At 69.5% G+C, this 111,644-nt stretch carries 107 protein-coding genes, 3 pseudogenes and 1 riboswitch (1 of these 111 running past the window's edge); of the genes and pseudogenes, 57 read left to right on the top strand and 53 right to left on the bottom strand.

What is annotated here, in order from left to right; translation table 11 throughout:
• The 5 genes in view from JNUCC0626_RS46135 to JNUCC0626_RS46155 are tightly spaced (at most 13 nt apart) and all read left to right on the top strand, a layout consistent with a single transcriptional unit that may run on beyond the window.
• A protein-coding gene (locus JNUCC0626_RS46135; RefSeq protein ID WP_394616919.1) for an acyl-CoA dehydrogenase family protein crosses the window boundary here: on the top strand, window positions 1-464 show its final stretch. It extends 649 nt beyond the left edge of the window; only the last 464 of its 1,113 coding nucleotides appear in the window; the start codon falls outside the window, past its left edge; its stop codon occupies window positions 462-464.
• Window positions 464-2,014 (top strand): acyl-CoA carboxylase subunit beta, encoded by a 1,551-nt coding sequence (locus JNUCC0626_RS46140; protein WP_394616920.1) that lies wholly within the window; start codon window positions 464-466, stop codon window positions 2,012-2,014. Before JNUCC0626_RS46135 ends, JNUCC0626_RS46140 begins: the two co-directional genes overlap by 1 nt.
• A gap of 7 nt (window positions 2,015-2,021) precedes the next feature.
• Window positions 2,022-3,863 carry a biotin carboxylase N-terminal domain-containing protein gene (locus tag JNUCC0626_RS46145; protein WP_394616921.1) on the top strand — a complete coding sequence of 614 codons (1,842 nt, stop codon included), beginning with the start codon at window positions 2,022-2,024 and terminating at the stop codon, window positions 3,861-3,863.
• Window positions 3,864-3,865: 2 nt separating this feature from the next.
• Window positions 3,866-5,005, top strand: a complete 1,140-nt coding sequence (locus tag JNUCC0626_RS46150; protein WP_394616922.1) for an acyl-CoA dehydrogenase family protein — start codon at window positions 3,866-3,868, stop codon at window positions 5,003-5,005.
• Window positions 5,006-5,018: 13 nt separating this feature from the next.
• A complete protein-coding gene (locus JNUCC0626_RS46155) occupies window positions 5,019-5,822 on the top strand; it encodes an alpha/beta fold hydrolase (RefSeq protein WP_394616923.1) in 804 nt (267 codons plus the stop codon).
• Here the strand turns inward: JNUCC0626_RS46155 and JNUCC0626_RS46160 are convergent.
• Window positions 5,762-6,658 (bottom strand): helix-turn-helix domain-containing protein, encoded by an 897-nt coding sequence (locus JNUCC0626_RS46160; RefSeq protein WP_394616924.1) that lies wholly within the window; start codon window positions 6,656-6,658, stop codon window positions 5,762-5,764. The two genes, JNUCC0626_RS46155 and JNUCC0626_RS46160, sit on opposite strands and share 61 nt — an antisense overlap.
• 181 nt (window positions 6,659-6,839) lie before the next feature.
• On the opposite strand from JNUCC0626_RS46160, the gene JNUCC0626_RS46165 reads away from it, so the two are divergent.
• The 5 genes from JNUCC0626_RS46165 (at window position 6,840) to JNUCC0626_RS46185 (ending at window position 11,900) form a co-directional block, all read left to right on the top strand.
• Window positions 6,840-8,000, top strand: coding sequence for a S8 family peptidase (locus tag JNUCC0626_RS46165; RefSeq protein ID WP_394616925.1), 1,161 nt, complete (start codon window positions 6,840-6,842; stop codon window positions 7,998-8,000).
• An 84-nt stretch (window positions 8,001-8,084) separates the two neighbouring features.
• A complete protein-coding gene (locus JNUCC0626_RS46170) occupies window positions 8,085-9,158 on the top strand; it encodes a S8 family peptidase (protein WP_394616926.1) in 1,074 nt (357 codons plus the stop codon).
• Between the two features lie 118 nt (window positions 9,159-9,276).
• Window positions 9,277-10,446, top strand: coding sequence for a S8 family peptidase (locus JNUCC0626_RS46175; protein ID WP_394616927.1), 1,170 nt, complete (start codon window positions 9,277-9,279; stop codon window positions 10,444-10,446).
• Between the two features lie 63 nt (window positions 10,447-10,509).
• Window positions 10,510-11,535 (top strand): hypothetical protein, encoded by a 1,026-nt coding sequence (locus JNUCC0626_RS46180; protein WP_394616928.1) that lies wholly within the window; start codon window positions 10,510-10,512, stop codon window positions 11,533-11,535.
• The gene (locus tag JNUCC0626_RS46185) at window positions 11,532-11,900 is read left to right on the top strand and encodes a hypothetical protein (RefSeq protein ID WP_394616929.1); all 369 of its coding nucleotides are present in this window, start codon (window positions 11,532-11,534) and stop codon (window positions 11,898-11,900) included. The genes JNUCC0626_RS46180 and JNUCC0626_RS46185 overlap by 4 nt, the downstream gene beginning before the upstream one ends.
• Here the strand turns inward: JNUCC0626_RS46185 and JNUCC0626_RS46190 are convergent.
• The gene (locus tag JNUCC0626_RS46190) at window positions 11,871-12,158 is read right to left on the bottom strand and encodes a hypothetical protein (protein ID WP_394616930.1); all 288 of its coding nucleotides are present in this window, start codon (window positions 12,156-12,158) and stop codon (window positions 11,871-11,873) included. The two genes, JNUCC0626_RS46185 and JNUCC0626_RS46190, sit on opposite strands and share 30 nt — an antisense overlap.
• Before the next feature lie 121 nt (window positions 12,159-12,279).
• Here JNUCC0626_RS46190 and aspS point away from each other — a divergent pair, with 121 nt between their 5' ends.
• The 3 genes from aspS (at window position 12,280) to JNUCC0626_RS46205 (ending at window position 16,530) form a co-directional block, all read left to right on the top strand.
• Window positions 12,280-14,091 (top strand): aspartate--tRNA ligase, encoded by a 1,812-nt coding sequence (aspS, locus tag JNUCC0626_RS46195; RefSeq protein WP_394616931.1) that lies wholly within the window; start codon window positions 12,280-12,282, stop codon window positions 14,089-14,091.
• Between the two features lie 595 nt (window positions 14,092-14,686).
• A complete protein-coding gene (locus JNUCC0626_RS46200) occupies window positions 14,687-15,697 on the top strand; it encodes a hypothetical protein (RefSeq protein WP_394616932.1) in 1,011 nt (336 codons plus the stop codon).
• Between the two features lie 53 nt (window positions 15,698-15,750).
• A complete protein-coding gene (locus tag JNUCC0626_RS46205; RefSeq protein WP_394616933.1) occupies window positions 15,751-16,530 on the top strand; it encodes an SGNH/GDSL hydrolase family protein in 780 nt (259 codons plus the stop codon).
• A 4-nt stretch (window positions 16,531-16,534) separates the two neighbouring features.
• On the opposite strand, the gene JNUCC0626_RS46210 is transcribed toward JNUCC0626_RS46205, so the two are convergent.
• Genes JNUCC0626_RS46210 through JNUCC0626_RS46225 form a run of 4 tightly spaced genes read right to left on the bottom strand, consistent with a single transcriptional unit; the run spans window position 16,535 to window position 22,174 of the window.
• On the bottom strand, window positions 16,535-18,340 hold the full coding sequence (locus JNUCC0626_RS46210; protein ID WP_394616934.1) for an ArnT family glycosyltransferase: 1,806 nt from the start codon (window positions 18,338-18,340) through the stop codon (window positions 16,535-16,537).
• Window positions 18,337-20,058, bottom strand: coding sequence for an ArnT family glycosyltransferase (locus JNUCC0626_RS46215; protein ID WP_394616935.1), 1,722 nt, complete (start codon window positions 20,056-20,058; stop codon window positions 18,337-18,339). The genes JNUCC0626_RS46210 and JNUCC0626_RS46215 overlap by 4 nt, the downstream gene beginning before the upstream one ends.
• A gap of 18 nt (window positions 20,059-20,076) precedes the next feature.
• Window positions 20,077-21,471 (bottom strand): sensor histidine kinase, encoded by a 1,395-nt coding sequence (locus JNUCC0626_RS46220; RefSeq protein WP_394616936.1) that lies wholly within the window; start codon window positions 21,469-21,471, stop codon window positions 20,077-20,079.
• Window positions 21,449-22,174, bottom strand: a complete 726-nt coding sequence (locus JNUCC0626_RS46225) for a response regulator transcription factor (protein ID WP_394616937.1) — start codon at window positions 22,172-22,174, stop codon at window positions 21,449-21,451. Before JNUCC0626_RS46225 ends, JNUCC0626_RS46220 begins: the two co-directional genes overlap by 23 nt.
• Before the next feature lie 109 nt (window positions 22,175-22,283).
• Between JNUCC0626_RS46225 and JNUCC0626_RS46230 the strand changes: the two genes are divergently transcribed.
• The 4 genes from JNUCC0626_RS46230 (at window position 22,284) to JNUCC0626_RS46245 (ending at window position 25,372) form a co-directional block, all read left to right on the top strand.
• Window positions 22,284-22,787: a hypothetical protein gene (locus tag JNUCC0626_RS46230; protein WP_394616938.1), complete on the top strand. Its 504-nt coding sequence runs from the start codon at window positions 22,284-22,286 to the stop codon at window positions 22,785-22,787.
• An 86-nt stretch (window positions 22,788-22,873) separates the two neighbouring features.
• Window positions 22,874-24,526: a bifunctional metallophosphatase/5'-nucleotidase gene (locus JNUCC0626_RS46235; protein WP_394616939.1), complete on the top strand. Its 1,653-nt coding sequence runs from the start codon at window positions 22,874-22,876 to the stop codon at window positions 24,524-24,526.
• A gap of 74 nt (window positions 24,527-24,600) precedes the next feature.
• Window positions 24,601-25,050, top strand: a complete 450-nt coding sequence (locus tag JNUCC0626_RS46240; RefSeq protein WP_394616940.1) for a hypothetical protein — start codon at window positions 24,601-24,603, stop codon at window positions 25,048-25,050.
• A gap of 10 nt (window positions 25,051-25,060) precedes the next feature.
• Window positions 25,061-25,372 (top strand): hypothetical protein, encoded by a 312-nt coding sequence (locus JNUCC0626_RS46245; RefSeq protein ID WP_394616941.1) that lies wholly within the window; start codon window positions 25,061-25,063, stop codon window positions 25,370-25,372.
• Between the two features lie 7 nt (window positions 25,373-25,379).
• Here the strand turns inward: JNUCC0626_RS46245 and JNUCC0626_RS46250 are convergent, their stop codons facing one another.
• Window positions 25,380-26,261: a hypothetical protein gene (locus tag JNUCC0626_RS46250; protein WP_394616942.1), complete on the bottom strand. Its 882-nt coding sequence runs from the start codon at window positions 26,259-26,261 to the stop codon at window positions 25,380-25,382.
• Window positions 26,262-26,299: 38 nt separating this feature from the next.
• Here JNUCC0626_RS46250 and mug point away from each other — a divergent pair, with 38 nt between their 5' ends.
• Together mug and JNUCC0626_RS46260 are read left to right on the top strand one after the other, a co-directional pair.
• Window positions 26,300-26,794, top strand: coding sequence for a G/U mismatch-specific DNA glycosylase (mug, locus tag JNUCC0626_RS46255; RefSeq protein ID WP_394616943.1), 495 nt, complete (start codon window positions 26,300-26,302; stop codon window positions 26,792-26,794).
• 228 nt (window positions 26,795-27,022) lie between these two features.
• On the top strand, window positions 27,023-29,821 hold the full coding sequence (locus JNUCC0626_RS46260; protein ID WP_394622252.1) for an AfsR/SARP family transcriptional regulator: 2,799 nt from the start codon (window positions 27,023-27,025) through the stop codon (window positions 29,819-29,821).
• Here JNUCC0626_RS46260 and JNUCC0626_RS46265 read toward each other — a convergent pair.
• Window positions 29,811-30,359, bottom strand: coding sequence for a hypothetical protein (locus JNUCC0626_RS46265; protein ID WP_394616944.1), 549 nt, complete (start codon window positions 30,357-30,359; stop codon window positions 29,811-29,813). The genes JNUCC0626_RS46260 and JNUCC0626_RS46265 overlap by 11 nt on opposite strands.
• A gap of 139 nt (window positions 30,360-30,498) precedes the next feature.
• Here JNUCC0626_RS46265 and JNUCC0626_RS46270 point away from each other — a divergent pair, with 139 nt between their 5' ends.
• The 7 genes and pseudogenes from JNUCC0626_RS46270 to JNUCC0626_RS46300 all read left to right on the top strand — a co-directional run bounded on the left by JNUCC0626_RS46270 (window position 30,499) and on the right by JNUCC0626_RS46300 (window position 35,761).
• Window positions 30,499-30,969: a hypothetical protein gene (locus JNUCC0626_RS46270; RefSeq protein ID WP_394616945.1), complete on the top strand. Its 471-nt coding sequence runs from the start codon at window positions 30,499-30,501 to the stop codon at window positions 30,967-30,969.
• A gap of 39 nt (window positions 30,970-31,008) precedes the next feature.
• On the top strand, window positions 31,009-31,767 hold the full coding sequence (locus JNUCC0626_RS46275; protein WP_394616946.1) for an LLM class flavin-dependent oxidoreductase: 759 nt from the start codon (window positions 31,009-31,011) through the stop codon (window positions 31,765-31,767).
• Between the two features lie 75 nt (window positions 31,768-31,842).
• On the top strand, window positions 31,843-32,472 hold the full coding sequence (locus JNUCC0626_RS46280) for a DUF4041 domain-containing protein (RefSeq protein ID WP_394616947.1): 630 nt from the start codon (window positions 31,843-31,845) through the stop codon (window positions 32,470-32,472).
• 291 nt (window positions 32,473-32,763) lie between these two features.
• Window positions 32,764-33,264: pseudogene (locus JNUCC0626_RS46285) on the top strand (ATP-binding cassette domain-containing protein); the annotation flags it as partial.
• A gap of 230 nt (window positions 33,265-33,494) precedes the next feature.
• Window positions 33,495-34,463 carry an ABC transporter permease gene (locus JNUCC0626_RS46290; RefSeq protein ID WP_394616949.1) on the top strand — a complete coding sequence of 323 codons (969 nt, stop codon included), beginning with the start codon at window positions 33,495-33,497 and terminating at the stop codon, window positions 34,461-34,463.
• Window positions 34,464-34,494: 31 nt separating this feature from the next.
• The gene (locus JNUCC0626_RS46295; protein ID WP_394616950.1) at window positions 34,495-34,872 is read left to right on the top strand and encodes a GntR family transcriptional regulator; all 378 of its coding nucleotides are present in this window, start codon (window positions 34,495-34,497) and stop codon (window positions 34,870-34,872) included.
• Window positions 34,873-34,897: 25 nt separating this feature from the next.
• On the top strand, window positions 34,898-35,761 hold the full coding sequence (locus JNUCC0626_RS46300) for an ABC transporter ATP-binding protein (protein WP_394616951.1): 864 nt from the start codon (window positions 34,898-34,900) through the stop codon (window positions 35,759-35,761).
• A gap of 1 nt (window position 35,762) precedes the next feature.
• Here JNUCC0626_RS46300 and JNUCC0626_RS46305 read toward each other — a convergent pair whose 3' ends face one another.
• Window positions 35,763-37,301 carry a phytoene desaturase family protein gene (locus tag JNUCC0626_RS46305; protein ID WP_394616952.1) on the bottom strand — a complete coding sequence of 513 codons (1,539 nt, stop codon included), beginning with the start codon at window positions 37,299-37,301 and terminating at the stop codon, window positions 35,763-35,765.
• Between the two features lie 266 nt (window positions 37,302-37,567).
• Here JNUCC0626_RS46305 and JNUCC0626_RS46310 point away from each other — a divergent pair, with 266 nt between their 5' ends.
• The gene (locus tag JNUCC0626_RS46310; protein WP_394616953.1) at window positions 37,568-38,806 is read left to right on the top strand and encodes an ABC transporter substrate-binding protein; all 1,239 of its coding nucleotides are present in this window, start codon (window positions 37,568-37,570) and stop codon (window positions 38,804-38,806) included.
• A gap of 146 nt (window positions 38,807-38,952) precedes the next feature.
• Here the strand turns inward: JNUCC0626_RS46310 and JNUCC0626_RS46315 are convergent, their stop codons facing one another.
• Window positions 38,953-41,289, bottom strand: coding sequence for a Tex family protein (locus JNUCC0626_RS46315; protein ID WP_394616954.1), 2,337 nt, complete (start codon window positions 41,287-41,289; stop codon window positions 38,953-38,955).
• 49 nt (window positions 41,290-41,338) lie between these two features.
• Between JNUCC0626_RS46315 and JNUCC0626_RS46320 the strand changes: the two genes are divergently transcribed.
• Together JNUCC0626_RS46320 and JNUCC0626_RS46325 are read left to right on the top strand one after the other, a co-directional pair.
• Window positions 41,339-42,436: an alkaline phosphatase family protein gene (locus JNUCC0626_RS46320; RefSeq protein WP_394616955.1), complete on the top strand. Its 1,098-nt coding sequence runs from the start codon at window positions 41,339-41,341 to the stop codon at window positions 42,434-42,436.
• A gap of 45 nt (window positions 42,437-42,481) precedes the next feature.
• A complete protein-coding gene (locus JNUCC0626_RS46325; RefSeq protein ID WP_394616956.1) occupies window positions 42,482-43,342 on the top strand; it encodes a patatin-like phospholipase family protein in 861 nt (286 codons plus the stop codon).
• Here JNUCC0626_RS46325 and JNUCC0626_RS46330 read toward each other — a convergent pair.
• The 7 genes from JNUCC0626_RS46330 to JNUCC0626_RS46360 are packed head-to-tail and all read right to left on the bottom strand — an operon-like array spanning window position 43,331 to window position 49,380.
• The gene (locus JNUCC0626_RS46330; protein ID WP_394616957.1) at window positions 43,331-44,647 is read right to left on the bottom strand and encodes an LLM class flavin-dependent oxidoreductase; all 1,317 of its coding nucleotides are present in this window, start codon (window positions 44,645-44,647) and stop codon (window positions 43,331-43,333) included. The two genes, JNUCC0626_RS46325 and JNUCC0626_RS46330, sit on opposite strands and share 12 nt — an antisense overlap.
• Window positions 44,644-45,306, bottom strand: coding sequence for an ABC transporter ATP-binding protein (locus JNUCC0626_RS46335; protein WP_394616958.1), 663 nt, complete (start codon window positions 45,304-45,306; stop codon window positions 44,644-44,646). The genes JNUCC0626_RS46330 and JNUCC0626_RS46335 overlap by 4 nt, the downstream gene beginning before the upstream one ends.
• Window positions 45,282-46,115, bottom strand: a complete 834-nt coding sequence (locus JNUCC0626_RS46340) for an ABC transporter permease (RefSeq protein ID WP_394616959.1) — start codon at window positions 46,113-46,115, stop codon at window positions 45,282-45,284. The genes JNUCC0626_RS46335 and JNUCC0626_RS46340 overlap by 25 nt, the downstream gene beginning before the upstream one ends.
• On the bottom strand, window positions 46,112-47,134 hold the full coding sequence (locus JNUCC0626_RS46345) for an ABC transporter substrate-binding protein (protein WP_394616960.1): 1,023 nt from the start codon (window positions 47,132-47,134) through the stop codon (window positions 46,112-46,114). Before JNUCC0626_RS46345 ends, JNUCC0626_RS46340 begins: the two co-directional genes overlap by 4 nt.
• Entirely contained in the window at window positions 47,134-48,090 is a 957-nt protein-coding gene (locus JNUCC0626_RS46350) for a TauD/TfdA dioxygenase family protein (protein WP_394616961.1), read from the bottom strand. The genes JNUCC0626_RS46345 and JNUCC0626_RS46350 overlap by 1 nt, the downstream gene beginning before the upstream one ends.
• A gap of 44 nt (window positions 48,091-48,134) precedes the next feature.
• A complete protein-coding gene (locus tag JNUCC0626_RS46355) occupies window positions 48,135-49,250 on the bottom strand; it encodes an ROK family transcriptional regulator (RefSeq protein ID WP_394616962.1) in 1,116 nt (371 codons plus the stop codon).
• Window positions 49,251-49,290: 40 nt separating this feature from the next.
• A complete protein-coding gene (locus tag JNUCC0626_RS46360; protein ID WP_322789012.1) occupies window positions 49,291-49,380 on the bottom strand; it encodes a putative leader peptide in 90 nt (29 codons plus the stop codon).
• A gap of 213 nt (window positions 49,381-49,593) precedes the next feature.
• On the opposite strand from JNUCC0626_RS46360, the gene JNUCC0626_RS46365 reads away from it, so the two are divergent.
• Complete coding sequence (locus JNUCC0626_RS46365; RefSeq protein WP_394616963.1) at window positions 49,594-51,321, top strand: discoidin domain-containing protein; 1,728 nt, start codon at window positions 49,594-49,596, stop codon at window positions 51,319-51,321.
• Here JNUCC0626_RS46365 and JNUCC0626_RS46370 read toward each other — a convergent pair.
• The gene (locus tag JNUCC0626_RS46370) at window positions 51,318-52,223 is read right to left on the bottom strand and encodes an aminoglycoside phosphotransferase (protein WP_394616964.1); all 906 of its coding nucleotides are present in this window, start codon (window positions 52,221-52,223) and stop codon (window positions 51,318-51,320) included. The two genes, JNUCC0626_RS46365 and JNUCC0626_RS46370, sit on opposite strands and share 4 nt — an antisense overlap.
• 234 nt (window positions 52,224-52,457) lie before the next feature.
• Between JNUCC0626_RS46370 and JNUCC0626_RS46375 the strand changes: the two genes are divergently transcribed.
• The 3 genes from JNUCC0626_RS46375 to JNUCC0626_RS46385 are packed head-to-tail and all read left to right on the top strand — an operon-like array spanning window position 52,458 to window position 54,836.
• Complete coding sequence (locus JNUCC0626_RS46375) at window positions 52,458-53,036, top strand: RNA polymerase sigma factor (RefSeq protein ID WP_394616965.1); 579 nt, start codon at window positions 52,458-52,460, stop codon at window positions 53,034-53,036.
• Window positions 53,033-53,878, top strand: a complete 846-nt coding sequence (locus tag JNUCC0626_RS46380; RefSeq protein ID WP_394616966.1) for a hypothetical protein — start codon at window positions 53,033-53,035, stop codon at window positions 53,876-53,878. Before JNUCC0626_RS46375 ends, JNUCC0626_RS46380 begins: the two co-directional genes overlap by 4 nt.
• 43 nt (window positions 53,879-53,921) lie before the next feature.
• Window positions 53,922-54,836, top strand: coding sequence for an alpha/beta fold hydrolase (locus tag JNUCC0626_RS46385; protein WP_394616967.1), 915 nt, complete (start codon window positions 53,922-53,924; stop codon window positions 54,834-54,836).
• Here JNUCC0626_RS46385 and JNUCC0626_RS46390 read toward each other — a convergent pair.
• On the bottom strand, window positions 54,746-55,252 hold the full coding sequence (locus tag JNUCC0626_RS46390) for a hypothetical protein (protein ID WP_394616968.1): 507 nt from the start codon (window positions 55,250-55,252) through the stop codon (window positions 54,746-54,748). The genes JNUCC0626_RS46385 and JNUCC0626_RS46390 overlap by 91 nt on opposite strands.
• A 47-nt stretch (window positions 55,253-55,299) precedes the next feature.
• Window positions 55,300-56,823: a WS/DGAT/MGAT family O-acyltransferase gene (locus JNUCC0626_RS46395; RefSeq protein WP_394616969.1), complete on the bottom strand. Its 1,524-nt coding sequence runs from the start codon at window positions 56,821-56,823 to the stop codon at window positions 55,300-55,302.
• A 222-nt stretch (window positions 56,824-57,045) separates the two neighbouring features.
• On the opposite strand from JNUCC0626_RS46395, the gene JNUCC0626_RS46400 reads away from it, so the two are divergent.
• Window positions 57,046-57,864, top strand: a complete 819-nt coding sequence (locus JNUCC0626_RS46400) for an esterase/lipase family protein (RefSeq protein WP_394616970.1) — start codon at window positions 57,046-57,048, stop codon at window positions 57,862-57,864.
• Here JNUCC0626_RS46400 and JNUCC0626_RS46405 read toward each other — a convergent pair.
• From JNUCC0626_RS46405 to JNUCC0626_RS46420, 4 genes are all read right to left on the bottom strand, one after another.
• On the bottom strand, window positions 57,861-58,007 hold the full coding sequence (locus JNUCC0626_RS46405) for a hypothetical protein (protein WP_394616971.1): 147 nt from the start codon (window positions 58,005-58,007) through the stop codon (window positions 57,861-57,863). The genes JNUCC0626_RS46400 and JNUCC0626_RS46405 overlap by 4 nt on opposite strands.
• Complete coding sequence (locus JNUCC0626_RS46410) at window positions 57,995-59,137, bottom strand: glycoside hydrolase family 28 protein (RefSeq protein WP_394616972.1); 1,143 nt, start codon at window positions 59,135-59,137, stop codon at window positions 57,995-57,997. Before JNUCC0626_RS46410 ends, JNUCC0626_RS46405 begins: the two co-directional genes overlap by 13 nt.
• Before the next feature lie 65 nt (window positions 59,138-59,202).
• Entirely contained in the window at window positions 59,203-60,114 is a 912-nt protein-coding gene (locus JNUCC0626_RS46415) for a hypothetical protein (RefSeq protein WP_394616973.1), read from the bottom strand.
• 11 nt (window positions 60,115-60,125) lie between these two features.
• Entirely contained in the window at window positions 60,126-61,097 is a 972-nt protein-coding gene (locus tag JNUCC0626_RS46420; RefSeq protein WP_394616974.1) for a DUF2332 family protein, read from the bottom strand.
• Window positions 61,098-61,200: 103 nt separating this feature from the next.
• Here JNUCC0626_RS46420 and JNUCC0626_RS46425 point away from each other — a divergent pair, with 103 nt between their 5' ends.
• Entirely contained in the window at window positions 61,201-61,959 is a 759-nt protein-coding gene (locus tag JNUCC0626_RS46425) for an enoyl-CoA hydratase/isomerase family protein (protein ID WP_394616975.1), read from the top strand.
• 21 nt (window positions 61,960-61,980) lie between these two features.
• Here the strand turns inward: JNUCC0626_RS46425 and JNUCC0626_RS46430 are convergent, their stop codons facing one another.
• The 8 genes from JNUCC0626_RS46430 to trxA all read right to left on the bottom strand — a co-directional run bounded on the left by JNUCC0626_RS46430 (window position 61,981) and on the right by trxA (window position 66,543).
• Window positions 61,981-62,580 carry an MBL fold metallo-hydrolase gene (locus tag JNUCC0626_RS46430; protein ID WP_394616976.1) on the bottom strand — a complete coding sequence of 200 codons (600 nt, stop codon included), beginning with the start codon at window positions 62,578-62,580 and terminating at the stop codon, window positions 61,981-61,983.
• Window positions 62,580-63,668, bottom strand: coding sequence for an S-(hydroxymethyl)mycothiol dehydrogenase (locus tag JNUCC0626_RS46435; protein WP_394616977.1), 1,089 nt, complete (start codon window positions 63,666-63,668; stop codon window positions 62,580-62,582). Before JNUCC0626_RS46435 ends, JNUCC0626_RS46430 begins: the two co-directional genes overlap by 1 nt.
• Window positions 63,669-63,681: 13 nt before the next feature.
• Window positions 63,682-64,200 (bottom strand): VOC family protein, encoded by a 519-nt coding sequence (locus JNUCC0626_RS46440; protein WP_394616978.1) that lies wholly within the window; start codon window positions 64,198-64,200, stop codon window positions 63,682-63,684.
• A gap of 39 nt (window positions 64,201-64,239) precedes the next feature.
• Window positions 64,240-65,079 carry a hypothetical protein gene (locus tag JNUCC0626_RS46445; protein ID WP_394616979.1) on the bottom strand — a complete coding sequence of 280 codons (840 nt, stop codon included), beginning with the start codon at window positions 65,077-65,079 and terminating at the stop codon, window positions 64,240-64,242.
• Window positions 65,080-65,156: 77 nt separating this feature from the next.
• Window positions 65,157-65,426 (bottom strand): DUF4235 domain-containing protein, encoded by a 270-nt coding sequence (locus tag JNUCC0626_RS46450; protein WP_090101560.1) that lies wholly within the window; start codon window positions 65,424-65,426, stop codon window positions 65,157-65,159.
• Window positions 65,423-65,743, bottom strand: a complete 321-nt coding sequence (locus JNUCC0626_RS46455) for a DUF3618 domain-containing protein (protein WP_394616980.1) — start codon at window positions 65,741-65,743, stop codon at window positions 65,423-65,425. The genes JNUCC0626_RS46450 and JNUCC0626_RS46455 overlap by 4 nt, the downstream gene beginning before the upstream one ends.
• Window positions 65,740-66,129 carry a phage holin family protein gene (locus JNUCC0626_RS46460; RefSeq protein WP_394616981.1) on the bottom strand — a complete coding sequence of 130 codons (390 nt, stop codon included), beginning with the start codon at window positions 66,127-66,129 and terminating at the stop codon, window positions 65,740-65,742. Before JNUCC0626_RS46460 ends, JNUCC0626_RS46455 begins: the two co-directional genes overlap by 4 nt.
• Window positions 66,130-66,162: 33 nt before the next feature.
• Complete coding sequence (gene trxA / locus JNUCC0626_RS46465; RefSeq protein WP_394616982.1) at window positions 66,163-66,543, bottom strand: thioredoxin; 381 nt, start codon at window positions 66,541-66,543, stop codon at window positions 66,163-66,165.
• Between the two features lie 65 nt (window positions 66,544-66,608).
• On the opposite strand from trxA, the gene JNUCC0626_RS46470 reads away from it, so the two are divergent.
• The 7 genes from JNUCC0626_RS46470 (at window position 66,609) to JNUCC0626_RS46500 (ending at window position 72,340) form a co-directional block, all read left to right on the top strand.
• Window positions 66,609-66,794, top strand: coding sequence for a hypothetical protein (locus JNUCC0626_RS46470; RefSeq protein WP_394616983.1), 186 nt, complete (start codon window positions 66,609-66,611; stop codon window positions 66,792-66,794).
• The gene (locus JNUCC0626_RS46475) at window positions 66,791-67,081 is read left to right on the top strand and encodes a hypothetical protein (protein WP_394616984.1); all 291 of its coding nucleotides are present in this window, start codon (window positions 66,791-66,793) and stop codon (window positions 67,079-67,081) included. Before JNUCC0626_RS46470 ends, JNUCC0626_RS46475 begins: the two co-directional genes overlap by 4 nt.
• A gap of 137 nt (window positions 67,082-67,218) precedes the next feature.
• Window positions 67,219-68,121: an ABC transporter substrate-binding protein gene (locus JNUCC0626_RS46480; protein ID WP_394616985.1), complete on the top strand. Its 903-nt coding sequence runs from the start codon at window positions 67,219-67,221 to the stop codon at window positions 68,119-68,121.
• The gene (locus JNUCC0626_RS46485) at window positions 68,111-68,917 is read left to right on the top strand and encodes an amino acid ABC transporter permease (RefSeq protein WP_394616986.1); all 807 of its coding nucleotides are present in this window, start codon (window positions 68,111-68,113) and stop codon (window positions 68,915-68,917) included. Before JNUCC0626_RS46480 ends, JNUCC0626_RS46485 begins: the two co-directional genes overlap by 11 nt.
• Window positions 68,904-69,662, top strand: coding sequence for an amino acid ABC transporter ATP-binding protein (locus JNUCC0626_RS46490; protein WP_394616987.1), 759 nt, complete (start codon window positions 68,904-68,906; stop codon window positions 69,660-69,662). Before JNUCC0626_RS46485 ends, JNUCC0626_RS46490 begins: the two co-directional genes overlap by 14 nt.
• Window position 69,663: 1 nt before the next feature.
• On the top strand, window positions 69,664-71,328 hold the full coding sequence (locus JNUCC0626_RS46495) for an aminotransferase class V-fold PLP-dependent enzyme (protein ID WP_394616988.1): 1,665 nt from the start codon (window positions 69,664-69,666) through the stop codon (window positions 71,326-71,328).
• A 22-nt stretch (window positions 71,329-71,350) separates the two neighbouring features.
• Complete coding sequence (locus JNUCC0626_RS46500) at window positions 71,351-72,340, top strand: hypothetical protein (protein ID WP_394616989.1); 990 nt, start codon at window positions 71,351-71,353, stop codon at window positions 72,338-72,340.
• Between the two features lie 180 nt (window positions 72,341-72,520).
• On the opposite strand, the pseudogene JNUCC0626_RS46505 reads toward JNUCC0626_RS46500, so the two are convergent.
• Together JNUCC0626_RS46505 and JNUCC0626_RS46510 are read right to left on the bottom strand one after the other, a co-directional pair.
• Window positions 72,521-72,703 (bottom strand): annotated as a pseudogene (locus tag JNUCC0626_RS46505) (Scr1 family TA system antitoxin-like transcriptional regulator); the annotation flags it as partial.
• Complete coding sequence (locus tag JNUCC0626_RS46510; protein WP_394616990.1) at window positions 72,687-73,085, bottom strand: helix-turn-helix domain-containing protein; 399 nt, start codon at window positions 73,083-73,085, stop codon at window positions 72,687-72,689. The gene JNUCC0626_RS46510 and the pseudogene JNUCC0626_RS46505, both read right to left, overlap by 17 nt.
• Window positions 73,086-73,235: 150 nt before the next feature.
• Here JNUCC0626_RS46510 and JNUCC0626_RS46515 point away from each other — a divergent pair, with 150 nt between their 5' ends.
• From JNUCC0626_RS46515 to JNUCC0626_RS46540, 6 genes are read left to right on the top strand one after another with little or no spacing between them, the layout of a single operon-like run.
• Window positions 73,236-75,785, top strand: a complete 2,550-nt coding sequence (locus JNUCC0626_RS46515) for a chitobiase/beta-hexosaminidase C-terminal domain-containing protein (protein WP_394616991.1) — start codon at window positions 73,236-73,238, stop codon at window positions 75,783-75,785.
• A gap of 40 nt (window positions 75,786-75,825) precedes the next feature.
• Window positions 75,826-78,018 carry a P-loop NTPase fold protein gene (locus tag JNUCC0626_RS46520; RefSeq protein WP_394616992.1) on the top strand — a complete coding sequence of 731 codons (2,193 nt, stop codon included), beginning with the start codon at window positions 75,826-75,828 and terminating at the stop codon, window positions 78,016-78,018.
• Window positions 78,018-78,407 (top strand): TIGR03618 family F420-dependent PPOX class oxidoreductase, encoded by a 390-nt coding sequence (locus JNUCC0626_RS46525; protein ID WP_394616993.1) that lies wholly within the window; start codon window positions 78,018-78,020, stop codon window positions 78,405-78,407. Before JNUCC0626_RS46520 ends, JNUCC0626_RS46525 begins: the two co-directional genes overlap by 1 nt.
• Window positions 78,388-79,533 (top strand): precorrin-6y C5,15-methyltransferase (decarboxylating) subunit CbiE, encoded by a 1,146-nt coding sequence (gene cbiE / locus JNUCC0626_RS46530; protein ID WP_394616994.1) that lies wholly within the window; start codon window positions 78,388-78,390, stop codon window positions 79,531-79,533. Before JNUCC0626_RS46525 ends, cbiE begins: the two co-directional genes overlap by 20 nt.
• Window positions 79,530-80,270, top strand: a complete 741-nt coding sequence (cobM, locus tag JNUCC0626_RS46535; protein WP_394616995.1) for a precorrin-4 C(11)-methyltransferase — start codon at window positions 79,530-79,532, stop codon at window positions 80,268-80,270. Before cbiE ends, cobM begins: the two co-directional genes overlap by 4 nt.
• Complete coding sequence (locus tag JNUCC0626_RS46540) at window positions 80,267-81,013, top strand: cobalt-precorrin-6A reductase (protein WP_394616996.1); 747 nt, start codon at window positions 80,267-80,269, stop codon at window positions 81,011-81,013. Before cobM ends, JNUCC0626_RS46540 begins: the two co-directional genes overlap by 4 nt.
• Here the strand turns inward: JNUCC0626_RS46540 and JNUCC0626_RS46545 are convergent.
• Window positions 80,985-82,451, bottom strand: a complete 1,467-nt coding sequence (locus tag JNUCC0626_RS46545; RefSeq protein ID WP_394616997.1) for a precorrin-2 C(20)-methyltransferase — start codon at window positions 82,449-82,451, stop codon at window positions 80,985-80,987. The genes JNUCC0626_RS46540 and JNUCC0626_RS46545 overlap by 29 nt on opposite strands.
• A 35-nt stretch (window positions 82,452-82,486) precedes the next feature.
• Between JNUCC0626_RS46545 and JNUCC0626_RS46550 the strand changes: the two genes are divergently transcribed.
• Window positions 82,487-83,674, top strand: coding sequence for an RNA-guided endonuclease InsQ/TnpB family protein (locus JNUCC0626_RS46550; RefSeq protein ID WP_394616998.1), 1,188 nt, complete (start codon window positions 82,487-82,489; stop codon window positions 83,672-83,674).
• 62 nt (window positions 83,675-83,736) lie between these two features.
• Here JNUCC0626_RS46550 and JNUCC0626_RS46555 read toward each other — a convergent pair whose 3' ends face one another.
• Together JNUCC0626_RS46555 and JNUCC0626_RS46560 are read right to left on the bottom strand one after the other, a co-directional pair.
• Window positions 83,737-84,357, bottom strand: coding sequence for a precorrin-8X methylmutase (locus tag JNUCC0626_RS46555; protein ID WP_394616999.1), 621 nt, complete (start codon window positions 84,355-84,357; stop codon window positions 83,737-83,739).
• Window positions 84,354-85,406, bottom strand: a complete 1,053-nt coding sequence (locus JNUCC0626_RS46560; RefSeq protein ID WP_394617000.1) for a hypothetical protein — start codon at window positions 85,404-85,406, stop codon at window positions 84,354-84,356. Before JNUCC0626_RS46560 ends, JNUCC0626_RS46555 begins: the two co-directional genes overlap by 4 nt.
• 7 nt (window positions 85,407-85,413) lie before the next feature.
• Window positions 85,414-85,549, top strand: a riboswitch (cobalamin riboswitch).
• Window positions 85,550-85,585: 36 nt separating this feature from the next.
• On the opposite strand from JNUCC0626_RS46560, the gene cobN reads away from it, so the two are divergent.
• Complete coding sequence (gene cobN, locus JNUCC0626_RS46565; protein WP_394617001.1) at window positions 85,586-89,152, top strand: cobaltochelatase subunit CobN; 3,567 nt, start codon at window positions 85,586-85,588, stop codon at window positions 89,150-89,152.
• A 22-nt stretch (window positions 89,153-89,174) separates the two neighbouring features.
• Here the strand turns inward: cobN and JNUCC0626_RS46570 are convergent, their stop codons facing one another.
• Window positions 89,175-89,822 (bottom strand): helix-turn-helix transcriptional regulator, encoded by a 648-nt coding sequence (locus JNUCC0626_RS46570; protein ID WP_394617002.1) that lies wholly within the window; start codon window positions 89,820-89,822, stop codon window positions 89,175-89,177.
• 54 nt (window positions 89,823-89,876) lie between these two features.
• Here JNUCC0626_RS46570 and folE point away from each other — a divergent pair, with 54 nt between their 5' ends.
• Window positions 89,877-90,425 (top strand): GTP cyclohydrolase I FolE, encoded by a 549-nt coding sequence (gene folE / locus JNUCC0626_RS46575; protein WP_394617003.1) that lies wholly within the window; start codon window positions 89,877-89,879, stop codon window positions 90,423-90,425.
• On the opposite strand, the gene JNUCC0626_RS46580 is transcribed toward folE, so the two are convergent.
• The gene (locus tag JNUCC0626_RS46580) at window positions 90,413-90,928 is read right to left on the bottom strand and encodes an EF-hand domain-containing protein (RefSeq protein ID WP_394617004.1); all 516 of its coding nucleotides are present in this window, start codon (window positions 90,926-90,928) and stop codon (window positions 90,413-90,415) included. The genes folE and JNUCC0626_RS46580 overlap by 13 nt on opposite strands.
• A gap of 57 nt (window positions 90,929-90,985) precedes the next feature.
• Window positions 90,986-93,538: an AAA family ATPase gene (locus JNUCC0626_RS46585; protein WP_394617005.1), complete on the bottom strand. Its 2,553-nt coding sequence runs from the start codon at window positions 93,536-93,538 to the stop codon at window positions 90,986-90,988.
• A 280-nt stretch (window positions 93,539-93,818) separates the two neighbouring features.
• Here JNUCC0626_RS46585 and JNUCC0626_RS46590 point away from each other — a divergent pair, with 280 nt between their 5' ends.
• Window positions 93,819-96,443 (top strand): LuxR C-terminal-related transcriptional regulator, encoded by a 2,625-nt coding sequence (locus tag JNUCC0626_RS46590; protein WP_394617006.1) that lies wholly within the window; start codon window positions 93,819-93,821, stop codon window positions 96,441-96,443.
• Here JNUCC0626_RS46590 and JNUCC0626_RS46595 read toward each other — a convergent pair.
• The 3 genes from JNUCC0626_RS46595 to JNUCC0626_RS46605 all read right to left on the bottom strand — a co-directional run bounded on the left by JNUCC0626_RS46595 (window position 96,397) and on the right by JNUCC0626_RS46605 (window position 98,337).
• Complete coding sequence (locus JNUCC0626_RS46595; protein ID WP_394622253.1) at window positions 96,397-96,747, bottom strand: LapA family protein; 351 nt, start codon at window positions 96,745-96,747, stop codon at window positions 96,397-96,399. The genes JNUCC0626_RS46590 and JNUCC0626_RS46595 overlap by 47 nt on opposite strands.
• Before the next feature lie 96 nt (window positions 96,748-96,843).
• Complete coding sequence (locus JNUCC0626_RS46600; RefSeq protein ID WP_394617007.1) at window positions 96,844-97,374, bottom strand: DUF742 domain-containing protein; 531 nt, start codon at window positions 97,372-97,374, stop codon at window positions 96,844-96,846.
• 39 nt (window positions 97,375-97,413) lie between these two features.
• A complete protein-coding gene (locus JNUCC0626_RS46605; protein WP_394617008.1) occupies window positions 97,414-98,337 on the bottom strand; it encodes an anti-sigma factor RsbA family regulatory protein in 924 nt (307 codons plus the stop codon).
• Window positions 98,338-98,438: 101 nt separating this feature from the next.
• On the opposite strand from JNUCC0626_RS46605, the gene JNUCC0626_RS46610 reads away from it, so the two are divergent.
• Window positions 98,439-99,260, top strand: coding sequence for a MerR family transcriptional regulator (locus JNUCC0626_RS46610; RefSeq protein WP_394617009.1), 822 nt, complete (start codon window positions 98,439-98,441; stop codon window positions 99,258-99,260).
• Here the strand turns inward: JNUCC0626_RS46610 and JNUCC0626_RS46615 are convergent.
• From JNUCC0626_RS46615 to JNUCC0626_RS46635, 5 genes are read right to left on the bottom strand one after another with little or no spacing between them, the layout of a single operon-like run.
• Window positions 99,257-99,883, bottom strand: a complete 627-nt coding sequence (locus JNUCC0626_RS46615) for a GTP pyrophosphokinase (protein WP_394617010.1) — start codon at window positions 99,881-99,883, stop codon at window positions 99,257-99,259. The genes JNUCC0626_RS46610 and JNUCC0626_RS46615 overlap by 4 nt on opposite strands.
• 26 nt (window positions 99,884-99,909) lie before the next feature.
• Window positions 99,910-100,881 carry a D-cysteine desulfhydrase family protein gene (locus JNUCC0626_RS46620; protein WP_394617011.1) on the bottom strand — a complete coding sequence of 324 codons (972 nt, stop codon included), beginning with the start codon at window positions 100,879-100,881 and terminating at the stop codon, window positions 99,910-99,912.
• Window positions 100,872-101,108 (bottom strand): hypothetical protein, encoded by a 237-nt coding sequence (locus JNUCC0626_RS46625; protein WP_394617012.1) that lies wholly within the window; start codon window positions 101,106-101,108, stop codon window positions 100,872-100,874. Before JNUCC0626_RS46625 ends, JNUCC0626_RS46620 begins: the two co-directional genes overlap by 10 nt.
• The gene (locus tag JNUCC0626_RS46630; protein ID WP_394617013.1) at window positions 101,075-101,728 is read right to left on the bottom strand and encodes a cobalamin-binding protein; all 654 of its coding nucleotides are present in this window, start codon (window positions 101,726-101,728) and stop codon (window positions 101,075-101,077) included. The genes JNUCC0626_RS46625 and JNUCC0626_RS46630 overlap by 34 nt, the downstream gene beginning before the upstream one ends.
• Window positions 101,728-102,258 (bottom strand): NUDIX domain-containing protein, encoded by a 531-nt coding sequence (locus JNUCC0626_RS46635; protein ID WP_394617014.1) that lies wholly within the window; start codon window positions 102,256-102,258, stop codon window positions 101,728-101,730. Before JNUCC0626_RS46635 ends, JNUCC0626_RS46630 begins: the two co-directional genes overlap by 1 nt.
• Window positions 102,259-102,436: 178 nt before the next feature.
• On the opposite strand from JNUCC0626_RS46635, the gene JNUCC0626_RS46640 reads away from it, so the two are divergent.
• Window positions 102,437-102,787, top strand: coding sequence for a hypothetical protein (locus JNUCC0626_RS46640; RefSeq protein ID WP_394617015.1), 351 nt, complete (start codon window positions 102,437-102,439; stop codon window positions 102,785-102,787).
• Window positions 102,788-102,828: 41 nt separating this feature from the next.
• Here the strand turns inward: JNUCC0626_RS46640 and JNUCC0626_RS46645 are convergent, their stop codons facing one another.
• Window positions 102,829-103,020: a hypothetical protein gene (locus tag JNUCC0626_RS46645; protein WP_394617016.1), complete on the bottom strand. Its 192-nt coding sequence runs from the start codon at window positions 103,018-103,020 to the stop codon at window positions 102,829-102,831.
• 25 nt (window positions 103,021-103,045) lie between these two features.
• Between JNUCC0626_RS46645 and JNUCC0626_RS46650 the strand changes: the two genes are divergently transcribed.
• Window positions 103,046-104,044 carry a hypothetical protein gene (locus JNUCC0626_RS46650; RefSeq protein ID WP_394617017.1) on the top strand — a complete coding sequence of 333 codons (999 nt, stop codon included), beginning with the start codon at window positions 103,046-103,048 and terminating at the stop codon, window positions 104,042-104,044.
• Here JNUCC0626_RS46650 and JNUCC0626_RS46655 read toward each other — a convergent pair.
• Window positions 104,034-105,377, bottom strand: coding sequence for an IucA/IucC family protein (locus JNUCC0626_RS46655; RefSeq protein WP_394617018.1), 1,344 nt, complete (start codon window positions 105,375-105,377; stop codon window positions 104,034-104,036). The genes JNUCC0626_RS46650 and JNUCC0626_RS46655 overlap by 11 nt on opposite strands.
• A gap of 22 nt (window positions 105,378-105,399) precedes the next feature.
• Between JNUCC0626_RS46655 and JNUCC0626_RS46660 the strand changes: the two genes are divergently transcribed.
• Both JNUCC0626_RS46660 and JNUCC0626_RS46665 read left to right on the top strand, forming a co-directional pair.
• Complete coding sequence (locus JNUCC0626_RS46660; RefSeq protein ID WP_394617019.1) at window positions 105,400-106,842, top strand: IucA/IucC family protein; 1,443 nt, start codon at window positions 105,400-105,402, stop codon at window positions 106,840-106,842.
• A 47-nt stretch (window positions 106,843-106,889) separates the two neighbouring features.
• Window positions 106,890-108,965, top strand: a complete 2,076-nt coding sequence (locus tag JNUCC0626_RS46665; protein ID WP_394617020.1) for a glycoside hydrolase family 2 protein — start codon at window positions 106,890-106,892, stop codon at window positions 108,963-108,965.
• Here JNUCC0626_RS46665 and JNUCC0626_RS46670 read toward each other — a convergent pair.
• The 3 genes and pseudogenes from JNUCC0626_RS46670 to JNUCC0626_RS46680 all read right to left on the bottom strand — a co-directional run bounded on the left by JNUCC0626_RS46670 (window position 108,962) and on the right by JNUCC0626_RS46680 (window position 111,542).
• The gene (locus JNUCC0626_RS46670; protein WP_394617021.1) at window positions 108,962-109,921 is read right to left on the bottom strand and encodes a chitinase; all 960 of its coding nucleotides are present in this window, start codon (window positions 109,919-109,921) and stop codon (window positions 108,962-108,964) included. The genes JNUCC0626_RS46665 and JNUCC0626_RS46670 overlap by 4 nt on opposite strands.
• A 141-nt stretch (window positions 109,922-110,062) precedes the next feature.
• Window positions 110,063-110,758: a metallophosphoesterase gene (locus JNUCC0626_RS46675; RefSeq protein WP_394617022.1), complete on the bottom strand. Its 696-nt coding sequence runs from the start codon at window positions 110,756-110,758 to the stop codon at window positions 110,063-110,065.
• Window positions 110,759-110,799: 41 nt separating this feature from the next.
• Window positions 110,800-111,542 (bottom strand): annotated as a pseudogene (locus JNUCC0626_RS46680) (SDR family NAD(P)-dependent oxidoreductase).
• Between the last annotated feature and the right edge of the window lie 102 nt (window positions 111,543-111,644).

The raw sequence follows: 111,644 nt of genomic DNA on the forward strand, positions 1-111,644 counted from the left end.
AGGAGAACCAGGGGTTCCCGCAGATCATGCGGCAGTTCCAGGTCGAACGCGTGACGATGGCGGTCGAGGCGTACGCGACGGCGCAACGGGCGTTGGACCTGACCGTCGAGTGGACGCGCAACCGCGAGACGTTCGGCAAGCCGCTCATCAAGAACCAGGTGATCAGGCACAAGCTCGCCGCGATGGCGCAGCAGATCGACCTGGCCCGGACGTACACGCGCGAGGTCGCGGCGCGAATCGACCGCGGCGAGGACTGCGTCACCGAGGTCTGCTTCGCGAAGAACGCCGCCGTCGACGCGTGCAGTGCCGTGGTCGACGAGGCGGTGCAGTTGCACGGAGGCATGGGATACATGCGGGAGTCCGAAGTGGAGCGTCACTACCGGGACGCCCGCATCCTCGGCATCGGGGGCGGGGCGAGTGAAGTGATGACCGAGCTCGCGGCACGACGATTGGGGTTCGCCTGATGGGCAACAGGGAGGCGCTGCTCGCGAAGATCGCGGGTCTCGACGCCGAACACGCCAAAGCGCTGGCCGGAGGTGGGCCGAAGTACGTCGAACGGCACCACAAGCGCGGCAAGCTCCTCGCCCGCGAACGGGTCGAGCTGCTGATCGACGAGGACAGCCTGTTCCTGGAGCTGTCGCCGCTCGCCGCGTGGGGCACCGACTTCCCGGTCGGCGCCTCGTGCGTCACTGGCATCGGGCGGATCGAGGGCGTCGAGTGCGTGATCGTCGCGAACGACCCCACGGTGCGCGGCGGCTCGTCGAACCCGTACACGCTACGCAAGTCGTTGCGGGCCAACGACATCGCGTTGCAGAACCGGCTGCCGCTGGTCAGCCTGGTCGAGTCCGGCGGTGCCGACCTGCCGACGCAGAGCGAGATCTTCATCCCGGGCGGACGGGCGTTCCGCGACCTGACCAGGCTTTCGGCGGCCGGCATTCCCACGGTCACGGCGGTGTTCGGCAACGCGACGGCCGGTGGCGCGTACGTGCCGGGCATGTCCGACTACGTGATCATGATCAAGGACCGCTCCAAGGTGTTCCTGGGCGGCCCGCCGCTGGTCAAGATGGCGACCGGCGAGGACGCCGATGACGAGTCGCTGGGTGGCGCCACCATGCACGGCGCCACGTCCGGGCTCGCGGACTTCGTGGCCGAGGACGAGACCGACGCGATCCGCCTGGCACGGCGGGTGGTCGCGCGGCTGAACTGGCGCAAGCTCGGGCCCGAACCGGCCGCCGTCGAGGAGCCGGAGTTCGACGCGGAGAGCATCCTCGACGTCGTCTCCGAGGACCAGCGGGTGCCGTTCGACCCCCGCGACGTCATCGCGCGGCTGGTCGACGGCTCGCACTTCGACGAGTTCAAACCGTTGTACGGCAACAGCCTCGTCACCGGGTGGGCGCGCATCCACGGCTACCCGGTCGGCATCCTCGCCAACGCGCGCGGCGTGCTGTTCAGCGAGGAGTCGCAGAAGGCCACCCAGTTCATCCAGCTGGCGAACCAGAGCGACACACCACTGGTGTTCCTGCAGAACACCACCGGGTACATGGTCGGCGCGCAGTACGAGCAGGGCGGCATCGTCAAGCACGGCTCGATGATGATCAACGCCGTGTCGAACAGCCGGGTGCCACACCTGACGATCACGATGGGCGCGTCGTACGGCGCGGGCAACTACGGCATGTGCGGCCGGGCCTACGACCCGAGGTTCCTGTTCACCTGGCCCAACGCCAAGTCGGCCGTGATGGGCCCGGCGCAGCTCGCGGGCGTGCTGTCGATCGTCGGGCGGCAGGCCGCGATGGCGAAGGGGCAGGAGTACAACGAGGAGCACGACGCCGCCATGCGCAAGATGGTGGAGGCGCAGATCGAGGAGCAGTCGCTCGCGCCGTTCCTGTCCGGGAAGCTCTACGACGACGGCGTGATCGACCCGCGCGACACCAGGACCGTGCTCGGCTTGTGCCTCTCCGCTGTCCACAGCGGACCGATCAAGGGCGCCGACGGCTTCGGCGTCTTCCGGATGTGAGCGACCAGTGATCAAGAATCTGTTGATTGCCAACCGGGGCGAGATCGCGCGCCGGATCATCCGCACCTGCCAGGACAACGGCATCCGCACGGTCGCGGTGTTCTCCGACCCGGACGCCGAGTCGCCGCACGTCCGGGAGGCCGACTTCGCGGTCCGGCTGCCCGGCGCGTCACCCGCCGAGACCTACCTGCGGGCCGACCTGCTCGTCGAGGCGGCTGTTCGAGCGGGCGCCGACGCGGTGCACCCCGGCTACGGATTCCTCAGCGAGAACGCCGACTTCGCGCGCAAGGTGCAGGCGGCGGGACTGACGTGGGTCGGGCCGGAACCGGACTCCATCGAGGCGATGGGGTCGAAGGTCGCCGCCAAGAAGCGGATGGCGGCGGCGGGCGTGCCGACGTTGCCGGAGCTCGATCCCGAGACCGTCACCGAGTTCCCGGTGCTGATCAAGGCGTCCGCCGGTGGTGGCGGGCGCGGCATGCGGATCGTGCGGGAACGGTCCGAGTTCGCGGACGCGCTGGCGAGTGCGCGGCGCGAGGCCGAGTCGGCGTTCGGCGACCCCACGGTGTTCTGCGAGCCGTTGCTGGAACAGGCGCGGCACGTCGAGGTGCAGATCCTCGCCGACGCGCACGGCACGGTGTGGGCGCTCGGCGAACGCGAGTGCTCGATCCAGCGGCGGCACCAGAAGATCGTCGAGGAGTCACCGAGTCCGGCGGTCGGCGACGACGTGCGGCAACGGTTGTTCGCGGCAGCGACGGCGGCGGCCGAGTCGATCGGGTACGTCGGCGCGGGCACCGTTGAGTTCATGCTGAAGGGCGAGGACTTCCACTTCCTGGAGGTCAACACGCGGCTCCAGGTCGAGCACCCGGTCACCGAGTTCGTCCACGGCGTGGACCTGGTGGAGTGGCAGCTGCGGATCGCGGAAGGCGCGCGATTGCCTGCTGAGGCACCGGAACCGCGCGGGCACGCCATCGAGGTCCGGTTGTACGCCGAGGACCCCGCGCACGACTGGCGGCCCGCGAGCGGCACGCTGCACCGGTTCGAGGTGCCCGGTGACGTGCGGCTGGACAGCGGCGTCGAGGACGGCTCGGTGGTGTCGGTGCACTACGACCCCATGCTGGCCAAGGTGATCGCGTACGCGCCGACGCGGCGGGCTGCGGCACGCAAGCTCGTGACGTCCCTGGAGAGCGCGCGCATCCACGGGCTCGTGACGAACCGGCAGTTGCTCGTCGACGTGCTGAGCGACGACGACTTCCTGAACGGGGACACCCACACCGGGTTCCTCGACGAGCACGACTTCAGCAGGTCCGTTGACCCGCAACCGTTTGCGCTCGCGGCCGCGCTGGCGTCCGCCGCCACGCGGAAGATCGGTCACCTGCCACTGGGCTGGCGCAACGTCCGGTCGCAGCAGCCGAAGGCGAAGTTCCTCTTCGGCGCGGAACTGGTCGAGGTCGAGTACGACCCGAAGCAGGCCACCCCGGACACGGTCGTGCTGGAGTTGGACGGCGTGCGGGTGCCGTTCCGGGTGGCCCGGTACGGCGACGTGGTCGAGGTCGACTCGCCGCGTGGCTCGGTGACGCTGAAGGCCGTGCCGCGGTTCCCCGAGCCGGAGACGAAGCTCGCGCCCGGCGCGACCGTCGCCCCGATGCCCGGCACCGTGGTCAGGGTCAGCGTGGCGCAGGGCGACGTGGTCGAGGCCGGTGCCGAACTCCTGGTGCTGGAGGCCATGAAGATGGAACACCGGGTGCTCGCCACCACCGCGGGCACGGTCACCGAACTTCTTGTCGAGCAGGCACAGCAGGTCAACGCCGGAGACGTCTTGGCCGTAGTAGCCGAAGTGGATGGAGACTGATCGTGAGCTTCGTCGAGTCCGAAGAGCGGATCGCGCTGCGCAAGGCCGTCGCCGAGTTCGGCGCGAAGTACGGCCACGACTACTTCACCGCCAAGGCGAGGGCGGGGGAGAAGACCACGGAGCTGTGGGAGGAGGCCGGCAAGCTCGGCTACCTCGGCGTGGCCGTGCCGGAGGAGTTCGGCGGCGGTGGCGGCGGCATCGGTGACCTCGCGGCGGTGTGCGAGGAGCTCGCGGCGGCCGGAAGCCCGTTGCTGCTCATGGTGGTCTCGCCCGCGATCTGCGCGACGGTGATCGCCCGCTTCGGCACGGACGAGCAGAAGGCCAAGTGGCTGCCCGGTTTCGCGGACGGCACGCTCAAGATGGCGTTCGCGATCACCGAGCCCGACGCGGGGTCGAACTCGCACAAGCTCAGGACGAGCGTGCGCCGCGACGGCGACGACTGGGTGCTGAAGGGCGGCAAGACCTACATCTCCGGCGTGGACGAGGTCGACGCCGTGCTCGTCGTCGCGATCCTGGAGACCGGACCGGTGCTCGTCGTCGTCCCGACGAACGCCGAGGGCTTCACCTGGCAGGAGATCGACATGGACCTGTTCATGCCGGAGAAGCAGTTCACGCTGTTCTTCGACGACGTCCGGCTGCCGTCCGACGCGGTCGTCGGCTCGCCGGACCAGGGACTGCTGCAGGTCTTCGCCGGGCTCAACCCCGAACGGATCATGGGCGCGAGCATGGCCACCGGGTCCGCGCGGCTCGCGGTCGCCAAGGCCGTGAAGTACGCGAAGGAGCGGCAGGTCTGGGACACGCCGATCGGCGCTCACCAGGGCCTCGCGCACCCGCTCGCCAAGGTGCACGTCGAGATCGAACTCGCCCGGCTGATGACGCAGAAGGCCGCCGCGCTCTACGACTCCGGCCGCGACAAGGAGTCGGGCGAGGCCGCGAACATGGCCAAGTACGCGGCGGGAGAGGCCATCGCGGCCGCGGTCGACCAGGCGATCCAGATCCACGGCGGCAACGGGCTGAGCCGCGAGTACGGCCTCGCCTCGATGCTCGCGTCGTCGCGGTTGTCCCGGATCGCCCCCGTGTCGCGGGAGATGGTGCTCAACTTCGTCGCGCAAAACTCGCTGAAGCTGCCCAGGTCCTACTGACACACTGCGGGGCATGGGGAACTTCACGACTTCCGACGGCGTCGGCCTCGTCTACCACGGCGAGGCCGACGACCCGGTGATCTGCCTGCCCGGCGGGCCGATGCAGGCTTCTTCGTACCTGGGCGGACTTCCGCTGCGCGACGTGATCAGGCTGGACTTGCGCGGTACCGGCGAATCGGAGAAAGCGGACAGCTACCGCGCCGACCACGTGGTCGACGACGTCGAGGCGTTGCGGCAGCACCTGGGGCTCGACCGGCTGCGGTTGCTCGGGCACTCCGCCGGTGGCACGCTCGCGATCCTGTACGCGACCCGCTTTCCGCAGCACGTCAAGGAACTCGTGCTCATCGCACCGAGTGCGCGCGTGGTCGGCATCGACGTGACCGACGACGATCGCCGTGCGGTGGCGCTGCGACGGTCGGGAGAACCCTGGTACGCCGACGCGATCAAGGGGTTCGAGGAGATCTGGGCCGGGAACTTCAGCGAGGAGGCGTTCGCGCGGATCGCCCCGTTCCACTACGGGCGCTGGGACGACGCCGCACGTGCGCTCGAAGACCACCCGCGCAACGACGAGGCCGCCGCCGAGTACTACGCCGACGGTGCGTTCGACCCGGCGCAGGTGCGCGCAGCGCTCCGGAACCTCGACGTGCCAACGGCTTTCCTCAGCGGCGAGTACGACGTCAGCCTGCCGCCCAACCGCGCGCAGGAGTACGTGAACCTCATTCCCGGCGCCCGGTTCGGACTGCAGCCGGGTGCCGGTCACTTCCCGTGGGTGGATGATCCCGTCGCATTCGCGGGACTGCTCCAGCGCATTCCGTAGACACCGGGACCGAAGTCGAGCGCGGCCGCGTGCGCGTAGCCCCCGTCGTCCACGGCGGTGGGGGCCACGCCGCCCGCCTCCGTTCCGGCGGGGCCGGTCGCGAATTGCTCGCAGGCGTCCGGCGCGTCCTGGAATTTGATCTCCAGCACGTAGTCGTGGACGCGTTCGGCGAACCGGCGGAAATGCGTGTGCTCGGCCGTCGGATGTGGATAGACCAATTCGTACTCGATCGCGACGGACTCGCCGGCGGAGATCGGTTCGTCGAACAACAGCTCCGCGACGAGCACGCCGTTCGTGCGTTCGCGGGCGATCCTCCCGACCCGGCAGGAACGCACGGCGGTGAGCGCGGGCTGCGCGGAACCCGTTTCCTGACAAAGGATCCAGCGGTCCACATTGGCGGAACTCGCCCGCATGACCTGACGTGACCGCACGCCGCGCACGCCACCGCAGGACGCGACGTCCACCCGGTCGTGCTGGGCGGTCAGCACCAGGCCGGAGGAGTCCCACGCGGCCCGGGCGGACGGCTCCCGCCTGCGTGAACGGCCGCGCGGCCGCGGTGGTCCCAGCAGGCGGCTGAGAGCGCTCTCGGGCAGCCCGAGGACGTCCTCGAGGTGTGCGAGGGCCATCAACGACTCGGGGCGCTCGGGTCTGCGTCTGCCCGACTGCCAATAGCTCAGCGCCGTCACGCTGATCGGCGCGCCGCGCACCTTCAGCCGGTGCTGCAACCGTTCCAGACTGAGTCCCCGCACCTGGATCGCGACCCGCAACGCGTCCGCGAACGGACCCGTCACGAGAAGGTCGGCCAGCTCCTCGCGCGGTGGGTAAATCGTGAGCATCGCTCCTCCGGTTTCACGGAGTCAAGATCGGAAGGCTATCGGCAGCAAAGGGAACGCGGTACAGCCGATCGGCGGTTTTGTCCGGCTTCGAAACCCGCCAGGTTCAGATCTCGGGACTATTACGCCGCCAATAGGCCCGTTGGTTTCCCTGCAGCATCCCTGCGACGAACAGGACTGCACAATGCGCAAAACCGCAACTCTGCTGGGTTCGGCGGTCATGATCGCCGCGTTCGCGGCACCGGCCACCGCCGCGGTGGGCGAGATCCGCGTTTCGCCCGGTCAGAACATCGCCGGAAGCTTCATCGTCAAGCTCAAGGACAACGCGGTCACCGCGAGCGCGCAGACTCTCGGTTCCCGCTTCGGCGGTCAGGTCGGGTACGTCTACGACGCCGTGTTCCAGGGCTTCTCGGTGAAGATGAGCGACGCTCAGGCACGCAGACTGGCCGCTGACCCCGCGGTCGAGTACGTGGAACGCGACCAGGTGGTCAGCATCCAGGCGACCCAGGTCAACCCGCCGTCGTGGGGTCTCGACCGGATCGACCAGCGCAACCTGCCGCTCGACCAGCGCTACACCTACAACTCCACCGGGTCCGGCGTGAACGCCTACATCATCGACACCGGTGTCCGCATCACCCACCGCGACTTCGGCGGCCGTGCCCGCAACGGCTACGACTTCGTGGACAACGACGCCGTCGCGCAGGACGGCAACGGCCACGGCACGCACGTCGCCGGCACCGTCGCGGGCACCTCCTACGGCGTCGCGAAGCAGGCCACCATCTACGGCGTCCGCGTGCTGAACAACTCGGGTTCGGGCACCATCGCCGGTGTCGTCGCCGGTGTGAACTGGGTGGCGAACAACCACGTCAAGCCCGCTGTCGCCAACATGTCGCTGGGCGGCGGCGCGAACACCTCGCTCGACAACGCCGTGAGCGGGGCGATCACGCGCGGCGTGACGTTCGCCGTGGCGGCGGGCAACGCCAACACGAACGCGGCGAACACCTCGCCCGCGCGCGTGGCGGCGGCGCTGACCGTGGGCTCCACCGAGCGCACCGACGCCCGCTCCTCGTTCTCCAACTACGGCCCGATCGTCGACGTGTTCGCGCCCGGTGGCGGCATCACCTCCGCCTGGCACACCAGTGACACGGCCTCGAACACCATTTCCGGCACCTCGATGGCGTCGCCGCACGTCGCCGGCGTGGTGGCCCGCTACCTGCAGGGCAACCGGAACGTGACGCCCGCCCAGGTGGCGACCGCGATCACCAGCAACGCCACCAACGGCAAGGTGACCAACCCCGGCCCGAGCACGACGACCAGGCTCCTGTACTGGGCGCCGACCAGCTGAACAAGGCAGTCCCTGTGATGTGCGGCCCCGGCTCCTCTCGCGAGCCGGGGCCGTTTTCCCCTGCAACCGGAAGGAAGTCTGCCCGTGAGAGCCCTGCTGGCAGTCGCTGCTTTGACAGCCTCGGTCGCGGTCGCCCCGGCGTCCGCAGCCACCTCGCCCTACATCGTGGTGCTCAAAGATGGAGCCGCGTCTGCGTTCAGCGGCACGGTCGAGCACCGCTATTCGAGTGTCTTCAACGGTTTCAGCGCGCGGCTGACGTCCGCCCAGTTGCGCGCGCTGAAGGCCGACCCGAACGTGTCCTCTGTGGAGCGTGACGGGATCGTGCACGCCCTCGGCGTCCAGCTCGACCCGCCGTGGGGGCTCGACCGGATCGACCAGCGCGCGTTGCCGCTGGACCGCCGGTACGAGTACGCGACCACCGGGCGTGGCGTGAACATCTACGTGATCGACACCGGGTTGCGCGTGACGCACGCGGACTTCGGCGGCCGCGCGCGCAACGGCTGGGACACCGTGGACAACGACGCGATCGCGCAGGACGACAACGGGCACGGCACGCACGTCGCCGGCATCGCCGCCGGCACCAAGTACGGCGTCGCCAAGCAGGCGACGGTGTGGGGCGTGCGCGTGCTGAACGGGTCCGGGTCCGGCACGATCGCCGGTGTCATCGCCGGCGTGGACTGGGTGACGCGCAACGCGGTCAAGCCCGCGGTGGCCAACATGTCGTTGGGCGGCAGCGCTTCCGCGGCACTCGACACCGCCGTGAAGAAGTCGATCGACTCCGGTGTTTCGTACACGCTCGCAGCAGGGGGCAGCAACACCGACCCCGTGAACTCGTCGCCGCAACGGGTTTCGCAGGCGATCTGCGTGGGAGCGTTGACGCAGAACGACACCAAGGCACCTTCGTCCAACTACGGACCGCTGGTGGACCTCTACGCGCCGGGCGTCAGCATTCCGTCCGCCTGGAACACTTCGGACTCCGCGACCGCGACGCTGAGCGGAACCTCAATGGCCGCACCACATGCGGCCGGTGTCGCGGCCCGGTACCTGGAGAGGAACCGCGCGGCCACGCCCGCGCAGGTCGAGCGCGCGCTCGTTAGCACGGCCACTCCGGGCACGCCACCCGTCAACCGTATCCTCTACTGGCCGCCATCCCTGTGAAAGGTGAATTGTCCGGCAATGCAAGCCCGTCTTAAACACTAAGACACCCTTGGCAGGAACCGGATCTCTCCATAACGTCGAAAGCGCTTCGTTCCCCTGCAAAGAACGGATTGCAATCATGACGCGAAAGATCCGGTTCCTGGCCGGTGCCGGCGCGGCGACTCTCGCCATGTCGGTTCTGATGGTTCCCAGCGCTTACGCCGCCGAGGGCGAGGTGCTGTCGCTCAACCACCCTGAGAAGATCGCCGGCTCCTTCATCGTGAAGCTGAAGGAGGGCAAGACGAACGGGCACGCCCTCGCTTCCCGTTTCGGCGGCTCGGTCGAGCGCGAGTACAAGACCTTCGGCGGCTTCAACGTGAAGCTCACCGAGAAGCAGGCCAAGAGGCTCGCCGCCGACCCGTCGGTGGACTTCGTCGAGGCCGACCAGGTCGTGCACACCCAGGCCACGCAGACGAACCCGCCGTCGTGGGGCCTCGACCGCATCGACCAGCGCAACCTGCCGCTCAACAGCTCCTACAGCTACACCTCGACCGGGTCGGGCGTGACCGCGTACGTCATCGACACCGGTGTCCGCATCAGCCACTCCACGTTCGGCGGCCGCGCCGTGAACGGCCGTGACTTCGTGGACAACGACAACGTCGCGCAGGACGGAAACGGCCACGGCACGCACGTCGCCGGCACCATCGCTGGCTCGCAGTACGGCGTCGCGAAGGCCGCTCGGGTCGTCGCCGTCCGCGTGCTCGACAACAACGGCTCCGGCACCCTCGCGGGCGTCGCGGCCGGCATCGACTGGGTGGGTGCCAACGCGGCCAAGCCGGCCGTCGCGAACCTGTCCCTCGGCGGTGGCGCCAACGCCACCCTCGACACGGCCGTGCGCAACGCCATCGCCAAGGGCGTCACGTTCGCCGTGGCGGCGGGCAACGCCAACACGAACGCGGCGAACACCTCGCCCGCGCGCGTGACGGAGGCGATCACGGTCGGCTCCACCGACCGCAACGACGCCCGCTCGTCGTTCTCGAACTACGGCGCGGTGCTCGACATCTTCGCCCCGGGCCGCGACATCACGTCGTCCTGGAGCACCTCCGACACCGCCACGAGCACCATCTCGGGCACGTCGATGGCCACCCCGCACGTCGCGGGTGCCGCCGCTCGCTACCTCTCGACGAACCCCGGCGCGACGCCGGCCCAGGTCGCCTCGTACCTGATCGGCCAGTCCACGCCGTCGAAGGTGACGAACCCGGGTTCGGGCTCGCCGAACCGCCTGCTGTACCTCGCGCCCACCGCGTGAGCTAGTTCTGCCGTGTGAAGGCCGCGACCTCCTGGGTCGCGGCCTTTTCCTATTCTGGTGTCCGTGGTGGACGGACTGAAGAAGATCGACTGGTACCGGTTGCGCAGTCATGACGGGTACGCCGACGAGCTTCCCAGGTTGCTGAGGCAGGCGCGGACCTCCGTGGAGCCGCACGAGGAACTGGTGCGCCAGCTGACCGGCGAGCCCGGTGAGGTCAGCGAGGCGACGGCGGCCGCGTGGCCGTTCCTGCTCGACCTCGTCGCGCACGACAACACCCCGAGCCGCGAGTGGCTGCTGGAGAACCTGTGCGGCGCGATCGCGGTCGCGGGCGGCAGCGGTTCAGCCGGGGTTCATTCGAGCTGGCCACCCGCGTTCGAGGCCTCCAAGCCGGCGTTGCTCGCGCTGCTCGGCCACGGCTCGGCGGCGGTGCGGCGAGGCGTGTTGTTCGTGCTGGGCAAGGGCCTCGGCGACAGCGCGCCCGTGTTGCCTGCTTTGTCCGCGCGGTGGGAGGAGGAGTTCGACCCGGCCACGCGGCTGTGCCTGGTGATCGTCGCCACGGAGTACGCCGGGAGGGGCGACGAGGCGGCGGTGACGTGGCTGCGGGACCTGCCGGACGTCGAGCAGCCCGCCCGGATGCTCGTGTCCGCGGCGACCCGCCCCGACGCCGACGTGATCCTGCGCGGCCTGACCGGCGACCTCGAACTGTTCCTCGCCACCGGGTCGTTCGAGATGGGCTACGAAGAGGTGCTGGAGCACGTGCTCTGGCTGGTGGGCCCCAAGGACTTCGACGGCATCGACCTCGTGCTCGCGCTGGTGGACGTGCTGCCGTGGCGCACCGAGGCGCTCGACTACCTGCGCCGGCTCTTCGAACGCGACACCACCGACGTGGGCCAGGTCGTGCCGTTCGTGCCGGTGTGGATCGCCGACCCGGACGTGCGGCTGCGGGCGTTCGCGGTGTGGCTGGTGGGGGTGGCGCGGGCCCGCGAGTACCGGGACCTGGTGGCCGAGCGGGTGCACGACCAGGGCGTGACGTCGCTGGGGCAACACGTTTCGGCGCTCGCCACGTCGGTGCTGCTGGAGCTGGGATGAGCATCGAGGGACTGGACGACGTGCCGTGGCACGCGATCGACCACGCTTACGGGCCTGCTCTGGACACGCCGGGGCACGTCCGGGCGTTGCTGTCGGACGATCCCGAGGTGGTCGCGCGGGCGATAACCGACCTGGACCGGACGGTGCACGAGGAGGGCGGGTTCGTGTGCCCGGCGGCCACGGCGGTGCTGCCGTTCCTGGTGGAGGTGCTGCCGTCGCTGGACCGCGAACCTCGGACGCGGCTGGTGGACCTGCTCCACCGGATCGCTGAGTGGGGCGACGCCGAGCAGGTCGACGCAGGGTGGGCCGCGGCGTGGGAGAAGGCACGGCCGAAGCTAGCGGACGGCTTCGGCGATGCTCAGTGACACGAAGAACAGCATGACCATCAGCACCGCGCCGAGGTAGGGGCAGTAGGCGCGGGGCTCGCGGACCGCGCGGAACCACGTCGCGAACGTCGCGGCCAGCCCGATGACCACCGTGCCGACCAGGGTGATCAGCAGCGGTGCCTGGCAGGCGCCGGAACAGGTGCTGGTCGGGGTGAAGCCGAGAACGCCGAAGAACAGGACGCCCACGGCGGCCACGAACATCGCCAGCATGCCCACTAGGGCGAACGCCATCCGCATGACGCCCGACCGTAGCGAACGGAGATCAACTGCGCGGCCGGAAAGCCCTGCCTGAAAATCTGTCGGTGGGTCCGGCTAGCCTTGACGGCAAGGTTTACTTCGTCTACAAGGAGCCACCACCGTGTTGCGCACGCACGAGGCCGGATCACTCCGGGCCGAGCACGCCGGGCAGTCCGTCACCCTCACCGGGTGGGTCGCTCGCCGGCGGGATCACGGCGGTGTCATCTTCATCGACCTGAGGGACGCGAGCGGTGTCGCGCAGGTCGTCTTCCGCGAGGGCGAGATGGCGGAGCGCGCGCACCGGCTGCGCAGCGAGTACGTCGTCAAGGTCACCGGCGAGGTGAGCGCGCGGCCCGAGGGCAGCGAGAACCCCGAGCTGCCGACCGGCGCCATCGAGGTCTACGTCAGCGAGCTGGAGGTCCTCAACGAGGCCGCGCCGCTGCCGTTCCAGGTCGAGAGCGAGGTCGAGCCGGGCGAGGAGGCGCGGCTCAAGCACCGCTACCTCGACCTGCGCCGTTCTGCGCCCGCGAAGGCCATCCGCCTGCGTTCCGAGGTCAGCCGCATCGCCCGCGAGGTGCTGCACTCCGAGAAGTTCGTCGAGATCGAGACGCCGACCCTGACCCGGTCGACGCCTGAGGGCGCGCGTGACTTCCTGGTGCCGGCGCGTCTGCGTCCGGGTTCCTGGTACGCGCTGCCGCAGTCGCCGCAGCTGTTCAAGCAGCTGCTGATGGTCGGCGGCATGGAGCGCTATTACCAGATCGCGCGCTGCTACCGCGACGAGGACTTCCGCGCCGACCGCCAGCCGGAGTTCACCCAGCTCGACGTCGAGATGAGCTTCGTCGAGCAGGACGACGTGATCGCCCTGACCGAGAAGCTGCTGGCCGCGATCTGGAAGGAGACCAAGGGCGTCGACCTGCAGTTGCCGTTCCGCCGGATCTCCTACGCCGACGCGATGGCCAAGTACGGCTCGGACAAGCCTGACCTGCGCTTCGAGCTGGAGCTCACCGAGCTCACCGAGTACTTCAAGGACACGACGTTCCGCGTGTTCCAGGCGCCGTACGTCGGTGCCGTGGTCATGCCGGGTGGTGCCTCGCAGCCGCGCCGCACGCTCGACGCGTGGCAGGAGTTCGCGAAGCAGCGCGGCCACAAGGGCCTCGCGTACGTGCTGGTCGGCGAGGACGGCACGCTGGGCGGCCCGGTCGCGAAGAACCTGACCGACGCCGAGCGCGACGGTCTCGCCAAGGCCACCGGCGCCAACCCGGGCGACTGCATCTTCTTCGGCGCGGGCGACCCGCGGGACGCGCGCGCCCTGCTCGGAGCCGCGCGCGTCGAGATCGCGCACCGCGTCGGCCTGATCGACGAGAACGCCTGGGCGTTCGGCTGGGTCGTCGACTTCCCGATGTTCGAGTCGGTCGACAAGCTCGAGGCAGGTGACGTCGCGGTCGGCGGCGGCAACTGGACGGCGCTGCACCACGCGTTCACCTCGCCGACCCCGGAGTGGATCGACACCTTCGAGGAGAAGCCGGGCGAGGCGCTGGCCTACGCCTACGACGTGATCCTCAACGGCAACGAGCTCGGCGGTGGCTCGATTCGTATCCACCGCGCCGACGTGCAGCAGCGCGCGTTCAACGTCATGGGCATCGGCGCCGAGGAGGCGCAGGAGAAGTTCGGCTTCCTGCTCGACGCCTTCAAGTACGGCGCCCCGCCCCACGGCGGCATCGCCCTGGGCTGGGACCGCCTCTGCATGCTGCTCGCGGGTGCGGACTCGATCCGCGAGGTCATCGCGTTCCCGAAGTCGGGCGGCGGCTACGACCCGCTGACGGCGGCGCCGGCGCCCATCACGGCGCTCCAGCGCAAGGAGGCCGGAGTGGACGCGAAGCCCCAGGAAAAGGGTGCCGAGAAGGCCGCCGACAAGGCAGCCGAGAAGGCCTGACGACCTCTTGTCGGCGTGGCCCGGACCTGTGCCGGGCCACGGCCGGCCGGATGGGGTGCGGAGTCGTCACCGCGTTCCTGAATGGTGCGCGGACCGGTGCCGCGAGGCGTTCGGAGCGAGCGTGAAGCAGCCCGCCGAGAAGGCCTGACGATCTTTTCCACGCGGGGAGGCAACCCCTTGGACGCCTCCCCGCGTCTCAGAACATGAGACCGGTTCGCCCGATCGAGCAGCTACTTGATCGGTATTGACGTGTGCGCGTCGATCGATCGCCTTGATCGCCGCGTAGTGGGCAACGGAAGGTGTTTCCACACGTCCACACGTCGTAGGGGGATCCGGGAACAGTGCGAGCCGTTACCAACGAGTGGTGGTGGTCGCAGCCTGGCCGGATTAGCGTCGGTCCGGCTCACGGACTTGGGGAGTAGGGTCGGAGGGGATGAGCGTGGAGATCACCGCGGGCCCTCCCGACACGACTTCACCAGAGATCTTGGACGCTGTCGGGGCGGCTGAGCGGGTACTGACCAGGCGACTGGGCGCACAGGTGCGCCTCGCGGACCCCGAGGCTCTCGGGGGTACCGGTCGTTCCGTCGTGATTCGCGTGAGAGTGGCCTCGTCGCCGTTCTCCATGCCGCGCACGCTCGTCGTGAAGCGGTATCCGGAGGCGAGCGGCGACCGCGATCCGTGGGCCCACGAGGCCGTCAGCCACCAGCTGCTGACAGCGCTTCCCGCCGAGGAACGCGCCACCCCCGAACTCTTCGCGCACGACGCGGGCACGCGCCTGGTCGTGCTGGAGGACCTGGGCCGGGCGCCCCGGCTCTCCGAGAAGCTGCACGCCAAGGACGCGCGGGCCGCCGAACGCGGACTGCTGTCGTGGGCGCACGCGATGGGCCGGCTGCACGCCACGACGGCGGGCCGGGACGCGGACTTCGACGCGTTGATGCGCCGAGCCGGTGCGCAGTGCTGCCAGGACCCGATCGCCGTCGACGTGCACGCGGCCATCGCGGGGTTGCCGGCGCTGCTGGAGACCACCCTCGGTGTCGCCACGTCCACGCAGGCCGTCGAGTTCGCGGCCGGTGCGGCGCGGGCGTTCAGCACGTCGCGGCGGCGCGCGTTCAGCCCGTCGACGTCGTGCCCGGACAACCACCTGGTCACCTCGCGCGGGGTGCGGTTCGTCGACTTCGAGGGCGGCTGCGTCCGCGACATCGTGTTCGACGCCGCGGCTTTGCGGGTGCCGTTCCCGTCCTGCTGGTGCGGGTGGGGGCTGCCACCGGGGATGTCCGAGGCGATGGTCGCGGCCTGGCGGGCCGAGGTCGGGTCGGTGTGGCCCGAGATGGACGACGACGCGATCCTCTTACCCCGGCTGCTGGAAGCGCAGCTGCTGTGGGTGTGGCTCGCGACGTGGCGGGCGCTGTCCAAGCCGATGCCGATCGACACCGACGGTCCGCCGCGCAGCGTGGTGCTCGCCGGACGGTGGCTGAGGTTGCGGTCGGATGCGCTGATCCTCGGCGAGAAGACGGTCGCGTCGCACGCCGACGCGGTGATCGGGGCGCTGGCCGACCGGTACGGCCCTGAGGTGCTCGAACTCCCGCTTTACCCAGCATTTCGCTGAACCGTTCCCGCACGGTCATTCCTGGATCACCGGGCCAGCCGAAGCTGTTTCGCGTGCTGGTGTTACTCGGTGACTCGACAGCGGTCGGGATCGGCGACCTCGTGCCCGGCGGCTGGCGCGGCTTCGGCCCGATCCTCTCGTCCTCCTACTCGGACAACGGCTACCGCAACTACGCCGTCTCCGGCGCCCGGCTGGCCGACGTCAGACGCACCCAGCTGCCGCAGGCGTTGCGGGACAAGCCCACTGCCGCCGTCGTCATCGCCGGCGTCAACGACACGCTCCGGTCCGACTTCTCCGCGCGGCGGATGCACGAGGACCTCGACCACGTGTGCCGCGAACTGACCGCCGCCGGCGTCTCGGTGGTCACCGTGCGGTTCCACGACCAGGGCCGCGTGTTCAAGTTGCCCGGCCGGTTGCGGCGGGTGCTCAAGGACCGCATCGACGAGTACAACCGCATCGTCGACGTCGTGGTGGCGCGGCACGGGGTCCGCTGCGTCGACCTGCACACGATGCCCGGCGCGTACGAGCTGGAGACGTGGGCGGTCGACCGGTTGCACCCGTCCGAACGCGGGCACCGGATGCTCGCGCGGGCGTTCGCCGCGGAGTTGCGGGCGGTCGGGCACGACTTCGGCGAGGTCAGCCTGGAGTGCTCGGGCGGGCGCGAGCTGACGGTGTGGCACCACCTCGCGTGGCTGATGCTCAAGGGCGTGCCGTGGTTGTTCAAGCGCGGCGCCGATCTGGTGCCGTTGCTGTGGGCGGACGAGGAACCGGCCGAGGTGTTCGGACCGGTGGTGCCGGCGGAGGTTCTCCCCGCCGACACCGGCCGCCTGTGACGGATCAGCTCGTCAGGTCGTAGAGCGTCTGGCCGCCGACCGTGGTGGCGGTGAAGTTCGCCGCCACCCACTCGCCGATCTCGTTGCTGCCACCAGGTCCGCCACCCCGTCCACCCTCGACGTAGTAGCGCACCTTGCCGTCGGCGACGAGCTGTTGGAACTCCTCCAGCGTCGGCGCGGGGTCGCTGCCGTTCCACCCGCCGATCGCGATCACCGGACGGCCGGACGCCAGTTGGAGTCCGGCTGCGCTCTGGGCCCCGGTCGTGGCCGCGGCCCACTCGGTGTCCGTGGACTTGAGCAGCTGCACGACCTCCGTGGACGACGTGCCCTCACGCATGCCGCCGCCCTGCTGGGAACGCGGGCCGGACAACGGGATCGAGCCGCTGTGCGTCGTCGCGGCGGTGGCGACCGCGTACCCGGATGTGCCGAGCAACGCGGCCACGACGAGCACCCCGGCCACCCAGCGGCGGTCGAGACCGAACACCAGGGCCAGCACGGCGAGCGCGGTCACGGCCAGCAGGAGCCAGCGCAGCCACGGCGTCCAGGCCGGGGTGCGGTCGAGCAGGATGTAGCCCCACACGCCGGTCACCGCGACCATCGCCGTCAACGCCATCCGCACCGGGAAGTGCGCCCTGCCCCGCCAGAGTTCACGGCCGGAGATGCCGACGACAGCGGCGATCGCGGGGGCCAGAGCCACCGTGTAGTACGGGTGGGTGATGCCGCTCATGAAGCTGAACACCGCACCGCTCACGAGCAGCCAGCCGCCCCACAGCACCAGCGCCGCACGGGTGCGGTCGGTGCGCGGAGCCCGGCGCAGGAACCAGAGTCCGGCGGCCAGGCCGATCAACGCGGCGGGCAGCAGCCAGGAGATCTCCGGGCCCATGCTGGCGCCGAACAACCGGCCGATGCCCGTCTCGCCGCCGAAGCCGATGTTGCCGTTGCCGCCCATGCCCCCGCCGCCTCCGCCGGGACCGGAGTTGCCGAAGATGCGGCCGAGGCCGTTGTAGCCGATGGCCAGTTCCCACAACGAGTTGTTGGTCGAGCCGCCGATGTACGGGCGGCTGTCGGCGGGCCACAGGTCGACCAGCGCGATGAACCAGCCCGCCGACACGACCACCGCGACACCGGCGCCGAGCAGGTGCAGCAGGCGTTTCCAGACGGACGTCGGTGCGGCGATCAGGTAGGCCAGCGCGAGGGCGGGCAGCACCAGGAACGCCTGGAGCATCTTGGTGAGGAACGCGAAGCCGATCGCGGAACCGGCCAGCGCCAGCCACAGCGGGCTCGCCTTGTCCACCGCGCGGACCGTGCAGTAGGCGGCCGCGACCATCAGCAACACCAGCAGCGCGTCCGGCAGGTTGAAGCGGAACATCAACGCCGCCACCGGGGTCAGCGCGAAGGCGGCGCCCGCGAACAGGGCCGCGAGCGGGCCGGAGGTGCGCTTCACGGTCGCGTAGAGGAGTCCGACGGCCGCGACGCCCTCGAACGCCTGCGGGGCGAGCACGGTCCAGCTGGAGAAGCCGAACGCCTTCGCGAACAGGCCGCTCACCCACAGGAACGCGGGCGGCTTGTCGACGGTGATCGTGTTGCCGGGGTCGAGCGAGCCGAACAGCAGCGCCTTCCAGCTCTGCGACGCCGCCTGCGTGGCCGCCGCGTAGAACTCGTTGCCGTACCCCGACGCGGTCAGGTTCCACAGGTACAGCACGGCGGTTCCGGCCAGCAACGCTATGAAGGCCAGGCGGTGCAACGGTTTCGGGTCGCGCTTCGGGGCGGGCGGCGCCGCGGCGGGCGCGGGGGCGAGGGTGGCGGTCATGACGCGTCCAGGTCGTAGAGGGTGGCACCGGCGACGGTGGTCGCGGTGTAGTTCTGGGCGACCCACTCGGCGATCTCGTGGGCGGCGTCGCTGCCGGTCTCGCCCTGCATCATCCGTCCGGCGCTGACGTAGTAGTGGATCTGTCCACTTCGGACCATCTCCTGGAACTCGGCGAGGGTGGGGGCGGGGTCGGTGCCGTTGAAGCCGCCGAGCGCCATCACCGGCTGCCCGGACGCGAGCTGGAGGCCCGCCGCGTTGTTGGAGCCGATGGTGGCGGCGACCCACTTGTAGCTGCTCGCGTTGTCCTGCAGGAGGGTCGTCACTTCGGTGTCCGGGGTGGTGGCGTCCAGCAGGCCGCCGCCCATGCCGCCCATTCGGCCGTTCGACGGGCCCGCGACGGGCAACGCGCCGGTGTGCGGCGTGGTGACGGTGGCGAACGAGTAGGTGGTCGGGCCGAGCAGGGCGGCGATCAGCGCGACCGGAATGGCCCAGCGCAACGACAGCACCAGGCCGACGGCGGCGATCAGACCCGTCATCAGCACGAGCAGCGCGACGGGCGTGGAGAAGCCGTTGATCAGCACGTAGCACTGGAGCGCGGACAGGGCGACCGAGCCGGAAAGCACCGCCGCGGCAACAGGTTCGTGGCGGCGGTCCCAGAGCTCGACAGCGGCGATGCCGATGATCGCGGCGATCGCGGGAGCCAGTGCGACGGTGTAGTAGGAGTGGATGATGCCGTTCATGAAGCTGAACACCCCGGCGGTGACCACGAGCCAGCCACCCCACAGCGCGAGTGCGGTGCGGGCGCGGCCCTTGGTCAACCACAGCCCGGCGACCAGCAGCACCACGGCGGCGGGCAGCAGCCAGGCGATCTGACTGCCCATCTCGGCACCCAGCAGGCGGCTCCAGCCCGCAGAACCCCAGCCTCGGCCACCGCCGACGCTGCCGACCTCGTCGCCGGTGAGGCGGCCGAACCCGTTGTAGCCCAACGTCAGTTCGAGCACGCTGTTCGTCTGCGAGCCGCCGATGTACGGACGGTCGGGTGTGAGTTCGACGGCCACGATCCACCAGCCACCCGCGACCACCATGGCACCGAACGCGCCGGTCAGGTGCAAGATCTTCCTGCCGACGGTCGTGGGCGCGGCGATCAGGTACGCCAGCGCGAACGCGGGCAGCACCAGAAAGGCCTGCAGCATCTTGGTGAGGAACCCGAACCCGATCGCGACACCGGCGAGCGCGAGCCACGCCGGACTGGCCTTCTCTGCGGCGCGGGTCACGCAGTACGCGCCCGCGATCATCAGCAACACCAGCAGCGCGTCGGGGTTGTTGAAGCGGAACATCAGCACGGCGACCGGGGTCAGCGCGAGCACCGCGCCGGAGATCAGCGCGGCGGCGGGGGAGAACCAGCGGCGGACCGTCGCGTGCAGCAGCCAGACGCTGCCGACGCCCATCAACGCCTGCGGCACCAGGATGCTCCACGCGTTGACGCCGAACAGCCGCGCGGACAGGCCCATCACCCACAGCGAGGCGGGCGTCTTGTCGACGGTGATCGCGTTCGAGGCGTCGGAGGAACCGAAGAACCACGCCTTCCAGCTCGTCGCACCGGCCTGCGCGGCGGCCGAGTAGTAGGCGTTGGCCCAGCCCGAGTCCCCCAGCCGCCACAGGTACAGCGCGCCGGTCGCGATCAGCAGGACCGCCAGCGCCAGGCGTTCTCGTCTCATGCGGACGAGCCTCGCGGCCTAGCCTGGGGAGGTCGTGTGCCCCTGCTGTGAGCGACCTGTGTGCAGCGAGACCGTGAACGTGGTGCTGCCGGGGCGGCTCGCCACGGACACCTCGCCCTCGTGCGCGCCGACGACGGCGGCCACGATCGACAGGCCGAGGCCCGTGCTGCCGGCCGCGCGCGACCGCGAGGAGTCGCCGCGCGCGAACCGTTCGAAGACCTCCAGGCCCTGCGGGATGCCGGGACCGTCGTCGGTGACGGTCAGGTCCACCTGTCCGTTGTGGACGGACAGGCCGGTGGTCACGGTGGTGCCGGGCGGGGTGTGCGTGCGGGCGTTGGACAGCAGGTTGCCGATGACCTGGTGCAGTCGTTGCACGTCACCGGTGATCGTCACCGGATCACCGGGCAGCGCGAGCTTCCAGCTGTGGTCCGGGCCCGCGATCCGGGCGTCGCCGACGACGTCGAGCACCAGCCTGGAGAGATCCACGTCCTTGCTCTCCAACGGTCTTCCGGCGTCGAGCCTGGCCAGCAGCAGCAGGTCCTCGACGAGCGAGGTCATCCGCACCGCCTCGGACTCGACGCGGCCCATCGCGTGCGTGATCTCGGGCGGCACGTCGGCGTCGGTGCGGCGGGTCAGTTCGGCGTACCCGCGGATGGCGGCCAGCGGCGTGCGGAGTTCGTGCGAGGCGTCCGCGACGAACTGGCGGACGCGCGTTTCGCTGTCGTGCCGGGCTTTCAGGGCCTGGTCGACGTGGCCGAGCATGCGGTTGAGCGCCAGCCCGACCTTGCCGACCTCCGTCGCGGGATCGGTGTCCTCCTCCGGCACGCGTTCGGCCAGCGCGACCTCGCCCTCGTGCAGCGGGAGTTCGGAGACGCGGGTGGCGGTCTCGGCGACGCGGTCCAGCGGCACGAGCGCCCGCCGCACGATCACCCGGCCCGCCAGCGCCACCGCCGCGACGCCCGCGACGAGCAGCCCGGCGAGGATCCACACCATCTGCCAGACGATGTCGGTGACCGTCGTCAGCGACAGCCCCTTGATCCCGAACCTGTCGGACACCACCCGGAACTCGCCGGCTTCGCCCAGGTCGACCGTGTGCGGCCCCGCGGGCGTCGCCTCCAGCACCGCGATCTCGTCGGGGGTGAGCAGGCGCGCCTGCTGCGTGCCGGGCACCTCGATGGTGCCGCCGATGGTGCCGTCGCGTTCGACCCGCGCGTTGATGCCCGGTGTGGTGTAGGGGGAACCGGGTGGCGGTGGACGGAGCGACGTGATCTGGCGGTCCAGGTTGTTCATGAGGAACGCGTGCAGCGCGAGCACCGACACCCCGCCGATCACCAGGCACAGCGCGGTGAGCAGGACGATCTGGCCCGAGACGAGCTGCGCCCGCAGGGTTCTAGGTCGCAGGCTTGAGGACATACCCGGCGCCTCGCATCGTGTGGATCATCGGGGTGCGCCCGGCGTCGATCTTCTTGCGCAGGTACGAGATGTAGAGCTCGACGATGTTCGCCTGGCCGCCGAAGTCGTAGCTCCACACGCGGTCCAGGATCTGCGCCTTGCTCAGCACCCGCTTCGGGTTGCGCATGAGGTAGCGCAGCAGTTCGAACTCCGTGGCGGTCAGGTCGATCGACGTGCCGGCGCGTTCGACCTCGCGGGTCTCCTCGTTCAGCGACAGGTCACCGACGATCAGCCGGGTGCCCGCGTCCGCGTCGGTCACGCCGGTGCGCCGCAGCAGTGCGCGCAGCCGCAGCACGACCTCTTCGAGTGAGAACGGCTTGGTGACGTAGTCGTCGCCCCCGGCGGTCAGGCCGGCGATGCGGTCCTCCACGGCGTCCTTGGCCGTCAGGAACAGCACGGGCAGGATCGGGGCCTCCGCGCGCATCTTGCGGAGCACCTCGAAGCCGTCGAAGTCGGGCAGCATCACGTCCAGGACGACGACGTCCGGGCGGAACTCCCGTGCGGTCTTCACGGCCGTGGTGCCGTCGAGTGCCGTGCGCACGTCCCACTTCTCCATGCGCAGCGCCATCGACATCAGCTCGGCCAGGGTGGACTCGTCGTCGACGACGAGCACCCGGACCGGCGTTCCGTCCGGCCTGCGGAGTTCGGTCTTCATCGCGCGCATGGCTCCCATCGTGAACGCGGATCCTGTGTACCAGCTGTGAGCGATCCGCACAGCTCAGGCCTACGGCGCACACAGGTCCGGCACAGGCGTGGCCGCCACGGTTGTCGTCATGACCGAACAACAGCCCCCGGAGTGGGGAGCACCGCAGCCCGTCGAGCAGGCTCGCCCCGCGTGGACCGCGAAGAAGACGGTGGCGGCCGTGGCCATCGCCGTCGCGATCGCCGGTGCCGGAGGCGTCGCCATCTACGCGGCCAGCGGCACGAACCAGCAGAGCGACGCGATGGGCATGGGAGGACCGGGAGGCATGGGTGGCACGCCGCCGGACGGCATGGGCGGCGGCATGCGCGGAGGCCTCGGCTTCGGCGACACGACGCACGGCGAGTTCCAGACCGGCGAGGTGACCGCGATCAGTGACTCTTCCGTCGAGGTGAAATCGACTGATGGCTACACCAAGACGTATGTGATCGACGCCGAAACCGTGGCCGAAGGTGTCGAGAAGGGGGACACCGTGACGGTGATCGCCACCACAGAAGACGGCAAGTCCGTGGCCACGAGCGTCGTCGAACCTGGTCAACGCGGGCAGCGCAACGGGCAGGCCCCTCCCACGAGATGATTTGGGGTCAAGTGTGAGCGGTTATGGTCGGGTGATCAGCCCGACCACGACCGGAGGTGAGCGTGCGGACGTTCACACTGACGGTGATGGGTTCGACAGACCTGCACGGCAACCTGTTCAACTGGGACTACTACCTCAACCGCGAGTTCGACGACTACGCGCACAACGACGTCGGGCTCGCGAAGATCTCGACCCTGGTGAACGACGTGCGTTCGGCCGTGGGGCGTCATCGGACGTTGCTGCTCGACGCCGGTGACACCATCCAGGGCACACCGCTCGCGTACTATTACGCGAAAGTCGAACCCATCACGCGTGGTGCGCACGTGCACCCGATGGCGGCGGCGATGAACGCCATCGGCTACAGCGCCGCCGCCCTGGGAAATCACGAGTTCAACTACGGGCTGAAGGTGCTGCGGACGTTCGAGCGGCAGCTGGACTTCCCGTTGCTGGCGGCGAACGCCGTGGACGTCGCGACGGGACTGCCCGCGTTCCCGCCGTACGTGGTGAAGACGGTGTGGCGCACCGGCGGGCCGCCGCTGAAGATCGGCATCCTCGGGCTCACGAACCCCGGGATCGCCGTGTGGGATCGCGCTCACGTCGACGGCGTGCTGACGTTCCCGGGGCTCGTCGAGCAGGCGCTGCACTGGGTTCCGGAGATCCGCCGCAAGTCCGACCTGGTGATCGTCGTGGCGCACTCCGGGGCCGACCTGTCGTCGTCCTTGGGCGACCAGGTGCCGTTCCCGGAGAACTGCTCGGAGCTGCTGGCGGAGACGGTGCCCGGCATCGACGCGATCCTGGTGGGACACGCGCACGTGGAGATCCCGCAGCGGATCGTCACGAACAAGGTGACCGGGCGGCCGGTGCTGCTGACCGAACCGCTGTACTGGGGCAAGCGCCTGTCGGTGATGGAGTTCGACCTGGCGCACGACGGGGACTGGGAACTCGTGGCGTCGCGGTCCTCGGTGCTGGAGTCGGCCTCGGTGCGGGAGGACCCGCGGATCGTGCGGCTGCTGCGGCACGACCACGAGAAGGTCGTCTCCTACGTCAACGGGAACATCGGGACCTGCGCCTCGGCGATGTCGGCGGCGCGGTCGCGGTTCGAGGACTCGCCCGCGTTGCGGTTCATCAACCACGTGCAGGCGCTGGAACTCGCGAAGTCCACGTCGTTGCCGGTGCTGTCGCTGTGCGCGCCCTTCAACCGGGCGGCGGGGATCCCGGCGGGCGACGTGTCCATCCGGGACGTGGCCGGGCTCTACATCTTCGACAACACGCTGGTGGGCGTGCGGATGACGGGCGGGCAGGTGCGCGACTTCCTGGAGGAGTCGGCGCGCTACTTCGCCCAGGTCTCCGGCCCGGGACCGTTCACGGCCGCCGAGGTCTCCCACGACGTGCCGGACTACAACTTCGACATCGCCTACGGGCTGTCGGCGCCGCTCACGTACGACATCGACATCTCTCAGCCGGTCGGCTCGCGGATTCGCGCGCTGTCCTACGACGGTCAGCCGGTGAGCGACTCGGCCGAGTTCGCCGTGGCCGTGAACAACTACCGGCAGGCGGGCGGCGGCGACTTCCCGCACGTCGCGGCGGCGCCCGTGCTGCACAACCAGCAGCAGGAGATCCGGCAGCTGCTGATCGACTGGGTGAAGGCGGCGGGCTCGCTCGACCCCGCCGCGTTCGCGGGCTCGGACTGGCGGCTGGTGTCCGGTGGAGTCCCCGTGGTGGTTTCCACCAAAGAGTGAATTCCGGAGCGGCGTCCTGCGGGTTCCCGCCAAGGCGGTGGAAGTCGACCAAGCAATTGAGATAGGCCAAGCGCGTGCAGTTGCCGCAACGCGTTGCCGTCGGCGCACTGGTCGTGCCTGCCCTGCTCGCTTCGGTGGGCCTCGCCGCACACCCCGCTCCGGCCGTGGCGCCGGGTCAGCTGGTGATCGCGGTGCGGCCGGCCGAGGTCGTGCTGGCGGGCACCGCCGCGTCCGCTGAGGAACGCCAGCAGGTCGTGGACGCCGTGCGCGCGCTGTCGGACCGCCCGGTCACCGACGTGCTGACGCTCGGGGACCGCCTGCCCGTCACCGCCGCCGTGACCGCGGCGCTGCTGCGGGCCGCGCTCGACCGGGGCGTCACCGAGTTCACCGGTGTCGTCCACGAAGGACACCTGACCGCGTCGGCACACGTCGTGGACCCGGAGCGCGCGGGGTCGCTGAGCGACGCGCTGCGCTCGGCCGCCCCCGGCCTGCGCGTCGACGAGGACTTCACCACTACGGGCTAGGAGCTGTTCGGTGTTCGGGTTCTTCTTCCAGATGTTCCTGCTGTGCGCGGGCGCGTTCCTGGCCGGCGTCCTGCTGACCTGGCTGACGATGCGCTCGCGCGACACGGCGGCGGTCGAGGCCCAGCCGCTGTCGATCATGGAGGAGCCCGCGGCCGTCGTGCCCGCGATCAAGGCGAACTCGCGCACGATGATGTTCCACACGCCCGATTCGCCCTACTACAAGCGCATGAAGGGCGACGCGTTCTTCCACTCCCCGGAGGACGCCCGCCGTGCGGGCTACACGATGTGGACGCCCCGTCCACGCGTGACCGCCGACGCTTAGAACGGCACTAGAACGCACGCAGCCAGGCGTCGAGGGTGAGGTAGTCGGCGTCGGTCAGGCCGTGCCGCGGGTTGACCTTGTGCAGCAGGGCGGTGCCGTGGTGCTTGGCGACCCAGCGCCGGTCGGTCTCGCTGATCTCGTCGTCCACCCAGGCGAACGGCCGGGTGCCCGCGAGCGCGACCAGGCCGCGCGTCTTCCAGTGCAGGCCTGGGACGGGTTCCTCGTCGTCCGGCCAGTTCGCGACCGGGAGCGTCGGCAGGCCCAGCAGGGGCGCGATGTGGGTGTTGGCGTCGTCCATCCAGGTAGTGGCCCAGATGAGCTCGCACGGCAGGGAGGCGAGCCACGGGCCGTGCGCGGGGTCGAGGCGGGGGAGGCCGGGATCGCCGGGGACGCCGTCGCCGAACGGCAGCAGCGGGCCGTCGACGTCGAGGAAGAGGATCGGTGTCACGGCATGGCCGCCTGATGCGTGCGCCACGCGGTGCGCAGGCCTTCGAGTTCGTGGTGGGGGAACGGGCGCTGCCAGCCGCGTTCGTACTCCGCCGGTTCCAGTGCGTCGAAGCAGCGCACCAGGGTGCGGGCGAGCGTGCCGAGCGGCTGCCGGGTCGACCAGACCTCGGTGGCCGGGGCGCTGGCGGTCCGGGTGCTCGGTGATCCGCAGGTCGACCACACCGCCGTCGTGGCGGAGGTGCCAGCGGTAGACGGTCGGCTCGGCCTCGAACTCGGCACCGGCCTCGGCGTCGCCGCGCAGCAGCCGGGTCACGGCCCCGAGGAGGTCCTCGGGGGCACTGGTGACGTACGAGGCGCTGATCGTCACCTCCGCCGCGCGGTCGGCCAGCCGCACGTCCGCCCAGCCGGCGTGCACGGACCAGGTGATCGTCAGATCGGCCATGACGGGCAGGTTATGTCGCGCCTCGTAGGCTTGGCGACGTGATTGCCGATGTGATCAAGCCTGGACTCGACGTGCTGTTCTGCGGGATCAACCCCGGCCTCGTGTCCGAGGCGACCGGGCACCACTTCGCCCGGCCCGGAAACCGGTTCTGGCCCGCGTTGCATTTGTCCGGGTTCACGCCGCACCAGTTCGCACCGGCCGAGCAGGAGAACCTGCTCGATCTCGGGCTCGGCATCACGAACGTCGTTGCGCGAGCAAGCGCCCAGGCCGCCGAATTAACAATTGACGAAATGAAGCAAGGCGCGGTCGAGCTGACCGAAAAGGTCGAGCGGTATTCGCCGAAGGTTCTCGCGGTGCTCGGCGTGACGGTGTACCGGGCCGCGTTCGGCCGGAAGAAGGCGCAGGTCGGGGCCCAGCAGGACACCGTGGGCGGCGTGCGGGTGTGGATCCTGCCGAATCCGAGCGGGCTGAACGCCCACTGGCAGTTGCCGGCGCTCGCGGAGGAGTTCGGGCGTCTCAAAAGCAGCCTCTAGAAACAGAACAAAAGTTCACATTCATGCCCACTGAAAGTGGGCTGGACGGAGTGGGGTCTGGTCTGGTTGCATCCAGATCTGCGTCCGTTCGAGTGCATTCACCTGGAAGCGGAACCCCGGAATGCCGGGCTGCGTCAAAATTTGGCAATGCCGTGCAGAACTCGGTGAATCTTCAACACTGGTGGGGGCGCAGTGGAGATCAGGATTCTCGGGCCGGTGGAACCGACGGTGCCGCCGAAGCCCGCGCAGATCTTAGCCGTCCTGGCGGTCGAGTGCGGCAAGATCGTGCCCGTCGAGCGCCTGATCGACCTCATCTGGGGTGAGGAGCCGCCGCCGCAGGCGCGCAAGTCGCTGCAGGTGCACATCTCCAGCCTGCGCCGCACCGGGCTGCCGGTCGAGCACCGGGCCGCGGGCTACGTGCTGAACGCCGACCCCGAGACCGTCGACCTGCACGCGTTCCGGCGGCTCGTCGCGCGCGCGGGCGAGGAGGCCGACCTCAAGCTCAAGGCCGAGGCGCTGGGCAGCGCGTTGCAGCTGTGGCGAGGCACGCCCGTGGTGTTCGCGCAGACCCTCGACGTGCAACGGCTCGCCGCCGCCGAGGCGTGGGTCGACGCGGAACTCGCGCTGGGCCGCCACGCCGAACTCGTCGACCGGCTCGGGACGTTCGTCGCGGAGTACCCGCTGGCCGAACGGCTGCGCGGGCAGCTCATGACGGCGCTCGCGCGGGCGGGCAGGCGTGCCGACGCCATGCGGGTGTTCCGCGAGACGCGCAAGGTGCTCGTGGACGAGCTCGGGGTCGAGCCCGGTGAGCAGTTGCAGCAGCTCTACCGGGACGTGCTGGAGGGCTCGCGGGACAGCCGCCGCAACTACCTGCCGCGCGACGCGGGCGACTTCACCGGGCGTGAACGGGAGTTGTCCCGGTTGCTCGACAGCGACGGCGGCGTCTGGTGGATCGAAGGGCCCGCCGGCGTCGGCAAGTCCGCGTTGGCCGTGCACGCGGCGCATCGGCTGGCGGACCGCTATCCCGACGGGCAGCTGTTCGTGGACCTGCACTCGCCGTCCGGCGCGCTCGACGCGTTGCTGCGGGCCATGGACGTGCCGAGCGAACGGATCCCCGAGTCGGCCGAGGAACGCGCGGCGCTGTGGCGGGCCACGGTCAGCGGGCGGCGGGTCGTGATCGTGCTGGACGGCGTCACGAGCGTCTCGCAGGTCAGGCCGTTGCTGCCGGGCAGCCCCGGCTGCCTGACGCTGATCACGAGCCGCAGCAGGCTGTGCGGGCTCGAGGGTGTCCGTCGGGTCCCGCTCGACGTGCTGGGCAACGACGAGGCCGTGACGTTGCTGAAGCGCATCCTCGGCGACGACCGGGTGGCCGCGGAACCGGACCAGGCCGACGAGGTCGCGCGGCTGTGCGGCTACCTGCCGCTCGCGGTGCGGATCACCGGCGCACGGCTCGCCGGACGCGCGCACTGGCCGGTGTCGAAGCTGGTCAGGCGGCTGTCGGACGAACGGTCGCGGCTCGACGAGCTGGTCGCCGACGACCTGGCGGTGCGGTCGAGCCTGGAGCTGACCTACCGGGCGCTCGACGCGAACGCCCGCCGCGCGTACCGGATCTTCGGGTTCCTCGGGCTGCCCGAGGTGCCGAGCTTCCTGTGGGTGCACCTGCTGGACGAGGACGTGCTCGACCAGCTCGTCGACGCGCGGCTGCTCGACGTGATCGGCAGCGCGCGGTACCGGATGCACGAGCTGGTGCGGCTGCACGCCCGTGAGCTGGCCGAGGCCGAGGATTCCCTGCCGGACAGGGAAGACGTGGTGCGCCGGGCCGTCGTCGCCGCGTTGTCCACTGTGGACGGACTGACTGAGCAGCTGTTCCTCGCCGTGCCGCGCATGCAGGATTCACTCGGCGTGCTCGCCCCGGTCGCGCGGCCCGCCGACAAGGACGCGTGGTTCGCCCGCGAGGAACCGTTGCTCGTGCGGCTGGTGGAACGGGCGGCCGAGCTCGGCCTGGTGGAGATCGGCGCGCAGCTCGCCGAGGTGCTGGTATTCGCCTGGTTCGGGCTGCGGAACCGGTACGAGGCCTGGGAAAGGACGCACACGGCCGCGTTGGAGGCGGCGTGGCGGAGCGGCGACGTGCGGCTGGAGGCGGTGCTGCGGTGCAGCCTCGGGCAGATGCACTACAAGCGGGACAACCTGGTCGAGGCGCGCTCGTGGTTCGACACCGCGCAGACGCTGTTCGTGAACCTGGACGACCAGCGCGGCGAGGCCGTCGCGATGAACGGCATCGGCATGGTGTGCCGGGATCTCGGTCAGTACCCGTGCGCGCTGGAGGCGTTGGGTCGCGCTCGTGAGCTGCTCGCGTCGCACGACCTGGAGGGCGAGGCGCACGCACTGTACGGAATCGGTTCCATCAAACGGGAACTGGCCGACGACGCGGGGGCGTTCGAGACGTTGGAGCAGGCCGCGGCGGTCTACCGGAAGGCGAGCAGCCGCCGGGGCGAGGCGCTGGCGGCCCGCGGGATAGGGCTCGTGCACCGGGCCCGCGGCGAACTGGACCTGGCCGAGGAGCACATCCGGCGGGCGCACGAGATGGTCGCGGGCACCGGTGACGAACTGCTCGGCTGCTACACCGCGCAGGCGTTGGCGAAGGTGTTGCTGCGCAGGGGTTTCCTCGACCCGGCCGAGGAGTTGATCGGGCAGGCGCTGGACGGCTGCCGCGACGTCGGGGACCGGTTCGGCGAGGCGCTGGTCCGCCGCACGCTGGGGGAGTGGCGGCTCGCGGCGGGCGACCACACCGGCGCGCGGGTCGTGCTGAGCGACCTGTTGCCGGTGTGGAACGACCTCAGCCTGCCGTTGTGGCGGGCTCGCACGCTGCGCGACCTGGGAGCGGTCCACGCCCGTCTGGGGGACGTCGAAGGCGCGGACCGCTCCTGGGACGAGGCCGCCGGCCTGTTCACGCGACTGGGCACCAGGGAGATGGGAGAGGTGCACCAGTGGCCGGCTCAGTGGGGCCTCGCGTCCGTCAGCCCGTGATCTTCTTGTACTTCCACGGGGCGTAGCCGCCGCTCTTGAGCGACGAGATCGTCACGGTCTCGTGGTCCATGTCCGTGGCGGTGCTGCCCTCCTCGTAGATCCACGCGGAGGTCTTGGCCGAGTTGGCCCACTTCTCGAACAGCTTCACGTGGCCGTTGCGCAGGATCATGTCGCCCGGCTTGAGGTTCGCCCACGAGATCTTCGTCGCGACGCTGTCCAAAGTGGACGTGTTGAGGCTGGACGTGAGCTTCCACGTCATGGACACGAAGCCCGAGCAGTCGGTGCGGTACTTCTTGCCCTTGTTGATGTCCCAGGCGTAGGCGGACTGGCTGTACGGAACCTTGCGGTCCCACCAGTCCTTGGCGCGCTTGATGACCTCGGTGCGGCTGATGGAGCCGCCGTACCCGGCCGCGGCCTCCACCTGCGAGGCGGTCGCCTGCTCGGAGGGACCCTCCGGCGCGGCCTGGGCGATGCCGCTCATGCCGCCCAGCAGCCCCAGCGAGATGGCGGTCGCCGCTACGGCGTGGCGAATGCGCATGGTGTTGCTCCGATCGTTGGTGATGACCGGAACTGTCCACGGTGGCGCCAAAGATCGGCCAAAGACCGATTTAGGCCTTCCTTTACCGCTCCTTCCTAGCTTTCCCGGCACCTTGCTATGGGCTTGAAGGAGAGAGCACATGTTCGTTCGCACGATCGCAGCCGTGATCGCGATGTTCGCCGCTCTGATCATGGGCGCGTCCGTCGCGTCGGCGGCCCCGGCCAAGTACACCCACGCCCAGGCGACCGCGCAGCTCCGCGCGGCCGGCATCGGCTGGACGTCCAGCGGTGGGTGCAGCGACCGCAACCGTCCCAACTGCACGTCGTTCGAGCAGATCAACCAGACGACGATCGCGGGCGCGAAGACGTTCAAGAGCGCGTCGGGCTGCGCGCTGACCATCACCGGCGGCACGGAGACCGGCCACGCGTCGGGCACCTACTCGCACTGGAACGGCTACAAGGTCGACTACCGGCTGAGCAGCTGCGTCACCAACTACATCAAGGGCAGCTTCACCTCCATCGGTGGCAACAAGTGGCGTTCCAACGCCGGCAACGTCTACTACCTGGAGTCGAACCACTGGGACGTCACGTACCACAACTGCGGGTGCTGATTCCTGGTTGAGCGCGGGGCCGGTGGGTAGGTTTGCCTGGTGACCACACTCGGCGTTGTCTACCGGCCCCAGCTCCCACCGGAGAACCTGCGTTCCGTCGTCCTCGCCGCGGAGGAGTCCGGAGTGGATTCCCTGTGGCTGTGGGAGGACTGCTTCCTGGAGAGCGGCATCGCCTGCGCCTCCGCGGCCCTGGCCTGGACCTCGCGGCTGCACGTCGGTGTCGGACTGCTGCCGGTGCCGTTGCGCAACGTGGCGCTGACCGCGATGGAGACCGCCACTTTGGAGCGCCTGTTCCCCGGCCGCGTGACCTTGGCCGTCGGGCACGGCGTGCAGGACTGGATGGGCCAGGTCGGCGCGCGGGTGGCGTCGCCGCTGACGTTGCTGCGCGAGTACACCCTGGCGTTGAAGGCGCTGCTGGCCGGCGAACGCGTGACCGTGTCCGGCCGGTACGTGAACCTGACCGACGTGGCCCTGGACTGGCCGCCTGCCGCGCCGATGCCGATCTACGTGGGTGGACTGGGCATGAAGACCCTCGACCTGGCCGGCGAGGTGGGCGACGGCACGGTTCTCGACGCCTCGGCAGACCTCGCTCGGGTCAAGGCGATCACCTCGACCCGCACGCACCCCGTCGTCGTCTACGTGGAGACGGACTCGCGCGACCGTGCGTTCGTCACGGACCTGGTCGCCTCCGTGGCCGGCGCGGGCGCGACCAGCGTGATCTTGCAGCAGTCCGCCACGAGCGAGGACCCGGAAGGGTTCGTCCGTTTCGTGGGATCACTCGATGGTGTGAGTGCGTAGCGCTGGAGATAACGGCGGATTCCCCCTTGCGATGGAACGGTCATGGGCCTTTCGTCGCTGATCGGGGAGGTAAGCATGCTCGGGCGCAAAGACCGCCGGATCGCTGAGCTGGAGCGGGCCGTGGAGGGCCTGCAAGAACTCCTCTCCCGAATCGGCGATGCCCGAACGGCGCAGACCAGTGCGTTGGAAGAGGTGGACCGAGCCGGTGCCGAACTAGTAGCGCTGCGGCACCGGATCACCAACGCACGAGCCGAACTCCAGCCGCTGAAGGAAGAACTCACCTTCCAGCGAGCCGGCGTGTTCCGCACCGACGCCACAGCGGACCACCAGGCGCAACTGGACCTGGTCCACGACGAGATGAAGACCCTGATCAAGACCGGCGCGGCGATCGAAGGTGGCGGGCAGGTCACCTACAACGGATCGGACGCGACCGGCCGCAGGCTCGTCGAGGACTGGTCGGCGCTGATGCTCCGCTCGTACAACTGCGAGGCGGAGAACTGCCTGCGCATGCTGCGCGCAGGCGGCCTGGACGCGGCGAGAAGGCGCCTCGATCGGTCGGCGTCGGCGATCGAGCGCCTGAGCGGAACCTTCGGGCTCCGCGTCTCGCCGCGCTACCAGGCCCTGCGAGCCTACGAACTGGAACTGACCGCCGACCACCTGCAACGCAGGCAGGAGGCGCGCCGCACCCGCCGCATCGCGTCCTGACGGTCCGCTCGGGGGAGGAAGCCGGGCGACAGGCAGGGGAAACGGCACGCCGGGTGCGCGGTGGCGGGAGGCGCGGCGGCAGAGGCAACGGCCCCAGGCGAGCCGTCCCTCTTCTTGGCTCTGGGTAAGCGGTTTCGGTGACGTGCCCGCACAAACCCAGCCCCAATCCCTATCGACGCGCCAGCGGCGATGACCCAACCCGTCCCGAAATGGTCTGCACGACCACCGCACTGGCGACATGTCAGCACCCTTTCACTAGGTAACTAGTGAAAGGGTGCTACGGTGGCGACCATGACGCAGAGGGAGCCTTCGCCGGTCCTGGCCGAAGGCCTGGGCAAGAAGTACTCAAGAGGCTGGGCACTACAAGACTGCACCCTGGAAATCCCGCCAGGCAGAACAGTCGCGCTGGTAGGCCCGAACGGCGCCGGCAAGAGCACCCTGATGGGCCTGATCACCGGCATGCTGCACCCCACAACAGGCCAAATCCAGGTGTTCGGCAACACCCCGACCGGCCGCGGCATGCACGACGAGGTCGCCTTCCTGACCCAGGCCAAACCGCTCTACCCGCAGTTCACCGTCACCGACACGCTCACCTACGGCCGCCACACCAACCCCAACTGGGACCAGGCCTACGCCGAGGAGCTGGTCGAAAAGGCGCAAATCCCGTCGACAGCCAAGGTGGGCACGCTGTCAGGCGGCCAACGCACACGGGTAGCCCTGGCGCTGGCACTGGGAAAGCGCCCGAGGCTGCTGATGCTCGACGAACCGCTGGCAGACCTGGACCCGCTGGCCCGCCAGAACGTGCTGCAGACACTCACCGAGGAATGCCGAACGAACGGCATCACGGTGCTGCTGTCATCGCACGTGCTGGCAGAGCTGGAAGACGTGTGCGACCACCTCGTGTTGCTCGCAAACGGGCGCATAAGCCTGGCAGGCGACGTCAAAACGCTCCTCCAGACCTTCCCCGAACACCGCACCCTCAGCGGGCTCGCGCTCGCGCACATGCGGACGGCGGTGGCGGCATGACGTGGGTCGTGTGGCGGCAGCAGCGGACGTTGTTCCTCACGCTCGCCATCGGGTTGGTCGTGGGGGTCATCACCATCCTGGTGCTCAGGGCGGTGTCGGTCGGCGAACTCACCGACCGCGGGCTCCTCGACTGCGTGGGGAAGGGGATCGACGCCTGTCGCTCGCCGGCGGCCGCCGAGTTCCAGGTGGCCTGGTTCGAGAAGATGCACATCGCGGCGGTCACGGTGCTGGCGGCGCCGTTGTTGATCGGGGTGTTCGTTGGCGCGCCGTTGTTCGCTCGCGAGTACGAGCAAGGGACGCACGCGCTGGCGTTCACGCAGTCGGTGAGCCGGACTCGGTGGATGGTCGCCAAGTTCGTGGTGACGGCGTTGCCCGCACTCACAGCGGTGCTGGTGTGGCAGGTCGTGGTGCACAGCTGGCTCGACGCGGTGGGCAGCCTCGGGCCGCTCGGGCTCGGGCCGTACTACGGCACGATCTTCGACGGCCGGAGCGTCTCGCCGGTCGCGTACACGCTCTTCGCGTTCACGTCGGGCATGCTCGCGGGCGCGGTGTTCAAGCGCACGGTCGCGGCGATGACGGTGACGCTCGGGCTGTACGTCGCCACCCGTGCGGTCGCCCTGCAGACGCGGGAGCACCTGCTCGCGCCGACCAGGGTGATCAGCGACGACGTGCTGGCTCCCCCGATGCGGTACGGGCCGCTGCACGTGGCGGGTGGTTACCTCGACGCTAAGGGCCAGGTGGTCGCAGACCCGGGGCCGTTGATGAACTGCGTCGGCAAGGAGGACGCGCAGGGCGTCGTCGACACGGCGGCCTGCTTCCGGGAGAACGGGCTGGCGCAGCGGTTCAACGACGTCATCCCCGTCGAGCAGGCGACGGCGCTGCACCTGGTCGAGGGCGCGATCTTCGTGGGCTGCGCGGTGCTGTTCGCACTGGGCACGGTGTGGGTCGTGCGCAGGCAGACGTGAACGGCGCGGGTGGGCACCTATGCTGAGCGGCGTGATCGAGTTTCGCATCGATCGGCACTCCGGGGTGTCCACCTATCTCCAGATCGCCGCGCAGGTCAAGCAGGCCATGCGAATGGGGCTGCTCGGCCCCGGCGACAAGCTGCCGACCGCACGGGAGGTGGTGGAGGCCACCAGGGTCAACCCCAACACCGTGTTGAAGGCCTACCGCGAGCTCGAACACGAAGGCCTCGTGGAGGGTCGGCGCGGCATGGGCACGTTCGTCACGGCCTCGCTCGCCACCGAGGCGGCGAAGGCCGGCGCGCCGCTGCGGCAGGACCTCGAGGGCTGGATGGACCGAGCGGTCGGCGAGGGGTTGTCCGGCGACGAGGTCGACGCCATCTACACCGACGTGCGGGGCACGCACTACTGAAGTCCACTGTGGACGTGGGAGCGGCATGAACACCAGTCCGGTGCGGGCGGAGAACGTCGCGAAGCACTTCGGGCGCACCAAAGCCGTCGACGAGTGCTCGTTCGCACTGCCGGAGGGCAGCGTCACGGGACTGGTCGGGCCGAACGGCGCCGGCAAGAGCACGTTGCTGTCGTTGATCGCCGGGCTCGCGTGGCCCACGCACGGCGAGATCACCGTGCACGGCACGCCGGTGCGCGGCCGGATGCACCCCGACGTGTCGTTGCTGACCCAGCAAAGGCCGCTGTACGACCAGTTCACGGTTCGCGAGCTGATGCGCGCGGGCGCCGCGATGAACGATCGGTGGTCGGCCGACCGCGCCGACGAGGTGCTCGATCTCCTTGCGGGCGTGGACAAAGGGGCGAAGGTCCGCACGTTGTCGGCCGGTGCGCGTACCCAGGTCGCGATCGCGATGGCGTTGGGGCGCCTGCCGAAGGTGCTGCTGCTGGACGAACCGATGGCCGACCTCGACCCGTTGGCGCGCGACGAGACGTTGCGGATCGTCATGACCGAGGTCGCCGAACGCGGCACGACGGTCCTGCTGTCCTCGCACCTGCTCACCGACCTCGGCGACGTCTGCGATCACCTGCTGCTGCTCGACGAGGGCCGCGTGCAGCTGTGCGGCGACATCGACGAGATCCTGGACGAGCACCACGTCGTCATCGGGCCCGCTGACGAGGCGTTCGACGGGGACGGCGTGGTCGACTCCTCGCGCACGTCCCGGCAGATCACCGCGCTGGTGCGCGGCGGGACCGTGCCTTCCGGTTGGGAGACAACGCGTCCCGACCTCGAAGCGCTCGTGCTCGGCTACCTGCGGGCGTCGCGCGCCCGCAAGCTCGCCCGCACTCAGTAACTCAGTAAAGGGCCTTGTGCAGACCCTGGATCAGGGTCTTGTAGAGCTCACCGGCCGCGCCCCAGCGGGCGAGCGCCGCCCGTGCCGCGTTCGCCCCCGCCGCGCCGTGCACACCGCCACCCGGCCACGCCGACGAGCCCGCCAGGTAGAGGCGGTCGAACGGCGTGTCCGCGCGACCCAGCCCCGGCAACGGCCGGAACACCAGCTGCTGGTGGATCGCGCCGGTGCCGCCGTTGACCGAGCCGATCTCCGCCGGGCCGAGCACCGAACGGCCGAGGATGCGCGAACGGAAGCCCGGGGCGCGCTCCTCGATCATCACCTCGATGCGGTCGGCACGGCGCTTCAGGCGCTCCGGCGTCCAGTTCCCGCCCAACGGCACGTGTGTGTACGCCCACGCGGCCTCGGTGCCCGCGGGGGAACGTGACGGGTCGGTCGTCGTCATCTGGCCCAGGACCATGAACGGCGTGCGGGGCACCTTGCCGCAGGCGAGTTCGTGGGCGACGGTCGCGAGGCCGTTCACGTCACCGCCGAGGTGGACCGTGCCAGCCCGCGCGGCCTCCGGGTTCGTCCACGGGATCGGGCCGGAGAGCGCCCAGTCGACCTTGATCGTGTCGCTGTCCCACTGGAAGCGGCGCAGGTCGTCGGCGAGCTTCGCCGGCAACGCGTCGGGGCCGAGCAGGTCGAGGTAGAGCGACGGGGCCGGGATGTCGGCGACGACCGCACGGCGTGCGCGCACGACCGACCCGTCGGCCAGACGCACGCCCACGGCCACACCGCGCGCGTGCAGCACCTCGGTGACCTCGGCGTTCGTCTCGACACGGCCACCGAACCGCCGCACGAGCGACGCCGTCAGTTCGCCCGCACCGCCGCGCGGGACCGGGTTGCCGACCTCCTGGCCGAGCATCGCGAGCAGCCAGCCGAACCCCGCGCCGCCCGCGTGGTCGGGACCGAGGTCGGTGTGCATCGTGTTGCCCGCCAGCAGCAGGCGCGCGCCCTCGCCGTCGAACAGCTCCTCGCCCAGGCGGCGCACCGGCAACGTCAGCATGCGGGCCAGCCGCAGCGCCTCGCCGACCCCGGCCGAACGCAGCAGGGAGAGGCCGCCGCGCACCGGTGGAAACGGTTGCAACAGAGAGTGAAGTACCGCATCGCGCACCTGGAGCCACCGCGCGTACTCCGTCTGCCAGCGTTCGCTGTCCGCGTGGGCAAAGGTGCCGACGGATTTGGCCGTCTCGGCGACGTCGCGGGAGAGCAGTGCGACTCGGTCATCCGGCAGAACGTGCGCTAGGACGGCTGGAGCGTGCTGCCACTGCACGTCGAGGTTCAGCGCACTGAGCACGGGGGAGCCCAGACCCAACGGGTAGAAGGCGCTGTAGACGTCGTTGGTGAAGCCGGGCGCGGTCAACTCCGCCGACGTCACGGCGCCACCAGGCCTGTCGCGCCGCTCCAGCACGAGGACGTCCCACCCGGCGTCCGCGAGTAGTGCCGCGGCCACCAACCCGTTCGGTCCGGACCCGATGACGATCGCGTCGGCCTCGTTCACGCACGCCTCCCCATAACCGTGTGGGAGCAACCATTTCAGATCTTCACGCGTTCGGATGCGTCCGTACGGAGGTGTGAAATGTGACCGATCAGCCCGTATCTCATTTCGTTCGGTACCGAAGAGCTAGCACACTCCGTAGTCGAGCGGTAGTCACATGAACCTTACGTATCTGTGTTCCGTACCACATAAGGGGACATTATGTGACCCCCGTGTCAATACTGAGCTACCGCTTAGTATGCCGAGATCATTTGGACAAGGACTGCTGCATGCCCCTCCGCCGCGTACTGCCCACCGCCGCCTTGGCGCTCGCTGTCCTCGTGGCCGGCTGTGGCGCAGAGACAGCTGAGAAGCCCCAGGTCAAGATGGGGCCGGGCGTTACCGACGACACGATCTCGCTCGGCATCCTGACCGACATGACAGGCCCGTTCAAAGGCTCCGCGCTGACCCGCCTGAAGGGCTACGACCTGTACGTCAAGCAGGTCAACGACCGCGGCGGCATCTGCGGCCGCAAGATCGAGCTCAAGCAGAAGGACCACGCCTACGACGTGCAGAAGGCGCTCGACGCGTACTTCGACCTGGAGCCGCAGGTCCTCGGCCTGCTGGAACTCGCCGGCACGCCGATGACCGCCGCCATCGAGCCCGACATCATGCAGACCCGCACGCTGACGGCCCCGGCCTCGTGGGCGGCGTCCCTGCTCGGCAACCCGCACATGATGATCGTGGGCACGACGTACGACCTCGACGTCATCAACGGACTTGATCACTACAAGCGCCGCGGCGTGATCAAGGAAGGCGACACCGTCGGACACATCTATGCCCAGGGCAGCTACGGCGACAACGCGGTCGAGGGCAGCCGGTTCGTCGGCACGCAGTGGAACATGAAGATCGCCGAGCAGCCGATCAGCGAGGTCGCCGCCGACCTCAGCCAGCAGGTCGCCGCGCTGAAGGCCCAGGGCGCCAAGGCCGTCGTGCTGAGCACCACCCCGCCGCAGACCGCCGCCGCCGTGGGCGTGGCCGCCGCGCTGAAGTGGGACGTGCCGTTCCTGGTCAACGTGGTCGGCTTCGACACCGCCATCCTCGACTCCCCGGTCGGCCCGGCCGTCGAGAAGCAGGTGACCGTCGTGACGTCGGTGGCGCCGTTCACCGGCACGCAGCAGGGCCCGCGCGAGGTCGCGGCGGCGTTCAACAAGTACTACCCGAACGACAAGCCCGCGATCTACGTCGACCACGGCTACACCGTCGCGAAGGTGTTCCTGTCGGTCATCGAGAAGGCCTGCCAGAAGGGCGACCTCACGCGCGACGGCGTGCTGGACGCGTTCCACAACACCAACGGCCTGGACACGCAGGGGCTGACCGGCGCGCTGCACTACTCGCTCGTCGGACGGCCGTCGGCCACGCAGTCCTACATCGCGAAGGTCGACTCGAAGGTGCCCGGCGGTCTGACCACTGTCGAGGAGCTGTTCGAGTCGGAACTCGTGAAGGCCAAGGGCACCCGCGCCAAGTAGGGGTCAGGCGCCGGGGAACGGTGCTTCGGCCTCGACCCGCCGCCCCAAGTCGCTCCGGCCCGCCGGCCAGAGGCACCGGCCCCACCCACCCGCCAAATGAGAAACGGGCCCGTCCTGTCGCCAGGAGGGCCCGTTTCTCGTCCGTTCTACTTGCCGAACCCGGCCTTGCGGAGCGCGTCCGCCATCGAGCCGCTGGCGGGCGGCGGCGAGTTGCGCTGCTGTCCGCCGCGCTGCTGCCCACCCCCGCGCTGCTGCTGCGGACGGCCACCGCGGTCACGACCGCCGCCACCGCCGCCCTGCTTCGGCGCGGGCTTGCCCGGCTCGTCGGTCAGCCGCAGCGTGAGGCCGATGCGCTTGCGGGCCTCGTCGACCTCCAGCACCTTCACCCGCACCACGTCACCGGACTTCACGACGTCGCGCGGGTCCTTGACGTAGGTGTTGGACAGGGCCGAGATGTGCACGAGGCCGTCCTGGTGCACGCCGATGTCGACGAACGCGCCGAACGCGGCCACGTTCGTCACGACGCCCTCCAGCACCATGCCGGGCTTGAGGTCGGCGATCTTCTCGACGCCGTCCGCGAAAGTCGCCGTCTTGAACGCCGGGCGCGGGTCGCGGCCCGGCTTCTCCAGCTCGCGCAGGATGTCCGTGACGGTCGGCAGACCGAACTTCTCGTCCACGAACTGCTCGGGCCGCACCTTCGTGAGCACCGCGGTGTTGCCGATCAGCTCGGCACCGGCGGCCTCCTGGATGCGGCGCACGACCGGGTACGCCTCGGGGTGCACCGAGGACGCGTCGAGCGGTTCGTCGCCGCCGCGGATCTTGAGGAAGCCCGCGCACTGCTCGAACGCCTTGGGGCCGAGTCGCGCGACCTCCATCAGCGACTTGCGGGTCTTGAACGGGCCGTTCGAGTCGCGGTGCAGCACGATGTTCTCCGCGAGGCCGGCGGTGATGCCGGAGACGCGGGTCAGCAGCGGCACGGACGCCGTGTTGAGGTCCACGCCGACCGCGTTCACGCAGTCCTCGACCACCGCGTCCAGCGACCGCGACAGCTTCGACTCCGCGAGGTCGTGCTGGTACTGGCCGACGCCGATCGACTTCGGGTCGATCTTCACGAGCTCGGCCAGCGGGTCCTGCAGGCGGCGCGCGATCGACACGGCGCCGCGGATCGAGACGTCCAGGCCGGGCAGTTCGGACGACGCGTAGGCCGATGCCGAGTACACCGACGCGCCCGCCTCGGACACCACGATCTTGGTGAGGCCCAGGTCGGGGTGGCGCTTGATCAGGTCGGCGGCGAGCTTGTCGGTCTCGCGCGAGGCCGTGCCGTTGCCGATCGCGATCAGGTCGACGTTGTGCTGCTTGGACCACGCGGCGAGCTTCGCGATCGACTCGTCCCAGCGGTTCGCGGGCACGTGCGGCTGGATGACGCCGTGCGCGACGACCTTGCCGGTGGCGTCGACGATCGCGACCTTGACGCCGGTGCGGTAGCCCGGGTCGAGGCCCATCGTGGCGCGGGTGCCGGCCGGGGCGGCCAGCAGCAGGTCGCGCAGGTTCGACGCGAACACCTTGACGGCCTCGTCCTCGGCGAACGAGCGCAGCCGGCCGCGCAGGTCGATGCCCAGGTGCACGAGGATGCGCGTGCGCCACGCCCAGCGGACGGTGTCGGTGAGCCACTTGTCACCGGGACGGCCCCGGTCGTCGATGCCGAAGCGCGACGCGATGCGCACCTCGAACGTGGACGGCCCGCCTTCCTCGTTGGGCTCCTCCGGCTCCAGGACGAGGTCGAGGACCTCCTCCTTCTCGCCGCGGAACAGGGCGAGGATGCGGTGCGACGGCAGCTTCGCGAACGGCTCGTCGAACTCGAAGTAGTCGGAGAACTTCGCGCCGTCGGTCTCCTTGCCCTCGCGGACCTTGGAGACGACCCGGCCGCGCGTCCACATCTGCTCGCGCAGGTCGCCGATCAGGTCGCCGTCCTCGCCGAACCGCTCGACCAGGATGGCCCGCGCGCCCTGCAGGGCGGCCGCGGCGTCCGCGACCTCCTTGGCCGGGTCGACGAACTTGGCGGCCTCTTCCTGAGGGTTCAGGCCAGGATCACCCAGAAGTGCGTCGGCGAGCGGTTCGAGACCGGCCTCCTTCGCGATCTGGGCCTTGGTGCGGCGCTTCTGCTTGTACGGCAGGTAGAGGTCCTCCAGCCGCGCCTTGGACTCGGCGGCGAGGATCTGCGCTTCGAGGGCTTCGGTGAGCTTGCCCTGCTCGCTGATGGAGTTGAGGACGGCAGCCCGGCGCTCTTCCAGTTCGCGCAGGTAGCCGAGGCGTTCCTCGAGCGTGCGCAGCTGGGCGTCGTCGAGACCGCCGGTCGCCTCCTTGCGGTAGCGGGCGACGAACGGGACGGTCGCGCCACCGTCGAGCAGTTCGACAGCAGAGCCGACCTGGCCAGCGGCCACGCCGAGCTCGTCAGCGATCTTCTGGTGGATGAGCGTTGTCACAGCGCGCCATTCTGCCCGCTGTCCGATTCGACGTGGCACGGTGTCCTTCATGACCATCGCCGAGGTCGTTCCCTCACTGCTGTCGGGCCTGGAAGTTCCGGGTGCCGACAACACGCTCGGCCTGCCCGCGGCCCGGCGTGTCGTCCTGCTGCTCGTCGACGGCCTGGGCCACGAGCTGCTGCGCGCGCACGCCGCTCACGCGCCGTTCCTGTCCTCGCTGCCGGACCGCTCGATCGACGCGGGCTTCCCGTCCTCGACGGCCACGAGCATCGCCTCGATCGGCACCGGACTGCACTCCGGTGAGCACGGCATCGTCGGCTACACGTTCGCCGTCGGCGACGAGGTGCTGAACTCGCTGACCTGGTCGCGGGCCGGTGAGCACGGCCACGACCTGCGCAAGACGCTCGTGCCGGAGGTCGTGCAGCCGCACCCGACGCTGTTCGAACGCGCGGCCGCCGCCGGGGTCGCGGTGAGCGCGGTCGCCCCGCTGCTGCACCGTTCGTCCGGGCTGACCAGGGCGGCGCTGCGCGGGTCGTGGTTCCGCGGCGTGGCGGGGTTCGGCGACCTGGCGCTCGGGGCCGTCGCGGCGGTCCGGCAGGACCGGTCGTTCTGCTACGCCTACCACGCGGACCTCGACACGATCGGGCACGTCTACGGGCCGGGGTCCGAGGAGTGGCTGATGCAGCTGGAGTTCGTGGACTCGCTGGCCGAACGGATCGCGGCGCGGATGCCGGAGGGCTCGCAGCTGGTGGTGACGGCGGACCACGGCATGGTCACCGCGGGCGAGCGGATCGACTTCGACACGGAACCCTTGCTGTGGCAGGGGGTTCGCGTGATCGCGGGGGAACCGCGGGTGCGGTACCTGCACGTCGAGAGCGACGAGGTGATCGCGACGTGGCGGGAGTTCCTCGGGGACCGCGCGGACGTGCTGACCCGTGAGGACGCCGTCGAGGCCGGGTGGTTCGGGCCGGTCAGCCCCCTGGCGGCCGACCGCATCGGGGACGTCGTGGTGGCGCTGCGGGACGAGCACGTGGTGGTGCGCAGCCAGGCCGAGCCGGTGCTGAGCTCGCTGACCGGGTTCCACGGCTCGCGCACCCGTGCCGAACTGGCGATCCCGCTGCTCGTGCACTCAGTAGCTTCAGTGTAGACCGAAACCAGCCCTTTCCGTTGCCTCGCTTTAGGATCACCGGACGTGACGATCGAACTGCCAGGACCAGTCGGGTTCGTGCTCGGCGGCGGGGGAAGCCTCGGCGCCGCGCAGGTGGGCATGCTGCGGGCGCTGCACGAGCACGGCGTGAAGCCCGATCTGGTGGTCGGCACGTCGGTCGGCTCGGTCAACGGCTCGTTGCTCGCGCTGGACCCGGACAAGGCGTTCGAACGGCTCGCGCTGCTGTGGGAGGGCATGACCCGGCCGCGCGTGTTCCCCGGCGGGCCGATCGCGCAGCTGAGGTCGTTGCGCACCAACAAGACCTACCTCTTCCCGAACACCGGGCTCGCCTCCGTGCTGGAGGACGGGCTCGGCGGCTGCGCGTCGTTCGCGGACCTCACGCTGCCGTTCGGCGCGGTGTCGGTGGACTGCGTGACCGGCGAGGCGGTGAACATCACCGAGGGCGAGCTGGTGCCCGCGATCCTCGCCAGCGCGGCGATTCCGGGTGTCTACCCGCCGGTGCGGATCGGCGACCGCGTGCTCTACGACGGCGGCGTGCTGGCGAACGTGCCGATCCGCCAGGCGCTCGCGATGGGCGCGAAGTCGTTGGTGGTGCTGGACTGCGCGTTCCCCGGCCACCTGCCGACCGTGCCGGAGACGCTGGCCGAGACGTTGCTGTTCTGGGCGACCCTGGGCATGCGCAACCAGGCCGTGCTGGAGGTCGAACTCGCCTCGCAGAGCACGCCGGTGCTGTACCTGCCGGGTGCACCCGTGCAGGCCGTGACGCCGTTGGACTTCTCGCACACCGCGGAACTGGTCGAGGCCTCCTACCAGGCCTCGACCACGTTCCTCACGACGCTGGAGATCGCGGGCGTCGGGCTGTACGGGCACCCGTCACACGGGTAGCGCCGCGAACTGGCTCGCCGGGCGCGGCAGGCCGTAGTGCTCGCGCAGGGTCGTGCCGGTGTAGTCGGTGCGGAAGAGGCCGCGCCGCCGCAGGATCGGGAGCACGTCTCCGGCGAAGCGTTCCAGACCGGACGGCAGCACCGCGGGCATGATGTTGAACCCGTCCGCGGCGCCTGCCCGGTGCCACTGTTCGAGCTGGTCGGCGACCTGGACCGCGGTGCCGGCGAACGTCTTGTGGCCGCGGCCGCCGCCGAGCCTGCCGATCAGCTGCCGGACGGTGAGGCGTTCGCGCCGGCCCAGTTCGACGATCAACGTGTAGCGGGACTTGGCGCCCTCGATCGCGGCCTCGTCCGGCAGGTCGGCGGGGAGTTCCTCGTCCAGTTCGAGGTGCTCGACCTTGAGCAGGCCCGCGAGCTGGCGGGCGGCGTGCTCGTGGACGATCAGGCGTTCCAGTTCGGCGTCGAGGGCGTGCGCTTCTTCCTCGGTGGCACCGATGACCGGGACCAGACCGGGGAGGATCTTGACCTCGTTCGGGTCGCGGCCGAACTCGATCGCCCGGCGTTTGACGTCCTGGTAGAACGCGACGGCGTCCTCCAGCGTCTGGTGCGCGGTGAAGACGGCCTCGGCGTGCCGGGCGGCGAAGTCCCTGCCGTCCTCGGAACTGCCCGCCTGGACGAGCAGCGGGTAGCCCTGGGGTGAGCGCGGGAGGTTGAGCGGGCCGCGGACCTTGAAGTGCGGGCCGACGTGGTCGACGGTGTGGACGCGGTCGTCCAGCGCGTGCACGCCTTCCGCCTTGTCGGCGACGATCGCGTCGTCGTCCCAGGAGTCCCAGAGCTTCTTCGACACGTCCACGAACTCCGCGGCCCGGTCGTAGCGGGTCAGGTGCGCGGGCTGGGCGTCGAGGCCGAAGTTGCGGGCCGCGTCGTCGCCCGCCGTCGTGACGATGTTCCAGCCCGCGCGGCCGGCGCTCACGTGGTCGAGCGAGCTGAACCGGCGGGCCAGGTTGAACGGGTCGTTGTAGGTGGTGGACGCGGTGGCGATCAGGCCGATTCGTGTTGTCACGGCGGCGATCGCGGTCAGCAGGATCGTGGGTTCGATCCGGCCGGACGGGCGGCGGCTCGGATTTCCCCACAGCACGGGGGAATCCGCGAGGAACACCGAGTCGAACTTGGCGTCCTCGGCGATCTGCGCGATCCGCTGGTGGTAGGCGATGTCGATGTGCGCCAGCGGTTCCGACTCGGGCAGCCGCCAGGATGCCTCGTGGTGGCCGGTGTCGTGGATGAAGAGGTTGAGGTGCAGCGTCATGCCGGTGCTCCGATGCCGAGTGCGGACAACAGGTGCGTGCGGTCGGCGTCGTGCGCCGGGAGGTCGAGGCCGATGCGGCCGTCCTGCAGGACGAGGACGCGGTCGGCGAGTTCGATCGCCTCGTCGACGTCGTGCGTGACCAGCAGGACGGCGGGCCGGTGCTTGGCGCACAGTTCGCGCAGCAGGTCGTGCATCCTGATGCGGGTCAACGCGTCCAGCGCGCCGAAGGGTTCGTCGGCAAGCAGCAGGCGGGGTTCGCGGACGAGGCAGCGGGCGAGTGCGACGCGTTGCTGCTCGCCGCCGGAGAGTTCGGCGGGCCAGGCCTTCTCGCGGCCCTTGAGTCCGACTTCCTCCAGTGCTGCCTCGCCCTTGCCCGGTTTCACGCCGAGTTCGACGTTGTCGAGGACGCGCAGCCAGGGGAGCAGGCGGGAGTCCTGGAACGCGACGGCGACCTCGTGCGGCACTTCGAGGGTGCCTTCGCCGGTGACGTCGTGGTCGAGTCCGGCGATGGCCTTGAGCAGCGTGGACTTGCCGGAACCGCTGCGGCCCAGCAGGGCCGCGAACTCGCCGGGTGCGATGGTGAGGTCGAGGTCGTCGAGGATCCTGCGGTCCTGGAACTGCCTCGTGAGGCCGTTCACCCGGACAGCGTGCGTCGCCATGCCAGCGCCCTCCGTTCGATGATCCGCAGCACCGCGTCCGAGACGAACCCGAAGAGGCCGTAGACGACGAGGCCGACGACGATCACGTCGGTCTGCCCGTAGTTCTGGGCCTGGAACATGAGGTAGCCGATGCCGCTGGTGGCGTTGATCTGCTCCAGCACCACGAGCGACAGCCAGGACGCGGTGACGGCGAGCCGGAGCCCGAGGAAGAACCCCGGCAGTGCGCCGGGGAAGACGACCTTGCGCACGTACTGGGCGCGGCCCAGGCCCACGGCTTCGGCGAGTTCGACGTAGCGGCTGTCGATGCTCGTGAGTGCCGCGTAGGTCTGGAGGTACATGATCGTCGCGATGGTCACGGCGATGACGACGATCTTGAATTCCTCGCCGATGCCGAGCCACAGGATCAGCAACGGGATCAGGCCGAGCGACGGGATCGCGCGCTTGACCTGGACCGTGCCGTCGATCAACGCCTCGCCGACGCGGCTCAGCCCGGACGCGATGGCGAGCAGTGTTCCCGTTGCGGCACCGAAGAAGAAGCCGAGCGCGGCGCGTTGCAGTGACGTGAGGATGCTTTCCGGGAGCTTGCCGTTCCCGGTCAGCTCGATTCCTGTGTGGACGATCGTCCACGGGGCGGACAGGATGCGCGGGTCGAGCGCGCCGGTCGCGGAGGCGACGCTCCAGACCGCGATGATCAGCGCCGGGCCGAGGACCCGTCCGTACGGGATGGGTTTGCCCAGTCCCAGGCGTGTGCGGCGGGCCGGGGCGGCCGGAGTGGCGACGGCGGCGGGGCGGTCGAGCACGTGGGTCATGTCCGGCTCCGGTACTTGGCGTCGACGGCCTCGGCGGCGACCTTCTCGAATCGGCGGTCGAACAGGCCGGTGACGTCGAACTTCTCCACGAAACCGCCTTCTGCCAGCAGATCCGCGGTCTCCTGCTCCCACTGGATCGCGCGGTCCCAGTTCGTGGGGAACGTCAGCGGCGGCGTGGACTGCACGATGCGGTCGCCGTCGGCTCTGGAGACGTTCTGGTCCTTCACGTAGTAGTGGTCGACCCACTTGTCCGGGTTCTCGTAGCTCCACACCGTGCCGCGCGCCCAGAACGGGATGAACGCCTTGATGGCGGCCAGTTTCGCGGGGTCGTTGAGGACCTCGACCGGCGCCCACAGGACCGTGAGCAGGTCGACGGAGTTCATCGGGATCGCGGTCGCGTCCGGGTACTGGCCGAGGTACTTGGTCAGCTGGGGTTCGGCGAGCACGGCCACGTCGACCTGGCCCGCCTGCACGGCGGTGAGGAACTGGTTGCTGGTCAACGGGATCAGCTCGACGTCGCTGATCTTGAGGCCGAGCTCCTTCAGGGTGCGCAGGACGACCACGCCCTGCGCCTGGCCCTGGCTGAACGCGATCTTCTTGCCCTTGAAGTCCTGCAGCGACTTGACCGTCGAACCCGGCTTGGTGGCGTAGGTGTACAGCGGCTTGTCGCGTTCGCCGACCGCGACGATCTTCGTCTGCAGCCGGGTCGCCTGGGCCTGGATCGGCGGGATGCCGGCGTTGGCAGCGAGGTCGACGGACCGCGCGCGGAACGCCTGGATGACGTCCGGCCCGGCCTGGATGTTCGGCCAGTCGCTGACCTGGAAGGGGAGCGTGCCGAGCTCGCCGTTGGCTTCGAGTTGCTTGAGCGTGGTGCGGATGGAGATCGACAGCTTCGTGTCGGGTGGCGGGGGTGTGGTGGGCAGGTCGCCGAGGACCTGCTGCGTGGTGGTGCCGCCCGCGGAGCACCCCGCGGCACCGAGAGCCGCGAGGCCGAGCAGCAGCGAACGTCTGGTCGGCATCAGTCCACCACCACGGCGTGGTCGGCGGTGAACGGGCGGCCGGCGAGCAGCGTGGACTCGCGGCCGTCCGGGCCCACCGGAGTGTCGCCGATGAGCGTGACGCGGTGCAGGGTGCGCTGGACGTCGAGGTGCTCCAAGTCGCGCGGGGCGAGGTGGGCGGTGGCGCGGTTGTCCCAGAACGCGACGCTGCCGGGCTCCCAGCGGAACCGCACGGTGTACTCGGGCCGGGTGAGCTCGGCGTACAGCAGGTCGAGGATCGCCTTGCTCTCCGCGGCCGACACGCCCACGACGTGACTGGTGAAGCCCGGGTTGACGAACAGGCCCTTCTCGCCGGTGACGGGGTGCACGCGCACGACCGGGTGTTCGGCGACGAGCAGGTTGTCGTTGACGCGCTTGGCGTACGCGCCGTCCGCGACCTTCACGGAACCGCCGTAGCGGTGCTCGGCCCTGAGTTCGTCCACAAAGGACTTGACGGGCTGGGAGAGCCCGTTGTAGGCGGCGACGAGGTTCGTCCACGTCGTGTCGCCGCCGATCTCGGGCACCACTTCGGCGCGCAGGATCGACGCGGCGGGCGGGTTCACGGCGGCGGTGACGTCGGTGTGCCAGCCCGCGAAGTAGCTGTACTGGCGTTTCTGGGTCTGCTTGAAGTCCTTGCCGTAGCGGTCCTCGTACCGGCGCGGGTCGATCGTGAAGATCTCCGGGAAACCGGTCGGCGGGGCGTCGTCGTGCGGGTGGGCGTAGGTGAGTTCACCGAACTGGCGGCCGAACGCGATCTGGCTCGCGTGGTCCAGCTCCTGGTCGCGGAAGAAAATCACCTTGTGCTCGTGCAGCGCCTTCTGGACGGCCTCCAGCTCAAGTGCGCGAAGTGGCCGGGAAATGTCGATGCCCGAGATTTCCGCGCCGATGTGCCCGGCGATCGGCTTGACGGTGAGCGTCTTTTCCTGGACTGAGGTCATGGCACAAGCGTGCAGTTCAGGGGTTCGAAGTGTCTATTTTCTGCTCAGGGAAAATAAGTCGTTCCACCGTAGATGTCGCTGAGCACGACGCTGCCGGCGGCGACGCTCAGAACGTCACTGCCGAAACTCGTCTGAATGACGTCGCCCTTGCGCTCGTGGATTTCCGCTGTCAATTCGTTCCAGCATCCGGGAATGAGGATCGCGCCCGCCTCCACGACCACGAGCACCTCCGGGTTGATCACGTCGAGCAGCAGCTGCGCCGCCTGCCCGACGAGCCGCGACCGGCGCCGGAACAACTCGACCGCGCGCTGGTCGCCGCGTCGCCCCGCCTCGATCAGCAGGTCCAGCAACGGTTCCGCGATGATCCCGAGCCGCGCGGCCCGTTCCGCGAGCGTCCGGTTCGACGTCGCGGCCTCCAGACAGCCCCGCCGCCCGCACGGGCACGGCGTGTCGTCGTCCCGCAGCCGCAGGTGCGCGATCTCGCCCGCCGCGCCACCCGGACCGCTGTGCACCGACCCGCCGGTGACGATGGCCGCGTCGACCACGTTGCCCACGAACAGGTGCACCAAGCTGGTGCGGGCTCTGGGATCAGCCCCGAAGAGCTGCTCGGCCCGCGCGAGCGCCCTCGAGTGCGACTCGACCTGAACTGCCATGTCGAGCGCGGTGGTCAGGAACTGCCCGGCCGGAACGTCCTTCCAGCCGAGCTGACTGTGCTCCACGATCGTGCCGTCGTCGATCCGCCCGCCGGTGGCGAGCCCGACCCCGATCGGCACCCGGTCGTGCCGGCGCAGGAACGCGGGCACCCGTTCGGCGATCCGCCGCAACGCCTTCGCCGCGTCGGGCCGCCGGTGCGGCTCCCGTTCCTCGGCGAGCACCCGCCCGCGCAGGTCCACGAGCGCCAGAGTCGTGTGCCCGTAAGCGATGTGCACCCCGCACACCACGTGCCGGTCCACGTCGATGTCCACCGGCACGTGCGGCCGCCCGATCGTCACCCGCGGCACCCGCGCGTCGACCTCGCGCACCAGCCCGCGTTCGGCGAGTTCGGCGTACTGCTTCGTGACGGTGGCGGCGCTCAGCCCGGTGAGGCGGGCGATGGTGCTGCGTGCGACGGGTCCGTGGTCCAGCACGGACCTGAGCACGGTGGCGGCGGTGCGGCTCATGCGTCCCTCCCCTTCTTGCGGGGGTTCGGCTGCTCTCCGGTCAGGCGAAGGCTGGCACGGCACAGATCGCGCTCGCCTGCCGACGGAGGTCGACGTGACGGCGCGTGCTGAGCACGGATGCCTGGGACACGCCTCCGATGCTGACATCCGGCGAGGTTCTCGGCCAGGCCGCCCACGTGGTGAGACGCGGGAAGACATCGGCTCATTCGGGCAAGATCTGCTGTGTTCGGTCATGTAACGCCATCAGACCTCCGATGAACTCTTGAAGTGGTGCTCGGATCGGCGTAGACCTGGGCACATCTTCCTTCCGCCGCGGGGAGCCCGTCCGTCAGGAGGCTCGCTCGTGCGGAGAACGTTGCGTCGGCTCGGCGTGGTGATGACCGCCGTCCTTCTCGTTGCAGGCGTGAGCCTTCCGGCGCGCGCCGAGGTGCTGCACCCGCGCCAGGACTGGCTGCGGGCGGCCACGTCCGGGCTGTTCCTGCACTGGGGGATGCGGACGAGTCCCGGCTACACCAGTTGCGCCGCTTGGGAAGCCGCCGTCACGGGTGGCGGGTGGAGCGCGCAGTACTGGGTGGACGAGGCGAAGAAGCTGCACGCGCAGTACATCGTGCTCGCGTCGTTCCACAGCAGGCTCGGGTACGCGCGGGCGTGGCCGTCGGCGATTCCCGGCAGTTGTGCCACCAAGCGGGACTTCCTCGGTGAGCTGATCGACGCGGCCTCGGCTCAGGGGGTGAAGGTCGTCAACTACATGACCGACGACCCGCAGTGGCACGACGAGGGCGGGCACGAGTGGCTCGACTCGGCCGGGTACTCGAAGTACAAGGGCAGGACGGTGAACCTGCAGGAACGGCCTGGGTTCGGGCAGTTCAGCTACGACAACTTCGTCGAGGTCATGCAGCGCTACCCGAAGCTCGCCGGGTTCTGGATCGACAACGACAACGCGTACTGGGAGCAGAACGGCCTGTACGAACGGATCCGGCGGGAGAGGCCGGACATGGTCCTCAGCAACAACAACGAGGACACCGCGATCATGGACACGATCAGCAACGAGCAGAAGACCGGCATGACCCCGAACTACGACTACCCGCAAGCGGTGTACACGGCCGCGCCGAGGCTCATCGAGGCGTGCTTCAAGCTGCCGAGCACCGGTGCGTGGTGGTACTCGGGTTCGAACTCGTCCGTCGACCACAAGCTCACGCTCGGCAGGCTGATCACCAACGCCGGCAGCGACGTCAAGGCGTTGATGGCGGAGACCGCGATGGTCAACGGGAAGTTCCCGTCGAACCAGGCCTCGTTCAACACCTTCGCGAACACCTACCTGGGCGACATCTGGGAGTCGATCGGCGGCACCTACGGCGGCGGCTACCTGCACGGCGGGCTCAAACCGGGGTTCTGGAACGACGGCGCGCACGGCGTCACGACCGTCTCGAAGTCCAACCCCGACAACCACTACGTGCACGTCATCACCAAACCGTCCGGCAGCACGTTGAAGGTGCGTGACAACGGCTACAAGGTCAGCCGCGTCACGAACCTGCGCACCGGAGCCGTTGTGCAGTGGACGCAGGCGGCGGGCACGATCACGCTCACCGGCTTCGCGAACTGGGACCAGTACGACACGGTGTTCAAGGTCGAGACCGCAGGCCGGGCAGGCATCATCCCGCCGTCGAGCTACACGATGAGCGCGTCGGCCTCCGGCTCCGGCCACCCGGCCGCGCACGCCGCCGACGGCGACTACCAGACCTATTGGGACGCAACGGGTGCGGGCACGGTGTCGCTCAGGTTCGACCTCGGCAGCGCGCAGCAGGTCTCGTACGTCGCGCTGAACCAGCGCGAGGACTCCACCACCTACCCGGCGTCGAACTCGGCGCGGCTCAAGAACTACACCCTGTACACGTCCGACAACGGCACCACCTGGACCAAGGTCAAGTCGGGCTCGTTGCCCAACCACCGCGGCGTCCAGTTCCTCGACCTGCCCGCGAACACGACCACCCGGCACGTCCGGGTGGAGAAGACCTCCAGTCAGGGCAAGGCGCAGCTGCGGATCGACGAGGCGTGGCTGGGGCAGTTCTAGCAGGTGAGCACGCGCTCGATGTTGTGGTCGGCGATCGCCCGCATCGCGTCCCGGTGCGGGAAGTCGCCGTCCAGCAACCGAAGCGGACCCTCCACGAGGGACAGGTGCTGCGCCAGCCGGTACAGCGAGAGCCGCGCGGGGTCGAGTCCGGGCGCGAGGCGGTAGTGCGGGCCGAACCGCAGCTCCAGGAACGCGTGCTCCCACTCGACGTCGAAGAACATCACGCCCTCGATGTCGATCAGCACCGGCCGCGAGTCCGCCACGAGCACGTGGTCGGGGCCGAGTTCGCCGTGGATCAGGCCGTACCTGGTGCGCGGTTCGATCACCGCATGTCGTTCGTGCAACTGGGTTTCCAGGCGGGCGCGGTCGGCGGCGATGCGCGGAACCCGCTCGCAGCACACCTCCAGATGCCCGAGAGCCCTCTGCAGCACCACGTCCGGCACCGGTGGCGCGTCCAGCGGTTGCAACGCGCTGGGGCGGCCGTAGCGCGGGCTGGTGTGCCGGTGCATGCCCATGACGTCGTCCCACAGCCGGTCCACGGCGTCGGCGTCGTGGTCGAGCAGCTTCTCCAGGAATTCGCCGCCGAGGTCCTCGACCACGATCACGTCCCGGTCCACCAGCACGAGCCGGGGCACGGGTGCGCCCGCCTCGGCCAGGGTCGTGTGGGCGGTGAGGAACAGGTCGCGCCCGCTCGCGTTGCCGAACAACGGGTCCGGTTCGTGCTCGGGCCAGTAGTCCTCGTCCGGACGCCACACGTAGGCGACGCCCGTCGTGCCGTCGTCGAGCGTCAGCCGGTAGACGCCTTTCTTGCTGCCGCCGTGCAGCCGGGCCACGTCGTGCAGTTCTCTGCCGTACGCCGCCTGCGCGATGCCCGCGAGGTCGGCCACCCCCAGATGTGCCACGCTCCGCGACGATAGCGGTATGACGCGGAACGTTGGCGAGGTAATCCACGCTCAGCAGGGCGCCTCGCGGCACCGCCCCCACGCCCCCGTACTACCAGTACGAGGACGTGGGGGCGGTACCACGATGCACCCGTCTGACCGCGCATTCCCCCGGCAACGTTCCGCGCCACACCGCTGGCGAGAGGCGCGTGAAACTGGTGCCAACAGTTCTGGGGCGAGCGGACACGAACAGACATGACAACCGAAGACCCTGACGACCGCGCGCTGTGGTCGCAGGCCGCTGGGGGCGGTGCGCACGCCTTCGGGGTGCTGTTCGACCGGCACGCGAAGGCGGTCTACAACCACTGCTTCCGGTTGACGGCCTCGTGGGCCGAGGCCGAGGACCACCTGCAGGCCACGTTCCTGCTGGCCTGGCGCAAGCGCGCGGACGTGCGGCTCGAACGCGAGTCCGCGCTGCCGTGGCTGCTCACCGTCGCCACCAACGTCGTGCGCAACGAACAGCGCTCGCTGACCAGGCGCCTCAAGAACCTCAAGCGCGCGACCCACGACCACACAGTGCCCGACCACGCCGACCTGGTGGCCGAACGGCTCGATGACCAGAAACGGATGCGTGACCTGCTCGCCGCCGTGCGCAAACTGCCGCGCAACGAACGTGAGGCGTTCGCGCTGTGCGTGTGGTCCGAGGTGTCGTACGCCGACGCGGCGGCCGTCTTCGGCATCACCGAGGGCAGCGTCCGCGCGCGGGTCAGCAAGGCCAAGGCGAAGCTCCAGCAGCACCACCGCGAACTCGTGCCCGCAGGGGAGGACCGATGACCGACATGCTCCCGCCCACCCGCGACCTGCCTCCCGGCAGCCACACCCGGATCCGTGCCGAGGTCGAACGCGCCGTCACCGGCCGCACCAAGCGCCGCCTGCTGTTCCCGGTCCTCGCCGGGGTGGCCTCGGTGACCGCGGTCGCGACCAGCGTGGCGCTGCTCCCTCCGACGCCGGGATCGCCCGCTCCGGCCGTCCAGATCACCAGCACCCCGCTGGAAACGCCGAAGGCACCGGACTTCGGGGTGCCGGAGGAGACCGTCAAGGCGATCGAGGAGGGCTGTGGGCGGATCGCCGGGGCCGGCGACGCGAAGCTGTACCAGCTGGTCGACGGCCAGGTCCGCTTCGCGTTGCTCTACAGCGGCAGTTCGGCGCTCGACTGCACTCTCGGTGTCGGCGGCATGGAGTACAACTCCGGCTTCGCGGGCACCGAGGTGAAGTGGTTGCCGGGGCACTACTCGGTCGAGCTCAACGGCGCGAGCGCCGGTGGCGACCACAGCCTGAAGCCGATCTACCGAGGTGTGCCCGGCAACCGCACCGTCGCCGGCCGGGTCGACGACCAGGTGGCGCGGGTGACGTACACGATCGACGGCCAGACCGTGGACGCCAGCATCGCCAACGGCACGTTCCTCGTCCGGATGTACTACCCGTCGGACTGGCAGATCCCGAACATCGACGACCAGGGCGTCCTGCAGTTCTACGACGCGGCGGGCACCCTGCTCGGCACCGGCGCCGACGTGTGGAAGAAGTGCTACGTCGACCCCCAGGGCAAGGTCGTCCAGGGCAACCGGCAGGCCGATCCGGCGACGTGCGTCCCCGCCACCCCGTGGAAGCCGAGGTAGAGCGCACTACCACCTGGTCAGTTCAAGCGACATACTGGTTGGTATGACGACTGTGGCGCACTTCGGCGGGACCAGCCACCACGCGGACCTGGGCGGGCCCGTGCACTGGGTCGACTTCGGCGGACCGGCGGACGGTCCCCGCGTCGTGCTCGTGCACGGGCTCGGCGGCTCCCACCTCAACTGGGTGCTGCTCGCGCCGTTGCTGGCGCAGAAGGCCCGCGTCACGGCCGTCGACCTCGCCGGGCACGGCCTCACCAACCCGGAAGGGCGCGAGACCACCGTCCAGGCGAACACGAAGTTGCTCGGCCGGTTCCTGCGCGAGGTCGTCGACGAACCGGTGATCCTGGTCGGCAACTCGATGGGCGGGTTGATCTCGCTCTTCCAGACCGCCTACGACCCCGAGCTGGTCAGGGGCCTGGTGCTGGTCGACCCGGCGTTGCCGATGGTGCTCGGCACGCGGCCGGACCCGACGATGCTCAGCACGTTCTTCCTGTACTCGGTGCCGGGCCTGGGGGAGCGGTTCCTCGCGAAGTCCCGGGCATCGTCGCCGCGCCGGCAGGTCGAACGCCTGCTGGAACTGGTGTGCGCCGACCCGTCCGGCATTCCCGAGGAGCTCAAGCAGGCCAGCGAGCACCTGATCGGCGAGCGGGCCAAGGTCGACGGCCTCGACAAGGCGTTCCTGGCGGCCGCGCGCAGCGTCGTGTTCACGAGCTCCAGGCGCGGCGCCTACTACGCGGCGATGGGGAAGATCCGCGTGCCGGTGTTCCTGATGAGCGGCGACAAGGACCGGCTGGTCAACGTCGCCGCCGCCCGCTACGTGGCGCGCAAGTACCCGCACTGGCGCTACGACGAGTTCGCCAACATCGGTCACGTGCCCCAGATGGAGATCCCCGAGGTCGTGTCCGAGAGGGTCTTGGCCTGGATGGACGCCAACCGCCTGAGCACGTCCGCGAGCTGACCGAGGGTGAGCCGCTCCCGCAGCACGGGGGCGGCTCCGGTCAGCACGAAGTGGTCGTCGTGCTGCTCGACGCCGGTGAGCTCGATGCCGCGCGGCAGCTCCGGCACGGCGAACACCTTCGCGGGCAGCCACCTGTGCGGCCGGACGTGCAGTTCGCTGCCGACCAGCTGGATGGTCAGCGGTAACCAGCTGAACGGTTGCAACTCCGGGATGTCGGCCTTGTCGACCTCGACGCGGAACTCGACCGGCGACGCCACCAGCACCGCCGGCGGGTTGACGTGCACGTCCCGGCACACGACCGTCGCGCGGCGGGCCCGCCAGCGCGACCACCGCACGTCCTCCAGCTCGACCCGGACGTCGTCGAGCTGACCGAGCGCCAGTCCCAGGGCGCCCAGCCGCGCGTCGAGTCCAACCACGGTCAGGTGCGCCTCGTGCGCACCCGCCTGGATCGTCAGGTCGTGTCTCAGGCCGTTGACTCCGGCTTCACGCCGTTCGTGGCGGCCTTCGTGGTCGACCGCACGGCACGGGGCTTGGGGGCGGGCTTCTTGGCCGCCGGCTTGGCGGGAGTGGCCTCCACGACCTTCTCCGCCACCTCTGTCTTCTCGGCGGCCTCGGCGGCGAGCGCCACCATCTCGTCGAAGCCCGTGCGGATGCCGTCCGCGAGCAGCTGGACGTCCGGCACGCCGTCGAAGTCGGCGTTGATGCCGAACGTGAACCGGTCGAGGTAGGAGAAGATGCCGACGGTGATCCGGATCGTCGAGGCGACCGGCACGTACGGGAACATCTCCACCAGCGGGCGGCCGAGCATGTAGAGCGGGATGCGCGGGCCCGGCACGTTCGTGGTGACGGTCTGCAGGATCTGCTGCGGGAACCGCATCGCCGTGCGGGAACCGAGCGCCATCAACGTCGGCGCGGCGAAGTTCGACAGGTTCGTGATCACGTCGGCGCCCGCGGCCTGGCGCGAACTCTTCAGGTCGTCCATCTGCGCGCGGATCGACGCGAGGCGCTTCACCGGGTCCGCCTCGCCGACGGGCAGGTTCACCAGCACCGCGCTGACGCGGTTGTTGAGCTCGTTGTGCTGGTCCGCCTTGCGCATCGACACCGGCACCATGGTCCGCACGACCATGCCCTCGGTCAGTTCGCCGCGCTTCTCCAGCAGATCGCGGAACCCGCGGGTGATCGCCGTCAGGATGACGTCGTTGACCGTGCCCCCGGCGGCGGTGCGAATCTGTTTGATCTCAGCCAGGTTCGCGCGCGCCCACACCCAACGGCGGTGCGGCCCGATGGGACCGTTGAGCGACGTCGCGGCGCGCGTGACCAGACGCTTGGCCGTACCGGGAAGAGAACCGAGAACGGTCTTGCCGAAGTCCAGGATCTCGCTCAGCGACCGGACGTTGCGCGCCACGGCGGGCAACGCGGACAGGTGCTGCACCGGCGTCACCACGGCGTCGCGCACGCCGTCGATCACGAGGTCCAGAGTGGACGGCTGCTTCTCCGGCGTCCACTCCTTCGGCTCCGGCAGCACGGTCTCGGTCTTGAAGTCGAGGATGAGCTGGAGCATGTCCGTTCCGGACACTCCGTCGATCATGCAGTGGTGGACCTTGGAGATGATCGCCCAGCGACCGTCCTCGAGCCCCTCGACCAGCCACGCCTCCCACATCGGCTTCTTGTCGTCGAGCTTCTGCGCGAAGATCCGGCCCGCGAGGTTGCGCAGCTGGTCCTCCCCGCCCGGCGACGGCACCGCGGTGTGGCGCACGTGGTAGAGGATGTTGAAGTGGTCGTCGTCGACCCACACCGGGCGGCCGACGTGGAACGGCAGCGCCTTCACCTTCTGCCGGTAGCGCGGCACCTGGTCCATGCGCGCCAGGAAGAGCCGGATCACGTCGCCGTACGACGGGACCGGTCCCTCGAAGACCAGGACGGAACCCACGTGCATCGGCACGTTCTCGTCCTCGATGAAGTAGAAGCTGGCGTCCAAAGAGCTCATGCGATCCACTCGAAAAAGAGTAGAGGAGCTGCGCAAGCCAAACGACGTCCATGCAGGTGAGAGGCACTGCACACCTGTGAGGTTGCCAACGTGTTACCGGGACGTGGCGAATCGAGACTCGAAAGTACTGGCGAAAAGATCGTTCAGGAAACATCATGGACTGACTGGGCAACGCCGCCCAGGGGCGCCGGCTCGGGGTTGTCGACGTGTGGGGAGGCTCCTATGTCCGCGGTACCTCAGGACGAAGTCTTCGAAGTTCCTGCTGCCTCTCGCCTCCAGCTCGTCAGAGGCTCTGCACCCGGATTGTTCTGGTATCTCACCGAACCCACGCGCTGCGCACTCGACGTCGGTGAGCTCGTCACCACGCGGTCGACGCTGCAGGGCGCTCCCGCGGGCGACGGCCACCCGGTGCTGGTGTTCCCGGGCCTGGGCGCGACCGACTCGTCCACCGTCATGTTGCGGCGCTTTTTGTCCGGTTTGGGCTACGACGTGCACCGCTGGGGCCTCGGGCGCAACATCGGCCCCACGCGTCGCGCCGTCGACGGCATGCACGCGTTGGTGAAGAAGGTGTCCGACGACCACGGCGGCCCGGTGTCCATTGTGGGCTGGTCGCTCGGCGGGATCTTCGCGCGCGAGATGGCGCGCGACCACCCGCACCGCGTGCGCCAGGTGATCACGATGGGCTCGCCGTACAACATGAGCGATCCCGTGCAGTCACGGGCGATGCCGGCGTTCGGGTTGTTCTCGCGCCTGCACATCCCGAAGGACGAGTTCCCGCCGCCGGAGTCGACCCGGCCGCCGATCCCGGTGCCCGCCACGTCGATCTACTCCAAGACCGACGGCATCGTGTCGTGGGAGTCGTGCGTCGAGGAACCGGGGCCACGCCGGGAGAACGTCCAGGTGTCGTCGTCGCACCTGGGGTACGGCTTCAACTCCAGCGTTCTGTGGGTGGTGGCGGACCGCTTGGCGCAGGCGGAGGGTACGTGGGCACCCTTCGCCGCGCCTCCCGGCATGGTCCGCATGTATCCGCGCGCGGCCTAGCTGGTCATCGGCTTGCCGTTCGCCGTGACGTTGGTGAACTTCAGGCCGTCGACGTTCTTGACGGTGTTGGTGGTGGAGTTGACGGTGAACTTCGAGTCCCGCAGCTCCAGCCCCTTCACGTGCTCCTGAGTCAGGCCCGACACGTCGAGGACCTTGGACGCCTTGGTGCTGCTGGAGTTCGAGATCGAGAACGGCCCGAACTTCGGGACGTTGCCGCCCGTCTGCGAGTTGTAGGTCGTGGTGACGTAGACGAAGGCGCGTTCGAACGTGCGTTGACGCAGTTGAGTTTGTAGCCGTAGACGTTGCGGATGCCGCCGGTCTGCTCGGAGCCGCACGTGATGGCGCCCCAGTTGCCGTTCATGCGGCAGTTGACGACGACGATGTTCTGGCACGGCACGTTGACGCGGCGGCCGTCCTCGTCCCGGCCTGACTTGATCGCCACGTTGTCGTCGTGCGCGCCGAGGTCGCTGTTGGAGATCACGACGTGGTCGCACGACTCGGGGTCGCACGCGTCCGTGTTGTTGGCGGACGTCGTGGGGTCGGTGTGCACGTCGTCGACCGTGACGTTGCGGCAGAGCGTGGGGTGGATCTGCCAGAACTTGGGGTTCTTCAGCGTGACGCCCTGGATGAGCACGGTGTCGCAGTCGTAGGGCTCGATCAACGTCGACCGCATGTTCTTGCCACTGCCGGGAACCACCCGCTTGTCGGGCGGGGTTCCCTTGGCCACCAACGACTCCAGGTAGCTCCGGTCGCTGCCCTTGTTCCAGCTGCCGGTCGCTCCGGCGTCGAGCGTGCCCTTGCCCGTGATCGCGATGTTGGTCTGCTTGTGCGCGTAGACCATGGGGGAGCGGTTCATGCACTCGATGCCCTCGTAGCGCGTGAGCACGGTCGGGAACTTCGAGGCGTCGCTCGAGAACCTGAGCAGCACGCCGTCGGCGAGGTGGAAGTCGACGTTGCTGAGCAGGTGGATCACGCCGGTGACGTAGGTGCCTTTCGGGACCGTGACATGACCACCACCGGCCGCGTTGCACGCGACGATGGCGCGTTTGAACGCCTCGGTGTTGTCGGTCTTGTTGTCGCCCTTGGCGCCGTACGCGGTGACGTCGAAATTCCGGTCCGGGAACTGCGGCAGCCGTGTGTTCCGCACGATGTCGTTGGCGGCGGGCCAGGGCAGTTCCGGCACCGCGATCGCCCTGGTGCCGAGTGCGGGGAGGGCGATCGCGGCCACGACGGTGGACTTCATCAGCAGCCTGCGGTTGATCCTGCCGTCCATGCGTTCCTCATCTCGGGAGAGGAGTCACGGCGGCGGTGAAACACACTGTAAACGTTTGCGCCGGGTCAGCGGAAGGCGTTGCGCGTGTAGGTCAGGCTGAAGGTGCCCTTGTTCTCGAAGTAGCGGTCGAACACCGCGGCCGGGTCCGTGGCCAGGTAGCCGCGGTAGATCGGGCCGTCGTTCTGGTCGTCCCAGCCCCACGGCGCGTGCGCGGCGTTGTCCTTGCCGTTGTCACCGCGGAACGTGCCGAACGACGCGAACGTCTCCGTGTTGTTGCGGCGTGCCCACATGCCGTTGGCGTCGAGGATGTTCACGAGCCGGTAGTCGACGCTGCGGTCGTTGCCGTTCGACGGCACCTCGCCGGTGGTGGCGGGCACGTAGACCACGCCGTCGCCGCCGGGGAACTCGGCGCCGTTCCAGCGGTAGAGGCCGTGGCCCTTGGCTTCCTGGAACGTGGTGGGGCGGCCGTTGGAGAGCAGCAACGTGCCGTCGATGGTCTCGCTGCCGTTGGTGTACGGCGACCCGGCGGGGGTGTAGGAGTAGAAGTCGCTGTGCGCCACCGTGATCGCGGCTTCGAGCTTGCCGAATCCGGCGTCCTTGCGGACGGCGAGCAGGATGCCTTCCAGGTCGTTCTCGTGGGTCCTGGTGCCGAACGGGTCGGGCTGGTCGTCCCAGTCGCGCGGGTGGTAGAAGCCGTAGACGAGGAACCAGTGCGTCGAGGTCTCCGTGACGCTGTAGTAGGCGGCGCCGGTGAGCTTTGCGAGCTGGGGCTGGTTCTCCCAGTTGTTCAGCGTGTTCCAGTCGCCGTCGAAGTCCACTGTGGACAGGTAGTCGGCGTCGTAGTCGGACGAGTCGGTGTCCTGGTAGTGGACCGGCGCCCAGTGGAAGGCGAGGTCGTGATCGGTCACGGCATGGGCGGGTGCAGGGGTCAGGGCGAGCAGTGCGATCGCCACCAGACCAGCGCGGATCGTTTTCACGCCGCCGGAGGTTAGCTGTAGAGGGTGACCGTCAGGCGGGGGTTTGAGCGAAAGTCTGTCGACTCGTAGGCAACGCGCGCGAGTGGCATCGACCCGGCCGCCGCGGTCAGCGTCGTCTCGATCTCGTTGCGCTCGTCCTCGGTGAGGTACGCCCAGAACGAGCTGTGCCAGATCACCGTGTACGTGCCGCGCTCCTCAGGCGGCACGAGGTTCTCCCGCAACCACCGGCCGGCGGGGGAGCGCGCCACCTTCACGCCGACCCTGGCCGCGACCTCGACGGCGTCGTCGAGGTCCCAGCGCAGCGCGTCGTGCTCGGGCGGGATGAACGAGTGCAGGATCATCGCGTGCTTGGGGTCGGCGGGGTCGCGCGGCTGGAGGTCGCAGCCGGCCCGGTCGACGATCTCCAGCTTGGGCGGCGGCTGCGGCCCGACGGCGGCGAGGCGCACCGGCGAGTCCTGGTCGCCCCACTCCCAGCCGAGGCCGAACCAGCGGTAGTGGTCGAGGATGAGGTTCAGCCCGGCGCACGCGCCGAGTTCGAGCAGCCTGACCTTCGGCGCGCCGATCATCGTGAGTCCCCGCAGCAGGAACCCGGCCGTCTTGGGCTGGTGCTGCTGCACGGTCCGGTCGAGCGCCGCGAGGATCTCGCCCGCGTTCTCGACGATCGCCCGCCGAGCCGCGAGCCACGCGAGCAACGCCGTCGAGTCGGACTCCCCGGCCATCGCCGCCGCGTGCGCGCTCGCGAACCGCTGGCTGAGTTCCGGCGCCTTGCCCGACAGCATCAGCAACCGCACACCCGCGAGCGCCTGGATGCCGAACAACGGGCTGTGCACGGCGCTGTGCGAGCACAGCAGGTCCGCCACCGGCCCGCCCCGGTCGAGCTCGCTCGCCAGCTCGGAGAGGATGCGCGCGGACACCGGCGCACTGGTGCGCAGGCGCACCGCGAGCGTGCGCAGCGTCGAAGCGCCGATGGCGGCCGCGGTCACGTTCCCTCCCCTTCTCGGCAAGGCACTTTACAAGGGCGTGAACGCATTCCTGCCCATATGAGACCTCGCGTGCCGTGAGATACCGATCGGTATCGTGCGGCGGGTGAGCGAGTTCCTGGAACTGACCGCGTCCGGCCCGGTAGCGACGTTGACGATCAACCGCCCGGCCAAGCGCAACGCCATGTCCCACGACATGTGGTCGGCGCTGCCCGGCCTGATGGCCCGCGTCGCCGCCGCCGACGACGTCCGCGTGCTGGTCATCCGGGGTGGCGAGCACTTCTCCGCCGGTGCCGACATCGCCGAGTTCGGGTCGTTGAGGCGGGGTCCCGAGGGCGCCTCGCACTACGGCGAGGCGGTGCATTTGGGCGAACGCGCCATCTCCCAGCTCGGCAAACCGACGATCGCCGCCGTGTCCGGGTTCTGCGTCGGCGGCGGCTGCGAGATCGCTCTCGCCTGCGACATCCGGGTGGCTTCCGTCGACGCCCGGTTCGGCATCACGCCCGCGAAGCTCGGCATCGTCTACAACTTCACCTCCACCAAGGCGCTGGTGGACGCGGTGGGCCCGGCCTGGGCGAAGCAGATCCTGTTCTCGGCGGACCTGATCGACTCGGCCACGGCGTTGCGGATCGGGCTGGTGAACGAGGTCGTCGAGTCCTTGGACGCTCGGGTGAAGGAGCTGTCCGAGCAGATCGCGGGGCGGGCGCAGGTGTCGGTGCGGGGTGCCAAGAAGATCATCAACTCGATCACGGACGGCGGGCACGAGGACGACTTCGTGCGGGCCCTGTACGCGGAGGCCGCCTCCAGCGCCGACTACGCCGAGGGCGTGACGGCGTTCCTGGAGAAGCGGCCTCCGCGGTTCTGAGGGCTGGCTAGAACACCGCTGCTAGAACACCTCGGCCGCGATCGTGGTGTCCGCGCCGTGGCCCGTGTGCACCACCGTGTCGCCGGGCAGCGTCAGCAGCTTCTCCCGGATGGACGCCTCGATCGTCGGCCGGTCCGAGAACGACCGGCCCGTCGCGCCCGGCCCGCCCTGGAACAGCGTGTCCCCGGTGAACACCGCACCGAGCGAAGGCACGTAGAAGCACACGGCACCCGGCGAGTGGCCGGGCGTGTGCAGCACGCGAATCTCCTCGCCGCCCACGGTGAGCACCTGGCCGTCTTCCAAAGCCTGGTGCGGAAGCACGCCCGTGTGCGTCAGGTTCCACACCACGTGGTCGGCCTGGTGCAACGCCATCGGCGCGCCGGTCGCGTGCGCCAGGTCCGGGGCGACGCGGACGTGGTCGTCGTGCGCGTGGGTCAGCAGGATCGCGACCACGCGGCGGCCGTCGACCGCCTTGAGGATCGCGTCCACGTCGTGCGGTGCGTCGATGACGACGCACTCCGACGAGTCGCCGATGACCCAGACGTTGTTGTCGACGTCGAAGGTCTCGCCGTCGAGCGAGAACGTGCCGGAGGTGACGGTGTGGTCTACGCGCAACGCCATCAGAACACCACGACCGATCGCAGCACGTCGCCGTGGTGCATCTTCTCGAACGCGGCCTCGACGCCGTCGAGCGCGATCTCCTCGCTGACGAACGCGTCCAGGTCGAAGCGGCCCTGCTGGTAGAGGTCCACCAGCATCGGGAAGTCGCGCGACGGCAGGCAGTCGCCGTACCAGGAGGACTTGAGCGCTCCGCCGCGGCCGAAGAAGTCGATCAGCGGCATGTCGATCCGCATGTCCGGCGTCGGAACACCCACCAGGACAACGGTTCCGGCGAGGTCGCGGGCGTAGAACGCCTGCTTCCACGTCTCCGGGCGGCCGACCGCGTCGATCACGACGTCCGCGCCGAACGAGTCCGTCAGGTCCTGGATCGCCACCACGACGTCGTCGACCTCGCGGGCGTTGATGGTGTGCGTGGCGCCGAAACCCTTGGCCCACTCCAGCTTCCGCGGGTCGGTGTCCACGGCGATGATCTTCGCGGCACCGGCGATGCGGGCGCCTGCGATGGCGCCGTCACCGACACCGCCGCAGCCGATCACGGCCACCGAGTCACCGCGGCCGACGCCACCGGTGTTCATCGCGGCACCGACACCGGCCATCACGCCGCAGCCCAGCAGGCCGACGGCCGCGGCGCGCGCGGACGGGTCGACCTTCGTGCACTGTCCGGAGTGGACCAGGGTCTTCTCCACGAACGCGCCGATGCCCAGCGCGGGCGAGAGCTTCGTGCCGTCCGCCAGCGTCATCGGCTGCGTGGCGTTGAACGTCGAGAAGCAGTACCAGGGCTTACCGCGACGACAAGCACGGCACGTGCCGCAGACCGCGCGCCAGTTCAGCACGACGAAGTCGCCGGGCTCCAGATCCGTGACACCGGAACCGACCGACTCCACGACACCCGCGGCCTCGTGGCCCAGCAGGAACGGGAACTCGTCGTTGATGCCGCCCTCGCGGTAGTGCAGGTCGGTGTGGCACACGCCGCACGCCTGGATCTTCACCACGGCCTCGCCGGGGCCGGGATCGGGCACCAGCACCGAGGTGAGCTCGACGGGTTGACCTTTGCCCCGGGCGACGATGCCCTTGACCTCTTGCGCCACTGCGACTCCGTCCTCAGTTGATCAGCGTCGTGCCTTCGAACTCACCGAGAACTTCCCGGTAGAACTCAATCCCTACACCGTTGGGGTCGCGGATGTACAGGCTGTCCTCGACGCCGCGGTCGGGGCCCAGGTACTCGATCCCCGCCTCGTCCAGCTTGGACTTGATCTCGTCGAACCGCTCGGGCGAGGTTGAGAGGGCCAGGTGCTGAACGGCACCGATCGTCTCGGAGAACGCCGGGTGGTCGTGGCCGGGGAAGTCGAAGAACCCCAGCAGGTTCTTCGCGCCCAGGTCGAAGAAGAAGTGGCTGGAGCCGTTGTAGTCGCGGTTCTCCACGAGCTCGACCAACGGGAAGCCGAGGAACTCCTGGTAGAACTTGATCGTCTCCTCGACGTCCTTGCAGATCAACGCGATGTGGTGAACCCCGCGCGTCGGCGAGCCGCCCCGTTCGGCGAGCGGCTTGACGTACCGTTCCCGCAGTTCGTCGCGCTTGGCCCGGATCGCGGCGAGCTCGTCACCCTCTGGCTGTGGCATGAGGCCCAGAGTAGTTGAGGATTCAAAGATCTGCAGGCCTCAGCCCGCGACGCCCTCGAACTCCGTGGCGTGCTCGTCGCCGAGCAGGGTGGCCTGCACGAACGCCACGCTCGTCTCGGTGGCCAGACGGTCGTCCCGCGCGGTCGCGGGCTGCCGGGAGTAGATCTTCAGCGACGTCACGTCGGACAGCCCGAAGCCGTCGTCGACACCCCACTGCGCGAGCGTGCGCGCGCTCATCAACTCCTCGGCGTCGTCCAGCGACGGCGCCGTGAAGTACAGCCGCCCGTGCGCGTAGACGCCCCGCGCGCCACCGGCCGAGATGATCGTGACGGGCTCGCCGGTGCGGCAAGCCAGGAAGTGGAACGCGATGCCGCCCCCGCGCGAACCGACGACCGTGGCCGCCGTCAGCCCGCTCCACGTCACCGGGCGCCGCGCGAACGCCTCGGCCTGGCCGAGCAGGAACTCCCGGTACACCCGCGGACTGAGGTCCTGCAGGTAGTTCCACATCCGGAAGACGTGGTGGTAGCCGAGCTTGCCCGCCAGTTCGAGCGCCGCGCGGAACGCGAGCCGGCCCGCGTAGGTGTGCTCGTCGCACGGCGGGATCCGGCCCGCGCAGAACAGGTACTCGCCGTCGTGCGCGTACGCGATCGCCTTGTGCTCGCCGGATTCGACGCCGCGCGCGCTCGTCCACACCTCGGCGAACCCGTCGTGCTCGTCCGCGAGGTGCACGCTCAGTTCGGGGTGGCCGTTCTTCAACACAGGGTTGAAGGACGTGCCGGCGAACCGCACGACGCCCAGCCGGTGGCGTTGCCCGTCCGGCACCGAGTCGAGCGGCTCGAACGTCGAGGAAAGCGCACGGGTCCGCAGTTGACGAGTCATCACTGGCCTTTCCCGGGGGACCGGGCCAGGCTATTCGTCCGTCGTGCGGTCGTGAACCACCGCGTCTCGTTTCGCGCTCAATCTTCCTCGTCGCCGGGCCATTCTCCGGTGAGCTTCTGGAAACCCTTGGCGCCACCGCGGTCGATCGCGGCTTTCACCAGGCCGAAGATCGCGCCCTGCAACGCCGCTGCCAGCAGCACCTCGGTCCAGGCGCGGTTGCGCATGGTGGCACTGGGCGCTTCTTTGTCGCCCGCGACGAGTTTCCAGATCTGGCCGAAGATGGCGGTCGCGAGGAACCCGCCGAGCGCGCCGAACAACATTCCCAGGGGCCGGTAGAGGAGTTTCATCGGTTCCTCCGGGAAATCGCCCAGATCGCGAGGACCAGCGCGATCAGCGCGGCCGCGAGCGCACCGGGGTGGCGGCGCGCCTTCTCGACCTGCGCGGCCACGGGTTCGGGCAGCGAGTCGATCGCGTCGTTCGTGGCGGCGGTGGCCGAGTCGATCGCGCTGGTCGCCGCCGCGGTGACCTTGAGCCGCGTCTCCTGCGCCTGTTCCTTCACCCGGGAGGGCACGTCCACCTTGTGCGCCAACGCCTCCACGGTCTCTCCCAGCTCACGCCGGGCCCGTTCGACCTCCGCCTGCAGCTGCTTCTTCTCGTCGCTCATCGGTGCGCGCTCTCCTTGATCGTCGCGATGTCCTGCTGCACGTTGTCCATCGCCTGCCGCGGCATGGGCGGGGTCGCCTGCTTCACCTGGCCCTTGCCCACGAGCGCGAAAACGCCCGCGAACAGCAGAAGGGCGGCCGCGACGATCAACGCGGCCGCCCAGGGCGGTACTACGAGGGCCAGCAGCAGGATCAGGCCAGCGACGACGCTGAGCCCGCCCCACCACGCGAACACGCCGGCCGCGCCGAATATCCCGGCGCCGACACCGGCGTGCTTGCCCTTGTCCTTCAGCTCGGCGACGGCGAGACGGATCTCATCGCGCGCGAGCGTGCTCACCTGCTCGGACAGCTGGCGCACCAGCTGCGCGGTCGACGTGTCGCTGTTCATGCACGTCAGGTACCCACAGGTGCGTTGGGCCAATCAGCCCTGCTGGGCCTGGGCCTCCGCCACCTTCGCGCGCACGTCGTCCATGTCCACCTTCCGAGCCTGCTCGATCAGGTCGTCCAACGCCGGCGCGGGCAGCGCGCCGGGCTGCGAGAACAGCACGACACCTTCGCGCACGATCATCAACGTCGGGATCGACCGGATGCCGAACGTGGCCGCGAGCTCCTGCTGCGCCTCCGTGTCGACCTTGCCGAACACGACGTCCTCGTTCTTGTCTGAAGCGGCCTCGTACGTGGGCCCGAACGCGCGGCACGGACCGCACCACTCGGCCCAGAAGTCGACCAGGACGATGCCGGAGCCCTCGGAGCCGCCGACCACCTCGTCGAAGTTCTCCTTGGTCAGCTCGACCGTCGCCATGTTGGTCCTCCTCGTTCGCTGGGGGCTCTCCGTCCAACGAAGCGGGGGCCGATGGAATTCCCAGCGTGCGCCCGGTCACGCTGGATCGCGGGGACGAGTTCGGCCACGTCTACGGCTCCGCCGCGGACGCTCCCGAGCCGTTGCTGGACCTGCTCAGTGAGAACGAGGAGGCGTGCGGCAACGCCCTCGGCCACCTCGACGTGGCCCACCTGCTCAACGCGGAGGAACTCGCCGGCCACCGGGCCGGGTGACCGAACAGCTGCTGCGCGCGGCACGCGACGCGTCCCCGCTGGACCGTGCCGGTATCGCGCCGACCCTGGGTGGCTGGGGCGTCCCGGTGCTGCTCGACGACGAGCACCCCGCCGGCGGACGAACTGCTGGAGGACCAGCTCCCGCAGCTCGACATGAAGTTGAGGTTCCACCTCGTCGCGGCGCTGCTGCGGCGCACACCACGTTCGGCGAGATCGCGGACGAGGCCGTCGCCATCGCGCGGATGACCAACGCGCACACCGTCGACCACGACGGGGGCCGCTGCTGAGCAGGGCGTTCCCGGCGGTCGAGCTGACGCGCTCACCGCCGGTTCCTCTCCGCGCTCGTGTGTGACGACCAGTGCCGTGAGCCCGCTTTTCAACTTTTTGTGGACGTCTTCAACTCGACGTTGTACGGTTCCCGGCCATGAAGCCGCGCCTGCTCGTGACCTCGCTGCTCGTACTGGGGCTCGCTGCCTGCGGGTCCACGTCTGAGTCGACTCAGACGTCCACTCCGCCGTCGTCCGACCTCTCCTCGGTCCAGAAGGACGACAAGCTCGCCGCGCTGCTGCCGCCTGAGATCGCGTCGGCCGGCACGTTGAAGGTCGGGTCGAACATCCAGAACCCGCCGAACAACTTCTACGACCAGGACGGCAAGACCCCGATGGGGTCCGAGGTCGACCTGATCAAGGCGATCGCCGCCAAGCTCGGGCTCAAGGCCGAACACAGCGACATGGCGTTCAGCTCGCTGATCACGAGCCTCGAGACCGGCCGCGTCGACGTGACGATGGCCGCGATGAACGACACCGCCGAACGTCAGCAGAAGATCGACTTCGTCGACTACTTCACCTCCGGCATCACGATCATGGTGCAGAAGGGGAACCCGCAGGGCGTCAAGTCCGTCGAGGACCTGTGCGGCAAGGGCATCGCGGTGAACCTGGGCAGCTCGCAGGAGCAGTTCGGCAAGGAGCAGAGCGCCAAGTGCGTGGCCGCGGGCAAGCAGGAGGTGACGCTGAGCGTCACCGACAGCGACACCGGCAACCAGAACCAGCTGCGCACCGGCCGCGTCGCCGCGATCCTCAACGACCTGCCGACCGCCGTGTACGTCGCGAAGACCGCGGGTGACGGCGATTACTTCGAGGTCGTGCCGCTCGCACCGATCAACGGTGGCCCGTACGGCATCGGCGTCGCGAAGAAGAACGCCAAGCTCTCCGAGGCGATCAAGGCCGCGCTGCAGTCCCTGATCGACGACGGCACCTACGAGAAGATCGTCACCACCTGGGACATCAAGCAGGGTGCGATCACGAAGGCCCAGATCAATGGCAAGTGAGGAACTGGTGGTCGTGCCGCTGCGCCACCCCTGGCGGTGGGTCAGCGGCGCGATCATCGTGCTGGTGCTCGCGGGGCTGGGCTGGGCGATGTCCGAGGCCCAGATCCAGTGGGAGGACGTGCCGGGGTTCTTCACCCACCCCGCGATGCTCGAAGGCCTGCTCAACACCATCGTGCTCGCTATCGCCGCACAGGGTGGCGCGATCGTCCTCGGCGTCGTCATCGCGTTGATGCGGCTGTCGGCGAACCCCGTCGCGCGGTGGTTCGCGGTCGGCTACATCTGGCTGTTCCGCGGCCTGCCGGTGCTGTTGCAGATCCTGATCTGGTTCAACCTCGCGCTGATCTTCAAGAACATCAGCATCCCGATGCTGTTCTCCGTGCCCACCAACGTGGTCATGACGGCGTTCGTCGCGGCGCTGCTCGGCCTGGGGCTCAACGAGAGCGCCTACATGGCGGAGATCGTCCGCGCGGGCCTGAGCAGCGTGGACGAGGGGCAGACCGAGGCGGCCAAGTCGATCGGCATGACGCCGCTCAAGACGCTCACCAGGGTCGTGCTGCCGCAGGCGATGCGGGTGATCATCCCGCCCACGGGCAACAACTTCATCAACATGATCAAGGGCACCTCGATGGCGTCGGTGATCGCCTTCCTGGAGCTGATCCACGCCGCGAACAACATCTCGTCGCGGAACCTGGAGATCATGGAAACCCTGTTCGCCGCCGCGGCCTGGTACCTCGTGATGGTGTCCCTCGCGTCGATCGGGCAGCACTACCTGGAGCGTGCTTATGGCCCTCGTTGAGGCGGTTGGGGTCCGCAAGTCGTTCGGCCACACCGAGGTCCTCAAGGGCATCGACATGGAGGTCGAACGCGGCGAGGTCGTGTGCCTGCTCGGCCCGTCCGGCGCCGGCAAGTCGACGTTCCTGCGGTGCGTGAACCACCTGGAGACCATCGACGCCGGTCGCATCTGGGTCGACGGCGTGCCGGTCGGGTTCCGCGCGTCCGGGGGCAAGCTGTACGAGCTGCGGGAGAAGGACGTCGCGGCGCAGCGCCGGGACGTCGGCATGGTGTTCCAGCGGTTCAACCTGTTCCCGCACCGCACGGCGCTGGAGAACATCATGGAGGGCCCGGTCCAGGTGCTCGGGCGCGGCCGCACGGAGGTGCGTGCGGAGGCGGTGGAGCTGCTGGAACGGGTGGGATTGGCCGAAAAGGCCGGTTCCTACCCCGCCCAGCTGTCGGGTGGTCAGCAGCAACGTGTTGCGATCGCGCGGGCGCTGGCGATGAAGCCCAAGCTGATGCTGTTCGACGAGCCCACGTCCGCGTTGGACCCGGAGCTGGTCGGCGAGGTGCTCGACGTCATGACCTCGCTCGCCCGCGACGGCATGACGATGATCGTGGTCACTCACGAGATCGGCTTCGCCCGCTCGGTCGCCGACCGCGTGGTGTTCCTCGTCGACGGAGCGGTGGTGGAGACCGGGACCCCGGCCGACGTCCTGGACAATCCGCAGCAGCCGCGCACGCAACAGTTCCTCGCAAAGGTGCTCTGAGTTGATCGACGCCTCGTACCTCTCGCAGTTCCGCGAACCGGAGGGGTATCTCGACTTCGCCCGCTTCGGCCCGCCCTCCCTGCCGGTGGTCACCGCGACCGCCCGGCTGATGGAGCAGGCCTCGCTCGCCGGGCCGTCCACTGTGGACACCCTGATGCGCGAGGAGCAGCGGGTGAAGGCGGCCGTGGCCCGGCTGTGCCGCACGGACACCGACCACGTGGCCCTCGTGCCGAACACGTCGATCGGCCTCTTCCAGGCCGCGTTCGGCCTGTCCGGCACGGTCATGTACTCGGCGGCGGAGTTCCCGTCCAACACCTACCCGTGGGTGCGGGCGGGGCTGCCGTCGATCGTGCTCGACGGTCCCGTGCACCCGGCGGCGGTGTCGGTCGGCCTGACGCCGGAGGTGTCGGCGCTGTCGGTGTCCGCTGTGGACTTCCGCACCGGCTACCGCGCCGATCTGGCCGCGTTGCGGGAGGTGGTGGGCGACCGCCTGCTGATCGTGGACGGCATCCAGGGCTTCGGCGTGGTCGACGAACCGTGGGAGGTCGCCGACGTGCTCGTGGTCGGCGGCCAGAAGTGGTTGCGCGCGGGCTGGAGCACCGGCTTCGTCGTGCTGTCGGACCGTGCGCTGGAACGGATGTCGCCGGTGCTGTCGGGCTGGACGGGCGCGCTGGACGCGGGCCTGTTCGACGACTCCGTGCACGACGCGGCCCCGGACGCGGCGTCGTGGAACATCACGAACCTCTCGCCGGTCGTGTCCGGTGCGTTCGCCGAAGCACTCGAACTCGTCGAGCTGGCCGGGGTGTCCTCTTTGGACGCGGCCGTGAGCGAGATCGTCGGCGAGGTCGAGGAGATCGTGCTGTCGGCGGGCGGCAAGATCGTGTCGGCCCGCGACCGCCGGGCCGGCATCCTCGCCTTCACCATGCCCGAGGCCGCGTCGGTGGTGGGGGAGGCGTTGAACGCCTTCGGTGTCACCGCCACCGTGCGCCCCGAACACGTCCGGTTGTCGCCGCACGCCACCACCTCGCGCGGCACGCTGGAACGGGTGCGCGCGGCGCTGAAGTCGTTGTCCGGCGCGGCGACCTCGCCGATCCCGGCCGCGCTCTCGGCCCTCGTCCCCACCATCGACAGCCTCGCCTCGGCGCTGGGCCCGGACACCGAGGTCGTCGTGCACGACCTGTCCCGGCTGCCGAACTCGATCATCGCCATCGCCGGCGCGCTGACCGGCCGCCAGGTGGGCGGCCCGATGACGGACCTGTTGCTGGGCCTCGTCCGGCGCGGCACGACCACCGACATGCCGGGCTACGAGACCTACGCCCCGGACGGCCGGGCCATCTGGTCCTCCACCACGTTCGTCCGCGACGCGGCGGGCGTGGCCGTGGGGTGCCTGTGCGTCAACAAACTCGCGGCCCACGAGGCGTCCGGCCCGGTCGAGTCGTTCCCGCAGGACGTGGACACGCTGCAACGCGTCCTGGTCGAGAAGGCGATCGCCGACGTCGGCGTGCCGGTCGAGCTGATGAAGAAGGTGCACAAGTCCCAGGTGGTCCGGGTGCTGGACGAGGCGGGCTTCTTCCTCATCCGCGACTCGGTCGACGCGCTGGCGGGCGTCCTGGAGGTCACCCGTTACACGATCTACAACTACCTCAACGAGAACCGGGGAACCTGAGCCCACGGCTACGATCACCGCCATGGTCCGCACCACCCCGCCGCGCCCGTTCGACATCGCGGCGCTCATCCCCGGCCTGGCACCGCTCGCGCGCACCGCCGTGCGCCTGCACCCCAGGCCGGGCGACCCGACCGCCGCGGACAGCTCGGTCGGCGGCCCGCTGCTGTGGCCGTCGGACGAGGCGTGGCCGACGTGCTTGGAGCACGCAGGCCCGGTGATCGAGGGCGCTTCGGTGCCGGACGTGTTGGAGCGACGGAGGATTCTCGCCGAGGCGTGGGCACGCCCGCGTTCGCCCGGTCAGAACCTGTTGACAGAGCAGGAGAAGGTCGTCGTCGACCGGGTCGACGACGGCGAGGAGATCGCGGTGGACGGCCCGTTGCCGATGGTGCCGGTCGCCCAGCTGTACGCGCGTGACGTCCCGGGTCTCGTTTGGCCAGGCAGCGCGGACCTGCTGCAGGTGCTGTGGTGCCCGTTGGACCACGAGGACGAGGGCTACGTGCCCAGCACCGCGGTGCGCTGGCGAGTCGCCGCCGACGTGACCGACCCGCTGGCTTCGCCACCGTCACCCGCCGCCGTGGAGGAGCACTACCTGCCGCAGCCGTGCGTGCTGCACCCGGAAGAGGTCGTCGAGTACCCGGCGCCGCACTGCCTGCCGCAGGACCTGGTCGCGCTGGTCCGCGAGTGGGAGGACGGGAACCACGGGGCGTACCAGCACAACCTGGCGGTGGCCCCCGGCACCAAGGCCGGTGGGCACGGGCCGTGGAGCTTCTCCGACCCGTTCCCGATGTCCTGCCCCGACTGCGGGGCCGACGTCGCGCCGCTGCTCACCCTCGCCTCCGGGGAGTGGGACGGCGGGAGGAGCTGGCAGCCGGTCGAGGACGCGGAGGGCGGGCACCCGCCGTTCCCGCAGCCGAGCGAGCCGACGATGCTGATGATCGGGCGCGGCTACAACCTGCAGCTCTACACGTGCACCGCCGACGCCGCGCACGGCCACGTCACCAACATGCAGTAGCCAGCCGAGGAACTCGAGCAGGCTCTGCCAGGCAGGAACCGAGAACGCGAGCACGTCGCCGCCCGCGTTCTTCGAGTCGAGAGCCGCTGGGCCGACGACGAATTGCCCTGCCGAGGCACGCTGTCGTGCCTTCGCGATCGCACTGAGGTCTTGTACGAAGACGCGCGCGAACTCGGACTCGCTGTAGGCAACCGGGTTCGCCTTCTCGTACTCCCACATCATGAAGCCGGCTGACAGCACGGGCACGTCCACAGGAACGAACCGGATCATGTGCGCCGCCGCGTGCAGCCGCCTGTACTGGGCCTGCATGACCGCCTCGTCGCCCATCGGCTGTTGCAGTGCTAGCTCATGGACGTAGAACACGCAATCCGGCCGATTGTGTCGCCGGAATCTGGTGGAGGCCCGGCACGACCATCGTGTCGTAGCTGGTGATCGTCACGGCGGTCGCCTCGGCCTTGCCGACGGTGCGGAGGTTGTCGGACACCTGCACGATGTGCTCGTCGAAGGTGTACTGGTAGCGGCGCCGGAAGTCGTTGATGAAGTCGATGTCCTTGCCGCACATGGACAAGTACTGGATGAGGTCGACCTCGCTCGCGCGCGCCCTGCCGTTCTCAACCGTTGAGACCTTGCTCGGGTCCCAGCCGAGCCGTTCGGCCATCTTGGTGCCGTTCAGGCCCATGCAGGTCTCGCGGAGGCGCCGGAGCTCGTCACCGAGGTCCCGGCTGTACGCCGTGGATGCAGTCATATGCCGACGCTATGGCTTGTAGTCACTACAATCAGGTGCTCGTTCGGGTGAAAACAAAGCAGGGACCGGGATCGCGCGCCACTAGAGCGTTCGGGCTTTCTCGTAACTTACGTCTTCCCTCACCGTCATCCCGGCTTTACCGTTCCAGGTGTGAGAGCGCTCTCAAAGACGAGATGGCGGCGGGGACTTGCCGCCGCAGCGATTGCCCTGTCGTCATTGGCGACGGTCCAGGCCGCCCACGCGGCCGACGACTACACGCAGAACGTGACCGCGATCGACGCGACTCAGGCCCGGATCAACTTCACGCCGACGACCCCTGCTGCCTACGTCGACGTGCACTACCTGATCTCGGGCACTCCCCAGCAGAACTTCCGGATGACCAACAACGCCGGGACCTGGCAGAAGACCGTCGGGTCGCTGTCGGCCGGCACGGTCATCGACTACTGGTTCACCTACGAGAAGAGCGGTCCGCAGTACGACACGCCGCACTTCAGCTACACCCACCAGGGTGCGGCGCAACCGGTCGCGACACCGACGTTCAGCCCGCCGGGCGGCACGTACTCGACCGCGCAGACGGTGACGATCTCGACCTCGACCAGCGGCGCGACCATCCGCTACACCACGGACGGGTCGACGCCGACGGCGAGCAGTCCGGTCTACAGCGGGCCGATTTCGGTGCCCAGCAACAGGACCATCAACGCCATCGGCATCAAGTCCGGTCAGCCGAACTCGGCGGTGGGCAGCGCGTCGTACGTGATCGGCACGCCGGTCGCCACGCCGACGTTCAGCCCGCCCGGTGGTGCCTACGCGTCCGCGCAGACGGTCACCATCTCGACGAGCACGTCCGGTGCGACCATTCGGTACACAGTGGACGGGTCGACGCCGACGGGCAGCAGTCCGGTCTACAGCGGGCCGATCTCCGTGCCCAGCAACAGGACCATCAGCGCGATCGGCATCAAGTCGGGGCTCGCGAACTCGGCCGTGGCCAGCGCCACCTACACGATCGGGACGCAGCAGGGGTGTCTGCAGTCCGACACGCCGAACTTCGGGCCCAACACCCGGATCTTCGACCCGAGCATGTCGGCGACGAGCATCCAGACGCAGCTCGACATCGACTTCAACAACCAGAAGGACACGATCACGGCGCAGATGGCACCGCGCCGGGTCGCGCACCTGTTCAAGCCCGGCACGTACAGCGGCATCCACGACGACGTCGGTTACTACACCTCGGTTTCCGGACTCGGCAAGAACCCCGGTGACGTCGTGATCAACGGTGACATCACCGTGGACGCGTTCAACGAGTCCGACAAGGGCGTGGCGCTGCAGAACTTCTGGCGCTCCGCCGAGAACATGACCGTGGTCCCCAGCAACGGCACCAACCGCTGGGCCGTCGCGCAGGCCGCGCCGTTCCGCCGCATGGACGTCCGCGGCAACCTGGCGCTCTACCCGGCCAGCTACGGTTTCGCGTCCGGCGGCTACACGGCCGACAGCCGCGTGTCCGGGCAGACCGCGTCGGTCTCGCAGCAGCAGTGGTACACCCGCGATTCCAACTACGGCAGCTGGAACGGCGGCGTGTGGAACATGGTGTTCTCCGGAACGCCCGGCGCGCCCGCGACGACGTTCCCGACCCCGCCGTCGACCAACCTGGCGACGACGCCGATCTCGCGCGACGTGCCGTACCTCTACTTCGAGAACGGCAAGTACCGGGTGTTCCTGCCTTCCTTGCGCACCAACGCCTCCGGTGCGTCGTGGATCAACGGCGGCACGCCCGGCACCTCACAGCCGATGAGCGAGTTCTACGTCGTGAAGGCCGGTGACACCGCCGCCACGATCAACGCGGCGCTCGGCAACGGCTGCAACCTGTTCTTCACGCCCGGCATCTACAACGTCAACCAGACGATCAACATCACCCGGCCCAACACCGTGGTGCTGGGCATCGGCTACGCGACGATCGTGCCGCAGAACGGCGTCACGGCCATGCAGGTCGCGGACGTCGACGGCGTGCGGATCAAGGGCATTCTGTTCGACGCCGGCACCACGCTGTCCCCGTCGCTGCTGACGGTCGGCCCGGCCGGGTCGTCGGCCTCGCACGCGTCCAACCCGACGACGCTGCAGGACGTGTTCTTCCGCGTCGGCGGCGCCATCGCGGGCAAGGCGACGAACAGCCTGGTCGTCAACAGCCACAACACGATCATCGACCACAGCTGGATCTGGCGTGCCGACCACGGCAACGCCGGAACGTGGGGCTGGGACGAGGCCATCGGTGACACCGGCCTGGTCGTGAACGGCAACAACGTGCTGGCCACCGGCCTGTTCGTCGAGCACTACCAGAAGTACCAGGTGATCTGGAACGGCAACGGCGGGCGGACCATCTTCTTCCAGAACGAGATGCCGTACGACGTGCCGAACCAGGCGGCCTGGATGGCGCCCAACGGCGTGACGGGCTACGCGGCCTACAAGGTCGCGGACAGCGTCACGACGCACGAGGCGTGGGGCCTGGGCAGCTACTGCTTCTTCAACGTCAACCCGTCGGTGCGCGCCGAGAACGCGTTCGAGGTGCCCAACCGGTCCGGCGTGAGGATGCACAACCTGCTCACCGTGTCGCTCAACTACCAGGGCACGATCTCCCACGTGATCAACGGCGTGGGGGCGGTGACACCGCCGGGCACGGTCCCGGTGAACGTCATCAGCTACCCGTAATCCTCATCTGAAGGCCGATCATCCGCCACAATCGTGGGTTGTGGCGGATGATCTTCTTTGGGTGCGGGACGTCGACCGGGCGAAGCTGCTGAAGGAACCGGGCGACTCGCCGGGTGTCTACCTGTCCAGAGACGTCGACGCGCAGCTGGACCGCGCGTTGAGGCGTCCCGGCGTCGTGCTCGTGCGGACCGAACCGGGCGGGGCCGGCGCGCGCAGGGCCGTCTACGAGGCGTTGCTGCGCTCGCTGCCGGACAAGCCCATCGTGGTGAACCCCGGTGAGGGCGAGCCCGTGATCGCGGAGTCGGTGGTCTGGTTCGACTACGGCTCGCTGCCCGCCAGGATCGACCTGAGCACACCGCGGTGGATCATCGTGTTCCAGTCGGCGACCACCCGCAACCTCCCCAACTGGGTCGTGGACGCCGTCGTCGTCCCGGTGTCGATCTACCTGAGCGACAACGAGAAGGACCACGTCCGGCGGCTCTACCCCTCGCTGCCGCCGGTCGACACGGTGCAGGAGTTCCTGCACGAGGTGCGCAAGGCCGGTCCGGTCCGGGTGCACGCCGGCTACCGGGCGGACGACGAGGGCGGCGCGGACCGGCTCGGGATCGAACCCGACGTCGCGATGCTCGCGGACCTGGTGGCGTCCCGGCTGATCAAGCCACCGCTGTCGATCGGGTTGTTCGGCAGCTGGGGCAGCGGCAAGAGCTTCTTCATGCGGCAGCTGGAACGGCGGATCGACGACCTCTCCCGCCGGCACCCCGTGTACTGCTCGTCGGTGCGGCAGATCAGGTTCAACGCCTGGCACTACGTCGAGGCCGATCTGTGGGCGTCGCTCGCCACCCACATCTTCGACACCCTCGCCAACGGGCCGGCGCACGACCTGGAGCGCATCGCCGACGAGTTCGCCGTGCAGCGCAAGGAGAAGACGTCACTGGTCGACCGGCTGTCGATCGTCCGGCTCGAGCGGATGGCGGTCGCCGCCCGGCAGCAGCAGACCGCGGGGTCGGCGCGGCGCAGGCTCTCCCGGCAGCTCAGCGAAGGCGACCTGGCGTTCGTCGCGCCCGGTGTGACGGTGCCGGAGTTCGTGTGGGGCGAGGTCAGACGCGATCGCGCCGTGGTGCTCTCGTTGCTGCTGGGAGCGCTGGTCGTCGCCGGGCTGTTCGTCGTGACGGCGAAGTGGCCGGTCGCGCTCGCCGCGTCGGTGGCCGCGGCGACGCCGCTGCTCGTGCGGGCCTCCAAGGCCGTGACGTGGTTCCGGCAGCTCAAGGACCGGCAGGATCCGCTCGACGACCGGCTCGCCGCGCTGGACGAGGAGATCGAGGGGCTGGAGCGGTCGATCGCGGAGCTCGCGCCGGACGTGGCGGAGTACGCGCGGACCCGTGACGGCGAGTACCGGCAGCACCTCGGCGTGGTCTCGCTGGTGCGCAGGGACCTCGAGATGTTCGCGGCGATCCTCGCCGACAGCGCCACCGGCCCGGAACGGATCGTGCTCTACGTCGACGACCTCGACCGCTGTCCACCGGCCGTCGTGATCAAGGTGCTGGAGGCCGTGCACCTCCTGCTCGCGCAGCCCGTGTTCGTGGTGGTGGTCGGTGTGGACGCGCGGTGGCTGCTCAGGTCGTTGGAGCAGCACTACAGCGAGATGCTGGACGACCCGGTCGACTACCTGGAGAAGATCTTCCAGGTGACCTTCGCCCTGCAGCCGATGGAGGGCGGGGGGTTCCGGCGGCTCGTGTCCGATCTCGCGGGCGAGGAGTTCGGCGAGGCGAGCTATCTCACGCCGCTCGACGACGACGTCCAGAACCTGCCGAGGGTGGCGCCGCCGGAACCGGCCGGGGAGCCGGTCGGGTCGCCCGACCAGGAGCCGCGCGGCATGCGGATCACCGGGCCGGAGTTGCTGTACCTGGAGAGCCTCGCGCCGTTGGTGCGCACGCCGCGGGCTGCCAAACGCCTGGTGAACCTGTACCGGTTGGTCAGGGCGCGGTCGGCGGTGCTGGAGTCCGACGGGTTCCTGAGCGCCGACTACCGGGTCGTGCTGGTGCTGCTGGCCGTGCTCGTCGGCCGCTCGGGGCAGTGCGACGCGCTGTTCGACGCGATCGAGTCGGGGCAGGACTGGCGGCAGGAGCGGGACCGGCTGGCCGGTGATCTGGCGGTGCCCGACGATCTGGCCGCGTACCGGAAGTGGCTTCCGCTGGTGCGTCGATTTTCGTTCACGGCCGCCGCATTGCGATGATGCGTGCCATGTCGATCGACCGGGGTACCGCGTTCACCGAGTTCTGGACCGAGCGGCACCTGTGCACGCTCTCCACCGTCCGTCTCGACGGGACTCCGCACGTGGTGCCGGTCGGCGTCACGTTCGACGCCGAGGCCGGTGTCGCGCGGATCATCACGTCCGGCGCGTCGTGGAAGGTCAAGCACGTCAGCGAGGCGGGCTACGCCGCTGTGTGCCAGGTGGACGGTCGGCGCTGGTCCACGCTGGAGGGTCCGGCCGTCGTGCGCGACGACGTGGAATCCGTGCGCGACGCCGAACGGCGGTACGCGGTGCGCTACAAGAAGCCTCGGGTCAACCCCGAGCGCGTCGTCATCGAGATCCAGGTGAAGCGTGTCACCGGCACCGTCTGACGTCGTGGTCGTCGGCATCGGCGCCGACGGCTGGGACGGGCTTTCCCTTGCCGCCCAACAGGCTGTTTCCAGCTCACGTGTGCTGATGGGGTCGCAGCGGCAACTCGACCTCGTACCGGGCGACTTCGAGCGGGTCGCCTGGCCGTCGCCGCTGGTACCGGCACTGCCCGGACTTTTCGAAACTCATCGGGACGTGTGCGTCCTGGCCTCCGGTGACCCGATGTTCCACGGCATCGGGACTACTTTGGTGCGGCTGCTGGGCGACCGGGTCACGGTGATCCCGCATCCGTCCTCTGTGTCCCTCGCCTGCGCGCGGCTCGGGTGGGCGTTGAACGAGGTCGAGGTCGTGTCGCTGGTGGCCCGTTCGGCCGACCTGCTACGCCCCGTGTTGACGCCGGGACGGCGCGTGCTCGTGCTCGGTGGTGACCCGGAGACCGTTGCGGCGCTTGCCGGACCGATCATCGTGCTCGAACAGCTAGGTGGTGCCGCCGAGCGGGTTTACCCTTGGTCCGGGCAGGACTCGGACCCGCTGTGCGTGATCGCGATCGAGTACGGCGGAAGCGCTCTCCCGCGGGTTCCCGGACTGCCTGATGACGTGTACGAATCCGATGGCCAGCTGACGAAGCGAGAGGTGCGGGCTATTTCGCTGTCGAGATTGGCGCCGCTGCCCGGGCAGCTGCTGTGGGACGTCGGGTCGGGATCGGGCTCGATCGCGATCGAGTGGGCGCGCACGCATCCGACGTGCCGCGCCATCGCCGTCGAGCAGTCGGCCGAACGCGCAGAGCGAATCGGTCGTAACGCTGCGTCTCTGGGCGTGCCCGGCGTGGAGGTCCACATCGGACGCGCGCCGGAGGCGTTGCAGGGCCTGGAGAAACCCGACGCGATCTTCGTCGGTGGCGGCGTGACGGTGCCCGGCGTGCTTCAGGCCTGCTGGGACGCCTTGGCTTCCGGCGGTCGTTTGGTGGTGAACGCCGTGACGCTCGAGTCCGAGGCCGTCGTGGCGCAGTGGTACGCGAAGCTCGGCGGCGACCTGGTGCGGATCGCGGTGAACCGGGGTTCGGCGGTCGGCAAGTTCACCGGGTGGCGGCCGCACATGCCCGTGACCACGTGGAGCGTCATCAAGTGACCGTGCACTTCATCGGCGCCGGACCAGGGGCGGCCGACCTCATCACCGTGCGCGGGCAGTCGTTGATCGCCTCGTCGCCGGTGTGCCTGTACGCGGGCGCGCTGGTTCCGGTGGAACTGCTGGACTTCTGCCCGCCGGGCGCGCGAAAGATCGACACAGCTCAGCTGACTTTGGACGAGATCGTCGCGGAACTGGTCGCGGCGTCCGAGGCCGGGCTCGACGTGGCCCGGCTGCACTCGGGCGATCCGGCGGTGTTCAGCGCGATGGCCGAGCAGATGCGCCGGTTGGACGCTCTGGGCATCGAGTACGACGTGACGCCGGGGGTGCCCGCGTTCGCGGCCGCTGCGGCGTCGTTGCAACGGGAACTCACCGTGCCCGGCGTGGGACAGACGGTGATCCTGACCCGCACCTCCCAGCGCGCCACGCCGATGCCCGAGGGTGAGGACCTGGACACGCTGGGTCGCAGTCACGCGACTCTGGTGCTGCATCTGGCCGTGCAGCGGATTTCCGACGTCGTCGCCGAGCTCGTGCCGAACTACGGTCTGGACTGCCCGGTCGCGGTCGTCGCGTACGCGTCGCGCGCGGACGAGGTCGTGTTGCGCGGGACGTTGGACGACATCGCGGCGCAGGTGGCGGCGGCCGGGATCAAGCGGACCGCGGTGATCATCGTCGGCCGGACGCTGGGCGCGACGCAGTTCCCGGACAGCCACCTGTACTCGGCCACCCGCGTTCGATGATCCTGATCCTCGGGGGCACGGGGGAAGCGCGGGACCTCGCGCGGCGGCTGGCTGCGGCTTCGCCGAGCGCCGATGGGTCGACCACCCCGCGCTGCCGCGTGGTCTCGTCGCTGGCCGGGCGAGTCAGCAATCCCGCTCTTCCCGCCGGCGAAGTCCGCGTGGGCGGCTTCGGCGGGACGGATGGCTTGGCGCAGTGGTTGCGGGACAACGATGTCAGGGCCGTGGTCGACGCGACGCACCCGTTCGCGCGGCAGATCACCGCTAACGCTTTCGAGGCCTGTCGGCGCGTGGGTGTGCCGTTGCTGGTGCTGCGACGGCCCGGGTTCGAGCCCCGGCCCGGCTGGGTGTGGGTGGACAGCGTGGCCGAGGCGGCTTCTGCGTTGCCGGGGGAACGGGTGTTCCTGACGACCGGGCGGCAGGACCTGGCGGAGTTCGCCGGCTGCCCGCAGTGGTTCCTGGCGCGGATGGTCGAGTCGCCGAAACCCCCGCTGCCCCAACGGATCGAGGTGTTGCTGTCGCGCGGACCGTTCACTGTGGACGGTGAGCTGGAGCTGATGCGGTCGCGTGCTGTCGACGTGCTCGTCACCAAGGACAGCGGCGGCCCGATGACGTCGGCGAAGCTCGACGCCGCCGAGGTGCTCGGAATTCCGGTCGTGATCGTCCGGAGGCCACCGCTTCCGCCGGTGGAAACGGTGGCCTCCGTCGACGACGCGGTCAGCTGGTTGGGTACCGCCGGGGTGTGAAGACGACGCCCTGCGCGGTCACGACCGTCTGGGACGAGCCGATGATCAGCAGGCAGCGCATGTCGATCGTGGCCGGGTCGAGGGTGCCGAGCGTGAGCACGCGGATCTCCTCCTCCGGGCCGCCCACGTCCCGCCCGACGACGACCGGGGTCTCCGGCGCGCGGTGCTGGAGCAGCAGGTCGCGCATGTCGGCCACCTGGTGCGTGCGGGCCTTGGACGCGGGGTTGTAGATCGCGATCACCAGATCGGCCTTCGCGGTGGCGGTCAGGCGTTCGGCGATGACGTCCCACGGCTTGAGCCGGTCGCTCAACGAGATCACCGCGTAGTCGTGGCCGAGCGGCGCACCCGCCTTGGCCGCCACGGCGTTCGCGGCCGTGACACCGGGGAGGACGCGCACAGGCACGTCACCGGTCTCCGCCGCCACCTCGAGAACCGCGGTGGCCATGGCGAACACCCCGGGGTCACCCGACGAGATCACCGCGACCCGCGCGCCCTTGCGGGCGAGCTCGAGCGCGAACGCGGCACGTTCGGACTCGACCTGGTTGTGCGACGAGTGCTTCTTCTGCCCCGGGCGCTGGGGCACGCGGTCGAGATAGGTGCTGTAGCCGACCAGTTCGTCGGCGGCCTCCACCTCCTGGCGCGCCTCCGGCGTGAGCCACGCGCGGTCGCCCGGCCCGAGGCCGATGACGACGACCTCGCCCTTCGGCTTCGCGGGCTTCGACTGGCTCGGCAGCAGCGCGAGCGAGAAGTACGGGACTTGCTCGGGGTCGACGTCGGCCAGCGGCGACATCTTCTGCCGACCGGTCGTGGCGCGCTCGACGTACCACGCCCCGTCGAGCCGCCCGGACGCTTCGAGCGCCTCCCGGACGTTGCCGAAAGTGCGGCCCAGCTTGAGGATCGCGGCGGAGTCGGTGTCGGCGAGACGGCTCGCGAGTTCGGCCGGCGGGAGCGTGCCGGGCAGGATCGTGAGCACCTCGTCGCGTTCGACGAGCGGCGTCCCGAGAACCGCGCTCGCCCCGCTCACCGACGTGACGCCGGGGACGACCTCCCACTCGTAACGGTCCTTGAGGCGCTTGTGCATGTGCATGTAGGAGCCGTAGAAGAACGGGTCTCCGGCGGCCAGCACGACCACGGTGCGTCCCGCGTCGAGGTGCGCGGCCAGCTTGGCGGCGGCCTCCTCGTAGAAGGAGTCGATCTCGCCCTGGTAGTCGTCGGTGTCCTCGGTGGTGACCGGGTAGACGAGCTGTTCCATGATCTGCGGTTTTGGATCATCTTGGCTGCGGAAGTAAGGCGCCGCAATGGTTTTGGCGACGGACCTGCCGTGGCGGGCGCTGTGGAACGCCACCACGTCGGCCTCGCTGATGAGCCGCGCGGCCTTGACCGTCACGAGTTCGGGGTCGCCGGGACCCAGGCCGACGCCGTAGAGCTTGCCCGTCATGACGGCTCCAAACGATCTTCTGCGAGAATGTCTTCATGGGGGCGGCACTGGTGAAGCGAGCGTTCAAGTATCGCTTCTACCCGACCGAAGAGCAGACAGCTGAGCTGTCTCGCACTTTCGGTTGTGTACGCCTGGTTTACAACAAAGCCCTGGAGGCCAGAGCCGAGGCTTGGCAGGCTGAGCGGCGGCATGTCAGCTACAGCTGTACCTCGGAGATGCTGACCGCTTGGAAGCGGACCGAGGAGTTGGCGTTCCTCGGGGACGTGTCCTGCGTGCCTCTCCAACAGGCTCTCAGACACCTGAACGTGGCTTTCGGAAACTTCTTCGCCAAACGTTCGCGACATCCGAGGTTCAAGTCTCGTAAGAGGTCGCGTGCTTCGGCGGAGTACACGAGGTCGGCGTTTCGCTGGCGCGACGGACAGCTGAGCCTTGCGAAGATGAACGAACCGCTGAGAATCGTCTGGTCTCGGCCGCTTCCTGATGACGCTCGGCCTTCGACCGTCACTGTTTCCGGTGATAGTGCCGGACGCTGGTTCGTCTCGATTCTGGTCGAGGCCGAAGTAGGTCACCACCCTCAAGCCTCCAACGCTGCCGTCGGAATCGACGCGGGTTTGACCGCGTTGGTGACTCTCTCGACCGGTGAGAAGATCGCCAATCCGAAGCACGAGAGAAGAGACCGAGAGCGGTTGGCCAAGGCTATGCGGTCTCTGGCCCGCAAGCAGAAAGGATCGTCCAACCGGGAGAAGGCCCGGCGTGTCGTGGCTCGGGTCCATGCTCGCATCACCGACCGAAGGCGGGATTTCCTTCACAAGACCACATCTCGGCTCGTTCGTGAGAACCAAGCGATCGTGATCGAGGATCTGAACGTCTCGGCGATGCGTCGTGGAAACCGGCTTGCGGCATCCCTTTCGGACGCCTCGTGGCGACAGCTGAGGTTCATGCTGACGTACAAGGCCGCCTGGTACGGCCGTGAGCTGATCGCGATCGACCGCTGGTTCCCGTCGACCAAGAGTTGCTCGACGTGTGGCCACGTCGTCAACGCCTTGCCGTTGAGCGTGAGGGAGTGGACGTGCCGATGCGGCGCGGTCCACGACCGTGATGTGAATGCCGCGAAGAACGTTCTGGCCGCCGGGCTGGCGGTCATGGCCTGTGGAGACGGTGGAAGACCGATTCGGTGTCAACCGCAGAGGCAACTGTCGCAACCTCCTCCTTCCCGAGGATGAAGAAGCAGGAACTGCCGAGCGTGAGCTCGGTGGACGCTCCAGCCATCGAGCTGGGGCGTAAGTCACTCTTCTTCGCTCGCAATCGCGTTGATGGCCGCCGCCGTCATGGCACTGCCGCCGCGCCGTCCCCGCACCACGAGGTGCTCGAGATCCGTTGCGGCCAAAGCTTCCTTGGACTCCGCGGCCCCGATGAACCCGACCGGGATGCCGAGGATCGCGGCCGGGCGCGGTGCGCCGGCGGCGATCAGGTCGAGGAGGTGGAACAACGCCGTGGGCGCGTTGCCGATCGCGATCACCGCGCCGTCGAACCGGTCCTGCAACAGTTCGAGGGCGGCGGCACTGCGCGTGTTGCCGATGGTCTTGGCGAGTTCCGGGGTGCGCGGATCTTGGAGGTAGCAAAGGACTTCGTTGTCCTTCGGCAGCCGCCGGCGCGTCACCCCGGACGCGACCATGTTGGCGTCACACAAGATCGGCGCGCCTGCTTGGAGTGCTGCGCGCGCGTTGCGCACGACGTTCGGCGAGAACGAGACGTCGGCGGGCAGGTCGGTCATGCCGCACGCGTGGATCATGCGCACGACGACCCGCGCCACGTCGTCGGGGAACCCGCTGAGGTCCGACTCCGCGCGGATGGTGGCGAAGGACTGGCGGTAGATCTCCGCCCCGTCCTTGATGTACTGCGTCAACGGATCTCCTCGTAGCCGTCGCCGGTCGCGACGAACTCGATCACATCGCCCGCCGGGCGGCCGCAGCGGCGGGCACAACCCGACCAGTGCACAGCGCCCGGACTGTCGGACCTGCTCCCTAGAATCGAAATTGGGGGTACCCGGCCTGGCCCGTGTGTGTGGTGGGGCATATCGAGCCAAGCGCGCACATCGGCGCGTACGTCGGAGAGCGACTTCGCGCAGCCGGGGCGTCCGGTGCAGGCGCTGACGCCGTGCCAGGGGGAGCGCGGGTCGGTGATGAGGCCGGACGTGTCGGTGCCGGCGGGCACGACCAGGCTGCGCCACGGGGTCAGGCGCAGGGCGACGCCGGGCAGCTGCGCCGCGCCGAGGCGGCCGAGCGGGACGCCCGGGGTCAACGGTGAAGGTGCGACAGGGGTCACAGCCGGGGTGATGCGCGGGGCGTCGAAGGTGCCGAAGTGGGCGGTGATCTTTCGCACACCGTCGTCCACTTCGGACAGGCGCCAGGCCGTGCCGCGCAGTTGCTGGAAGAGGCGGGCGGCGGACAGGACGGCGTCGACGGGATCGGTGACGCGGACGCCGGTGTCGCGGCCCGCGAGCAGCAGAACGGTGCCCTCCGAGGTGCTGACCAGGCCGAAGTCTCCGCCGAGCCCGCTCACCGCGTGCCCCACCGTCACCAGGAACCGCCCCGGCAGGTCCGCCAGCGCAGCGTCCCCGCACAGCGCCGCGTCGATCTCGTCGACCAGCCCCTGGTTGTCCTCCAGCGGCGCCGCGATGATGTTGCGCATCCGCTCGTGCGTCGAAGACGGCAGCAACCCCGCCGCAGCCAGCCGCGCACCCAGCTCCACGCCGTCCGCCAGGCCCCTGAGCTGGAGGTTCGCCCGCGAGGTCAGCTCGATCGCACCCGAACCGAGCTCGGCAGCCGCAGCCCGCACGACGTCCCACTGAGCAGCGGAGAGCGTCCCGCCCGGCACCCGGATGCGGGCCAGCCCACCGTCGGCTGCGGCGTGCAGCTCGACGGCGCCGGGGCAGGCATCCGGGTGACTACGCATAGGTCGGACTGTAACCCGCCGGTTAGGGTGAGCTCGAACGACGAAGCGCAGGAGGAAGCCGGTGCGAATCCGGCGCGGTCCCGCCACTGTGACCGGCCGAACCGGCTGGGAGTCAGGAACTCTGCTTCGCCCGTGACCCGCAATCTGGGGCGAGGACCCCACGAGGGATGGAGCCCTGCGTGATCCTGCTGCTGTCGACCTCCGACACCGACCTGCTGTCGGCGCGTGCGAGCGGTGCCGAGTACCGGCTCGGCAACCCCGCACGCACGACCGTCGACGACCTTCCCGGACTCGTGGAGGGTGTTGAGCTGGTCGTCGTGCGCATCCTCGGTGGCCGCAGGATGTGGGAGGAAGGGCTCGACTGGCTGCTGGCCTGCGGGCTGCCCGTGGTCGTGCTCGGTGGCGAGATGCAGCCCGACGCGGCGTTGATGGAGCTGTCGACGGTGCCCGGTGGCGTGTGTGCCGAAGCGCACCTCTACCTCGCGCACGGCGGCCCGGCGAACCTCACCGAGCTGCACAAGTTCCTCTCCGACACCGTGCTGCTGACCGGCCACGGCTTCGAGGCCCCCACGGCTACCCCCACGTGGGGTGTGCTGGAGCGGGATGAACCGAAGGCCGAAGGTCCGACGGTCGCGGTGCTCTACTACCGCGCGCACCACGTCGCCGGGAACACCTCGTTCGTGCACGCGCTGTGCGACGCCATCGAGGCCAAGGGCGGCAGGCCGCTGCCGGTCTACTGCTCGTCGCTGCGCACCGCCGAGCCCGAGCTGCTCGACACGCTCCGCAAGGCCGACGCGCTGGTCGTCACGGTGCTCGCGGCGGGTGGCACGAACCCCGCCAAGGCGTCCGCCGGCGGTGACGACGACGCGTGGGACGTCGGCGCGCTGGCCGCGCTGGACGTGCCGATCCTGCAAGGACTCTGCCTCACCTCCAGCCGCGAGACGTGGGACGAGAACGACGACGGACTGTCTCCTCTGGACACCGCGACCCAGGTCGCGATCCCGGAGTTCGACGGCCGGATCATCACGGTCCCGTTCTCCTTCAAGGAGATCGACGAGGACGGCCTGACCGTCTACGTCGCCGACCCCGAACGGGCGCTGCGCGTCGCGGGCATCGCGGTGCGGCACGGCCGTCTCCGCCACATCCCCGTCGCCGAACGCAAGATCGTCGTGATGTTGTCGGCGTACCCGACGAAGCACTCGCGCATCGGCAACGCCGTCGGCCTCGACACGCCCGCGTCGACCGTCCGGCTGCTGAAGGCCATGCAGGAGCACGGGTACGACATCGGCGACGAGCTGCCGGGCGTCGACGAACTCGACGGCGACAAGCTCATCCACGCGCTGATCGCCGCCGGTGGTCAGGACGCGGACTGGCTCACGCAGGAGCAGTTCGAGAGCAACCCGATCCGCATCGCCGCGGCCGACTACCGCGAGTTCTACGAGACGCTGCCGGACGACTTCCGCGAGTCGATGCAGGAGCACTGGGGCGAGGCGCCGGGCGAGCTCTTCGTCGACCGCAGCAAGTCCAAGGACGGCGAGATCGTGCTGGCCGCGCTGCGGTCCGGCAACGTCGCGGTGATCGTGCAGCCGCCGCGCGGGTTCGGCGAGAACCCCATCGCGATCTACCACGACCCGGACCTGCCGCCGTCGCACCACTACCTCGCCGCGTACCGGTGGGTCGAGTCGAACTTCGGTGCCGACGCCGTCGTGCACGTCGGCAAGCACGGCAACCTGGAGTGGTTGCCCGGCAAGACCGTCGGCATGTCGGCGTCCTGCGGCACCGACGCGGCGCTCGGCGACCTGCCGCTGATCTACCCGTTCCTCGTCAACGACCCGGGCGAGGGCACGCAGGCCAAGCGACGCGCGCACGCCACGCTGGTCGACCACCTGGTGCCGCCGATGGCCCGCGCCGACAGCTACGGCGACATCGCGCGCCTGGAGCAGTTGCTGGACGAGTACGGCAACATCTCGGCGATGGACCCGGCCAAGGTGCCGGCGATCCGCGCGCAGATCTGGACGCTGATCAAGGCCGCCAAGCTCGACCACGACCTCGGCATGGAGGACCGGCCGCACGACGCGGAGTTCGACGAGTTCATCCTGCACGTCGACGGCTGGCTGTGCGAGGTCAAGGACGTCCAGATCCGCGACGGCCTGCACATCCTCGGCGAGGCGCCGACGGGGTCCGTCCGCGTCAACCTCGTGCTCGCGATGTTGCAGGCACGGCAGATGTGGGGCGGTCAGGTCGCCGCGCTGCCGGGCCTGCGGGAAGCGCTCGGGCTCACGACCACCGGCCGCGAAGACGTTGACGCGGTTGAGGAAGAGGCGCGCGCGCTCGTCCAGGCGATGGAGGACGCGGGCTGGGATCGTGCTGCCGCAGCAGGTCTGCACGAGTCCGAGGACGTGCAGAAGATCCTGGAGTTCGCGGCCGTCGAGGTCGTGCCGAGGCTCGCCCGCACCACGGACGAGATGACGAACGTCCTGCACGCGCTCGACGGCGGCTACATCCCGGCGGGCCCGTCGGGTTCTCCGTTGCGCGGCCTGGTGAACGTGCTGCCGACCGGCCGCAACTTCTACTCGGTCGACCCGAAGGCCATCCCGTCGCGGCTCGCGTGGGAGACCGGCCAGGCGATGGCCGACTCGCTGCTCGCCCGCTACCGCGAGGAGAACGACGGCGAGTGGCCGCCGTCGGTCGGCCTGTCGGTCTGGGGCACGTCCGCGATGCGCACCTCCGGCGACGACATCGCCGAGGTCTTCGCACTGCTCGGCGTCCGGCCGGTGTGGGACGACCAGTCGCGGCGCGTCACGAACCTGGAGGTCGTCCCGCTCGACGAGCTCGACCGCCCGCGCATCGACGTCACGGTCCGGATCTCCGGCTTCTTCCGCGACGCCTTCCCGCACGTCGTGTCCATGTTGGACGATGCCGTGCAGCTGGTGGCCGCGCTGGACGAACCGGCTGAGCAGAACTTCGTGCGGGCGCACATGGTGCGCGACCTGGAGGAGCACGGCGACCAGCGCCGCGCCACCCTGCGCGTCTTCGGCTCCAAGCCGGGCGCGTACGGCGCGGGCGTGCTGCCGTTGATCGACAGCCGCAACTGGCGCGACTCGTCCGACATCGCCGAGGTCTACGCGGTGTGGGGCGGCTACGCCTACGGCCGCGGCGTCGACGGCATCGAGGCGCGCCAGGACATGGAGTCGGCGTACCGGCGGATCGCGGTGGCGGCCAAGAACATCGACACCCGCGAGCACGACATCGCCGACTCGGACGACTACTTCCAGTACCACGGCGGCATGGTCACGATGGTGAAGGCGTTGACGGGCAAGGCACCCGCCGCGTACGTCGGCGACAGCACCCGCCCGGAGGCCGTCCGCACCCGCACGCTCACCGAGGAGACGTCGCGGATCTTCCGCGCCCGCGTGGTGAACCCGCGCTGGGTCGGGGCGATGCGCAACCACGGCTACAAGGGCGCGTTCGAACTCCAGGCGACGGTCGAGTACCTGTTCGGCTACGACGCCACGACCGGCGTCGTCGCCGACTGGATGTACGAGAAGCTCACCGAGACCTACGTGCTCGACCCGGAGACCCGCAAGTTCATGCAGACGTCGAACCCGTGGGCGTTGCACGGCATCGCGGAACGCCTGCTGGAGGCGGCCGAGCGAAAGATGTGGGAGCACCCGGAGGAGTCCACTTTGGACGCGCTGCGGGCGGCTTACCTGGAGACCGAGGGCGACCTGGAAGACGGCGCCTGAGCGAGCGGCACGCGCGGGCCCGCTAGGCGGGATCGAGGCGGACGCAGCAGTGGCCGGGGGTGGGAGCGAGGCGAGCGGTGTGCCCGTTCGCCTCGATCCCGTCCAGCAGGCCGCTGATGAGGCAGAGGTTCATGCCGCACACCAACTCCGTGTGCCGGTGCGCGAGGCTGTGGAACGGGCAGTTGCGCAGCAGGATCGTGCCGTCTTCGACCCGGGGTTCGAAACCGAAGCGCGCCAACGCCTCCACCACGCTGCCCGGCGCCCGCCCGGCGAGGTCCGCGCCCCACTCGTAGGCGCGGCGGTTCAGGATCACCCGCGCCGGCTCGCCCGTGGTCTCGGCCTCCACCACCGCGTCCGTCAGCAGGTGGCTCGCGGCCTCGTAACGCCGGTCCGGCAACGACACCGCGATCTGCTCGTCCGACCGCCGGTACAGCTTCGCGGGCCGCCCGGCGCCCGGTCCGGACCGTCCGGTGCGGCGTTCGTGGACCACTGTGAGCAAGCCCATCTCGACCAGCTTGTCGAGGTGGAAGGCGGCCGTCGTGCGGGGCAGGTCGACGGCCTGTGCGGCCTCGTCCTTGCTGATGGGGCACGTGGCGGCGGCCACGAGGTCGTAGAGCCTGCGCCGGTTCGGTTCGTCCAGGGCCGCGACGGCGGCGACGGGGTCGGCCATCTCTAAAAACTACTCTTGTTGACTAAATTCGGCCAGCAGATCTACCGTGATCGCATGGACGTCGAAGCGGCGCAACGAGCGGTGACAGACCTGCTCAAGGCGTTGGGCAAGGACCCGTACTCGGTGCACCTGGCGGACACCCCGCGCCGCGTGGCCGAGGCGTACGAGGAGATGCTGACGCCGCGTCAGTTCACGATGACGACGTTCCCCAACGACGAGGGCTACGACGAACTCGTGCTCGCGCGCAGCATTCCGGTGCAGTCGTTGTGCGAGCACCACATGCTGCCGTTCCACGGCGTCGCGCACGTCGGCTACCTGCCGGGTGAACGGATCCTGGGCCTGTCGAAGCTCGCGCGGGTCGTCGAGATGTTCGCGCGCGATCTCCAGGTGCAGGAACGGCTCACCAAGCAGGTCGCCGACTGGTTGCAGGAGAAGTTGCGGCCCAAGGGAGTCGGCGTCGTGATCGAGGCCGAGCACATGTGCATGGCGCTGCGGGGCGTGCGGGTCACGGGGTCCCGCACGGTCACGTCCGCGTTGAAGGGCGTGCTGCGGGAGAACCCCGCGTCACGTCAGGAGTTCTTCACCCTCGTTCAGGCGGCCTGAACGGGCCCGAACACGTACGAACCCGGTGCGTCCGCGTCGTCGCCGGCCCAGAACTCGGCCCACAGCGTGGCGAACTCGGCCCGCGACAGCCTGCCGTCGCCGTCGAGGTCGAGCACGGTGAAGTCGGTGTCGCCCTCGTGCCCGAGCCACGCCTCGATCATCACCCGGTACTCGTCCTCGGAGACGAAGTCGTCGTTGTCGGAGTCGACGACACCGAACATCGCGTCGGCCGTGCCGAGCACGGGTTCGATGTTGTCCGGCAACAGGTCCACGACGCTCAGCACGTCGTCGAGCGTCACCTGGTCGGCACCGCCCGCCGCCTCCCGCAGGGTCGTCCACCAGCCCAGCATCACCTGGGTCAGCAGCTTCTCGTCGCTGCCGCGCAACCCCGACCAGCGCTGGGCGAGGAGCCGGAAGTCCTCCTCGGTCAGGTAGCCGTCCCCGGTGACGTCCATGGCCCCGAAGACCAGAACCACCTTGCTGCGCTGAAATTCGCTCGCCATGCGACAGGACGATAGGGCCGAAAGTCGCAATCCAACCATCGGCCGAACGGGTCCGAACTAGTCCACGAACAGGGCATCGGCAAGATGCAATCGGCCGTGTACGCCCAACTTTCGGTAGATGCCCGACAGCACGCCGGCGACCGATTCAGCGGGCATGAGCAGCGTCGACGCGATCTCGTCATCCGAACGGCCGCGTGCCGCCAACTCAGCGACCTGGTGCTCCACCGGGGTGAGCGCGGTCGGCCCCGTCTGGCGCATCCGCCGCGGCCCGGCGCTGGTGGCCACCAGTTCGGAGTAGGCCCGCGCGGCCATCGCCGCCGACCCGCACTTCTGCGCCAGGTCCACCGCGTCCCGCAGGCACACGCGCGCAGCGGCCGTGTCGCCCTGACGGCGCACCACCACGCCGAGGTCCACCAACGCGCGCGCGAGTTCCAGGCGGGCGGGGGAACCGCGTAGCACGCGGACCGCCTCTTCCAGCAACGTCCGCCCGGCCGAGCCCGCCGTCACCCGGCCCGCCGCGCGCAACGCCATGCCCAACGCCCGTGGCGCACCCCACTCGCGGGCCAGGGTGACCTCTTCCATCGCCAGGTCACGGGCGCGTTCGCCGTCGCCCATCGCCGCGGACGCCAACGCAGCGCCGGAACGCCACGACAGGGCCGCCGGGTTGCGGTACGGCCAGGCCGCGCAGTGTCGTCCGGCGGCCAGGAACGCTTCCAGGGCCTCGTGATCGTCGCCTCGCGCGGTCAGCATCCGGCCCCGCACGGTCAGCACGCCGCCGAACGACCACACGCGGCGGGTGTCGTCCGTCGAGGCCTCGGCGATCACCAGGGCAGCCTCGTCCAGCCTGCCCTCCTCCAGCAGGATGTCCGCGAGCAACGCCGCGTGCCACGCCGTCACCGCGTGCCAGCGGCGGTCCTGCCGCAGGTGTACCCCGGCGGTCTCCAGGTCGGCGCGGGCGGAGGCGAGATCTCCCTTGCGGCGCTGGACGTTCGCGCGCATCACGTTCGTCAGCGCGCGCAGCACCGGCGCCTGCGCGCGGTCGACCTCGTCCAGCACGGCCAGCGCCTCGTCCAGCGAGTCGGCGAGGTTCAGCGTCATCGCCGACGCGAGCGACGCCAGCACGCCGTCCGTCGACACCAGCCGCACCGCCTCGGACGCCCTGATGTCGCCGACCATCACGCGGTGCAGCACGCCGGCAGGGGAGTCGAGCGAGACGGAAGACGGAACCGCTTCCTGCCACGCCAGCCCGTGCACGGCCAGATGTGCCTCAGCGCAAGGAGAACTGCCCAAAATGCCACGGATCTCCGCGGGTTCACCGGCGGCGTGCAGGGCGTAGGACAACGCGATCGCGGACTCCACATCGTCCACATCGGACTGAAAGGCCTCGCGCAGCCGGGCCGTCGCGCCCGGCAGGTTGCCGACCAGCTCGGCGATCCCCAGCAACCGCAACGCCCGCGACGGGTTCGCCACCGGTTCGCGCAGCGCCCGCCACAGCAACCGGGCGGCACCGGCCGTGTCGCCGTGGTTCACCGCCTCCTGGGCAGCGCGGTCGAGCACCTCGCCCGCCCACGGCTCCAGGCCCGGCGACGTCTCCAGCAGGTGGTCGGCGACGGCCCGATCGGCCGCGCCGTGCGCTCGCAACGACTGCGCGGCCCGCAGGTGCAGGGCGGCACGGGCGGGCGCGGGCATGTCGTCGAGCACGGCGGGCCCGGCCACACCCAGCAGTTCCACGGTCCGGACGGCCTCGGCGAGTTCGGCCGGGCTCAGCCGCGTCAACTCGGCCAGCACACCGGGATGCGGTGACGGTCCCAGCGCGGCGAGGCAGTGCGCCGCGGCCACCACGGCGGCGGGACGGCGGCGCAACCGGGCCGCCATGATCTCGCCGGCCACCTCCGCACCGCGCTGCGCCACCCGCCACGCGGCCTCGGCGGTCGGAGGCACGGAGTCCTCGGCCAGCGCCCGCAGCAGCCGGGTCACCGTCATCGGGTTGCCGCCGGTCGCCTCGAAGCACGCGGCCACGAACTCGGGCGCCGCCTCCCCGAGCGCCTCGGCCACCAGCAGCCCGACCTCGGCCGGCGTCAGGTTGTCCAGCGTGATCCGCTGGCACGCCGCCATGATCTCGCCGAACGACGGGTCGTCACACCGCTCGCCCACGCCCAGGGACAACACCAGCGCGACCGGCAGTCGTTGCACCCGCAACGCCAGGTAGGCCAGCCAGCGCAACGTCGCCGCGTCGGCCCAGTGCACGTCGTCCACGACGATCAGCACCTCGCTGCGCGCGCCCAGAGCGGCGACGAGCCGGTAGACGCCGTGCAGCACCGAGAAATCGGCGGCGGACGCAGTGAGCTGCACCGCACCCAGCGCCTCGGCAGGAACGAGATCCGGGTCCACCAGGTCGAAGAGCTGTGCCACGATTCCAAATGGAAGATCGCTTTCCAATGCACTTCCGCGAGCACGCACCACGTGCCTGCCGGAGGCCTCCCAGCGTGCCGCGAGGTCGTCCAGCGCGGCCGTCTTTCCCGTGCCAGGAGCGCCTTCCAGCACGGTGGTCGTGCCCGCCGCCACCTGATCGCTGATTCCGGCGCACCACACTTTCAGCCGGTTTTCCAAGATCTCTCCACAATCCGCCGCTGAAAGTATCAGCGGAATTGATGCTAGGAGAAAGCGCGCCACTTGCCCAGGTAAAGGTTCCTGCGCTATGGGCGTCTCAACAGGACCGCTCCACGTATGATCCCGCGAGCAACTACCCGAATGGGTAGCGGCAGCTTCACGATCAGCCCGTGAGGTCATCCCAACGGGCTAGACGCGACGGCTCGGGGGTGGTCGCCGCGCAGGTCGTTGTGGTAATGCAGCGCTTGTTCTCCGCCGCCGCGGAGCGAAAGGAAAATGCGTGTCGGGGAATCGTGACGGGGTGTTCCGCGGCCGTGAGGGAGAACGGGACCTCCTGAACGGTGTGCTGAGCGCGGGCACCGGGGTGGTGCTCGTCGACGGCGCGGCCGGAACCGGGAAGACCCGGCTGCTGGCCGAGATCGCCGCCCTCGCCGCACGCCGCGGGTTCGCGGTCGCCACCGCCCAGGACGAGCTGGACCAGCCGTTTCTGCTGGCACGCCTGGCCGAACGGGAACCGGACGGCCCGACGCTCGTCGTCCTCGACGATCTCCACCTGGCCGAACCCGGCACGCTCGCCGCGTTGCGCGCGTTGTTACCCGCCTCCACCCACGAAAAGGTCGTCTGGCTGCTCGCTCGCCGCCGCGGCGAGGGCGCTGACCGCCTGTTCGCCGCCGCCGCGGGACGAGGTGCTGTCCGGATCGACCTGCGTCCGTTGGCGGACAACGTGGTCGAGGACCTCGTCACCGATCTCGCGGGCGGTGTTCCCGACCAGGACCTGAAAGCGCTTGCCTCGACCGCGCAGGGCAATCCGGCCGCGTTGTTCGGGCTGTTCGCCGCGCTGGCCCAGGACGGGCAGGTCGTGGTCGCGAACGAGGTCGCCGCGTTGCGCACCGACCGTTCCCCGCGCGCCACCGAGGCGTTGCTGCGTGACCGCGTGAGTGCGTTGAGCGGCAAGGCGAGGCACCTGTTGCAGGTCGCGTCCGTGCTCGGTCCGCGCTTCGAACCCGGTGACGTGGCGGAGATGCTCGCGTCGAGCACCGCGATCCTGTTGCCCGCGCTGGACGAGGTCATCGGCGCCGGCGTCGTGACCTCGCTCGACGACAGGCTCGCGTTCCGGCACGACCTGCTCTGGCGCCTGGTCGTCGACTCCGTGCCGCAGCCCGTGCGCCGAGCCCTGCACCGCGAGGCAGGGGAAATGCTGCTGGGGCGCGGGGATTCCGCCGTCATCGCCGCCAAACACCTGCTGCACGGCGCCCAGCGCGGCGACGCCCGGTCCATCGACGGCCTCGTCGCGGCCGCGAAAGCCGTGCTGTGGAACGCCCCGGAGGCCGCCGCCGAACTCGCGGTGCGCGCGCTGGAACTCACCGACCAAGCGTCTGCTTCGCTGGTCCACCGCACGGTCATGGCGGTGCGAGCGCTCACCGCCGCCGGCAAGCTCACCGCCGCGCAGGCCCTCGCCCAAGAGGCGTTGTCCCGCCAGGTGTCCCCGGAACCCGCCGCGAAGTTGCGGCACTGCGTCGCCACGACGTTGCTGCTCGGCGCCCGGCACGAGGAGTCGCTGGAGATCTCCGAGGCGTTGCTGCGCGAACCCGACCTGGCCCCGGAACTCGTGCCGTGGGTGGAGATCACCCGGCTGATGGGCCTGCTCGGGCACGACCGGCGGCGCGCGGAGGAACTCGCCGAGGTCGTCGTGCGCACCCACCAGGGCTCGCCGGACGACGTGCTGGCGACGGCGCTCGCGGTGCTGGCCGCGATCGCCCGCGACACCGGCCAGCCCGGCGCCGCACTGGAACTCGCCCGCGAGGCCGCGCAGTCGAGCACCTCGCACGACCTCAGCGCCTACCCCCAGCTGCTGCTCGCGACCCTGCTCGCCGGGCTGCGCGAGTTCGCCGACGCCGACACCGTGGTGCGCCGGGTGCGCAGCGGGCCGTCCGCGGTCGTCACCAGGGAGGTCATGACCGCGGTCGTGCAGGCCAGGATCCTGTTGCAGGCCGGACGGATCGAGGAGGCGGCCGTCGAGGCCCGCGCCGCGCTGACCGTCGCCGAGGAGACCGGGCACGAGACCGTCGTGGCGCCCGCGCTGGCGGTGCTCGCGATGGTCGCGATCCACACCGGCGACCTGCCCGCGGCGATCGAGCACGTCGAACGCTGCCGCGACCACGTCTCCGCCGACGGGATCATCTTCTCCCGCGCCTACTACCAGTGGACCGACGTGCTCGTCACCTACGTCGGCTCCGGCCTCGAGAAGTCCCTGGCCCTGCTCACCGACGAGTACCCGGCGCTGGTGTCGTCGGGCCTGTTCGCCGAGGAACCGCGCGCCGCCGGGTGGTTCACCCGCCGGGCGTTGGAGGCCGGCGACGAACGACTCGCGAAGGCCGTGGTGGACCGCGCGGAACGGCTCGCCGAACAACATCCGGGCTTCCCGGCGGTGGCAGCGGCCGCGGTGCACGCGCGCGGCCTGTTCGACGCCGACGCGAAACTGCTGGAACTGGCCGCGCAGCAGCACCGCGACCTCTGGGCGCGGGCGAACGCGGCCGAGGACCTCGGCGTGCTGCTGACCGGCTCACCGGACCGGGCGGAGTCGGTGCGGGCGCTGGAGAACGCGCTCGCGATCTACCGGGAGATCGGCGCGTCCCGCGACAGCGCGCGGGTGCTCGGCCGGTTGCGCAAGCTCGGCCGCAGGCGGCGGGCCGCCCCGGCGCGACCTGCGTCCGGATGGTCCAGTTTGGACGACACCGAACGGGCGATCGCGAACCTGGTGGCGAAGGGTCAGACCAACCGGCAGATCTCGACGCAGTTGTTCATGTCACCGCACACGGTGAACTTCCACCTGCGCAAGATCTTCCGCAAGCTCGGGATCAGCTCACGGGTCGAACTGGTGATGAGGTCGAGGGACGACCAGTGACGCGCTTGGCCTGACGGCGCAGCTGCAGGATGCGGGCAGCCCCGACGATCGCGACCAGCAACGCCCCGCCGATCGCCGCGAACAGCAGCGCGACGCCCAGCGGGAGGCTGAACTCGCCCCACAGGAAGTGGATCGTCGCGTTGTCGCCGTTCTGCAGGATGAAGACCAGCAGGAACGTCAGCACCACGATCGCCACCAGCACGGCGACCCAGGTGCCGCTGATCCGGGTCGGCCGCAGCTTCTTCGGTGCGGCCGCCGGAGCAGGCGGGACAGCGGGCGGAACGGACTCGCGATCGGTCGGGATCGGGTCCGTGACCGGCGTCTTCGGGGTCTCGTCGCTGGAGGTCGCCACGGGAGAATTATCGGCGACCAGACGTGATCTCGCGCGCTGGCGAACGGGTTACAACTTGCGCAACCCGGACAGCACGCGTTCGAGCAGAGCGATGTTCGGCTTGTCGCTCGGTTCGTGCACCGCGACCAGGTTCAGCGTGATCAGGTCGCTCAGCAGCACCCGCGTGACGCCGAGCGGGATCTTCATGAGCGCCGAGATCTCGGCGACCGACCGCGGCTGCAAACACAGCCGCATCATCGCCGCCTGGTCGTTGTTCGCGCGGTAGAGCCGGTCCTCGTCGGTCGAGAGCAGTGTCTCCAGGCGAAGGTCGTGACGGGCCGTCGTGCGGCCGCCGGTTCTGGCGTAGGGGCGGATCAGCGAACTGTCCCTCGCGGGGACCTCTGGTGCTTCGTCCTCTTGCACAGGCCACTCCGGTGGCGGTTCCGGTGGGCGATGGCGCAACGGTTGCTGACGGGGCAGTTGTTGCGTCTCCGCGCCGTTGAAGTCTCCACTTCCGTCGGCGTGCAGCCGTCTGCGGGTCGCCGGAGACCCGAATCGAGCCCCCGTGTAACCGATTTCCGTCGCTTCCTCGTCGTGCACGTGCTCAAGCTATAACGAGATCGCCCAAATGTATGTGGATCAAGTCGCCTTTTTGTCAGTCAGATCGAATCTGACTTGGATTGCGGTGCCGCTTGACGTCGTTTGGGTGCGGACAAGGTCCGCCAAACGGTTGACAAGCAACAGACCGCGACCGCCTGGTTCGTTTGCGTGAACAGGGGTGCGGCCAGCCAGAACATCGGTGATGTGGCCGTTGTCGTTGACTTGGCAAACAATACTTCTGCTTTCCGCCCACACCCGGACCGTGCTCTCGCCGCCGCCGTGCCGCACGCTGTTGGTCGCGAGCTCGGTCACGGCGAGCGCGAAGTCGTCAACTCTGTCCGATGCGAGTCCGTGCTTGGTTGCTTGTTCACGGGCGAACGCCCTCACCGCCGCCATCGCGCCGGCGCCGACGGAGGTGCTCACCGCGTCCACGGGAATGGACAGCGGCAGGGAGTGGGCGGCGACGACCACGCGTGCGGGGTGGAAGTGGTCGCTGGGGCGGTGGCCGCTCGCGTCGATCACGACGGGGTGGGTCTTCTCGGCGTCGGCCAGGACGTCGTGGGTGAGGTTCGTGGTGTTGTACGGGCACAGGATGCTCAGGTCACGTCCGCTGAACGCGTAGTTGACCAGCGCCTCGTGCAGCGCGCACGCCGGGTACTCGACGTCGGTGCGCAGGTCCCACACCGGCTCGCTGATGATCCGGACGGCCCCGCGGTGCCGGTCGGCGAACGCGCGGAGCTCGGGGATGATCCGGCCGGGGTTGCGGCCGGTGTCCGCCATGTCGATGAACGTCACGAGGTGGGCGAACCCGCTGAGCGCCTCCTGCAGCAGCCCGAGGTTCCTGCTCGGCACCGCCACGGCGACCGGTTCGGCGTTCGCGAGACCCTCCACGACGAACGGGACGGTCCCGTCGATGTAGGAGTCGTCATCGCTGTAGAACAGCGCCGGATGTGCGAACGTCATGTGCCACCTCTCGTCAACGTCCCAGGATCCCCACCCGGTGCGTTGCCCAAACCATCATTTCTTGACTCTCACACCGTGTCAGCCCCTACACAGGAGCAGTCATGTTCACCATCGGAGACTTCGCCCATCTGGGGCGCGTGTCGGTGCGGATGCTGCGCCACTACGACGCGGTCGGCTTGCTCCCACCGGCGCACGTCGACCCGTCCACGGGCTACCGCTTCTACACCGCCGCCCAGCTGCAACGCCTCAACCGCCTGCTCGCGCTGAAGGACCTCGGCCTGACGCTCGACCAGGTCGGTGTCGTGCTCGACGAAAAGCTTTCCGTCGAACAGTTGCACGGCATGCTGTCGTTGCGGCGAGCCGAGCTGCGGCAGCAGATCCTCGCGGACGAGTTCCGCCTGCGCCGGGTCGAGGCACGTCTCCGCGTCATCGAAAGAGAGGGCGCCATGCCCACCGACGAGATCATCGTGAAGCCCGTCCCCGCCGTCCGGGTGGCCCGGCTGTCCGCCACCGCCGCCTCGTACGGCCCGGAGGACATCGGCCCGGTCATCCAGCCGCTCTACCCGCAGCTCTTCGAACGCCTGGGGCGCGTGGGCGTCCAGCCGTCCGGGTACGGCATCGCCACCTACGAACCCGCTGACGGGGACGCCGTCGTCGTGCACGCCGGGGTGACCGTGGCGGTCGACCCGTCCGCCGGGTACGACTTCGACGTCGTGGACCTGCCCGCGCTGGGGGAGGCGGCGACGATCGTGCACCGCGGCACCATGGACGACGTCGACACGTCGTACCAGGCCGTGGCGGAGTGGATCGAGGCGCACGGGTACAAGCAGAACGGGTTCGCCCGCGAGGTGTACCTGAACTACGGCGAGGGTGACCCGGCGGACTGGGTGACCGAGCTGCAGCTGGAGATCACCAAGAACTAGTCGGGGTGGATGCGCCGGTGGAGCGTCTCCATCCGGTCGTCCAGCTGTGCCGCGATCATCGCGGTCGACATCAGCTCGCCCACGAACTCCGCGGGCGGGCTGTCGTCGTACTTGTAGAAGAGCTTGTGCTCCAGCGTCGCCCAGAAGTCCATGGCGATGGTCCGCAGCTGCACTTCGACCTTGACGTGCTCGACCCGGTCCGACAGGAACACCGGGATGCGCACGATGAGGTGCAGGCTGCGGTAGCCGTTCGGCTTCGGCTGCGCGATGTAGTCCTTGGTGCGCAGGATCTCCACGTCGTGCTGACGCGCCAGCATCTCGCTCACGCGGTACACGTCCGAGACGAACGGGCAGACGACGCGCACGCCCGCGATGTCGTCGAGCCAGTCGCCGATCGTGTCGAGTTCGAGCGGGAAGCCCTTGCGCCGCAGCTTCTCCAGGATGCCCTCGGGCTTCTTGACGCGGTTGCTGATGTGCTCGATCGGGTCGTGGTGGTGGACCGCGTCGAACTCCTCGCTGAGGATGCGGAGCTTCGTCATGAGCTCCTCGATCGCGAACTTGTAGACGAGCAAACGCCGTTCGAGATCACGCAGCACACTCAGGTGGTCGGCCAGATCGGTCACGCCGTCCAGAGTACTGATCACGCCGGTCAGAACGCGGCCACTGCCTCCGGCGCGTAGCCGTAGAAGCCCGGAAGACCACCTGTGTGGAGGAACACCAGCGGCACGTCGGACTCCGGTGCGATCTCGCGGAACTTCACCGCGGCCTTGCCGGTGTAGACCGGGTCGAGCAGCACGCCCTCGGTCTCGGCGAAGAGCTTCAGCACGCTCCACATCTCCGGCGTCGGCACGCCGTAGCCCGCCCCGATCGTGTCGTCGGTGACGGTGACGTGCGCGAGCTTCGGCGCGGGCTCGCCGAGGAGTTCGGCGGCGGCGGTCGCCAGGACGTGGAGTTCGTTCGTGGCGTCCTCGGCGGTGTGCGAGACGCTCGCCGCGTGCACGGTGCCGGGCCAGCCGAGCAGTTCGGTGCCGAGCGCGACACCTGCGGCCGTGGCGCCCGAGCCGTCCGGGACGACGATGGTGGCGTTGTCGATGCCGCGCTCGTTGAGCTGCCCGACGAGTTCGACCGCGGCGGCGACGTAGCCGAGCGCGCCGAGGCCGTTCGAGCCGCCCACGGGCAGCGTGACGGCCTTGTCGTGGTTGATCCGCTCGTAGGTGGCGACGGCCTCCTCGGCGGTCTGGCAGACGTGCACGGTGGCGCCGAACATGTGGTCCAGCACGACGTTGCCGGACCGCTCGTAGGCATCGCCCGTCATCGGCACCTTGGCCGTGAGCACGAGTTCGCACTTGAGCCCGAGCTTCGCGCACGCCGCCGCGGTCTGCCGGCCGTGGTTGGTCTGCAACGCGCCGAACGTGATGATCGTGTCCGCGCCCTGCTCGATCGCCTGGCCGAGCAGGAACTCGAGCTTGCGCAGCTTGTTGCCGCCCGCGCCGAGGCCGTTGACGTCGTCGCGCTTGATCAGCACGGGCGGGCTGCCGAGCGCGGCCGCGAGCCTCGGTGCGGCTTCGAGCGGGGTCGGCCAGTTGCCCAGTGCGACTCGGGGGAACGCGCTCAGGTCCATGACTGGAGCTTAGTTGCCTCCTGGGTGGTCACCTCGCCGATGCCGTGCAGGACGTGGGCCAGGACCTCGACGCCGCGCACGACCCGCGGGCCGGGCCGGTTGAAGTACGACGGTCCATCGAGGACCCACGTCGGCGGCAGCGGTTCGTCCGGCAGCTCCCGCATCGTCCGTTCCGGCGGGAAGCCGCACGGCATCAGCAGGACGACGTCCGGGCGCGCGTCGTGCACGGCCTGCCAGGTGATGGGACGGTGTGCTCACCGGGTTCGGCGAGCAACGGGGTGCCACCGGCGAAGGTGATCTGCTCCGGCACCCAGTGGCCCGCCGGCCACACCGGGTCGAGCCACTCGATCGCGGCGACCCGCGGCCGTTCGAGGTCCCTGGTCCGGTTCGCGATCACGTCGATGCGGTGGCGCAGCGCGGCGATCTTGTCGGTGCTGTCGGCGCCGAGGACGTCGCCGACGGTCCTGAGGCAACCGAGCACCTCGTCCACAGTGGAGGGTTCGAGGCTCAGGACGGTGGGGCCGATGTCCATCAGCCGGACCGTGTCGCTCACCTTGCGGTAGGAGATCGCGCAGACGTCGCAGAGGTCCTGGGTGAGGATCACGTCCGGCTTCAGGTCGTGCAGCAGGCCGGCGTCGAGGCCGTAGAGCGACGAGCCGTGGTGGACGGTGGTGTTGATCTCCCGGCTGCTGGCGGTGTTCTGGTCGATGCCCGTGCTGGTGACGACCGGCACGGTCTCGACGCCCGCCGGCCAGTCGCACTCGTGGGTGCGGCCCACCAGGTGGTCGAGCAGTCCGAGCTCCGCGACGATGTCGGTCGCGGCGGGCAGCAGCGAGACGATCCGCATCAGACCTCCCGGCCGAACTCGGCGTACTTCGTGGAACCGCTCTCCTGTGCCGCGACGGCAAGTGTGAGCCGGCGGTGCAGCGACGGGTAGATCCGGTCCTTCGCCTCGTCCAGGGTCAGGTAGACGACGCCCGCGAGTTCCGGGTCGTGAGCGCGGGCGTCGTCGAGCACGCCGCCGTCGAACACGAACTGGTGGCAGTCGCGCCAGACGCCGTTGCGGGGCGTCCAGTCGACCACCAGCAACCCTCCCAGTGAGAGCGTGACCCCGAGTTCCTCCTGGATCTCCCGCAGCGTCGCGGCCTTGGGTGATTCGTCGTCCTCGGTCATGCCGCCCGGAATGTCCAGCACCGCCTTGTAGGTCGGCACGACGAACAGCACGCGTCCGGTGGAATCACGGATCAGCGCGCCGCCGGCGGCCGTCTTGGTGGGCCGGCTCGACGCGACTCCGGGCACGAACTCGAGTTCGGCCGGACCCTCGTCGAGGACGTCGGAGGCGAACGAGGCGGGGTCTCCCGCGTGGAGTGCTGACACGAGTTGATGATCACACCACCGAGTGAATCGCGCACGCGTTGTGCAGCGGTTTCGCGCTGGTGGGCGGATGTCCGGAAGGTGACGGTCTGCAACCAAACGACCGAGGAGTACCCTTGGCCCTGTAACTCCGCGCGATCAATCGCCGATGTCCGAGGCAACATCGGTGGAGGTGACGCCAATGGGGGCAACCGGTGCCTCCCAGCGCAGACACGACAGCAGATCGGCGCCGTGGTCGGTGGTCGGGCTGACCGTCGTGTTCGTCGTGGTGGCCCAGGTCCAGTTCGCCATCGCGGTCGCGGAATCGGTCCTGTGGCCGGCCGTGGTCGGGGTGCTGCTGCTGGCTGCGGCGATCGCGTTCGTGAAGACAGCGCGCAGGCTGCGTTGGGAAGACAGCGACCCGTACGAGGCTCCGCCGCAGGTGGCCCAGCCACTGCCGGCCGAGCACCACGAGAGTCACGTCGACGCCGACGGAAGCCTGGCCCGGGCGGTGGGCGAAGTCGTCTACGCGTCCCGGCGCTGGCGGGCCTGACGGCCTGACAACGCGAAAGACCGGGTCAAGAAGCGGCCCGGTCATTCAGTCATGTCAGCTGCCCTGCGGTAGACGTCGAGGGCGTGCTCCGCGCCGACCTCGGCGGCCTGCGTGTGCCAGGCGAGGAAGTACAGCGCCTCGCCGAGCGTCCAGCGGAACCGGTGCAGGTGGGCGAGCCGGCGCAGCTTCCCCACCGACCACTCGTAGACCTCCAGGTCGAATTTCTCCAGCACGGCACGAGTTCAGCACAATGAGCGCATGCCGACGTCCGCCGAGTGGCTCGCCGTGCGCGCCCACCTGCTCGAACACCGTCACCGGCTGGCCGTCGAGGCCGTCGCCGAGTACCCGGACGTGCCCAGGGTCGCCGGGACGCCGCTGCTGACGTCCCCGGACTGGATGCCCGCCGAGCCGGTGCCGCTGGCCGAGCTGACCCTCGAACGGCGGGAGTCGCCCGAGCTGCCCGCGCTGCCGGTGGCCGCGGTGCCCGACGGGTTCGGCAGCTACTCCGCCGCGATGGCCGCGCTCGCGTCCCCGGCGGTGTTCCAGAACCGCGAGACCTACCGGCTGCTCGGCTTCACCGGGCGGCACCTGACGTTCGGGCTCGGCACCTACTTCGACGGCATCGACGTCGGCGAGGCCTGCGCACACGAGTACGCGGGACAGGCCGGGCTGCCGTTGCGGGCGGCCGTCGGTGATCCGTGCGACCCGCGGCGGCGGCCGGTGAACGTCGCGATCAGCACCCTCACCCTGCGGCACGACGAGGTCTCCGGCGAGGCGACGTTCTACCTGCACTGGCGGGACCCGAAACGGGTCGGGCACGCCGGTGGGATGTTCCAGGTGCTGCCGGTCGGGGTGTTCCAGGGGACGTCCGAAGCCGACTTCTCGTTGTGGCACTGCATGATCCGCGAGTTCGCCGAGGAGATGCTGGGCGCGGAGGAGATCCACTCGGTGGACTACGGCGCGTGGCCGTTCGCGCAGCAGCTGACCGAGGCGGCGCGGGTGTTCTACCTTGGGATGGGCGTGGATCCGTTGACGTTCGCCACGGACATGCTGACGGTGGCGGTGATCGAGGCCTCCCGGTTCGACGCGTTGTTCGGGGAGCTGGTGTCCCACAACGAAGAGGGCCAGGTGCTGCGCGGGCTGCCGTTCACCGCTGCGAACGTCGAACGGTTCGTGCACCGCGAACCCACCCAGGCCGCCGGTGCCGCGCTGCTGTCGCTGGCGTGGCAGCACCGGGAGGCGTTGCTCAAGCCCTGAACGGGTTCGGCAGGTACGCCCATCGCTGGGTGTCGGGGTCGAGGCGCATCAGGGTGAGCGGCTTGGTGGGCAACGGGTCGTGCAGCAGCGCGTGCCGGTCAGGGGTGGCAGGGACCGTCTTGGCCACCACGGCCCACAGCTCGGCCGGGTCGGCGTCGAGGGTGCCGATCAGGCCGGTCAGCGCGGTGGCGAAGAACGTCGCGAACGTCTTGGTGCGCAACGCTTCCGGGTCCGCGTGCAGGCGCGTCGGCAGGTCGGGGCGGGGGCTGACGCGGATGTCGGCGAGGTCGCGGTAGATCACCCGGCTGGGCCTGCCGTTCACCAGGCCCAGCACCAGGTTCTGCTCGTGCGCCTCCAGGGCGACGCCGCGGGCGAGGAGCGTCATCAGCGGCGGCACGGTCAGTTCGGCGAACTCCGCGAGCCACTCGACGGGGTCGGGGATCGTGTGGTGGCGCAGTGCGGCCAGGGGCAGCAGGGTTTCGCCGTCGCGTGGCACGAGGCGGTCTCGGAGGATCACGCCGAGGGTCCTGTCCGGTTCGCCGTCGGTGAGGACGGCGGCGGATGCCCTGTTGTGCTGCAGTTCGATGCCCTCGACGGCCGAGTTCAGGAACTCCGAGACGGTCGTGGCGGTGGTGATCGAGCCCGCCGAGATGTCCCGCACGGCCGAGGTGATCTGGGCGCTCAGCGTCGTCTTCACGTGCCAGGGACCGGCCGAGAGCGTGCGCAACGCCATCAGCGGGCTGGCGTCGAGGGTGCCCGCGGTGCTCAACCCCAGCCGGGCCGCCTGCCAGGGGTGCACCGGCAGCAGGACCCGGTCGCCGTCGCGGAGGTCGTCCGGCCAGTCGCCGAACGTCACGTGGTCTGCCGCCGGGTGCAGGACAAGTCGCACGATCGGGCGATGTTCAGGGCCGTACGCGAGGTGGTCCGCTGCCGTGAACCCCGTGCGGTTGCGGCAACACGGGTGCAACGGGTGGCCGTCCACGACGCTCTGCTCGTGCTCTTCCAGGGTCCTGTCGAGGAATGGCGTGACGAGCGGGCTCGTTGTGCGGGACAGGGCCAGTCCGGCCACGCTGTGGGCGACCTCACGAATCAGGTTCTCCGCGCGGGGCCAGCGTTGTGCGACGAGGAGGTCGACCGGGTGGTCGAAGGCGGCAGGGTCGGCTCTGACCTGCGGCAACGGTTCGATCGTGAACGCCCGGCGCAGGCGTGCGAGAACGGCCGCACGGGCCCTCGGCAGCTCCGCGAGGAATCTTTCGGCGCGGTTTTCGTCCAGGGCGGCGAGGAAGTCGGACTCGATCGGCGTGTGCGTCAGAATGATTCGATCCTGACACATCGCCAGAGGGAAGCGGACACCGGTGGAAGCGATCACTGATCCCGACGGCATCACCGCGACGGCGTTGCTGAACTGCCTGCGCCGCGAGGTGGGGGAGTGGGCCGACGGCACGCTCCGGCTGCCCCGCACCGGCACGCTGCTGCGGGCGCGGGAGGGGCGCTGGTTGTCCGACCCCGAGGTGTTCACCGGTTCGTGGCAACCGTTGGCGTGGCACGAACTCGCAGTGCTCATCAGCAAGGAGCTCGGGGACCCGCCGGTGGGGTTCCTGGACGAGATCGCGGGCTCGCGCTCGGCCATCGCCGCCCTGCTGGACGCCCGCACGGCGCCGCCCGCCGACCTCTACCGGCGGTCCGAGCAGGCGCTGGTGGCGGGACACCGGTACCACCCGGCGCCCAAGGGCCGCGGCGGGTTGCCGGCGTCGGAGTGGTTGCCGTACTCACCCGAGGTGCACGCGAGCTTCCCCCTGGCACGGCTGGAAGGCGCGTTCGTCGACGACGGCGAGGTGCCGTTCGCTCCGGGCGTGCTGCCGGCGCATCCGTGGCAGCTTTCCCTGCTGGGGCTGGAAGGGGAGGCTTTCGGCGACGAGGTGTGGCCGACGTCGTCGGTGCGCACCGTCTACGACCCCGCCGCCGACCTGTTCTACAAGTTCAGCCTCGACGTGCAGATCACCAACGACGTGCGCCGGTTGTGGGAGCACGACCTGCGCTGGATCCCGCCGCTCGCGCGCCTGCTGAGACCGGTGTTCGCGGACATCTCCTCCGTCTTCCCCGGTGCGTCGTTCCTGATCGACCGCGGCTACCGGACCTCTCCTTCGTCGTTCGAGGGTCTGGCCGTCGTGGTGCGCGACGGCGTGCAGCAGCACGTGCTGCCCGGCGTGACCCCGTTGCTGGCGGCGGGGATCAGCGAGGGGTTCGACGGGAATCCGTTGGACGGCTTGGATTCCGATGGTGCGTTGCGGTGGTTCCGGGAGTACGTCTCGGTTGTGATGCCGCCGGTGTTGCACGCGTTCTTCGCCCACGGTGTCGTGATGGAGTGCCACCTGCAGAACGTCCTGGTCGGTGTGGACGGCGCCGGGCTGCCGGTGCAGGCGATCTTCCGCGACCCGGAGGGCATGCGGCTGCTGCCCCGGCACGCGGAGCTGCTGTCCTCAATGGACGGACTCGACGGGTCGCGCGGCGTGTCCGAGGCCAAGGGCTGGGAACGGCTCCAGTACTGCCTGATCGTCAACCACCTGATCGAGATCGCCGGTGCGGTGCTGGACCGGCACCCCGGCATCGACGTGTGGGGCGAGGCGCGCGATGTCTTCGTTGCCTATGCACGTGATCACGGATCGCCGGAGCTGTTGAGCGCATTGCTTGCCTCACCGGTTGTTCCGGCGAAGGCGAACCTGTTGCTGCGCTGGACGCGGGCCGAGGGGGCGGCGAGCCGGTACGTCGACTGCCCGAACCCGTTGTACCGGAACTAGCTCACGTCGTTGACACCGTTTTCAGTCCGCCCCTAGCGTCATGGGACATGACACGTCTGTCGGCGTTGCTCCTGCCGTTGGTCCTGCTCTCGGCCATGTTCGTTGGTGTGCCAGCGGCTTCGGCGTATGTGCCGCCGGTGACCCGTGCGCAGGTGAACCTCGCCGCGGGCTGGAAGTTCCTGCGCAGCGATGTTCAGGGGGCTGAAACGCCTGGTTTCAACGACGCGTCGTGGGCACAGGTCAGCGTGCCGCACACGTGGAACGCGGCCGACGGCCAGGACGGCGGCGCGAACTACTACCGGGGAATTGGCTGGTACCGCAAGCACTTCACGCCGTCGACGACGCTGTCGGGACGACGGCTGTGGTTGCAGTTCGACGGCGTGAACCAGGTCGCGGACGTGTGGGTCAACGGCACCAAGCTGGGGCAGCACCGCGGCGGGTTCGCCGGGTTCCGGTTCGACGCGACGGCCGCGCTGAAGCTGGGGCAGGACAACGTGATCGCGGTCAAGGCCGACAACGCGGCCAAGTCCGACATCGCCCCGATCTCGGCGGACTTCACCTTCTTCGGCGGCATCTACCGCGGCGTCTCGCTGACCGCGCTCGACCTGCTCGGCGTGCGCATGGGCGACTCCGGCGGACCTGGCGTCTACCTGCGGCAACGGTCGCTGACCGACGCGTCCGCGAGCGTCGAGGTGACCACGAAGGCCTGGAACAACCGGGCGTCGACGGCCCGCGTCAAGGTGCGCACCGTCGTCGCCGACCACGCCGGTGTCATCGCCGGTGAGACGACGTCTGCGGTGCGTTCGGTCAACGCCGCCACCGGGTTCGACACCGTGCAGACCGTCACGATCGCGCGCCCGCACCGCTGGAACGGCAAGGCGGATCCGTATCTGTACCGGGCGAGCGTGGAGATCATCGACGCCGACACCGGTGCCGTGAAGGACGTCGTCACCGAACCACTCGGCCTGCGCACCACCGCCGTCGACGCCAACACCGGTTTCTCGTTGAACGGCAAGTCGGTGCGGCTCAACGGGGTGAACGCGCACCAGGACCGGCTCGGCGTCGGCTGGGCGCTGAAACCGTCCGATGTGCGCCAGGACTTCGACCTGATGGACGAGATGGGCGTCAACGCCCTGCGCACCGCCCACTACCAGCAGGCCGAGCAGGTCTACGACCTCGCCGACGAACGCGGGTACGTGGTGTGGACCGAGATCCCGCTGGTCAACGAGATCACCGACAGCGCGGCGTTCCGGGCCAACGCCCAGCAGCAGTTGCTGGAGATGATGCGGCAGAACTTCAACCACCCGTCGATCGCGTTCTGGGGCATCGGCAACGAGCAGAAGACCAGCAACACCGCCACGAACAACCTGCTGCGCGACCTGGCGGCGTCGGTGCGGGCCGAGGACTCCGGCAGGCACTCGACGTACGCGAGCCACATCGGCGATCTCGACCCGGTGTCGTCGCACGCGGAACTGGCCGCCTACAACAAGTACTACGGCTGGTACGACAACAGCAGCACCGGTCCTGGCGGCTGGGCCGACCGCCTGCACGCCCGCGACCCGGGCCGCAGGATCGCGCTGAGCGAGTACGGCGCGGGCGGCAGCGTCGTGCAGCACGAGGAGAACCCGCGCCCGCCCGTGACGACCTCGCGCTGGCACCCCGAGGAGTACCAGACCCTCGTGCACGAGAACCACTGGGCGGACATCAAGACGCGGCCGTTCCTGTGGGGCACTTTCGTGTGGAACATGTTCGACTTCGCGGTCGACAGCCGTTCCGAGGGCGACACCCTGGGGCGCAACGACAAGGGTCTCGTCACCTACGACCGCGCAACCCGCAAGGACGCGTTCTGGTTCTACAAGTCGCAGTGGACCGACACGCCGTTCGTGCACCTGAACAGCGCCCGCTGGACCCAACGAACTGCCGCCGCCACCACGGTTCGGGCGTACAGCACGGTTTCCGACGTGCAGCTGATCCTGAACGGCGTCGCCATCCCGAAACCGCCCGCCGCCGACCGGATCTACACCTGGCCGATCACGTTGCGGCCGGGCGCCAACACGGTGACGATCACCGGGACACGCGATGGCCGTGCCTACACCAACACGGCCACCTGGACGCTCTCCTAACCGTTGTACGCGGCGAAGATCTTGGCGAACTCGTAGGGCTGCTGCGGGATGTTGTTGCAGCGGTACAGCGCACCGTTGCACGCGTTGGCGTCGCGGCCCTGCTCCCAGAACGACAGCATGCCGAGGTGCACCTGGTTCGCGAACGTCACGAGTGCGCGTGCGTCCTTCTGGTAGAAGATCTCGTTCTGCGAGTCGTTCACGCCCAGCATCGGCGTGACGCCGACCTTCTTCCACGCGGCCGCGTCCGACAACCCGTACACCGACTTGACCTGGGCCTGCGTGGCCTTCGCCGCGGCGATCGCCCGCGCGCCCTGGTCAGCCGGACCCATGTAGTAGTCCATCGCCATGACGTTGACCAGGTCGAGGTTCACGCCGGCGTTCTTGGCCGACCGCACCACGTTCACGCCGTCCGCCGTGAGCCCGGACGGCAGCACGGGCAGCGTGAGCGAGATCTTCAGGCCGGGGTTGCGGTCCTGCAGGATCTTCAACGCCTGCGAGCGCCGGGCGATCGTCGTCGGGTCGACCACCGCCGCGCCCTCGATGTCGAAGTCGACGTACTTGAGCGAGTACGCCTTCACCACGGCGTCGTACTCGTTGGCCAAAGTCGTTGGCGTGGTGCAGAAGTACGCGAGCTCGATGCCGGACGCGCCACCGAAGGAGATCTTCACGTCACCGCCGGCGGCCCGCAGCTTCTGGATCTCCTCCTTCTGCCACCCGGCCCGAGGGTCGTAGGCGCCGAACCAGCTCGCCTTGCACCCGTACGACGTGACGAACCCGAGCGTGAAGCTCTTCACGCCGCCCTTCTTCGCCATGTCCGACAACACCGGCGTCGGCCACGCCCCCATGTCGACGTAGGGGGCGACCGACGACACCGTTGCCGCCTGCGCCGCCCCGACGGGCAGCACCACCGCCGCGACGACGGCGGCCAAACCCAGTTTCACCAGTCTGTTCAGCATGACGAACTCCTCGGGCCAAGGGGTCGCGGCGGCTGATTATTGGTATAGACCAAGAGTTCGGCGTTTGACCAGCCCGGCGAGCTTTCCCGGTCGCCCCAAGGCAAAGCTCGCGGTCGAAACAGCCCCAAACCAGGACAAACCTCAGTGCACCTCGGCGTCGTCGAGCCGGAGCGGCGCCCACGACTGCGCACCGCTCCGCCCGTGCCCGGGATCCACGCCGACGAACATCCGGCCGTTCACCCGCACCCGGACGTGCCGCGCCTGCCAGTCGACCGTCGAATGCCCGTGAATCTGTCCGAACGGCACGATTCCCCCGTACCGCATCCACGGCTCGTGCAACGCCGCCCCGGACTCGGCCCACAACGGCCCGGTTTCCGGATCACGCCCGTGCACACCCATCCGCCAGATGACCTCAGGCCGTTCGTTGAGCAGCTCCGCCGTCTTGACCGCCGACTCCGGCTCGCCCAACTCCTGCCACACAGCCAACGTCACCCCGGCGTGCGTCAGCAGGAACTCCTCACCACCGCTCGAAACGGCCGCCGCGACCCGCATCCGCCCGTCGCGCCACCACTCCCGCAACCGGGCAACACCTTCTGCCGGCAACGGTTCGGGCCAGAACACCTCCTGGCCCTGCAGGTACTGCGCCTCGTGGTTGCCGATGAGCTGCACCCAGTCCGGGCCGAGGCGCGAGGCCACGACCTCCAGCACCTCCATGCTGTCCGGTCCGCGATCCACCAGGTCCCCGACCTGGATCACGACGCCGTCCAGCTCCTCCAGTGCCCGCCGCAACAACTCGGCGTGCCCGCCCACGTCCCCGATGACAGCCACCCCGGCCATGTCTACCCCCTGCCGACGACGCTACCCGCGCGGCAGACCGGTCAGATGACGTAACCGCCGGAGACCTCGACGGTCTGGGCGTTGATCCAGCCGCCCTCCTCGGCCAGCAGGGCGGCGACCACCGAGCCGACGTCCTCGGGCTCGCCCACTCGTCCCAGAGCGGTCTCCGCCGCCAGCGCCGCCTCGAACTCCGGCGTCAGCCCACCACCCAGTTCCGTGCGGATGGCTCCCGGCGCGATCGCGTTCGCCCGGATCCGCCGCTCGCCGAACTCTTTCGCCATGTACCGCGTCAACACCTCGACACCGCCCTTGAAGCTCGCGTACGGAGCCACGCCGGGCGTCGCCACCCGCGAGGTGGCGCTCGCCATGTTCACGATGGCACCGCCTTCCGCGATCAGCGGGAGCAAAGCCTGTGTCAGGAAGAACGGGCCCTTGAGGTGCACCGCGTAGAGGGAGTCGAACTCCGCTTCGGACATCGACTCGATCGGTGTGTACACCCGTAGCCCGCGTTGTTCACCAGGCCGTGGATCTTCTCGACGCCCCAGGCCTCCTGCGCCGCGCGGCGAACCGTCTCGCGGAACTCGCCGAACGACGACGCGTCCGAGACGTCGAGCGGCAGGGCGATCGCCTTGCCGCCGCTCTCGACGATCTCGTCGACCACGCGGGCGGCCGCCTCGGGATTCGCCTTGTACGTCACCACGACGCCCATGCCGCGGTTCGCACACGCCACCGCCGCTGCCGCGCCCAGGCCCCTGCTCCCGCCGGTGATGACAACGATCTTCATGCTGTTCGCTCCTTCAACGTGTTCCACGCGGACGAGTCAACCCGTCGGCTCGTACGTGAAGAAGGACGACGTTTCCTGGGTGTGGCACACCCAGGTTCAGGA

The sequence above is a fragment of the Lentzea sp. JNUCC 0626 genome, assembly GCF_043632865.1.
GTDB lineage: Bacteria > Actinomycetota > Actinomycetes > Mycobacteriales > Pseudonocardiaceae > Lentzea.

What these genes read in the sequence shown, in the direction of transcription:
- JNUCC0626_RS46485 (WP_394616986.1), top strand. Translation starts at nt 68,111, where the DNA reads ATGGCAAGTGAGGAACTGGTGGTCGTGCCGCTGCGCCACCCCTGGCGG.
- JNUCC0626_RS46380 (WP_394616966.1), top strand. Translation starts at nt 53,033, where the DNA reads ATGACCGACATGCTCCCGCCCACCCGCGACCTGCCTCCCGGCAGCCAC.
- JNUCC0626_RS46630 (WP_394617013.1), bottom strand. Translation starts at nt 101,728, where the DNA reads ATGCGGATCGTCTCGCTGCTGCCCGCCGCGACCGACATCGTCGCGGAG.
- JNUCC0626_RS46385 (WP_394616967.1), top strand. Translation starts at nt 53,922, where the DNA reads ATGACGACTGTGGCGCACTTCGGCGGGACCAGCCACCACGCGGACCTG.
- JNUCC0626_RS46560 (WP_394617000.1), bottom strand. Translation starts at nt 85,406, where the DNA reads ATGCGTAGTCACCCGGATGCCTGCCCCGGCGCCGTCGAGCTGCACGCC.
- JNUCC0626_RS46375 (WP_394616965.1), top strand. Translation starts at nt 52,458, where the DNA reads ATGACAACCGAAGACCCTGACGACCGCGCGCTGTGGTCGCAGGCCGCT.
- JNUCC0626_RS46230 (WP_394616938.1), top strand. Translation starts at nt 22,284, where the DNA reads ATGACCGAACAACAGCCCCCGGAGTGGGGAGCACCGCAGCCCGTCGAG.
- JNUCC0626_RS46190 (WP_394616930.1), bottom strand. Translation starts at nt 12,158, where the DNA reads ATGCGGATGGCGTTCGCCCTAGTGGGCATGCTGGCGATGTTCGTGGCC.
- JNUCC0626_RS46500 (WP_394616989.1), top strand. Translation starts at nt 71,351, where the DNA reads ATGGTCCGCACCACCCCGCCGCGCCCGTTCGACATCGCGGCGCTCATC.
- JNUCC0626_RS46250 (WP_394616942.1), bottom strand. Translation starts at nt 26,261, where the DNA reads ATGGCCGATCTGACGATCACCTGGTCCGTGCACGCCGGCTGGGCGGAC.
- JNUCC0626_RS46640 (WP_394617015.1), top strand. Translation starts at nt 102,437, where the DNA reads ATGGGGGCAACCGGTGCCTCCCAGCGCAGACACGACAGCAGATCGGCG.
- JNUCC0626_RS46270 (WP_394616945.1), top strand. Translation starts at nt 30,499, where the DNA reads ATGTTCGTTCGCACGATCGCAGCCGTGATCGCGATGTTCGCCGCTCTG.
- JNUCC0626_RS46355 (WP_394616962.1), bottom strand. Translation starts at nt 49,250, where the DNA reads ATGAGCCGCACCGCCGCCACCGTGCTCAGGTCCGTGCTGGACCACGGA.
- JNUCC0626_RS46395 (WP_394616969.1), bottom strand. Translation starts at nt 56,823, where the DNA reads ATGAGCTCTTTGGACGCCAGCTTCTACTTCATCGAGGACGAGAACGTG.
- JNUCC0626_RS46440 (WP_394616978.1), bottom strand. Translation starts at nt 64,200, where the DNA reads ATGCCACAGCCAGAGGGTGACGAGCTCGCCGCGATCCGGGCCAAGCGC.
- JNUCC0626_RS46400 (WP_394616970.1), top strand. Translation starts at nt 57,046, where the DNA reads ATGTCCGCGGTACCTCAGGACGAAGTCTTCGAAGTTCCTGCTGCCTCT.
- JNUCC0626_RS46605 (WP_394617008.1), bottom strand. Translation starts at nt 98,337, where the DNA reads ATGACGTTCGCACATCCGGCGCTGTTCTACAGCGATGACGACTCCTAC.
- JNUCC0626_RS46330 (WP_394616957.1), bottom strand. Translation starts at nt 44,647, where the DNA reads ATGACGCTGCACCTCAACCTCTTCATCCACGACACCGGCCACCACGAG.
- JNUCC0626_RS46345 (WP_394616960.1), bottom strand. Translation starts at nt 47,134, where the DNA reads ATGCCGACCAGACGTTCGCTGCTGCTCGGCCTCGCGGCTCTCGGTGCC.
- JNUCC0626_RS46580 (WP_394617004.1), bottom strand. Translation starts at nt 90,928, where the DNA reads ATGGCGAGCGAATTTCAGCGCAGCAAGGTGGTTCTGGTCTTCGGGGCC.
- JNUCC0626_RS46450 (WP_090101560.1), bottom strand. Translation starts at nt 65,426, where the DNA reads ATGAAACTCCTCTACCGGCCCCTGGGAATGTTGTTCGGCGCGCTCGGC.
- JNUCC0626_RS46210 (WP_394616934.1), bottom strand. Translation starts at nt 18,340, where the DNA reads ATGACCGCCACCCTCGCCCCCGCGCCCGCCGCGGCGCCGCCCGCCCCG.
- JNUCC0626_RS46215 (WP_394616935.1), bottom strand. Translation starts at nt 20,058, where the DNA reads ATGAGACGAGAACGCCTGGCGCTGGCGGTCCTGCTGATCGCGACCGGC.
- JNUCC0626_RS46665 (WP_394617020.1), top strand. Translation starts at nt 106,890, where the DNA reads ATGACACGTCTGTCGGCGTTGCTCCTGCCGTTGGTCCTGCTCTCGGCC.
- JNUCC0626_RS46655 (WP_394617018.1), bottom strand. Translation starts at nt 105,377, where the DNA reads ATGTGTCAGGATCGAATCATTCTGACGCACACGCCGATCGAGTCCGAC.
- trxA (WP_394616982.1), bottom strand. Translation starts at nt 66,543, where the DNA reads ATGGCGACGGTCGAGCTGACCAAGGAGAACTTCGACGAGGTGGTCGGC.
- JNUCC0626_RS46540 (WP_394616996.1), top strand. Translation starts at nt 80,267, where the DNA reads ATGATCCTGATCCTCGGGGGCACGGGGGAAGCGCGGGACCTCGCGCGG.
- JNUCC0626_RS46140 (WP_394616920.1), top strand. Translation starts at nt 464, where the DNA reads ATGGGCAACAGGGAGGCGCTGCTCGCGAAGATCGCGGGTCTCGACGCC.
- JNUCC0626_RS46350 (WP_394616961.1), bottom strand. Translation starts at nt 48,090, where the DNA reads ATGACCTCAGTCCAGGAAAAGACGCTCACCGTCAAGCCGATCGCCGGG.
- JNUCC0626_RS46430 (WP_394616976.1), bottom strand. Translation starts at nt 62,580, where the DNA reads ATGGCGTTGCGCGTAGACCACACCGTCACCTCCGGCACGTTCTCGCTC.
- JNUCC0626_RS46410 (WP_394616972.1), bottom strand. Translation starts at nt 59,137, where the DNA reads ATGGACGGCAGGATCAACCGCAGGCTGCTGATGAAGTCCACCGTCGTG.
- JNUCC0626_RS46185 (WP_394616929.1), top strand. Translation starts at nt 11,532, where the DNA reads ATGAGCATCGAGGGACTGGACGACGTGCCGTGGCACGCGATCGACCAC.
- JNUCC0626_RS46340 (WP_394616959.1), bottom strand. Translation starts at nt 46,115, where the DNA reads ATGACCCACGTGCTCGACCGCCCCGCCGCCGTCGCCACTCCGGCCGCC.
- JNUCC0626_RS46490 (WP_394616987.1), top strand. Translation starts at nt 68,904, where the DNA reads ATGGCCCTCGTTGAGGCGGTTGGGGTCCGCAAGTCGTTCGGCCACACC.
- JNUCC0626_RS46320 (WP_394616955.1), top strand. Translation starts at nt 41,339, where the DNA reads ATGACCATCGCCGAGGTCGTTCCCTCACTGCTGTCGGGCCTGGAAGTT.
- JNUCC0626_RS46235 (WP_394616939.1), top strand. Translation starts at nt 22,874, where the DNA reads ATGGGTTCGACAGACCTGCACGGCAACCTGTTCAACTGGGACTACTAC.
- JNUCC0626_RS46550 (WP_394616998.1), top strand. Translation starts at nt 82,487, where the DNA reads ATGGGGGCGGCACTGGTGAAGCGAGCGTTCAAGTATCGCTTCTACCCG.
- JNUCC0626_RS46225 (WP_394616937.1), bottom strand. Translation starts at nt 22,174, where the DNA reads ATGCGCGCGATGAAGACCGAACTCCGCAGGCCGGACGGAACGCCGGTC.
- JNUCC0626_RS46445 (WP_394616979.1), bottom strand. Translation starts at nt 65,079, where the DNA reads ATGACTCGTCAACTGCGGACCCGTGCGCTTTCCTCGACGTTCGAGCCG.
- JNUCC0626_RS46165 (WP_394616925.1), top strand. Translation starts at nt 6,840, where the DNA reads ATGCGCAAAACCGCAACTCTGCTGGGTTCGGCGGTCATGATCGCCGCG.
- JNUCC0626_RS46265 (WP_394616944.1), bottom strand. Translation starts at nt 30,359, where the DNA reads ATGCGCATTCGCCACGCCGTAGCGGCGACCGCCATCTCGCTGGGGCTG.
- folE (WP_394617003.1), top strand. Translation starts at nt 89,877, where the DNA reads ATGGACGTCGAAGCGGCGCAACGAGCGGTGACAGACCTGCTCAAGGCG.
- JNUCC0626_RS46155 (WP_394616923.1), top strand. Translation starts at nt 5,019, where the DNA reads ATGGGGAACTTCACGACTTCCGACGGCGTCGGCCTCGTCTACCACGGC.
- JNUCC0626_RS46620 (WP_394617011.1), bottom strand. Translation starts at nt 100,881, where the DNA reads ATGGACCTGAGCGCGTTCCCCCGAGTCGCACTGGGCAACTGGCCGACC.
- JNUCC0626_RS46310 (WP_394616953.1), top strand. Translation starts at nt 37,568, where the DNA reads ATGCCCCTCCGCCGCGTACTGCCCACCGCCGCCTTGGCGCTCGCTGTC.
- JNUCC0626_RS46175 (WP_394616927.1), top strand. Translation starts at nt 9,277, where the DNA reads ATGACGCGAAAGATCCGGTTCCTGGCCGGTGCCGGCGCGGCGACTCTC.
- JNUCC0626_RS46675 (WP_394617022.1), bottom strand. Translation starts at nt 110,758, where the DNA reads ATGGCCGGGGTGGCTGTCATCGGGGACGTGGGCGGGCACGCCGAGTTG.
- JNUCC0626_RS46290 (WP_394616949.1), top strand. Translation starts at nt 33,495, where the DNA reads ATGACGTGGGTCGTGTGGCGGCAGCAGCGGACGTTGTTCCTCACGCTC.
- JNUCC0626_RS46650 (WP_394617017.1), top strand. Translation starts at nt 103,046, where the DNA reads ATGCCGACGTCCGCCGAGTGGCTCGCCGTGCGCGCCCACCTGCTCGAA.
- JNUCC0626_RS46455 (WP_394616980.1), bottom strand. Translation starts at nt 65,743, where the DNA reads ATGAGCGACGAGAAGAAGCAGCTGCAGGCGGAGGTCGAACGGGCCCGG.
- JNUCC0626_RS46510 (WP_394616990.1), bottom strand. Translation starts at nt 73,085, where the DNA reads ATGACTGCATCCACGGCGTACAGCCGGGACCTCGGTGACGAGCTCCGG.
- JNUCC0626_RS46160 (WP_394616924.1), bottom strand. Translation starts at nt 6,658, where the DNA reads ATGCTCACGATTTACCCACCGCGCGAGGAGCTGGCCGACCTTCTCGTG.
- JNUCC0626_RS46525 (WP_394616993.1), top strand. Translation starts at nt 78,018, where the DNA reads ATGCGTGCCATGTCGATCGACCGGGGTACCGCGTTCACCGAGTTCTGG.
- JNUCC0626_RS46300 (WP_394616951.1), top strand. Translation starts at nt 34,898, where the DNA reads ATGAACACCAGTCCGGTGCGGGCGGAGAACGTCGCGAAGCACTTCGGG.
- JNUCC0626_RS46220 (WP_394616936.1), bottom strand. Translation starts at nt 21,471, where the DNA reads ATGTCCTCAAGCCTGCGACCTAGAACCCTGCGGGCGCAGCTCGTCTCG.
- JNUCC0626_RS46480 (WP_394616985.1), top strand. Translation starts at nt 67,219, where the DNA reads ATGAAGCCGCGCCTGCTCGTGACCTCGCTGCTCGTACTGGGGCTCGCT.
- JNUCC0626_RS46570 (WP_394617002.1), bottom strand. Translation starts at nt 89,822, where the DNA reads ATGGCCGACCCCGTCGCCGCCGTCGCGGCCCTGGACGAACCGAACCGG.
- JNUCC0626_RS46335 (WP_394616958.1), bottom strand. Translation starts at nt 45,306, where the DNA reads ATGGCGACGCACGCTGTCCGGGTGAACGGCCTCACGAGGCAGTTCCAG.
- JNUCC0626_RS46460 (WP_394616981.1), bottom strand. Translation starts at nt 66,129, where the DNA reads ATGAACAGCGACACGTCGACCGCGCAGCTGGTGCGCCAGCTGTCCGAG.
- JNUCC0626_RS46670 (WP_394617021.1), bottom strand. Translation starts at nt 109,921, where the DNA reads ATGCTGAACAGACTGGTGAAACTGGGTTTGGCCGCCGTCGTCGCGGCG.
- JNUCC0626_RS46280 (WP_394616947.1), top strand. Translation starts at nt 31,843, where the DNA reads ATGCTCGGGCGCAAAGACCGCCGGATCGCTGAGCTGGAGCGGGCCGTG.
- JNUCC0626_RS46545 (WP_394616997.1), bottom strand. Translation starts at nt 82,451, where the DNA reads ATGACGGGCAAGCTCTACGGCGTCGGCCTGGGTCCCGGCGACCCCGAA.
- JNUCC0626_RS46610 (WP_394617009.1), top strand. Translation starts at nt 98,439, where the DNA reads ATGTTCACCATCGGAGACTTCGCCCATCTGGGGCGCGTGTCGGTGCGG.